We start from the raw sequence: 106,530 nt of genomic DNA, 5'->3' as shown, positions 1-106,530 counted from the left end.
GCGGACCGGGGACCGGTCCGCCGCCGGCACCGACGATCAGATCGGCGGGCGCCGCCAGGTCGGCCGCGCCGAGCGGCGCAACTGCGTGGGCAGGGTCGCCATCGGGGTACGCACGGCAAGCGGCGCGTGCCCGTCCGGAACCGCTGTGGCGCCGGCACCGCCGACGCGCGTGTCCAACACCGAACCGGCCCGCCGGGCCACCGCCCGAGCCTCCTCGTGCAGCGCCTCCAGATCCTCCGCCGCCGACACGGTGACCAGGGTCAGCAGGGCGGTACGCCCCGCCGGGTAGGTCACCACGCAGCCGGCCGTCGTGCGGACCACCGACTCCCGGAACTCACCCCGCCGGACCGTGTCGGCCACCCGGTGACCGAGCCCGAAACTGGCGGCGGCCAGCGCGGCGAGGTGGGTGGCGTCGGTGCTGGGCAGATCGCTGGAGATGAGCAACCCGTCAGTGCCGGCCAGCACCGTCCCGGCGACCTCGGGTCGACGCCGACGCAGCCCGCGTAGCTCCGTCCCCACCACCGTGTCTGCGTCCACAAGCTGCTCCCTTACCGGTCGGGATCTGCGTGTCGGTCGGCTCGTCACGTTGCGCGCTGGGAACGCTACCGGTGGCCACCTCCGCCCGCGAGCCCGTAACCCAGGGCGATCGGTCCACAACTCCGGGCCGATCGGCGGTTGTGGACAATTCATCGACGCGTCGGGGGCGCGTCGGCCAGCCGTGACGGGCGTAATCTTGGCTCGCTCGCAAACGGCTGATTGCGTACGCCGTCGAACGGGAAAGGTGACTGAATGACCAGCGTCTGGGAGAGCCTCACCGTCGATGCCCGTGATCCGGCGCGACTGGCGCGCTGGTGGGCCGAGGCGCTCGGCTATCAGATCGTCACCGAGAAGCCGGGCGGCGTGGAGATCCGCCAGTCCGCCGATCGGACCCCCGCTCTCTTCTTCGGTCCGGTGACCGAGGGCAAGGAACGCAAGAACCGGCTGCACTTCGACCTGCGCCCCGCCGACCAGGAGGCCGAGGTCGAGCGGCTGGTCGACATGGGTGCCCGGCACGTCGACATCGGCCAGGGCGACGTCGAGTGGACGGTGCTGGCCGACCCGGAGGGCAACGAGTTCTGCGTACTGCGTGAGCGCGAGGAGTGAGCCGGTTTTGCGAGCCCCGCAGTCGGGAACAGCGGCGGCTGCGTGAAAAGTGAGCCGGGCGCGGCGGACGCGCGGTTGGTGCGGGAGGCGCCCAAGGACACCGGGCACCGCCGGTCACCGTACGAGCGCGACCGTGCCCGGGTGCTGCACTCGGCGGCGTTCCGGCGGCTGGCCACCAAGACCCAGGTGCACACCGCCGGCACTGACGACTTCCTGCGGACGCGGCTGACGCACTCGCTTGAGGTGGCGCAGATCGCCCGGGAGATGGGTGCCCGGTTGGGCTGCGACCCGGACGTGGTCGACGTCGCCGGGCTCGCCCACGACCTCGGGCATCCGCCGTTCGGGCACAACGGCGAGTCCGCTCTGGACCTGCTGGCCACACCCTGCGGTGGCTTCGAGGGCAACGCGCAGACGTTGCGGGTGCTGACCCGGCTGGAGGCGAAGGTGCTCGCCCCGGACGGGTCGCCCGCCGGCCTCAACCTGACCCGCGCCTCGCTCGACGCGATCGGCAAGTACCCCTGGCCGCGCCGCCCGGGGCAGCGCAAGTTCGGGGTGTACGCCGACGACACGCCGGTCTTCGGCTGGATCCGGGCCGGTGCGCCCGGCGACCGGCGCTGCCTGGAGGCGCAGGTGATGGACTGGGCCGACGACGTCGCGTACTCGGTGCACGACGTGGAGGACGGCATCCACGGCGGGTACGTCACGCTGGGCCCGCTGCTCGCGGACGCCGACGAGCGGGCCGCGCTCTGCGCCGACGTGGCCGCCGCCTACTCCGGCGAGTCCGCGGCCGACCTGGCTGAGGTGCTTGTGGACCTGCTGGCCGACCCGCTGCTCGCCCCGCTCGCCGGGTACGACGGCAGCCAGCGCGCCCAGGTCGCGCTGAAGGCCACCACCAGCGGGCTGACCGGCCGGTTCGTGTCGGCGGCGGTGGCCGCCACCGAGGAGCGCTCCGGTCCTGGCCCGCACCGCCGCTACGACGCCGACCTGGTGGTGCCGAGGCTGGTCCGGGCCCAGTGCGCGCTGCTCAAGGGCATCGCCCTGCGCTACGTGATGCGTCGTTCCGGTTTTCGGGGCCGCTACGAACGGCAGCGGACGATGCTTGCCGAGTTGGTGGCCGCGCTGCTCCGGCGCGCGCCGGACGGGCTGGATCCGATCTTCGCCCCGCTGTGGCGGGCAGCCCCGGATGACACCGCCCGACTGCGGGTGGTGATCGACCAGGTCGCCTCGCTCACCGACCCGGCGGCGGTGACCTGGCACACCCGCCTGGCCGGCGAGGGCGCACCGCCGACCGGCGATGGGCCAGCTTAGGCTAGCCTAACTGACATGACGGAACGCCCCAGGAACGTCACCTCGGTCCACGTGCTGCGCACCGAGCGGCCCACCCCGCACCTGATCCGGCTCGTCCTCGGTGGGGACGAGCTGACCGGCCTGCCGGTGGGCGAGTTCACCGACCACTACATCAAGCTGGTGTTCCCGCAGCCCGGCGTCGCGTACCCGCACCCGTTGGACCTCGCCGCGATCCGCCGGGACCTGCCCCGGGAGCAGTGGCCCCGGCTGCGCGCGTACACAGTGCGGCGGTGGGACCCGCTGGCCGAGGAGCTGACAGTGGACGTGGTGCACCACGGCGACGAGGGGTTGGCCGGCCCGTGGGCCGCCGCGCTGCGTCCGGGTGACCCGGTGCACTTCGTCGGCCCCGGCGGGGCGTACGCGCCGAGCCCGGACGCGGACTGGCACCTGCTGGTCGGCGACGAGAGCGCCCTGCCGGCGATCGCCGCCGCGTGCGAGCGGCTGCCGCTGGGCGCGCCGGCCCACGTCTTCGTGGAGATCGCCGACCCGGCGGACGAGCAGAAGCTGCTCAGCCCCGGCGCTGTCGAGCTGACCTGGCTGCACCGGGGCGACGGCCCGGTGGGTGCGGCGCTGGTAGCGGCGGTACGGGCGTTGGAGTTCCCGGCCGGTCAGGTGCACGCGTTCGTGCACGGCGAGGCGGCCTTCGTCCGGGACCTGCGCCGGCTGCTGCGCGGCGAGCGGGGCATCCCGCTCGGTCAACTGTCCATCTCCGGCTACTGGCGCCGTGGCATGGACGACGAGGGCTGGCGCTCCACCAAGGCCGACTGGAACAGCCAGGTGGCAGCCGAGGAGGCCACCGCCGCCTGAGCGCCGGTCAGCCCTCGGGCGTCTGGTTCGCCTGGCCGGCCCGGGCCAGCCGCCGGCTGACCAGGACGGCGTACCCGACGACCGCCAGGGCGAGCAGCGACAGCATCAGCCTTGGTTGGTGCACCGTCGTGGTGATCAGCGAGACCGAGACCACCCCGTACACGGCGATCGCCAACCGGGCCGCGCTCGGCCGGGTCCAGAGCCAGTACAGGGCAAGACCACAGAGTGTCCAGATCACCATCGATGCGCCGAGCAACAGCCGCAGCTCCAGCGGCAGGTGGTTGGCGTTGTCGTCGACCAGCCGGACCACCTGGCCGAGCGCCCAGCCGAGCAGCAGCAGCGCACCGCCGAGCGGAATGTGCAGGTAGCTGTACGCCTGCCCGCCGCGCAGCCGACGCTGGAGCAGGCGGGTGGTGACGAAGGTGGTGTAGACCCACCAGACGGCCGCCGGGATCAGGAAGGCCAACGCGGCGGTGAGGATCATGTGTGGCGGGGGATGGTCCGGCACCGCGAAGAGCAGGCTGGCCAGCGCGCTACCCAGCACGATGATGGTGAACTGGCCGATCCGTTCCGGCAGGTGCCGGTTGTCCACCGGCCAGCGGTTGAGCCAGCGCACCCCGACCCACGGCGTGCTCAGTTCGATGACCATCGCGACCACCCACAGCACCGGGCGCAGCTGGCTGGGCACGGTGAGCGACACCAACCAGATCAGCCAGCCCGACCCGAAGCCGATCAGGTAGACCGTCGTCACCATCCGGGCCATCGGGCTGGTGGGACGGGCGCGCAGGTAGAGCAGGAGCAGCACACCCCGCACGATCAGGTACCCGATGGGCAGCAGCACGCTCTCCGGCACCTCGTCGACCCCGAGCGTCATCGCGCCCGCGCCGACAAGCGCGACGAGCACCAGCATCCGGTGCAGCGCGTCGTCCGGATCGAACCGGGTGTCGTAGTAGACCTGCCCGATCCAGGCCCACTGGATCACCACGAAGAGTCCGATCACGGCCAGCACCGCCGTCGGCGACGGGCTCGGCTCGTTGCCCAGCCGGGCCACCACCGCCGCCAGCGCGTACACGAAGATCAGATCGAGGAAGAGCTCCAGCCAGGTGGCGTGCCGGTGGCCGGCCTCGTCGGCCTGCGGGGCCAGTCCGCGTAGCCCCATCCGACTGGTCAGCCAGTGCGGCACGTGGGGGGCTCCGGTCCGTACCCTGCGCATCTGGTCATGGTCCCCGGGCGGGCCCGGCCGGCGGGCCGGAACCGGCGAGCCGGCGGCAAAGAGGCGGGGGCCGCCGGCCGCGCCGGTGACCCCCGCAGCGATGCCGGTCAGCCGAGGTTGGCCCAGCTGGACCAGGGGCCGCTGGTGGTGGTCTGCCACATGCTGTAGAGGCTGCCGTTGCCGCCGATGACGAAGACCTGGAGTCGTCCGTCGGCGTTGGTGGCGACGGCGAGGTCGGTGCTGAGGCCGTTGCCGCCGAGGCTGGTCCAGGCGGAGAACGGGCCGTTGGCCGTGTTCTGCCACTTGTGGTAGAGCTTGGCGTCGCCGCCGATGGCGAACAACTCGATCCGGCCGTCGATCTTCGTGACGGCCTTGATGGCGTGCAGGTCGGTGCCGTCGAGATTGGTCCAGGCCGACCAGGGGCCGCTGGTGGTGGTCTGCCAGATGCTGTAGAGGGCGCCGTTGCCGCCGATGACGAAGACCTGGAGGCGGCCGTCGGCGTTGGTGGCGATGGTGAGGTCGGTGGTCAGGTCGTTGCCGCCGAGGCTGGTCCAGTCGGAGAACGGGCCGTTGGCCGTGTTCTGCCACTTGTGGTAGAGCTTGCCGTCCCCGCCGATGGCGAACAGTTCGATCCGGCCGTCCTTCTTCTTCACGGCGCTGAGCGAGCGCAGGTCGCTGCCGCCGAGGTTGGCCCAGGCCGACCAGGGGCCGCTGGTGGTGGTCTGCCAGATGCTGTAGAGGCTGCCGTTGCCGCCGATGACGAAGACCTGGAGGCGGCCGTCGGCGTTCGTGGCGGTGGTGAGATCGGTGGTCAGATCGGTGCCGCCGAGGCCGGCCCAGTCGGAGAACGGACCGTTCGGGGTGCCCTGCCACTTGTCGTAGAGCTTCGAGTCCCCGCCGATGGCGAGCAGCTCGATCCGGCCGTCCGGCTTGGTCACCGCAGTGGGTGCCTGCAGGTGGTTGCCGCCGAGGTTGGCCCAGTCGCCGAAGACGCCGTTCGCGGAGGTCTGCCAGGTGCTGTACACCGCGCCGGAGCCGCGGGTCTGGAACGCCTGCAACCGCCCGTCGGCATTCAACGCCACAGCCAACGACCGAGCGGACGGCCGGGTGCCCCACTGGCCGAAGTCGATGGCCCAGGCCTCGTTGCGGTCACACATGGCCCCGCCGATGGGCACGTTGTTCTCGACCTGCCGCAGCTGTGCCCGGCTGTCCCACTGGCCGGACGACCACGCGTACGTCTGCCAGCCCCAGCGGATCTTGCCGGCGTCGAAGAGTCCCTTGATCACGAGGTAGCCGCCGTAGGCGCCGACCCGGGCCCGGCCCAGCACCGAGGCCACCCCGTCGAAGTACGCCTTGATGGCGGGTAGCTGCGACTCCGTGGCGTCGAAGTCCACGCTGAAGTAGATCGGCTTGCCCGCCGGCATGCCACACGCCAGCGCCTGACTCTGCGCCTTGGTGGCGTTCTCCACCCCCTTCGCGTACCCCAGCAGCGCCTCGCCGGTGGTGTACTCCCAGTTGGAGACGATGTCGATGCCGGCTGCGATGAGGGCGTCCGCCTCGCCGCGGGTGAGGTTCTTGCCATCGGTGCTGTCGCTCAGGTATCGGCAGGCGAAAATGTAACCGGCGGCCTGGAGGGCGCTGATGCTCGGGCGACCCCACGAGTAGTCCACACCGCGGCGCAGGACTGTCGCGGCGGCCGGAGATCCGAAGGCCAGACCGGTGACGCCGCCCGCGGCGACGGCGGCCAGACCAGCCAGTACGCCCCGTCGGGAGATCTGGTGGGGCAGGTGCGGTGCGGAGGAGACACGCATGGGAGAAGTTCCTTTCCGAGGGCTACCGGGGCGTACGAGGGCGCGGCTCCGCCGGGGACGGGCCGGGAATCTGCGGGAGAGTGATCTGCGGTGGAGCGGGGGTCACCGGCTCGGCCGGTGACCCCCGCAGCTGTGCCAGGGGTCAGCCGAGGTTGGTCCAGGCCGACCAGGGGCCGCTGGTGGTGGTCTGCCAGAGGCTGTAGAGGGCGCCGTTGCCGCCGATGACGAAGACCTGGAGGCGTCCGTCGGCGTTGGCGGAGATGGCGAGGTCGGTGGTGAGGCCGTTGCCGCCGAGGCTGGTCCAGGCGGAGAACGGCCCGTTCGCTGTGGTCTGCCACTTGTGGTAGAGCTTGCCGTCGCCGCCGATCGCGAACAGTTCCATCCGGCCGTCGGTCTTGGTGACGGCCCTGACGGCGCTCAGGTCGGTGCCGTCGAGGTTGGTCCAGTCGGACCAGGGGCCGCTGGTGGTGGTCTGCCAGAGGCTGTAGAGGGCGCCGTTGCCGCCGATGACGAAGACCTGGAGTCGTCCGTCGGCGTTGGCGGAGATGGCTAGCTCGGTGGTCAGGTCGTTGCCGCCGAGGCTGGTCCAGTCGGAGAACGGGCCGTTGGCCGTGTTCTGCCACTTGTGGTAGAGCTTGCCGTCCCCGCCGATGGCGAACAGTTCGATCCGGCCGTCCTTCTTCTTCACGGCGCTGAGCGAGCGCAGGTCGGTGCCGCCGAGGTTGGCCCAGGCCGACCAGGGGCCGCTGGTGGTGGTCTGCCAGATGCTGTAAAGGCTGCCGTTGCCGCCGATGACGAAGACCTGGAGGCGTCCGTCGGCGTTTGTGGCGACGTTCAGGTCACTGCTGAGCGCACTGCCGCCGAGGCTGGTCCAGTCGGAGAACGGACCGTTCACAGTGCTCTGCCACTTGTGGTAGAGCTTGCCGTCCCCACCGATGGCGAACAACTCGATCCGGCCGTCCGCCTTCGTCACCGCAGTCGGCGACTTCAGGGCGTTGCCGCCGAGGTTGGCCCAGTCGCCGAAGACGCTGTTGGGGGCGGACTGCCAGGTGCTGTACACCGCGCCGGAACCGCGGGTCTGGAACGCCTGCATCCGCCCGTCCGCGTTCAACGCGACCGACAGCTTCGTGGCCTGCGGCTTTGCGGGAGTCGACGGGGAGGCGATCAGACCGGTACGCCGGATCGGCTTGAAACTCGACAGGTCACCCGCGCTGTTGAAGCCCAGGTTGTCGAAATTGCTCTCGTCTTTCGGGTTCTGGACCGTCTCGCCGGTGTTGTTGAAGGAATAGACGTACGCGCCCTTGCCGTGGTCGTTTCGATCCGCCCAGAACGCGAACAGTTCCATGTGGCCGGTTCGCACCATCGCGTCGCCGGGCTGCCAGTCGTCCCTACTGGCCAGGGTGAACCAGCGGGAGTTGGACCCCTGGAAATCGTTGGTGTTGTAGTCCCAACCGTCCGACTTCTTGTCCAGGTGCCAAACCATGGAGACCAGTCCGGAGCAGTCCCGGCGGTACTTGTGGGAACCCTCGTCGTCGGACGCCGCGACGCCCTGGTCCTGGGTGTACGTGATTCCGCGGTCCACCCAGTTCTGGGCACGGCGCATGATCTCGCCGCGGTCGATGGGGCCATCGATCGTGGATGCCTGGGCGGGGGCCGGCGACAGGCCGACCAGCCCAGTGGCGATCATGGCCAGTGCGGCGATGACGCTGCTCGCTCGGCGAGTACGACGGAAGCGTGACTGCAAGGCTCTTCCCTTCGAGGTGAATGGGTTTCGGGTGGTGACGACCGGACCGGAATGCATCGAGACCCTTGGCTGGAGCTGACGCGTCCGGTTAAGATCCGCGACGCAGGCGTCACCGTGGGTTCCGTCCGCAGTGGTCGGTCCCAGGTGGTCCTGCTGTGCGGTTGTCGGCCGGCAACCTTCCCTTCTGATGAGGAGGACACAAGAGCCGTGGCACCCCGCTGAGTGGTGTCGCGTGCTGTTCGGCGGTGGCTGGCTGGGGAGACCCTCGCAGCCGGATCCGGTAGCGAACCTGTACGGATTCTTGACAACTGGAGCGGCCCGTTCCCGGGCCGTGTAGGCACTACGGGCGCGGGGGCGAAGCCGTGGAACTACGTATATTGGGTGACCTGCAGGTTGTGGTCGACGGGCGACCTGTGGAGCTAGGTCCGCCGAAGCAGCGACTGGTGTTCGCCGCACTCGCCGTCGACGCGGGTCGAAGCGTGCCGATCGAGGCGCTTGTCGATCGGGTCTGGGACGAGACGCCGCCAGCCGACGCACGCGGCGTCCTGTACACCTACCTGACCCGCATCCGGCGAATCCTGGCCACCGCTCGGTCCGCCGAGACGGTGCCGATCACCGTGGGTCGCAGTCAGACCGGCTACCTCCTCGCCGCCGACCCGGACCGGGTGGACCTGTACCGGCTGCGCCGCCTCGCCGAGCAGGCGCAGGGCCTGCCGGCGGAGCATCCGGACCGGCCGGCTCTGCTCGGGGCAGCGATCGACCTGTGGCGCGGGGAGCCCCTCGACGGTCTGCCCGGCGACTGGGCGTCCCGGGTCCGGGAGGGGCTGCGTCAGCAGCTCACCCGGGTCCTGCTCGACTGGGCCGACAGCGAGATCACCAATGGCCGGCCCGGCCCGGTCACCGAGCGGCTCACCCTGGCCATGGACCGAAGCCCGCTCATCGAGCCGCTGGCGCTGAGCCTGATGCGGGCCCTCTACTTCAACGGACGCCGAGCCGAGGCGCTCGAGCTGTACGCCCGGACCCGCGCCCGGCTCGCCGACGACCTGGGGATCGACCCGGGCGCGGACCTCCAGGACCTGCACCGGGAGATTCTGCGCGGCACCCTGCGGCCACCGGCGGCGCTCGCGACCGCCGCCCCGACACCGTCCCCGGCGCAGCCGTCGGCCGTCGTGCCGACGCCGGTCGAGACCGAACCGGAGCCACCGCAGCGCACCAGCGGGGGACCCGGTTGCCAACTCCCGGCCGACCTGCCCGACCATGTCGGTTGCGAATCGGAGATCGCCCGCGCGCTGATCGTGTTGCAGCCCGAGAGCACCGCCGCACCCGTGCTGATCCTCTCCGGTTTGGGTGGGGTCGGGAAGACGGCACTCAGCATCCGACTGGCGTATCTGCTGCGGCACGCGTACCCGGATGGTCAGATCTTCGTCACCCTCAGTGGTCGCGGCCGTGACCCGGGGGAGGCGATCGACAGGGTGCTGCGGGCCCTCGGCGCCACCAACATCCACCAGCTCCCCACGCTGGCGGACAAGCTCGGGCAGTACCGGGCCATGCTGAGCGGGCGACGCTTCCTCATCGTGCTCGACTCGGCGGTCAGCGCCGAGGAGGTCCGGCCCCTGGTGCCCGGCGGCCCGGGCAGCGCCCTGATCGTGTCCAGCCGGGCCCGGCTGACCACCGTCCCCGGTGCCGAACACATCGAGGTGCCGCTGCTGGAGCAGACCGACTCGGTCCACCTGTTGAATCGGATCATCGGGCCGCACCGGGTGGCGGCGGAGCCGGAGGCGACCGACGCGCTTGTCGAGATGTGCGCGGGGCTGCCCCTCGCCCTTCGGATCGTCGGCGCGCGGATCGCGGCGCGACCGCACCGCCGGATCGCCCGCCTGGCCGAGCGGATGCGGGACGAACGTGGGCGGCTCGACGAGATGGCCGCGGACGGGTTGGCAGTGCGGGTCAGCGTCGGGGTCGGCTACCAGGCGCTCGACCCGGCGGCCCGCCGGGCGTTCCGGCTGCTCGGCTTCCTCGGGGTGCCGAGCTTCGCGGAGTGGCTGGTGGCGGCGCTCATCGGCGGCTCGGTGGACGATGCCGAAGAGCTGTTGGAGCAACTCGCCGACGCCCGGCTGGTGACCGCCCTACCCGACCCGACGCACCGGCTGCTCCGCTACCACATGCACGACCTGGTCCGACTGTTCGCCTGGGAACGCGCCGTCGAGGAGGACGCCGACGAAGCGCTGCGCGCCGCTGTGGCCCGGGTCCTGGCAACGGCCACCGAGCTGGGGGAGCGGCTCAACCAGCGGCAGCCGTACGCCGTTCCGCCGCTCTACCGACAGACGCCGCTGTCGGTGGACGTGCCGACGGTTCCGCTCCCGGCGGACCACCAGCTACCCGGCTGGCTGGAGGTCGAGGCGTCGACACTGATCGTCGCGGTGGAGCGGGCCGCGGAGCTTGGCATGGACGTGGCGGCGTGCGCGCTGGCGGACGCGTTGGTCTATGCGTCCTTCGCGGTTCGGAACGACTTTGTCGGCTGGGGGCGCACCCACGCGGCGGCGTCCGCTGCGGCACGGGCCGCCGGGAACGCCGTCGGCGAGGCGGTGATCGCCTGCGGTATCGCGCTGCTGCGCTACAAGGAGGACCGGTTCGTCGAGGCCGAACAGAATTTCCGGAGCGCCATCGAGCTGTTCGAGGCGGCCGGTCACGAGCACGGGTCGGCGGCGGCGCGCAGCGGGCTGGGTGCCGTGCTGCGCGAGGTCGGCCGGCACCGGGAGGCCGTCCCGTTGTTGACCGCGGCGGCCGACGTGCTGAACCGGATCGGCGGCGACAACGCGGCTGCGCACGCCACCTACGGGATCGGACACTGCCTGCGTGAGCTGGGCGACGACGATGAGGCGGTGCGCCTCATCGGCCGAGCCATGGAGGCATACCGGGCGCTCGGTCACGTCCGGGGCGAGGCCATCGCCGCTCGGGGGATCGGCCTCGTGCACCGGGCCCGGGGTGAGCTGGACGACGCGCAGCGCTGGAGTGTCCGGGCCCACGAGCTGATTGTGGCGAGCGGTGACGAGCTGCTCGCCTGCTACACCGAGCAGGCGCTGGCGAAGGTGTGGTTCCGGCAGGGGGACGTGGGCCGGGCACTGGCACCGTTGGAGCGCAGCCTGGCGACGTGCCGCCGGCTGAATGACCGGTTCGGCACGGCGCTGGTCCAGCGAACCGTCGGTGAGCTGCACCTGGCGGCTGGGCGGCCAGAGGCCGCCCTGGAGGCCCTCCGGCTGGCCCATGACGGTTGGGTCGAGCTGCACCATGATCTCGGCGCGGCACGTACGCTGCGCGACCTTGGCGCTGCGCATGCCGCGATGGGTGACGTCGCGTTGGCGCACCGGGTGTGGGAGACCGCTGCGGCGACCTTCCGGCGGCTCGGCACCCGGGAGGCCCGCGAAGCGCCGGGCTGGCACGAGCGGTGGTGGTGCGAGTGCGCCGCGACATCCCTGGTGGGCCCGACCGTGACCGGTGCGCAGCTGGTCTGAGAAGCCGGCGACCTGCGCTTCCAGGTTTCGTCAAGACCAACCCCAGGCCGCCTGCCTAGCGTCGGACCAGCACCGGGCATCACCCCCCGGACGGCAGTCCGACGCGAGGGAGAAATGATCATGACGATTCGACGCAGTGGCGCGTGCCTGGTGGCGGCGGTGGCGCTTGCCCTGCCGGCGGCCGGATGCGCGCACGACGAGCGCACCGGCGGCGCGGCGGGTGCTCCCGCGCCGACCTCGTCGGAGCTGGTCGCCGCGCCGGAAGCGACCGCTCCCGGACCGCAGGCGACCGCCACGACCTCCGGCGTCCCCGCGCCACCGGCTTCCGCCTCGGCTCGGCCCGGTGCGGGAGCCGGCCGGGCGGTCGACCCGGCCCCGACCACCACCGGCCCGATCCGTCTGGACGACGAGCAACACGTCACCGACACCCCGTCCTGCCGCCCGGAGGTCCTGCTCGCGGCCACCAAGGCGGCCCTGACCGGGCAGACCGTGCAGGACGTGGCGGTGTTCTCCTGCCGCAACGGCTACGCCCGGTTGATGGCTGTCGCCCCGCCGCCGGCGGAGATCCCCGACGGCCAGGTGTTCCTGCACCAGGACGCCAAGGGCTGGCGGGTCGTCGCGCGTGCCTCGGCAGCCACCGACTGCGGCGACACGAGCCTCACCGCCGCCGTCCAGACGGCCTGCGCCGGCCTGGCCTGACCGCGCGGGGGCCGGCACGCGGGCCGGGACCGCCCAGCCGGCAGCGGTGGCCGCCACACCGGCATCCCCCGGCCGGCGTGTCGTCGGTCCGGCAGGGCAGGATGTACGCCGAGGGGGTGGCGCATGGCTGGGCGGATCCGGGACGAGGACATCGCACTGGTCCGGGAACGCACCTCGATCGGGGATGTGATCTCCGAGACGGTCACCCTCAAGTCCGCCGGTGGCGGCAACCTGAAGGGCCTGTGCCCGTTCCACGACGAGAAGAGCCCGTCGTTCAACGTCTCGCCGGCCCGTAACGTCTGGTACTGCTTCGGCTGTGGGGCCGGCGGCGACGCCATCAAGTTCCTGATGGACGCCGACCACCTCAGTTTCGTGGAGTCCGTCGAGCGGCTGGCCGGCCGCGCCGGCATCCAGCTGCGCTACATCGAGGACGACAAGGGCACCCCGCGCCCCCGCCCGCAGCAGGGTCAACGGCAGCGCCTGGTCGCCGCGCACGCCGCCGCTGTCGAGTTCTACCGGGCGCAGCTCAGCACGGCCGGGGCCCGGCCGGCTCGGGAGTTCCTGGCCAAACGGGGCTTCGACCGGGCCGCCGCCGAGCGCTACGGCTGTGGCTTCGCGCCGGAGGGCTGGGACCTGCTCACCAAGCACCTGCGCCAGCAGGGTTTCACCCATCAGGAGCTGGTCACCGCCGGGCTGTCCCGGGAGGCCCGCTCCGGCAGCCTGATCGACAGGTTCCGCCGCCGGCTGCTCTGGCCGATCCGCGACCTCGCGGGCGACGTGATCGGCTTCGGCGCGCGCAAGCTCTTCGACGACGACGACGGCCCGAAGTACCTGAACACCCCCGAGACGCCGATCTACAAGAAGTCGCACGTGCTCTACGGCATCGACCAGGCCAAGCGCGAGATCGCCAAGCAGGGCCGGGCGGTGATCGTCGAGGGTTACACCGACGTGATGGCCTGCCACCTCGCCGGGGTGACCACGGCGGTGGCGACCTGCGGCACCGCCTTCGCCGCGGACCACATCTCCGTCCTGCGGCGGCTCCTGTTCGACAGCGACGAGGTGGCCGGCGAGATCATCTTCACCTTCGACGGTGACGCCGCCGGCCAGAAGGCCGCGCTGCGGGCCTTCGAGGACGATCAGCGGTTCGTCGGGCGCACGTTCATCGCGGTCAGCCCGGACAACATGGACCCGTGCGATCTGCGGCTGGCCAAGGGTGACCTGGCCGTGCGGGACCTGGTCGCCCGGCGGGAGCCGCTCGTCGACTTCGCGCTGCGGCACGTGATCGGCCGCTTCGACCTGGACACCGTCGACGGCCGGGTCGAGGCCATGCGCCACGCCGCGCCGCTTGTCGCGCGACTCAAGGACCGGGAGAAGCGCCCGGAGTACGTCCGCAAACTCGCAATGGACCTGGGGATGGAGATCGAGCCGGTGCAGCGGGCGGTGCTCGCCGCCGCCAACACCCCGCCGCCCGGCACCCGCGACGCCGGCTCTGGCGGCCGCGACGCCGCCGCCCGGCCCGCCTCGGCTCGCCCCGAGCCGGCCCTGGACAGCCCGCTGTCGATGGTCGAGCGGGAGGCGCTGAAGCTCGCCCTCCAGCAGCCGGTCCTGGCCGGGCCCATGTTCGACGCTGTCGAGTCGACCGAATACCGCCACCCGGTGCACGCCGCGGTGCGTACCGCCATCGCGACGGCCGGTGGGGTCGCGTCGGCGACCGGCGGCGCGGTGTGGATCGAGTCGGTCCGGGACGCGTGCGACGATCTGGCCGCGGCGGCGCTGGTCGGCGAGTTGGCGGTGGAGCCGCTGCGCATCGACGGCGAACCGGACCCGCGTTACGTGTCGATCACCATGGCCCGGGTGCAGTTCGGGTCGGTGACCGCCCGCATCCGGGACCTCAAGTCGCGCATCCAGCGGATCAACCCGGTCAACAACAAGGACGAGTACTTCGCCGCCTTCGGTGAGCTGCTGTCCCTGGAGCAGCACGCCCGGGCGCTGCGCGAGCAGGCTGCGGGAGGCCTCTAGATGGGACTGTTCAGCCGCAAGCCGAAGCTGCCACCGGCCGACCGGCCGCCGCTGGCCCCCGACGAGCGGGTGCTGGCCTGGGCGGCCGCCGGCAACGGCGAGGGCGACGGGGTGGTGGTCGCCAGCAACCTCGGGCTGTGGCTGCCCGGTCGGGGGCACCGGCTCGGCTGGGACACCATCCTCAAGGCGGTCTGGTCCGGGCGGCAGTTGACCGTCACGCCCGCCGAGACCGTCGTCGAACGCGACGGCTACACGGTGGTCGCCGACGGCCCGGCGGAGACCTACCTCCTGCTCGACCCGGGTGAGCTGCCGCACCAGGTGCGGGCGCGGGTGACCCGTTCGGTCGCGTACACCGAGCACCAGCCGGTGCCCGGCGGCGCGGCCCGGGTCGCGGCCCGCCGCGTGGCCGGGGCCGACGGTCTCACCTGGACGGTCCGACTCGACCCCGGCAGCCCGGCGGACGACGAGGCCCTGCTCGCCGAGACCGACCGCCTGGTCGGCGTGGCCCGCGCCGCCACCGCCCCCGGTGACCTCTGAGCCGATCTCCGGTCCCGCTGAGCCGGGGCGGAAGTGGGTGGGGCGTGTCGGACCTGGCCGCTGGCGTCGGGTGGTGACTTCGGGGCGAGCACTCATTCAGGCTCGGCCTGAGGGTGGGCGATGGTGGAACGCGGGCGACAGGTCGACGGGGCCGCCGTAAGGTGACCGGCGGCCTGTCGTACCCCGAAGGAGCTTCATGTCCGATCTGGTGACCGCCGACCGACGTCAGGCCGGGCTGACCGCCCTCTATCTGGGCGTCTTCGCGATGGTCTGGTTCAGCGTGCCGGCGGCGCAGCAGCCGCTGCGCGCCCTGCTCGTGGTGGGCAGCATCGTCGCACTGCTCACCGCCGTGCTGGGTGGGGTGCTGTCGGCCCGCCTCCGTGGCGTCGGCAGCCCTCGGGACCGGGCGGCCGACCGCCCGTACCTGCTCATCGTCGTCGCCGAGTTCGCCGCCGCCGGGCTGGGCGCCGCCGTGCTGGTCGCCGCCGACTGGACGGAGTACGTGCCGGTGCTGGTCTGCCTGGTGGTCGGTCTGCACTTCTTCCCGCTCGCCCCACTGCTGCGCGACCCACTGCTTCGTCCGCTTGGCATCGCGCTGTGCCTGGTGGCGGCGGCGGGGCTCGTCACCGGCCTCACCTCGGCGGTCTCCGCCGGTCTGGTGGTCGGCGTCGGCGCGGGCGTGCTGCTGCTCGGCTACGCGGTGCAGGCGCTGATCCGCGCGTACCGGCCGGCCTGACCGGCGAAGACCGCCGAGGTCGACCCGGTCCGCGCCGAGTACGTCCGTCAGATGGTCGAGGTATGGGAGTCGCCGTCTGAGCCGAAAATACCTACCTGAAGGTTGACGAACGGCCCTGAGTTCGGCTGGCCCGCCATGGCCATCTGCCGAGGAGCGGTATACCTCAGAGGTATATTTATACCTCTGAGGTATACCGCTCAATGTCGCATCCGCTCCGACGAAGGTTGCCGACGGTGACCGGCCGAGCCCACACCCGTCGGTCCACAGGTCGGTGTCCCCGGCCGGACCTCCCGGGCGACTGGTTGCGGCCGGAGCCGGCGAGCCTCGCGGCGGCCGGAGCCAGCAAGTCGGTGCACCTGATCCGCGGGGTCGTGCGGGGCGGCGGTGGCTGGGTCGGGCTGCTCGACGTGCTCTACCTGCTGGCGATGGTGACGGTCGGCCTGCTGGTGGCCGCGCGCCGGATGGGCAGGTTGCTCTACCAGTAGGGGTTACCGGCGCCCGTCGACGGGGCATGTCGAGGGTGACACCAGCGACGATGAGGAGGGGCGATGACCTCGGACGAGTCTGCCGCCGGCCGGGCGAGCGCCGACGCCAGCGCGCCGGTCGGGCCCGACGCGGGGCCGGACAGCCCCACCGATCTGCCCGGCAGCGGCTGGAAGGCGGCGCTGCGGCGTACCGTCAGCGAATTCCAGGACGACAGCCTGACCGACTGGGCGGCGGCGCTTACCTACTACGGCGTGCTGTCCATCTTCCCCGGCCTGCTGGTGCTGATCTCGATCCTCGGTCTGCTCGGCACGAGCGCCACCGAGGGGGTCAAGGACACCGTCAACCAGGCGGTACCGAACGACAGCATCCAGAAGATCATCGAGGACGCGATCACTCAGGCGGACGGTGCCGGCGGGCTGGCCAGCATCGCGGCGATCATCGGTGTGGTGGCCGCGTTCTGGTCCGCGTCCGGCTACATCGGCGCGTTCATGCGCGCCTCGAACACCATCTACGACGTGCCGGAGGGCCGGCCGATCTGGAAGACGGTGCCGATCCGCCTCGGCGTGACCGCGGTGGTCGGGGTGCTGCTGCTGGCCAGCGCGGTGATCGTGGTCTTCACCGGTCGCCTCGCCGAAGCGGTGGGGAACGTCGTCGGCCTCGGCGCGACAGCGGTCACGGTGTGGGACATCGCCAAGTGGCCGGTGCTGCTGATCCTGGTCAGCCTGATGTTCGCGATCCTCTACTGGGCCTCACCGAACGCCCGGCACGGCGGTTTCCGCTGGGTCAGCCCGGGTGGGGTGCTGGCCGTGGTGATCTGGTTGGTGATCTCCGGCCTGTTCGCCTTCTACGTGAGCAACTTCGGCTCGTACAACAAGACGTACGGGGCGCTGGCCGGCGTGATCATCTTCTTGGTCTGGCTCTGGCTGAGCAACATCGCGATCCTGCTGGGCGCCGAGTTCGACGCGGAGCTGGAGCGCGGTCGGGCCATCTCGGCCGGGCACGACCCCGACGACGAGCCGTACGTCGAGCTGCGCGACGACCGCAAGCTCCGCAAGAAGCGCAACTCCGCCGGCCGCCGCTGACCGCCCTGCCACCAACCGCCCCGCCACCGGAGACCGGCTGGCGGGGCGGTTTCGTATCTGTCGATGAAACTGGCGGCGAGCGGACGCGAGCGGCCCGTGATCCTTTTCTTGATCGACTAGTAGCTTTTGTTCTTTCGGACAAAAGTTCATCTCGGAACGGTTGAAGCTATGGACACGCGGTGCGGAGCGCTCCTACTGTGTCGGACACAACACTTCGACATTGCGTCGATGTGAACGCTGCCATTGAAGAGGTGACCCCCCGGTGCGGACCGTCGACCCCCTGCACGTACGACTGTTGCGGTTGCTCCGCGACGAGGGGGCCGTCTCCCGGGCCGAGTTGGGCGACCGCCTCCAGATGCCGCGCCCGCGCATGCTGGCCGAGCTGGATCGCCTGGTAGCACTGGGTTACGTCGCCGAGGCGGGGCTTGCCGCCTCCCGGGGTGGGCGACGCTCGACCCTGGTCGAGCTGAACCCGAAGCTGCGCTTCGCCGCGGTCGACCTCGGTGCCAGCTCGATGGACATCGAGGTGGTCAACGGCCGACTCGAACCGGTCGCCCAGTACGCCGAGCCGGCCGACATCCGCAACGGACCGAAGGTGACCCTGCAACGGGTCAACGAGCTGCTGCACAAGGCCCGGGTCGACGGCGCGTACGAGCGGTTGGACGCGGTGGGCATCGGCGTTCCCGGCCCGGTCAGCTTCCGTGACGGCGTTCCGGTCTCGCCGCCGATCATGCCGGGCTGGGACCGGTACCCGGTGCGCGAGTTGCTCAGTCGGGAGCACGGCTGCCCGGCGGTGGTCGACAACGACGTCAACATCATGGCGATCGGCGAGCGGCACGGTGGGGTCGCCCACTCGGTGGACGACTTCCTCTTCGTGAAGATCGGCACCGGCATCGGGTGCGGCATCTACCTCACCGGCGAGGTCTACCGGGGCACCGACGGCTGCGCCGGCGACATCGGCCACATCCAGGTCGACTCGCACGGTCCGATGTGCTCCTGCGGCAACGTCGGTTGCCTGGAGGCGCTGTTCAGCGGCGCCGCACTGGCCAAGGACGCCGCAGCCGCCGCCCGCAGTGGGACGTCGCCGGCGCTGGCCGAGCGGCTGGCCCTGCGGGGTGTCGTCACCGCGCTGGACGTCGCCGAGGGAGCCGTCGAGGGCGACGTGACCTGCATCCAGCTCATTCGGGACGGCGGACGGCGGGTCGGTGGGGTGCTCGCCGGCCTGGTCAGCTTCACCAACCCGTCGATGATCGTGATCGGCGGCGGGCTGGCCCAGCTGGGGCACATCCTGCTCGCCGAGATCCGCAGCGTGGTCTACCGCCGGTCACTGCCACTGGCCACCGGCAACCTGCCCGTCGTGCTGTCCGAGCTGGGTGGACGTGCCGGTGTCACCGGTGCCGCGGTGCTCGCAAGTGACGTCGCCTTCGGGGAAGCGTCATGAGGCTGTTCGAGGTTCTGTCGTGAGCGAGGAGGAGACTGTGGCTCTGCCCGAGGATGACCCGGCCACCGCGTCGGCCGAGGCCGTCGCCGAGGCGCCGCTGGTCGAGGCTCCCGCCGACACCGTCGCGGGCGAGGTGGTCCTGCGCCTCACCGATGTGGTCAAGACGTTCCCCGGCGTACGCGCACTGGACGGTGTGCAGCTGGAGGTGCGTGCCGGCGAGGTGCACTGCCTGCTCGGGCAGAACGGCGCCGGCAAGTCGACTCTGATCAAGGTGCTCTCCGGGGTGCACCAACCGGATTCCGGGCAGGTGGAGTGGCGCGGCGAGCCGGCCGCGTTCACCAACCCGCAGGCCGCGATGAAGGCCGGCATCGCCACCATCTACCAGGAGCTCGACCTCGTCGAGGATCTGTCGGTGGCGGAGAATGCCTTCCTCGGGCACGAGTACCGCAGCTTCGGGTTCGTCCGGCGCGGCCGGATGGCCCGGCACACCCGGCAGATCCTCAGCCGGCTCGGCCACGGTGAGATCCCGCCGGGACGGATGGTCCGGTCGCTGCCGGCCGCCGGCAAGCAGATCGTCAGCATGGCCCGAGCGCTGTCGCACGAGGCCCGACTGATCATCATGGACGAGCCGAGCGCGGTGCTGGCCCACGACGAGGTCGGCAACCTGTTCCGGATCATCCGGGAGCTGACCGCGCAGGGCATCGCCGTCATCTACATCTCCCACCGGTTGGAGGAGATCCGCGAGATCGGTGACCGGGTCACCGTACTCAAGGACGGTCGGACCACGGCGGCGAACCTGCCGGCGCGCGAAACCCCGACCCGCGACCTGGTCAGCCGGATGACCGGCCGCACCATCGAGTACGTCTTCCCGGACCGGCCGGTCGACGACCCCGCCGGCGACGATCTGCTCCAGGTGGAGGGGTTGACCCGCTCGGGCGAGTTCGCCGACGTCTCGTTGAACGTGCGCGCCGGGGAGATCGTCGGCATCGCGGGGCTGGTCGGCTCCGGCCGCTCCGAGTTGCTGGAGACCATCTACGGCGCCCGTCTCGCGGAGGCCGGCTCGGTCCGGATGAACGGGAAGGTGCTGCGTCCCGGCGTCGGCGCGGCGGTGCGGGCCGGCATGGGCATGGCCCCGGAGGAACGCAAGAGTCAGGCGTTGCTGCTCGGCGAGCCGATCTACCGCAACGTCACGCTTGCCACCTTCGGCCGGTACGCGCGGCTCGGCTTCACCAACGCCGCTAAGGAACGTGCCGAGGCGGACCGGATCGCCGAGAGCCTGGAGCTGCGGCCCCGGGACGTCGACCGGCCGGTACGCACGCTGTCCGGCGGCAACCAGCAGAAGGTGGTGGTCGGGCGGTGGCTGCTCGGCGGCACCAGGTTGTTGCTGCTCGACGAGCCCACCCGGGGTGTGGACGTGGGCGCTCGGGCTGAGCTCTACCAGGTCATCCGGGGTTTGGCCGCGCAGGGCGTCGGGGTGCTGCTGGTCTCCAGCGAGGTGCCCGAGGTGCTGGGTCTGGCCGACCGGGTGCTGGTGATGCGGGAAGGGCGGGTCGTGCGTGAAGCAGCGGCCGGCGAACTCGACGAGAACACTGTGCTCGACCTCGTGATGGCGGGGTCCTTGATGGAAGGCGCACCGGCATGAGCGACGCGACTCCCACTCCCACCGCGACACCGGAGCGCCCGCAGCTTCCGGCCCAGTCGCCGCCGGTGGACCCGGCGGAGACGGCGGTGGCCAGCAACAAGGCAAAGCCCGCGGGCCGACTTTCCTGGTGGCGCGGCGACGGCGGCGACGGCGCGAAGCGCAACCTCGGTCTGATCGGGGTGCTTGCCGCGCTGATCCTGGTCGGCGCGATCACCAAGCCGGACCTCTACGGTGATCCGAACTGGGTCTGGAACAACGTGCTGGCGATCCTGCAGCTCGCCTCGGTCGTCGGCGTGGTCACGGTCGGGATGACCTTTGTGATCATCGGCGGTGGGATCGACCTGTCGGTCGGTGCGATCGTCGCGCTGGCCGGGGTCTGGTGCACCACGGTGGCCACCCAGAGCTACGGCGCCGCCGGCATGATCTTCACCGCCCTCGTGGTCGGCATCTGCGTCGGCCTGGTCAATGGCGTGCTCATCTCGTACGGGAGGCTCGTCCCCTTCATCGCGACGCTCGCGATGCTGGTGGCGGCGCGCGGTCTCGCGGCGTCGATCTCCAACAAGCAGACCCAGGTGTCGAGCAGCACCTTCATCAACGACATCGCGGCGCGCAAGATCATTGGGATCCCGATCCTCGTCTACATCCTGGGCGCGGTGGTGGTGGCCGGATGGATCCTGCTCAACCGCACGACCTTCGGCCGGCGGACCATCGCCGTCGGCGGCAACCCGGAAGCGGCCCGGTTGGCCGGCATCAACGTCCGGCGGCACTCCATGCTGCTCTACGCGCTCTCCGGACTGTGCTGCGGCATCGCGGCCATCATGCTCACCTCGCAGGCCACCTCGGCACAGGCGGCGATGGCCAACCTGTACGAGCTGGACGCGATCGCCGCGGCGATCATCGGCGGGACGCTGCTCAGCGGTGGCCGGGGCACGATCGTCGGCTCGCTGCTCGGCGTCATCATCTTCGCCACCATCACCAACCTCTTCGCCATCAACGGCCTCTCCATCGAGGCGCAGAACATGGTCAAGGGCGGCATCATCGTCGCCGCCGTCCTGATCCAGCAGTTCCAGTTCAAGTCCGTCACTCGGCTCTTCGCGCGGAACAGGGTCACCACCGCAACCTGACGCACCGCACCGATGTCCCTGGCCAGGTCGAGAGATTCGACAGTGGCCGGGCCCCGCACACCCTTACTCACTAAAATCCCGCTCCCAGGAGGTCGTTCATGACCCAGCACAGTCGCGACCTGTCGCGCCGCCGCTTGCTCTTCGGTGGAGCCGCAGTTGGCGCCGCCACCCTGTTGACCGCCTGCACCAGTAACGACACCCCGGCGGCCAGCACCCAGACCAAGGCCGCCGGCAACGCCGAAGGCAACAACGCCCCGGGCAAGAAGGTCGTCATCGGCTTCTCCGCGCCGGCCGCCGACCACGGCTGGATGGGCGCGATCCACGCCAACGCCAAGGCGCAGGCGGCTGCCTACTCCGACGTGGAGTTCAAGGAGGTCGACGGCGGGTCGAACTCGGAGGCCCAGCGCTCCACGCTCGGCACCCTGATCGCCCAGAAGCCGGACATCATCGTCGTGCTGCCGCACGACGGCAAGGAGGTCAACGCCGTTGCCCTCCAGGCGATGCAGGCGGGCATCCCGATCGTGAACCTCGACCGGGCGTTCCCCGACGCGCTGGCCTCCCGGCTGGTGCTCAAGGGCGACAACTACGGCATGGGCGTGTCGGCCGGCCACTTCATCGGCAAGCAGCTCAAGGACAAGGGCGTCACCAACCCGATCATCGGTGAGATCGCCGGCCTGGAGATCCCGCTGACCGTCGAGCGCAGCGATGGCTTCAAGGCCGCCCTGGCGACCTACGGGTTCAAGGTGAACAACCGGCGCTCGGCCGAGTTCACCTCGGACAGCGGTCAGCGCGAGGCGGCCCAGCTGCTCCAGGCGCTGCCGAAGATCGACGCCATCTGGAACCACGACGACGACCAGGGCATCGGTGTGCTCGCCGCCATCAAGCAGGCCAACCGGTCGGAGTTCTTCATGGTCGGCGGCGCGGGCTCCAAGCTCGCGATCGACGCGATCAAGGCCGACAACACGGTGCTCAAGGCGACGGTCACCTACAACCCGTCGATGGCCTCGTCAGCAATTTCCCTCGCGCGGCTCGTCGCGCAGGGTCGGGGTCTGGGCGACCTGACGGAGCTGCAGGTTCCCAAGGAAGTGACCCTGACCTCGGAGACGATCACCAAGGAGAACGCGAGCAGCTACGACAAGCTCGGGTTCTGACATACGGGGGGAGACCCACCTTGTCCACGACAGACAAAGAACTGCGGGTCGGCATGGTCGGCTACGCGTTCATGGGCGCCGCGCACTCACAGGCGTGGCGCACCGTGAACCGCGTGTTCGACCTGCCGGCGCGGGCCCGGATGGCGCTGATCTGCGGTCGAGACACAACGAAGGTGGCAGCTGCCGCCGATCGGCTCGGCTGGGACGCGTCCACCACGGACTGGCGTGATCTGATCAACCGGGACGACATCGACGTCGTCGACATCTGCACCCCGGGTGACAGTCACGCCGAGATCGCTCTCGCCGCATTGGCCGCCGGCAAGCACGTCCTGTGCGAGAAGCCGTTGGCCAACACGGTGGCGGAGGCGCGGGCGATGACCGCTGCGGCGGACGTCGCCCGGGCTGCCGGAGTGCGGTCGATGTGCGGGTTCAACTACCGCCGGGTCCCCGCGGTCACGATGATGCGTCAGATGGTCGCCGACGGACGACTCGGGGTGATTCGACACGTCCGTGCGACGTACCTGCAGGACTGGATCGTGGACCCGCAGTTCCCGCTGGTCTGGCGGTTGCAGAAGGACAGGGCGGGCTCCGGCGCGCTCGGTGACATCGGTGCGCACATCATCGATCTGACCCAGTTCGTCACCGGTCAGCGGATCAGCGGGGTCAGTGCGGTCACCGAGACCTTCGTCAAGGAGCGGCCGTTGCCGGCCGAGTCGAGCGGTCTGGTGGCCACTGTGGACGGCGGCTCGGCGCCCACCGGGCCGGTCACCGTCGACGACGCCGCGGTCTTCGTGGCCCGGCTCGACGGTGGCGCCTTGGCCACGTACGAGGCGAGCCGCTTCGCCACCGGTCGCAAGAACGCGCTGCGCGTCGAGATCAACGGCTCGCTGGGCAGCGTGGTCTTCGATCTGGAGCGGCTCAACGAGCTGGAGTTCTACGACGCCACCCGGCCCAGCGTGGAACAGGGTTTCAACCGCATCCTGGTGACCGAGGGCGACCACCCGTACATGTCGGCGTGGTGGCCTCCGGGCCACATCATCGGCTACGAGCACTCGTTCACGCACGAGATGCGCGACTTCATCGAGGCGGTCGCCACCGGCGTCGACCCGACTCCCTCCTTCGCCGACGCGTTGCAGGTCCAGCTGGTGCTGGACGCGGTAGCCCGCTCGGCGGAGCTCGGCTCCTCCTGGGCCGAGGTGGAACCGGGGCTGGTCACAGCCGCCGCCTGACCTTTGACCATCCGCGATGGCGGTGTTCGCACCGCCATCGCCCAACCGGCTTTCCGAAGCCGACCGGCGAGGGACCGACCGCGGATTGCGCCCCGCGGACGGGACGAGGTCGGCAACGGAGAGCGTGCAGCCGGGCCGCACGGCCCGGTGGCGCACGAGCAGGACGGTCGTCCGGTGCGACCGGACCGGGATTCCCCGGCCGCACCGGAGGACCGCCACCATCGGTGGAGATCGGCATGCGGGGGAGGCAGGGTCGAGACGCCGACCCGACCCTGCCTACCAGCCCCGTCTGCCCGCACCCGTGCCGGGAACCGGTCCGGCGTCGGCGCCGCCGACGCCGACGTCGGAAACCGGTGCCGTCCCGGTGCGGGGCGGGCGGGCGGGGCCCATCCACCCGACCGGGATGTTTCCGAAACCGGGCCGTATCTTTCCGAAGAATATTCTGATATTCCTATATTTAGCGGTACCGACGGTTCCTCGTGAACGGGGAAGGAGCACCATGCGAACAGGTGTCTGGCTGGTAGGAGCGCGCGGTTCCGTTGCGACCACCTGCATCGTCGGAGGGCTCGCGCTGCGAGCCGGTCTGGCCGGACCCACCGGCTGCGTCACCGAGTTGCCCGAGCTGCGCGGCCCCGCCCTGCCGGCCTTCGCGGACCTCGTCTTCGGCGGGCACGACCTGGCCACCACCCCGCTGTCCAAGCGGGCCGAGGCCCTGGCCGACGCCGGTGTCATCCCCTGGCGGCTGGTCGCCGCGCTCCCCGACGAGCTGAACGCGGTCGAGCAGGAGCTGCGCCCCGCACCGGTCGAAGCCACCCAGGCCGCTCGGGCTGCCGCCGTGGTCCGCGACCTCACCAGCTTCCGCGAGCGGCACGGGTTGGACCGGGTGGTGGTCGTCAACGTCTCCGCCACCGAAGCCGCCCCACCACCGCACCCCGGGCACGCCGACCCCGACGCGCTGCGCGCCGCGCTCACCGGCCCGGACGAGGTGCTGCCATCCAGCTCCCTGTACGCGTACGCGGCACTGCTGGCCGGCTGCCCCTACGTCGACTTCACCCCGTCCACCGGGCTGCGACTGCCCGCGCTGGCCGCCCTGGCCGAACAGGCCCGCCTCCCGTACGCCGGGCACGACGGCAAGACCGGGGAGACCCTTGTCAAGTCGGTGCTCGCGCCGATGTTCGCGATGCGCAACCTGGACGTGCGCTCCTGGTCCGGGTTCAACCTGCTCGGCGGTGGCGACGGCGCCACCCTCGCCGACCCGGCCGCGAACGCCGCGAAGGTGCAGAGCAAGCAGCGGGTGCTCGGCGAGACGCTGGGCTACGTCCCGCAGGGCGGCACCCGCATCGAGTACGTCGAAGAGTTGGGCGACTTCAAGACCGCCTGGGATCTGATCACCTTCTCCGGCTTCCTCGGCACCGGCATGCGGATGGAGTTCACCTGGCACGGCTGTGACTCCGCGTTGGCCGCGCCGCTGGTGCTCGACCTGGCCCGGCTCACCGCCGCCGCGCACGCCGCCGGGCACGTCGGGCCGCTGACCGAGCTGGGCTTCTTCTTCAAGGACCCGCTCGGCTCACCCAGCCACTCGCTGGGCGAGCAGTGGGCGCGGCTGACCGACTTCACGCGGCTGCTGCACGCCGGCCGGGACGGTGCCGATGACCACGCTGGCTGACCTCGCCGAGCTGGTCCGGGCGCCGGCCGCGCTCTCGGTGCCCGGTGACGTGGTCGCCGGAGCGGCGGCGGCCGGCGCGTTGGGTCCGCGTACCCCTGCCCTGGCCGGCGCTTCGGTGCTGCTCTACTGGGCCGGCATGGCCGCCAACGACTGGGCCGACCGGGGCCTGGACGCCGTGGAGCGGCCCGAGCGGCCGATCCCCAGCGGGCGGGTCACCCCGGCCGCCGCGGTCGGTCTCGCGGCGGGCCTCACGGTCGCCGGCGTGGGCCTGGCCGCCGCCGTGGGCGGTCGCCGCGCCGCCGCGCTCGCCGTGCCGCTGGCCGCCAGCATCTGGGGGTACGACCTGCTGGCCAAGAACACCGCCGCCGGTCCGGCCGTGATGGCCGTCTGCCGGGGGCTGGATGTGCTGCTCGGCGCGTCCGGCGGCCGGGTGACCAGGGCGTTGCCGGCGGCGGTCACCGTCGCCGCGCACACCTGGACGGTCACCGCGCTGTCCCGCCGGGAGGTCAGTGGCGCCGATGCCGCCCTGCCGATGCGCACGCTGGCCGGCACCGCGCTGGTCGCCGCCAGCGCCGCCATCCCGCACGCCCGACCCGCCGACCAGACCGGTGTGCGAAACGGCTCGGCCCGAGTCGCCGCCGCGCTGCCCGCCGTGCTGGCCGGGTGGTATGCCGCCCGCTACGGCGCGGCCCAGGCCGAGGTGGTCCGGGACCCGTCGGCCGGGCGGGTTCGCGCCGCGGTCGGCGCCGGGATCACCGGCCTGCCCGCCCTCCAGGGGGCGCTGACCGCGCGCGGTGGGGCCGGCCTGCTCGGGTTGGCGGTCGCGGCAGCCGCGCCGCTGGGTCGACGCCTGGCCCGGAAAGTCTCCCCGACATGACAGCTCCCCAGCCCCGACCCGCACCGCCGGCGGCCGACGCCACGACGCTGCGCCTCGGGTACGGCACGAACGGCTTCGCCAACCACCGACTCGACGACGCGCTCGCCGTCCTCGCCGACCTCGGCTACGACGGGGTGGCGCTCACCCTCGACCACGACCACCTGGACCCGTTCGCGCCCGGGCTCGCGCGCCGGGTGGCCGTCCTCGGCCGGCGGTTGGACGAGCTGGGTCTGGCGGTGGTGATCGAGACCGGGGCCCGGTACCTGCTCGACCCGTGGCACAAGCACGCCCCGACGTTGCTGCACGACGACCCGACGCGGCGGATCGAGTTCCTGCGCCGGGCCGTCCGGATCGGCGCCGACCTGGGCGCGGAGGCGGTCTCGTTCTGGGCCGGTGTCCGGCCCGAGACGGTGTCGCCGCAGTGCGCCTGGGACCGGCTGGTCGCCGGCTGCGCCACAGTGGTCGACGCGGCCGACGCCGCCGGCGTCACCCTCGGCTTCGAGCCTGAGCCGGGAATGTTGGTGCAGGACATCGCCGACTGGCGTCGGCTGCGCGCGGCCCTCGGCGACCCGGCCCGGTTCGGCATCACCCTCGACATCGGCCACTGCCGCTGCCTGGAGCCGTGGCCGGTGCCGCAGTGCGTCGCGGAGGTGGCCGAGCACCTGGTCAACGTGCAGATCGACGACATGCGCCGGGGCGTGCACGAGCACCTGGAGTTCGGTGTTGGCGAGATCGATTTTCCGCCGGTGCTGACCGCCCTGGCCGAGGCCGGCTACCGCGGCCTGGTCGCCGTGGAACTGCCCCGCGACTCGCACGCCGCGCCGGACGTGGCCGCCCGGTCCATCGAGTTCCTGCGCGCCGCGGCGGCCACCGATAACCACCCTGCCAGCACCCTTTGCTCTGCACCCGCCGAGGCGCCACCCGCCGAGGCGACATCCGCCGAGGCGACATCCGCCGAGGCGACATCCGCCAAAGAGGCCCCGGCGCATATATAGCTGCAGAGCAAAGGGTGTGGCGGGCGTCTGGGAGCAGCACGAGGGAGGAGACGGGATGACACCGGATTCACTACGGGCCGCGCTGCGAGGCGTACCCGATCCCGATTGGCTGGACACGGCGCTGCGCCGGGTCACGACCGAGCCGACCGCGATCACCCGGCTCTTCCCCGCCGCCGGCCGGCGGTGCGGTCGGGCCGCGCTGCCCGACGCCCCCGGCTGGACCGCCGACGACGCGGCCCGGGTGCTGCTGCTCACCAGCCTGCCCAACGACCACGCGGCGTACGCCGCGAGCCTCTACCAGCACGGTGACGCGGCCGAGCGGCGAGCCGTGCTGCGGGCCCTGCCGCTGCTGCCGATCGGCGCCGCCGGGGTGCCGCTGCTGCACGACGCGATCCGCACCAACGACACCCGGCTGGTCGGCGCGGCCCTCGGCCCGTACGCCCGGCACCTCGACCCGGCCGCCTGGCGGCAGGCGGTGCTCAAGTGCGTGTTCAGCGGTGTGCCGTTGGCCGTGGTCGCCGACCTGGAGACCCGCGCCGACGGGGAGTTGGCCGCGATGCTGGCGGCGCTGGCCGCCGAGCGGCACGCCGCCGGCCGGGAGTTGCCCGCCGACGCCACCGACCTGCTCGACCGGCTCACCGCCGCACTGCCCCGGGAGGCGTGACATGCGTATCTTCGACCCGCACATCCACATGACCTCACGCACCACAGACGACTACGAGCGGATGGCCGCCGCCGGCGTACGCGCCGTGGTGGAGCCGGCGTTCTGGCTGGGTCAGCCGCGCACCAGCGCCGCCTCGTTCACCGACTACTTCGACTCGCTGATCGGTTGGGAGCCGTTCCGGGCCGGGCAGTTCGGGGTGCGGCACTTCGCCACCATCGCGCTGAATCCCAAGGAGGCCAACGACCCGCGCTGCCGCCCGGTGCTCGACCTGCTGCCCCGCTACCTGGACAAGGACGCGGTGGTGGCGGTCGGCGAGATCGGGTACGACTCGATGACGCCGGAGGAGGACGAGGCGTTCGCCGCGCAGCTCGCCCTCGCCGTGGCGTACGACCTGCCGGCGCTGGTGCACACGCCGCACCGGGACAAGGCGCGCGGATGCGAACGCACCCTCGCCGTGGTCGCCGAGTCCGGCATCGAGGCGGGTCGCGTGGTGGTCGACCACCTCAACGAGGTGACAGTGAAGCTGGTCCGCGACAGCGGCTGCTGGCTGGGCTTCTCGATCTACCCGGACACCAAGATGACGCCCTCGCGGATGGTCGAGTTGCTGCGGGAGTACGGCACGGAACGGATGCTCGTCAACTCGGCGGCCGACTGGGGGCGCTCCGACCCGCTGCTGACCCGGGCCACCGGTGAGGCGATGCTGCTGGCCGGGTTCAGCGACGACGACGTCGATGCGGTGCTGTGGCGCAACCCGGTGGAGTTCTACGGGCAGTCCGGCCGGCTCGACCTCAGCGACCTGGACGTCGCCGCCAAGGTGGACCCGCAGACGGGCAACTCGATCCTGCGTGGCGGCAGCTGATGCGGCTGCGACATTCCGGCGGCGACACCGTCCATCTCGGCTACTGCACAAACGTGCACCCCGCCGAGGACCTCGCCGGCATCCTCGGTCAACTGGACACCTACGCCGTGCCGGTCCGCGAGGCTCTCGGCAGTGACCTGCTCGGCCTCGGCCTGTGGCTGGCCGCCCCGGTCGCCGCCGAGCTGGCCGCCGACCCGACGCTGCGTCGCCGGCTGCGCACCGAGCTGACCGCGCGCGGGCTGGAGGTGGTCACCCTCAACGGCTTCCCGTACGCGGCCTTCCAGGCCCCGGTGGTCAAGCAGGACGTCTACCACCCGGACTGGACCACCGAGCAGCGCCTCACGTACACCCTCGATCTGGCCCGGGTGCTCGCCGACCTGCTGCCCGACGACGCCGCCCGGGGCTCGATCTCCACCCTGCCGCTGGCCTGGCGTCAACCCTGGGACACCGCTCGGGCCGACGCGGCCCGGGGCCGGTTGGACCAGCTGGCCGCCGGCCTGGCCGCCGTGCAGCGCGACACCGGCCGCGAGGTGCGGGTGGCCTTCGAACCGGAGCCCGGCTGCGTCGTGGAGAGCACCGGTCAGGCGGCCGAGCTGCTGTCCGGGATGGACACCGAGCGGCTGGGCGTCTGCGTCGACCTGGCCCACCTGGCCTGCGCCTGGGAAGAGCCGGCCGAGGCCCTGGAACGACTGCGGGCGGCCGGGCTGCCCGTGGTGAAGGTGCAGGTCTCCGCCGCCGTCGAGGCGGCCGACCCGGCGGGCGGTGCCGACGCGTTGCGCCGCTGGGTGGAGCCGCGCTTCCTGCACCAGACCCGGGGCGCCGGCTGCGCGGGTCTGGGTGACCCGGCCGACCCGGCGTACGCGGCCGACGACCTGGACGAGGCGCTGGACCGGGCGCTGCCCGGCCCGTGGCGGGTGCACTACCACGTGCCCCTGCACGCCCCACCCGAGGAACCGCTCGGCTCGACCCTGCCGGTGCTCCGCGCGGCCCTGAGAGCGCTCTTCGACGGCCCGACCGCCGGCTGCGACCACCTCGACGTCGAGACGTACACCTGGGGGGTGCTGCCGGCCGCACGACGGCCCGGCACCGACGCGGAGCTGGCCGCCGGCATCGCCGCGGAGCTGGCCTTCGCCCGAGACGAACTGGTCGGCCTCGGCCTGACCACAGAGCGAACCGTGAGCATGGGGGTGACGCGATGAGCCGGCGACTGGTGGTCCTCGACGTGGTGGGGCTGACCCCACGACTACTGGCGCACATGCCCCGGCTGCGCGGGGTCGCCGACGGCGGCTTCCGGGCCGAGTTGGGCACCGTGCTGCCCGCGGTGACCTGCTCGGTGCAGTCCACCTTCCTGACCGGCGAGCCGCCCAGCGGGCACGGGATCGTCGGCAACGGGTGGTATTTCCGGGAGCTGGGCGAGGTGCTGCTGTGGCGGCAGCACAACGCGCTGGTCGGCGGGGAGAAGCTCTGGGACGCGGCCCGCAGGGCCGAGCCCGGCTACACAGTCGCCAACGTCTGCTGGTGGTACGCCATGGGCGCGGACGTCGACTGGACGGTCACCCCGCGCCCGGTGTACTACGCCGACGGGCGCAAGGAGCCGGACTGCTACACCGACCCGCCGGAGCTGCACGACGCGCTCACCGGGCGGCTGGGCACCTTCCCGCTGTTCACCTACTGGGGGCCGACAGCCGGGCTGCCGTCGTCGCGGTGGATCTGCCAGGCGGCCGAGCAGATCCTGGCCGACGTGTCACCCGACCTCACCCTGGTCTACGTCCCACACCTGGACTACGACCTGCAACGGTTCGGCCCGTCGTCGGCCCAGGCTGCCGCCGCCGCGGCCGAGCTGGACGCGGTGCTCGGACCCCTGCTGGACGCCGCCCGCGCCCGGGACGCCACGGTAGTGGTGCTGTCGGAGTACGGCATCACCGACGTGTCCCGGCCGGTGGACGTCAACCGGCTGCTGCGCGCCGAAGGGCTGCTGCGGGTGCACACGCAGGCCGGCATGGAATACCTCGACCCCTGGACGTCGAAGGCGTTCGCGGTCGCCGACCACCAGGTCGCGCACGTCTACGTCAAGGACCCGGCCGACGTGCCGGCGGTGGCGAAGCTCTGCGCCGGTCTGCCCGGCGTGGCCGAGGTGCTGGACGCCGACGGCAAGGCCGCACACGGGCTGGACCATCCGCGCGCCGGTGAGTTGGTGCTGGTGGCCGAGAAGGACGCCTGGTTCACGTACTACTACTGGCTGGACGACGACCGGGCGCCGGACTTCGCCCGGCTGGTGGAGATTCACCGCAAGCCCGGTTACGACCCGGCGGAGCTGTTCTTCGACCCGGCCAACCCCGGTGCCGCGAAGGCCCGGGCCGGGGTGGCGCTGGCCCGCAAGAAGCTCGGCATGCGGTACCTGATGACCGCGGTCGGCCTGGACGCCGGAGCGCGGGCGGTGCGCGGCTCACACGGGCGGCTGCCGGACGACCCGGCGGACGCCCCGGTGCTGCTCTGCTCCGACCCGGCCGCGGCTCGGGACAAGATCGCGGCGACCGAGGTCAAGGCGTTGCTGCTGGAGCTGGCCGGGCTGTCTGACGGCGGGCCGGGGGAGGGGTCGTGACGTTGACCGTCGCGCCCGCTGATGCCAGCGGGCTGCGGGCACGTTTCGACGCCGAGCTGGCCGGGTTCCTCGAACGGCAGGGTCCGGACTGGCCGGACGGCGCGCCGCGCGGGGTGTTCACCGCCCTGCAACGGTTCGTGCTGGCCGGTGGGAAGCGGATACGTCCGCTGTTCTGCTACTGGGGCTGGCGGGGAGCGGGGGCGGCCGACGGCACGCCGATCGTGGTGGCCGCGGCGGCGCTGGAGCTGTTCCACGCGTTCGCGCTGATCCACGACGACATCCTGGACGGCAGTGACCGCCGCCGGGGCGAGCCGTCGGTGCACCGCCTCTTCGCCGACCTGCACGCCCGCTCGGCGTGGCGCGGTGACCCGGAGGCGTACGGGCGCAACACCGCCCTGCTCTGCGGGGACCTCTGCGCGGCCTGGTCGGATCAGATGTTCCACGAGTGTGGGCTGAGCACCGAACAGGTGCACCGGGGGTACGGCGTGTTCGCGCTGATGCGGACCGAGGTGATCGCGGGAGAGTACCTGGACCTGGTCTCGGGAGTGGGTGACGGCTCGGTGGCCAGCGCGCTCACCGTGATCCGGATGAAGGCTGCCCGCTACACGGTGACTCGGCCGTTGCAGATCGGGGCGGCCCTGGCCGGCGCGGGGCCCGAGTTGATCGCCGCGTTGGGTGAGTTCGGTGACCCGTTGGGCGACGCGTTCCAGCTCCGCGACGACGTGCTGGGTGTCTTCGGGGACCCGGCGGTCACCGGTAAGTCGGTCCTGGACGACCTGCGTGAGGGCAAGCCCACGGTGATGATGGCGTTGGCCCGCAGTGCCGCCGACCGGTCGCAGACCACCCGGCTGCGGGAGTTGTTCGGCAACCCGGCGTTGGACTCCGACGGCGCGGCGGAGCTGCGCGGGATCATCGAGGCGACCGGCGCCCTGGAACGGATCGAGCAGATGATCCGGGTCCGGACCGAGGCCGCGCTCGGTGCCCTGCAGAACGCCATGGTGGCGGACGAGGCGCGCGCGGCGCTGGTTGCGCTGGCCGGACAGGCGATCGACCGCCACGCGTGATCGCCAACTTTCGAACAGATCGACGAAAGTTGGCGCTGAATCACCGGAAGGTATAGACACATCGACACTCTCAACTTAGTGTCGTGACCAACACGACAATGTTTCGTCGAGGTGAACCGGCGGCGCGGTAACCCATCGACAGCCACCATCACCGCTACGGCATCCGGCGCGACGGCGCGCGCCCGCCTGGCAGTCACACGTCAGGAAGGGGCAGCACAGATGTCCATGAAGGACGCACCACAACAACGATCCCGACGATGGTCCTCCGCCGGATCGGCACTACTGCTGGCGGTCGCCGCCGGCACTGTCGCACTCGCCGCCGGCTCGGCCCCCGCGCAGGCGCACACGATCGTCGCCACCGATTTCCAGCAGGTCGAACTCGCCCGCGGCGTCACCGACATGGGCGAGCCCATGTCGCTGGCCGTGCTGCCGGACCGCTCCGTCCTGCACACCGCCCGCAACGGCACCCTGCGCCGCACCGACGCGAGCGGCACCACCTCCGTGATCGGCACCCTGTCGGTCTACAACCACGACGAGGAGGGCCTGCAGGGCGTGGGGGTCGACCCCAACTTCGCCAGCAACCGGCAGATCTTCCTCTACTACGCGCCGCCGCTTTCCACCCCCGCCGGTGACGCGCCGGCCACCGGCACCGACTTCTCGGCCTGGCAGGGAGTGAACCGCCTCTCCCGGTTCACCCTCAACTCGGACTTCACCATCAACCAGTCGAGCAAGGTCGACGTGCTCGACGTGCCGGCCGACCGCGGCCTGTGCTGCCACGTCGGCGGGGACATCGACTTCGACGCCGCCGGCAACCTCTACCTGTCCACCGGCGACGACACCAACCCGTTCGAGTCCGCCGGCTACTCGCCGCTGGACGAGCGGAGCAACCGCAACCCGGCGTACGACGCACAGCGCAGCGCCGGCAACACCAACGACCTGCGCGGCAAGATCCTGCGGGTCAAGGTGAACGCCAACGGCACGTACTCCATCCCCTCGGGCAACCTGTTCGCGCCCGGCACGGCCAGGACCCGGCCGGAGATCTACGCGATGGGGTTCCGCAACCCGTTCCGGATCAGCGTGGACAAGGCCACCGGGGTCGTCTACGTCGGTGACTACGGGCCGGATGCCGGCACCACCAGCTCCACCCGCGGGCCGTCCGGCCAGGTGGAGTTCAACCGGGTGGCCGCACCGGGCAACTACGGCTGGCCGTACTGCACCGGCACCAACACCAGCACCGAGACGTACAACGAGTGGGACTTCGCCAGCAACGCCAGCGGGGCGAAGTACAACTGCGCCGGCGGACCGACGAACAACTCGTTCCGCAACACCGGCCTGACCACCCTGCCGCCGGCCCAGCCGGCCTGGATCCGGTACGCCGGCGACGCCGGCACCCCGACCGAGTTCGGCGGCGGCTCCGAGTCGCCGATGGGCGGCCCGGTCTACCGGTACAACGCCTCGTCGGCCTCCACCACCAAGTTCCCGCAGTCCTTCGACGGGCAGTTCTTCGCCACCGAGTTCGGCCGGGGCTGGATCAAGCCGATCCACGTCAACTCCGACGGCTCCCGGGGCACCATCGACACCTTCCCCTGGGTCGGCAAGCAGGTGATGGACTCGGCGTTCGGCCCGGACGGCGCGTACTACGTGCTCGACTACGGCACCGGCTACTTCAACGGCGACGTCAACTCGGCGCTCTACCGCTTCGACTACGTCGGCAGCGGCAACCGGGCACCGACGGCGGTGGCCAGCGCCAACCGGACCTCCGGTGCGGCGCCGCTCGCTGTGACCTTCTCCTCGGCGGGCTCGTCCGACCCCGAGGGCGGCGCGCTGACGTACTCGTGGGCCTTCGGTGACGGGACCACCTCGACCGCCGCCAACCCGACGAAGACGTACTCCACAAACGGCACCTACACCGCCACGTTGACGGTGCGCGACCCGCAGGGCGCCACCGGCAGCAGCAGCGTCCGGATCAGTGTCGGCAACACCGCGCCCACCGTCACCATCAACAACCCCGGCAACGGCCAGCTGTTCAGCTTCGGCGACACGGTGCCGTACAGCATCACGGTGACCGACCCGGAGGACGGCACTATCGACTGCACGAAGGTCAAGATGACCTACGTGCTCGGGCACGACCAGCACGGGCACCAGATCACCTCGAAGACCGGGTGCTCCGGCTCGATCACCATCCCGGTCGACGGTGAGCACGACGACGCGGCGAACATCTTCGCGATCTTCGACGCCGAGTACACCGACGCCGGTGGCCTGACCACCCACACCCAGCACACGCTGCCCCCGCGGCACCGGCAGGCCGAGTTCTTCGGCACCTCGTCCGGGATCAACGTGTTCAGCAAGACCACGGCCGAGGGTGGCAAGACCGTCGGCGACATCAACAACGGCGACTGGATCGCGTTCCAGCCGTACCGGCTGGGCAACGTGACATCGTTCAACGCCCGGGTCTCCTCGGCGGGTGCCGGTGGCACCCTCCAGGTCCGGGCCGGCTCGGCCACCGGCACGGTGCTCGGCTCGGCCACGGTCCCGGTGACCGGCGGCTGGGAGACCTTCGCCACGGTGACCGGCACGATCACCAGCCCACCGACCGGCACGACCACGCTGTACCTGACCTTCGCCGGGTCGGGCACCGGGGCGCTCTACGACCTGGACGCGTTCACGTTCGTCACCGGCACCGCCACCAGCGGAGGTGGCCCGATCAAGGGTCTGGGTGGCAAGTGCCTGGACGTCCGCAACGCCGCCACCGCCGATGGCACGCAGATCCAGATCTACACCTGCAACGGCAGTGCGGCGCAGACCTGGGCGGTCACCCCGAACTCCACGATCAAGTCGTTGGGTAAGTGCCTGGACGTCTCCGGTGCTGGCTCCGCCGACGGCACCAAGATCCAGCTCTACACCTGCAACGGGACCGGGGCGCAGAACTGGGCCGCGCAGGCCGACGGCACGGTACGCAACGCGGCGTCCAGCAAGTGCCTCGAGGTCTCCGGCAACAGTTCCGCCGACAGCACCGTGGTCCACCTCTGGACCTGCACCGCCGCCGCCAACCAAAAGTGGATCCTGCCCTGAGCTGACAGGTGGGGGCCCCTCGCAACGCCTACGGTTGGGCGAGGGGCCCCTCCTAACCGCAGTTAGGAGAGCGATATGCGCAGACTCCTGCGACCCGTCCTCGGTGCGGGCCTGGCCGCCCTCGCCGTCATCGCCTGCACCACCCCGGCCAGCCCGGCCAGCGCCGCCGACGCCCCGTACGACGTGCTGGTCTTCTCCAAGACCGCCGGTTTCCGGCACGACGCGATCCCGGTCGGCATCCAGACCATCCGTGACCTGGGCGCGGCGAACAACTTCACAGTCACCGCCACGGAGGACGCGAACGCGTTCACCACCTCCAACCTCGCCCAGTACGAGGCGGTCGTCTTCCTCAACACCACCGGCGACGTGCTCAACGCCAGCCAGCAGACCGCCTTCGAGTCGTACATCGGCTCGGGTCGCGGGTACGTGGGTGTGCACGCGGCCTCGGACACCGAGTACGACTGGCCGTTCTACGGCAACCTGGTGGGCGCGTGGTTCGCCTCGCACCCGGCGATCCAGCAGGCCAACATCAAGGTGGAGGACCGGGGGCACGCCGCGACCGGCCACCTGCCGCAGACCTGGACCCGCACCGACGAGTGGTACAACTACCGGACCAACGCCCGGTCGACCGCCCACGTGCTGGCCACGCTCGACGAGTCGTCGTACTCCGGCGGCGGCATGGGCGCCGACCACCCGCTGAGCTGGTGCAAGAGCTACAGCGGTGGCCGGTCCTTCTACACCGGAGCCGGGCACACCCAGGCGTCGTACGCGGAGCCGGCGTTCCGGTCCCACCTGCTCGGTGGCATCCGGTACGCCGCCGGTCGGAGCAAGGCCGACTGCCGGCCGGAGACCGGCTACACGCCGATCTTCAACGGCTCGACGACCGGTTGGTCGCAGGCCGGTCCGGGTAGCTTCACCAACTCCGACGCCACCCTGACGTCGGTGGGCGGCATGGGGCTGTTCTGGTACAACGCCAAGCAGTACACCAACTACTCGCTGAAGCTGGACTGGAAGCTGGCCGGGGACGACAACTCCGGCATCTTCATCGGCTTCCCGCCGTCCAGTGATCCGTGGTCGGCGGTGGACAACGGCTACGAGATCCAGATCGACGCCACCGACGCGGCCGACCGCACCACCGGCTCGGTCTACACGTTCAAGTCGGCCGACACCGTGGCCCGGGACGCGGCGTTGAACGCGCCGGGGGAGTGGAACACCTACGAGTTGCTGGTCGAGGGCGAGCGGCTGCAGATCTTCCTCAACGGGGTGAAGATCAACGACTTCACCAACACCAACCCGGTCCGCTCGCTGGCCGGCCACATCGGCATCCAGAACCACGGCACCGGTGACGACGCCTCGTTCCGCAACATCCGGATCAAGGAACTGGGCACCACCCCGCCGCCCACCGGCACGATCCAGGCCGAGACGTTCAGCTCGGCCAACGGCGTCTCCGCGTTCACCAAGGCGGGCGCCAACGGTGGGCAGACCGTCGGCTACATCGACCCGGGCGACTGGGCCGCGTACAACGGCGTCGACCTGACCGCTGTCACCTCGTTCACGGCCCGGGTCGTCTCCGGCGGGGCGGGTGGCACCATCCAGGTGCGCACCGGCTCGGCAACCGGCCCGGTGCTCGGCTCGGTCGCGGTGCCGAACACCGGCAGTTGGACCACGTTCGCCAACGTCACCACCGCCCTGTCCGGCGTCCCGTCCGGCACCCAGAACCTCTATCTCACCTTCACCGGTAGCGGCACCGGGCTCTTCGACCTGGACGACTTCACACTGGTCAAGGGCGGCGGCGGCACTCCCGGGGTCGGCCCGATCAAGGGTCTGGCGGGCAAGTGCCTGGACGTGCGTGGCGGCGGCACCACCGACGGCACCCAGGTCCAGATCTACACCTGCAACGGCGGTACGGCGCAGAGTTGGACAGTGACGTCCGGCTCGACGATCAAGGCGCTCGGCAAGTGCCTGGACGTCTCCGGCAGCGGCACCGCCGACGGCACCAAGATCCAGCTCTGGACCTGCAACGGCACGGGCGCGCAGAACTGGGCGGCCCAGTCCGACGGCAGCCTGCGCAACACGTCGTCGGGCAAGTGCCTCGACGTCTCCGGCAACAACTCGGCGGACAGCACCGTCGTGCACCTCTGGACCTGCCTCAACGCGGCCAACCAGAAGTGGACCCTGCCCTGACCGACTGAGCCTGGAGGGGCCGACGCGCACGGCGTGGGCCCCTCCAGATCCAGCGCCGACAATGCCCGGCCGGGTGTGCCCCGACCGGCCGGGTTCGTCGGTTCTGGCGGAGCGACGCCGCGGACCCGGCTCACAGCCGACTGCCGTACCTTGACCTGCATGGGGCGGTTCGCGCAGTGGCGCGGGATGGTGCTGGCGCACAGGCACCGGCTGGGTGATGCGCTGCGCCGGCCCGACGAGCCGGACGACCCGTTCGAGCCGACGGGCAGCCTGAACCGCCTCGACGCGCTGGTGGAGGGCTTCGCCGCCGGTCAGCCGGTGCGGTGGAGCCTGGCCGGTCAACCCCGGCCGCTGCCGGGGCCGGTCGACGCGGTGGCGTACCGGATCATCGAGGAATCGCTTACCAACGCGTGCCGGCACGCCCCGGGCGCGCCGGTCGCGGTCCGCCTGCGCTACGACGCCACGGGCATCACCATCGAGGTCCGCGACGAGGGCGGTGGCCCCCTGCCGTCAGGCGGCGGCACCCAGGGTGCCGGGCGGGGTCTGCTCGGGGTACGACGGCGCGCGGAACGCCTCGGCGGCACCTTGTCCGCTGGCCCGCGCGCCGGTGGCGGCTTCACCGTGCGGGCCGCCCTGCCGGCACCCGAGGAGGTGGCCGAATGATGATCGGCCCGCAGGGCTTTCGCAATGGGGTGCCCCGGAAATAGGGTGGGGGCGGCGACCGTGCTGGTGGCCGGTGACCCGGTGGGAGGCGCAACCCGCCGGGCCCAGGTGTGTTCCGCACCCACCGGTGACCGCTCGGTGCCGCGTACGTCCGGTCACCCTCGCCCCGGTCCGCACCTGGAATCCCCCATGACAACAGGGGAGAAGAACAATGGCGCGACCCATCACGCTCTTCACCGGCCAGTGGGCCGACCTACCTTTCGAGGAGGTCTGCCGGCTCGCCTCCGAGTGGGGCTACGACGGTCTGGAGATCGCCTGCTGGGGCGACCACTTCGAGGTCGACAAGGCGCTCGCCGACGACTCGTACGTCGAGCGCAAGCGGGAGACCCTCGCGAAGCACAACCTTGAGGTCTTCACGATCTCCAACCACCTCGTCGGTCAGGCGGTCTGCGACCACCCGATCGACGAGCGGCACCAGGACATCCTGCCCGGCCGGATCTGGGGCGACGGGGAGCCCGAGGGAGTCCGCCAGCGGGCCGCCGAGGAGATCAAGGACACCGCGCGGGCGGCGGCGAAGCTCGGGGTGAAGACGGTCGTCGGCTTCACCGGGTCGTCGATCTGGCACACCCTGGCGATGTTCCCGCCGGTGCCGCCGTCGATGATCGAGCGCGGCTACCAGGACTTCGCCGACCGGTGGAACCCGATCCTCGACGTGTTCGACGAGGTGGGGGTGCGGTTCGCGCACGAGGTCCACCCCAGCGAGATCGCGTACGACTACTGGACGACGAAGCGGACGCTGGAGGCGATCGGCAACCGGCCCGCGTTCGGGCTGAACTGGGACCCGTCGCACTTCGTCTGGCAGGAGCTGGACCCGGTGAACTTCATCTTCGACTTCGCCGACCGGATCTACCACGTGGACTGCAAGGACGCCAAGGTGCGCACCGGCGACGGCCGGCGTGGCCGGCTCGCCTCGCACCTGCCCTGGGCCGACCTGCGCCGCGGGTGGGACTTCGTCTCCACCGGGCACGGCGACGTGCCCTGGGAGGACTGCTTCCGCGCGTTGAACGCGATCGGCTACACCGGCCCGATCTCGGTCGAGTGGGAGGACGCCGGGATGGACCGGCTGATTGGCGCCCCGGAGGCGTTGCAGTTCGTCCGCCGGCTCGCCTTCGACGCACCGAGCGCGGCCTTCGACGCGGCGTTCAGCAGCAAGGACTGACCGCACCTCGAACAGACCACGGGCCGGTCGCCCTGCGGCGACCGGCCCGTCGACGTGCGATTGGTCAGAGCGTGCTGGCGTTCGTGCCCGAGCCGGACGGCTTGGTGCGGGGGTTGGTGGACGACGGCGACCCGGAGGTCGTGCCGACCGTGCTGGTGCCCGCCTTGGCGCCCATGGTGGCGGGCGTGCCGGCGAACGCGTCGTCGGCGGCGGTCAGCTCCTGCTTGCCGGTGCTGCCGTTACCGTTGCCCAGCTTCTCGCCCAGCTTGGTCTGGCCGAGCTTGTCCTTGCCCTCGCTGTAGAGCTTGTTGGCCTGGGCCTGCGCGACCCCGGCCGCCTCCTGGACGGTCGGGTGGTCGAGCACCTTGCGGCCCCGGACCACGAGCTCCTCGTACTTTTCCCGGCCGGCACGGGCGCCCAGGACGAATCCCGCAGCCAGCCCGCCAAGAAACATGATCTTTCCGCGCATGGCGGCTCCTTCCGTACCTGACGCGCCGTCGCCCCGGCGAGTTGCCCCGTCGGAAGGCGACCTGTTCGCGCCTGCGTCCTCTGTCCGCAGCTAACTACCCATCCTGCTCTCCGCTCAAGCATGCTTGTGCCGGGATGACGATTTATCCCAATTGTCGATGCGTTGCGAGCCCTGACCTGCGCGCCTTGATCATCGGTGGATGGGGCCGAACCCACTGGACCACCACCGGGGGATGTCCTGTATTCTTTTCCCGTCGCACGGCACCGGCGTGATCCGGGGGCGCGCGATGCACGATCCCCTGTAGCTCAATTGGCAGAGCAGCCGGCTGTTAACCGGCAGGTTATTGGTTCGAGTCCAATCGGGGGAGCTTCTCCACCCAGCGCCCGTCGGCCAGCTCGCCGACGGGCGTTTTCGTGTGCGTGCCACTGGTTTCGCCCTCCCTCGACCTGCTCGCCCGGCAGGATGGTCGATGTCGACTCGGGCTCCCGCTGCGTCGATTGATGCGTCGATTGTTGGGGTGAGAGCGGATGTCCGGACGCAGGGCCACGCTGATCGCGGTGGCGGTCGTGCTGGCCTGGCTGGTGATCGGCGGCGTGGCCGGGCCGTACGCCGGGCGGCTCAGTGAGGTCGCCACCAACGACAACGCCGCCTTCCTGCCCACCGACGCCGAGGCGACCCGCGCCCAGGACCTCACCGGCGACTTCGTCGACCGGCAGACCATCCCGGCCCTTGTCGTCTACGAGCGGCCAGCCGGAATCACCGACGCGGATAGGCAGCGGGTCAGCGCCGACGCCGCCCGGTTCGCCCAGGTGCCCGGCGTGCTCACCCCGCTGCCCCCACCCATTCCGAGCGAGGACGGCCAGGCCCTCCAGGTCGTCGTGCCCGTGGATGACGCCGAGGGAGAGGAGATCGGCTCGGTCGTCGAACAACTACGCGACATCACCGGCGGTGACCGGGACGGGCTCACCGTGGACGTCTCCGGACCCGCCGGCCTGCTCGCCGACCTGATCGAGGTCTTCTCCGCCATCGACGGACCACTGCTGCTTGTCACCCTGGTGGTGGTGCTGATCATCCTGTTGGTGGTCTACCGCAGCCCGGTGCTCTGGATCTTCCCGCTGCTCGCCGCCGGCATGTCGTACGCCCTGGCCTCGGTCTTCGTCTACCTGCTCGCCGACGCCGACGTGGTGAAGCTCAACGGGCAGGCGCAGGGCATCCTCACCGTGCTGGTCTTCGGCGCCGGCACCGACTACGCGCTGCTGATGATCGCCCGCTACCGGGAGGAACTGCACCGCCACGACCGACAGTGGGATGCCATGCGGACAGCGTGGAAGGGCGCCGCGCCCGCCATCATCGCCTCCGGCGGCACTGTCATCGTCAGCCTGCTCTGCCTGCTGCTGTCGAGCCTCAACTCCAACCGGGCCCTCGGCCCGGTCGCCGCCATCGGCATCGCCGCCACCCTGCTGGTGATGCTCACCTTCCTGCCCGCGCTGCTGGTGCTCGGTGGCCGGTGGGCGTTCTGGCCCCGACGGCCCCGGGAGGACCAGGCCGACCCACGCGCCGAGCACGGCATCTGGAGCCGCATCGCCGGTTTCGTGGCCCGGCACGCCCGACCGATCTGGCTGAGCACCGCCGTCGTGCTGGCCGTCCTCACGCTGGGCCTCACCCAGCTCGGCGCCACCACCCTCGGGCAGTCCGACCTGTTCACCCAACGCACCGACTCGGTGGACGGCCAGGACGTGATCTCCCGGCACTTTCCGGCCGGCACGGGCAGCCCGGCCACCATCTTCACCACCCAGCAGACCGCCCGGCAGGTCGCCCAGGTGGCGAAGGACGTGCCCGGCGTCGCCGACGTCCGACCCCTCACCACCGGACCGCCGACCGGCCCACCCGACCCGAACGCCACACCCAAGGTCGTCGACGGGCGGGTGCAACTGGAGGCCACCCTTGCCGACCCGCCCGACAGCGACGGCGCCGAGCGGACCATCCGGGAGCTGCGGGTGGCCGTACACCAGGTGCCCGGCGCGGACGCGGTGGTCGGCGGCTTCACGGCGATCAACGTGGACACCTCCGACGCCGCGAAGCGCGACCAGAACGTCATCATCCCGGTGGTGCTGGTGGTCATCGCTGTCATCCTCGCCCTGCTGCTGAGAGCGCTGCTCGCCCCGGTGCTGCTGATCGGCACCGTGCTGCTCAGCTTCGCGGCCACCCTCGGGCTCTGCGCGCTGCTGTTCCGGCACGTGTTCGACTTTCCCGGGGTGGACTCGTCGTTCCCGCTGTTCGCGTTCGTCTTCCTGGTCGCCCTCGGCATCGACTACAACATCTTCCTGACGAGCCGGGTGCGGGAGGAGTCGATCAAGCGCGGCACCCGCGCCGGGGTGCTCGTCGGCCTCGCCGTCACCGGCGGGGTGATCACCTCCGCCGGCATCGTGCTCGCCGCGACCTTCTCCGCCCTCGCCGTGCTGCCACTGGTGGTGCTTGTCGAGTTGGGTACGGCGGTCGCGATCGGGGTACTGATCGACACCATCATCGTCCGGTCGCTGCTGGTGCCCGCGCTCGCGTACGACATCGGGCCGAAGATCTGGTGGCCGGGCCGGTTGTCCCGGGCGAACGGTGAGCGGGAGGCGCGCGATGCTGGCTGAGACGGACGTGGTCATCGTCGGCGGTGGCCTGGCCGGCCTCGCCACCGCCCGCCGGCTGCACCGCGCCGGCGTGCCCTGGCGGCTGCTGGAGGCCAGCGGCCGACTCGGCGGCCGGGTCGCCACCGACGTCGTCGACGGCTACCTCATCGACAGGGGCTTCCAGGTGCTCAACACCGCCTACCCGCAGCTCGGCACGCTGCTCGACACCGACCGGCTGCACCTCGGGTACTTCACCTCCGGCGTCCTGGTGCGCAAGGGCGACGACCTGCTGCGGCTGGTCAACCCGTTGCGCGAGCCGACCGGCGGCCCGCGCACCGCGCTCGCCGGAGTTGGCACCCTGCTCGACCGGCTGCGCTTCGCCGCGCTCGCGACCGGCTGCGCCACCCTGCCGGTGTCCCGGCTGCTCACCGCGCCGGAGACCAGCGCCGAGACGGCGCTGCGCCGGGCGGGCCTCTCCGACGCGATCATCGAGGAGCTGCTGCGGCCATTCCTGTCCGGTGTGTTCATCGACCGCGAGCTGGCCACCTCCAGCCACGTACTCGCGATGGTGTTGCGCTCCTTCGCCCGCGGCCGGATCGGGCTGCCCGCCGAGGGCATGGCCGCGCTGCCCCGGGCCATCGCCGACCCGCTCCCCGCCGACCTGCTCGACCTGGACACCCCGGTCGCGCAGGTCGCGCCCGGCCGGGTCCGCACCCAGGCCGGCGACATCCGCTGCCGGGCCGTCGTGGTCGCCGTCGACCCGCCCGCCGCGCCCGCGCTGCTGCCGGCCCTGGCGACGGTACGCATGCACAGCTACACCACCTACTACCACAGCGCACCGGAACCGCCGCTCACCGAACCGATCCTGCTCGTCGACGGCGACCGGCGGGAGATCGTGGCGAACACTGTGGTGCTCAGCAACGCCGCTCCGACGTACGCGCCCGCCGGGCGGCACCTGGTGGCCACCTCCGTGGTCGGCCCGACCGCGCCACCCGAGCCGACCATCCGGGCCGAGTTGACCCGGCTGTACGGCCGATCCACCGCCGACTGGACCCACCTCACCACAGTGGCCGTGCCGCAGGCGCTGCCCGCCGCACCGCCACCGCAGGGGCGGCTGCGCAAGCCCGTGTCGTTGGGAGAGGGCCTCTTCGTGGCCGGTGACCACCGGGACAGCCCATCGATCCAGGGCGCTCTCGCCAGCGGATGGCGCGCGGCCGGAGCGGTGTTGGAGGAGCTGCGCGCCGGCTGACCGCCGTCCCCGAGCCGGCCGGAGCGCGCTGTTATATTCCTGTAGCCCATCGTGCTGGTGCAGACGTGGGCGCCGGCCGGCGCGGTGCTGGCTGCTGATCGCCGAGCGGGATAAGATCCGGCGCGGTGTTTCGGGGCGGTAGCTCAGCCGGTTAGAGCAGGGGACTCATAATCCCTCGGTCGCGGGTTCGAGTCCCGCCCGCCCCACCAGCCGTTTCCCCTGGTCAGCCATGCTTCACCGAGTGAATGGCTGAAACCGCCACAGTCGGTGACGGAGCCGCCGTCGACGACCCGAGCTGTCGGCGTGGGGTCCTCATCGCCGTTTAAACTCGGACGGCATAGACCCGAAACGAAGTATCGCGTCTCGTCGCCTATCGGTGACGATCGTCATCGCTGTCCTTGTCACACTCGCGCTGGCAGCCCTGCTGGTTCTGCGGCACGATGCCGTGGCCCGCGTAGTGGGCGTAGAAGCCTACAAGATCCTGCTGCAGTTCATCCTGGTCGCCGTTCTGGGTGGCGCGGTGTCCCTCATCTACCAGGCGTTCAACCGGGACGCCGACCAGCGCGCCCAGGATGTCCGCCGCGCGGAGGACCTGATCCTCGCCCGCCGGGAAGCCCGGCAGCGGTACCTGCGCGATCTTGTCGAGCAGTACAACGCGGTCAAGCGTGCTCGACGGATGCTGCGTGCCCAGGCGCTGGTGCGCCGGCCCGGCAACGAGAACGCGCCGCGGCTGCGTGCCGGCCGGTACGACGAGTTCCTTCAGGTCGTTCTCGACGCGCAGCTGTCATTGGAGGCGCACTCCTTCGCGGTGCGCGCCGACAACGAGCTGTTCCCGGAACGGGGGCAGCTGGCCATGGCTATCAGTCGTGCCGAGACCTACCTGCGTGAGCTGGTGACCGAGTACGAGGAGACGATGCCCACGCTGGAGGACGAGCAGGCGCTCGTCGAGCTGTCGGCACTGCCGTTGGTCGCGAGCTTCATCGGTCCGTACGGGCAGGCCGCCGACTTTCGGGAGCGATTCGTCGCGCCGATGCAGCAGGCGTTGAGCACGATTCAGCGACTTCTGCTGACCTGAGGCCGAGATTGACATCTGTGAAAGTCGACGTAACGCTGAGCCGGTGATTCCTCCGGTGGCGCCGACAGCACCACCGTATGCCGTGTTGGCCGAGAACCGTGGTGGTCACAGCTTCCTGATCCTGCCGACAGGCGGCGGGGAACCGGTCGACCTGGGGTCGGGACGGGTGGTCGAAGGCACCGACAACGTGACCTTCGGCCACTGGAACGCACTGGTGGCGTGGTCACCCAAGACCCGCTCGTACCGGATGATTCCGGCGCACGGCGGCGAGATCGTGCCGGGCCGACTGGCCGACCACATCGCGGCGCTGTCGGCGGGCATCCGGGACGGCAGACCGCACCCGGTCCAACTGGACCTGGATATCACTATGGCGTGCGCGTCGGCGTGCACCTTCTGCTTCTCCGCCGGTTACCGCTCGGTCGGTGGCTCCGGCCTGCACCTGTCCTGGCCCGCCCTCGAACGCACAGTGCGGTCGGCGGCCGGGATGGGCGTGCGCGTGGTCCGCTTCGACGGCGGCGGTGATCCGCTCGTCAGCCCGCACTTCGCCGCAGCCGTCGACCTGTGCCGGCAGCTCGGCCTGACCTCCGCCGTGTTGACCGCCGGCGACCTGCTGAGGCCCGAGCTGCTGCTGACGCTGGTGCGGGCGTGCACCTACGTGCGGGTCAGCCTCAACGCGGCCACCGACAGGACGAGGATGCTCCTGCACCGGACCCCGCGACTGGGCGTGACGTCCCTGCTGCGGATGCTCGCCGAGCTCGATCGGCTGCGCCGTGCCGAACATGGCCCCGCTCCGCTGGCGGTGATGCCACTCGGCGGCACGTCGATGATCCATCCGACGAACGTCGCGGAGATATACGCCATCGCCGCGGCCGCCAAGACCGCCGGGCTGGACCACGTGTCCTTCCGGGTGGTCCTCGGCGACCGCCTGCGGGTGGCGTTCACGGCCGAGCAGGAGGACAACTACCGCCGCCAGGTCGACCGGATACGCACCGAGTTGGTCGACGACGAGTTCCAGGTGTTCTTCCCGACCCGGTCGCTCACCGACACCGGTTACGTCCCGCGCGAGTACTTCTCGACCTGCCTGGCGTCGACTCAACGGGCACTGGTCGAGGTCGGGTCGTCCCCGTCCGAGCCGGCCCTGGTGCCCTGCGGACGCTACCGGGGGCAGGGCTTCGCCGGCGGCGCGGAAGGCACTGTGTTCGGCCGGATGACCGGCGACGACGGCCTGGACGACATCTGGTGGACACCGCGGATGACGTCTCTGGTCCAGCGATTCCCCGGCGAATGCGGTGACTGCATCGACCGGTCGGCGAACATCATGTTCAACGGCATCCACGAGGCGCTGACCGCCGACCCCGACACGGCGTTCTTCAGGTTCGCCGACCCCTGAGCAACGTAGCCAACTCGGAGGCCAGCAGCCGGTCGCCGAAGCCACGCGGCTCGTCGCTCTCGGCGTAACCCGTCGCCATGACGTCCACATCGCCGTCCGGCGACAGCGTCAGGGTACGGTCGGCGTTGCCGAGACCGAACCGGACGTGCAGGCGGCGACCCGGAAACGTTCGGGCGCCGAACGTCGCGGCCCGGTGTGCGGCCTGTTCGCCGGTGTCCGCATCGGTCCAATCCTCGCCGGCCAGGGCGTTCAACGTCCGGGCCTCGGCGACGATGATTGTCGCCGACCGGCCGTATCGCCGGACCTCGGCGATGCCTGTGGACCGGAACACGTCGTGCGGGACGATGTCGTAGACGACCTCGGCACCCGAGTCGCGGGCCTGTGCCATGAGAGTGAGCGTGGCGGCCCGGCGCGGCTCGGCCCGAAGCGCGTAACCGTCGACGACCAGCACGTCGGCATCGACGAGCTCGGATCGCAGGGTCTCCGCGTCCCCGGTGTCCCACTGCCCAAGTGCGGCCGGTTCCCCGACCAGCAACAGGCGAGCGCCCTTGGCCCGGTGCTCGGCCTCGTCCCGGACATAGATCGCAACGGCCGACGGAAGGTCCGGTTTCACCGCCAGCCGGGCGCGGACGCCGCGGTGCTCGAGTTGCGCGCGGATCACCTCGCCCACCGCGTCGCCGCCCACCGCAGCCACCGCGACGACCTCGTCGAACAGTGCCGTGGCCGCCAACGCGAAGTTAGCCGCCGAGCCGCCGACCACGGCGGCGACATCACCGTAGAAGAGCCGGTCCGTGAGGAGGGACGGAAACGTCGCCCGAAGATGTCCGTTCACCTCGAAGAGGACATCTCCCGCGACGACCGCCTTCACTGGAGGATGAAGTCGCTGTGCGGGTAGGTGTCCAGTAGCCGCCGGGTCTCCTCGTTCGCGAGCGAGACGGTGTACTTGTTGGTGTCGTACTCCTCGCGGGTGACCCAACAGTGGCCGGCGTGCTCGGTCGAGAGCTGCACCGAGCTCGATGCCGCCTGAGCCACGTAGAACGCCACCAGGATGGGCTGGCCGCTGTCGTGCACATCGTATTTCAGGTGACAGAGTGGGGAGACGCCACCGATCTCGATGCCGGTTTCCTCCCGCACCTCGCGGCGCAATCCCGCGATCGGGTCCTCGAACGGCTGTAGCGTGCCGCCCGGCAGGTCGAACATGTATTTCCGCCGGTCCGCCCGCTCCTCCAGCAACAGGAAGCGGCCGGATTGGTCGAAGAGGAACGCGAAAGCTCCGGCGAGGTACTGGCCGCGTTCTTCGGGCACGGCGGACTCCTAGATGAGAGGGGTGAGGGCGTCGGGATCCACTCGGCCAAGCGGATCGGCCGTCAACGCCCCGATCGATGACTGGATCGCCATGAGCTTGCGGTACTCGAAGCGGGGACCCAGCTCCACCCGACTGACATAGTCCGCCAGCACGACGGAGAGCGCCTTCTCGGCCTCGCGCAGGCACTCCTGCATCTGCTGCGGCCAGTGCTCCGGCTGCAACACGGCCAGCCAGCGCGCCTGCGCCAACTTGACCGAGGCGAGAGCGGCGCGCCCGGCGATGACGCCCACCGGCTTACGGTCGAACTCGGGCTCGAAACCATGTCGAGCTTCGGCGGTGGCCTTGGACCACGCCTCGTCGTCGAGCGTCGCCGGCTCGACAACGGAACGCACCACCGTCATGTACGCCATTGTGCCAGCCAATCGGCCCTCGTAGTGGGACGGTCGGCCACCACTACGCCAGTACTCCTCATAGGACTGCCGCGCTGATTCCAGCGCGGAGAGGGTGAGGCGCACGGTGGCCTGACGAGCGACCAGCCCGGCCTCGGGCGCGACCGCGTTGTCGAAACGTGGGTGCGCGCTCAACACGTACGCGTCGGCGAGGGCGAGGTGGACGAGGGCTGACTCGGAACGCGAGGCGAGTAGCGCGAGCTGTGCCACGGCGTCGTCCAGGCATGCCTGTGCAAGGCTCAGCTCGCCGCGGTGCCGGTGGGCCACCCCGGCGATGAGGAGCCGCTCCGCCTCCAACTCCGGGCAGACGTCGACGCAGAAGACGCGGTACGGACCGTCGAGGAGCCGGTTGAGGCTGCTGTACATGTTCAGCTTCAGCAGGCACTTGGACAGGAAGTAGAAGAACAGTGTTAGCTCGCTGCGTGTGATCGTCAGATCGCCACTCAGCCGGGCCGCCAGCCGACGGAACTGCGTCAGGGAGGCCTGGTAGGAACCGGCCTCGTAAAGGTCGCAGGCGGCGCGTAGCAACGGCTCGAAGATCTGCAACTCGCGCGTCGAGTGCGACAGCAGGGCGGCCACGTCCGGGATCTGGATCACCAATGCCTCGCCCTGTCGCACCACCCGAGCCTCGATCATGCGGTTGGTGTCCGCCCGGGCCAGCACGTGATTGACCATCTCCGGATCGGTGTCCGGATCGGGCAGCGGCTCCGGGTACACGTCGGTCAAGGCCCGGAACACCTCCGCGAGGCGGCGTTCCCGCTCCGGCAGCCGTCGCCGTACCTCCTCGGCGATCGCCGGCAACTCGGTTTCTATCGCGCCGACCGCGGTGGGCCGCCAGGATTCGGACAGTTGCCCGAGGACCACCTCGACCTCGGACTCCAGATCGAGGTAGGCGGCCACCGGCTCCTCAGCCGGCGGCCCGGGCACCCGTTCGCGGACCTGGTCGCCGCTCACCGGGATCGGCAGCTCCGCCGAGCGCCCGCCGCGGGCCAACTCGGCGGTCTGTGCCGACACCAGACGGGCGGCGATCCAGCGCTGGAAGTCTGTTAGGCGGCTGTCGCCACGTACAACCATTTTGACCATGCGGCGGATCACGGCTATGAGGTAGCCGGGTATCTGCTCCGCGTCGTGCTCGGACCGGCCCCAGACCGCCGACCGCAGGCAGCGCACCACGTTTTGCAGTGGCAACCACGCCCCCTGTCCCAGGGCGTCGTGCTGTGCGGACGTGGTGAACGCCGCCGTCGCGTAGTACGGCTCCAGCAGGGCCGCCAGCCGCTGGGCCTGCTCCGCCGTCGCCTCCGGCGGACAGAGCACCCGCAGGACCAGGTCGGCTTCGAGCGTCGCCAGGTCACGCAGGAAGTGATGCCTGCCGGTGTGCAGGAAGTCGATGATGCCGAACGAGCCGTTCGGCCCCACCAGTACGTTGTCGGCGTGCAGATCGCCGTGTCCGATGGTGGTGAGCTGCGGCTTGCGCAGGCTCTCCGGCGGTTGTGACCAGACGTCGCGGACGAGCTTCGGCTCGGCGATCTCACCCCACTGACGCTTGACGGCGGCGTACTGCTCGAAGCGTTCCAGGGTCTCCGCCTCAAGCGGGTACTCCTCGGCGATCAGGTCGAAGTAGGTTGAGGACCGGGAACGATGCCACACGTGCACGATGGTCAGCAGGGTCTGCACCGCGTCCACGATGCCGATCGAGTCGTCGGCGCCCGCCAGATCCCGGATCATGTCGGCCAGCGTCCGGGCGGCGTAGAACTTGTAGACCAACGCCGCGTGGTTGCCGACGATCACCGCGGTGGAGAGCACGTCCGGCATCTCCCCGTGGCCCAGGTACGGCTGCACATACTGCTGCCACCGCTCGTACTCGGTGTGAATGTCGCCGACCGGCCCAATCTTCACGACGCACGGATGCTGGGCCGAGCCGTCCTGCTCCGGTCGTACGTGGAGGACCGCGGCACCGGAGATTCCTGGGGTGAGGGCGCCGACGTGCAGGACGGTCCGCCGGGGAAAGGCACGCTGGAGCAGTTCGTCGAGAGTGTCGGCGCCGAAGGCTTCCCGTACCCGGGACACCAGGTCGTCGTTCTTCTGCCACAGGATGTCCACGGGGTGCTCCCAGTGCAGTCGCGCCGGTCGATGACCGTTTCGATTCAGCCTACGTCGACCTTCGTGAGTCCACCTCGATTAAGGTGCGGGGTTGCGCCGAGTCAATGGGTACGGCACCACCCCGACGACCACCCGTGCCTTGCGCGGCATCTGACCCAGCTCGTCGAACATCACCAGCAGATCGTTCCGCGGCACTGGGTACGGCATCACCAAGGACGAGGCGCATCGTCTGCCCGTCGCCTGATCCCGGAATGGCCCGTCTCCTCTGCCGGATCCACCCTCACCTGCGCGTTCTAGGTTGAGACCGCCGAACAACGGGGGATTCGTTCGTAACTATCCGGGCCGCATTGACGAACCGAACGCTCGTGAGCTGGGCATACACAGTGATTGCGGATGACTGGCGATCGTAGCGATGTGGTTCGCATGGTGGTACCTCCGGCCAACGGGGCAAACGGTTAGATCAGGTTTCGCAGGTCCGCGGCCCGGTCGGTGTTCTCCCAGCGCAGGTCGGGCACGTCGCGGCCGAAGTGGCCGTAGGCGGCGGTCTGCTGGTAGATGGGTCGGAGCAGGTCGAGGTCGCGGATGATCGCGGCCGGCCGCAGGTCGAAGACCTCCTTGATCAGTTTCTCGATCTTGTCGACGGGGATGGTCTCGGTGCCGAACGTCTCCACGAACAGCGAGACCGGCTGGGCTTTGCCGATCGCGTAGGCGACCTGGATCTCGCAGCGTTCGGCGAGGCCGGCGGCGACGACGTTCTTGGCGACCCAGCGCATGGCGTACGCGCCGGAGCGGTCGACTTTGGAGGGGTCCTTGCCGGAGAAGGCGCCGCCGCCGTGGCGGGCATAGCCGCCGTAGGTGTCAACGATGATCTTGCGGCCGGTGAGGCCCGCGTCACCCATCGGGCCGCCGATCTCGAAGCGGCCGGTCGGGTTGACCAGCAGCCGGTATCCGTCGGTGCTCAGACCGAGGTCGGCGAGTTCCGGTTCGACAACGTGCTCCCGGATGTCCGGGGCCAGCAGGTTCTCCAGGGAGATGTCGGCGGCATGCTGCGACGAGATCACCACCGTGTCGAGACGGACGGGACGCAGGCCGTCGTACTCGATGGTGACCTGGGTCTTGCCGTCGGGGCGCAGGTAGGGGATGGTCAGATCCTTGCGGACGGCGGCCAGCCGCCGGGCCAGCCGGTGGGCCAGAGCGATCGGCAGCGGCATCAGCTCGGGCGTTTCCGAGCAGGCGAAACCGAACATCATGCCCTGGTCACCAGCGCCCTGCTGGTCGAGCAGGTGGCCGGAGTCGCCGTTACGGAGCTCGAGGGCCGTGTCGACGCCCTGCGCGATGTCCGGTGACTGGGACCCGATCGACACGCTGACGCCGCAGGACGCGCCGTCGAAGCCCTTCTTGGACGAGTCATAGCCGATCCGCAGGATGGCGTCACGCACGATGGCGGGGATGTCGGCGTAGGTGTTGGTGGTGACCTCCCCGGCGACGTGCACCTGTCCGGTGGTGATCAGGGTTTCCACGGCGACGCGGCTGCCCGGATCCTGGGCGAGTAGGGCGTCGAGAACAGCGTCGCTGATCTGGTCAGCGATCTTGTCCGGGTGGCCTTCGGTGACCGACTCCGAGGTGAACAACCGTTTCATCGAAGCATCCTTGGACGCGTAGGGCAGGCCCGTGGCGGCAGGGTTGCCGCCACGGGCCTGGGAGGTCAGATCGGTTCCGCCTCGATCACGCGGAAGTCGGTCGCCGCGATGGTCGCGGAGATCGCGCGCAGCGTGTAGCCCGCGGCGTCGAGGATTCGGCGGAAGGTGTCCTCGGTACGCTCGAATCCGCCGGCCGTCAGCGCGAGCATGTTGATGTCGCTGAGCACGGATTCCACACACGTCTGCGACTGCATGGGCGTCGGCAGGACCGGCTCCAGCAGCAGCAGTCGCCCACCCGGACGGATCGCCGGACGGCAGTTGCGCAGGATCGTGACACAGCGGTCGTCGTCCCAGTTGTGCATGACGCTCTTGAGCAGGACCGCGTCCGCTTCGGCCGGCACCCCGACGAAGAAATCGCCGTCGATCACCCGGCAGCGGTCCGCCAGCCCGGCCGTCACGGTCGCGGCCCGGGCCTGCTCGACCACAGTCGGGGTCTCGAAGATGATGCCCCGGCTGCCCGGGTGGGCCGCGAGGATCGCGTGCAGCAGCGCGCCGTTGCCGCCACCGACGTCGAGAAGCTCCGGGTAGCGGCCGAAGTCGTACCCGGACACGAAGCGGGGCGCCTCGAACCGGGCGTTCTCCGCCATTGCCTCGTTGAACACCTCCAGCAGGGCCGGGTGCTCGTCGAGATAGGCGAAGAACGGACGACCGTGCACGTGATCGAACGCGGCCCTGCCAGTCCGGATGCTGTGTTCCAGGTCCTGCCAGGAGTCCCAGAACTCGGCGGACAGGAACAGCTCGGTCAGCGCCGTGGTGCGGTGCTCGGCTCGGCGGGACAACGGTGCGCCCAGCGGCGCCAGGCGGAACCGGCCCGGCTCGGTCTCGGCCAGCAGGCCGAGGCCGGCCAGCGCACGCAGCAACCGGTGCAGCGAGGGCGCGTGGGCGCCGATCCGCTCGGCGAGCTCCACGCTGTCGCGGTCGACGCCGTCGAGCAGATCCGGCAGCCCCAGACGCACCGCGGTGTGGATCATGCGGGACGCCATGTAGCCGTACGTGAGCCGGATGAGCTGCGCCCGGGTCTCCGGCTCGATCCGGACGGCCGGCTCGGCAGCCGCGGTCATCGGGCCACCACGCTGCCGTGCAACAGTTGCACCACGAGGTCGACGGCCTCGGTGAAGGAGTCCGCGACCAGGTCGGCGCCGGCCGCGCGCAGCTCGTCGGCGCTGCCCACCCCGTACGTGACGGCGATGTTGAGCATTCCCGCGGCGCGGCCCATCGTCATGTCGCCGGGCCCGTCACCGATGCCCACGCAGGCCTCCGGCGGCACGCCCAGCAGCCCGGACGCGTGCAGCGCGAGGTCGGGTGCGGGTTTGCCGTTCGCCACCGAGTCGTGCCCGGCGACCGCGTCGAACAGGTCGGCGATGCCGGTGGCGGTGACCGTCTTCACCGCGGCCTCCTGCACCTTTGAGGTGGCGATGGCCAGCGGCAGACCGCGTTCCCGCAGAGTCCGCAGCCCGGTCAGGACGCCGGGGTAGAGCAGGTCCCGGCCGTGCTCCTTCACGTGCTTGCCGAACCGCTGCTTGTACAGCCCGATCGCTGTGGCAACGTCCGCGTGATCGGCCGGGACGTCGAGCAGTTCGGCGAAGTTGCTGTCCAGCGGCCGGCCCACCAGCGGCCGGATCCGCTCCGGTGGCGCCGGCCGGCCGAGTTCGGCCAGGATGTCCGCGGTGATCGTGGCGATGGCCTGTGGGGTGTCGACAAGGGTGCCGTCCAGGTCGAGGACGACGGCTTCGATCGTCTCGGTCATCGCGTCACTCCGCCCGCAGCGCGGTCATCGCGACCGCGAACTCGCCGGCCAGCGCGGCCGTGCTGATCAGCACCGAGCGGGTCGCCGCGCCGCTGCGCCCCTTGGTGGCCGTGCCGACCGCCTTCATCAGGAACGGGCTGACCGCGTTGCCGGTGACCCCGGCCTGCTTCGCCTCGGCGACCGCGGCCTCGATGGCGGCGTCGATCTCCGCGCCGTCGAGCGCGTCCTCCTCGTTGATCGGCGCGGTGAGCAGGACGGTGCCACCGTTGGTGAGCTGCCAGTGCAGGTCCACCGCGCGGGCCGCCTCGGTGAGGTCGTCGACGCGGGGCACCGGGATCCCCGAGGTGCGGGCGTAGAAGGCGGGCAACTCGTCGCAGCGGTACCCGAGGATCGGCACGCCGGCGGTCTCCAGATACTCGGCGGTCCGGTTCAGGTCCAGGATGCTCTTCGCGCCGGCGCACACCACGGTGATCCGTGTCCGGGTGAACTGGAGCAGGTCCGGCGAGATGTCGAAGGACTCCTCGGCGCCGCGGTGCACGCCGCCGATCCCGGCGGTCGAGAAGACCCGGATGCCGGCGAGCTCGGCCGCCACGATGGTGGAGGCGACAGTGGTCGCGCCGGGTCCGCCGCTGGCCACCACCCGGCCGAGGTCGCGGGCGCTGACCTTCGGGATGCCGCGCTGCTCGCCGAAGCGGGCCACCTCGGCCTCGTCCAGCCCGATGACGATGCGGCCGTCGATGATGCCGATGGTCGCCGGCACCGCGCCGGCGTCCCGGACCGCCTTCTCGATCGCCGTCGCGATCTCCACGTTCATCGGGTACGGCGGTCCGTGTGCGATCAGCGAGGACTCCAGCGCCACCACCGGCCGGTGGTCGGCCAGCGCCGCGGCGACCTCGTCACTGAGCCTGAGAAGGTCTTCCATGACAGGGGTTCCTTTCTGCGTTGGGCGTTGCGGTGCGTCCGTCAGCCGCGACCAGCGTGTCCGCGCATGATCACCACGTCGCCCTCGGTGCCGTAGCCGAGCACGTCCTCGTGGAACTGCACGTTGGCGAAGGTGACGAGCAGCCAGTCGCGGTCGTCGTCGTCGAGCGGGACGACCTGGGGGTGCGGGCCGCCCGGCAGGAACGGGGCGGCCAGGGTGCCGACCTGGCGCAGCGCCAGGTCGTAGACGCGGTACTCGCGCTGGGCGTCGTCGGTGGCCAGCAGGTGCCAGCCGGTGGCGAAGCGGTGCAGCACGCAGCCCTCGGTACGCCGCACGTCCGGATCGGTGGCCCGGACGGTCAACCCCTCGTGGTAGTCGCCATCCTCGGCCGCGGCCACCAGCACCGGGTGGAACTCCAGCTCCGGGCTGAGCTGGACCACGTTGGCGTACGCGATGTGCCAGCGCCCGTCGACCAGGCCGATCGCCGGCTCCCACGAGCTGAGGTCGACCGGCGCTGCCAGCCGCTCGTTGGCGATGACGTGGACGCCGGAGAGGATGTCCGCGCTGGTCTGGGCGTGCCGGACGTACACGCCGGGCTCCGGCAGGTTGCCGCCGCAGACCACGATGACGAACCGGTCGCGGTCCTCGTCGTAGACGATCTGCCCGGCGTTGTCGCCGGTGACCAGCCCGTCGTGGGTGAAGAAGAGCTTGGCGACCTGTTCCATCCGCTCCGGCGCGTCCGGGTCGAGCGCCCACACCGACCAGTGCGCCTCCTGGGAGAAGCCCATGCCGGCGGCGCCGAAGGTGAACAGCAGCCGGCCGTCGCGGCGGTACGGCCGCCCGTCGGCGTAGGTCACCAGGTGCCCGTCCCGGAGCCCGACCTGTCCGAAGTATCCGGCGCGGACCCGGGAGAGGCGGGCGCTGCGGCCGCCGTACGTGTGCCGGTAGTCGCGCAGCGTCTCCGGCCGGCGCGGGTCGACGAACGGAAGCGAGTCGCCGATGACCAGCGGCCGCCAGCCCTGGGTGCCGTCGTCGGCGGCCACCGCGGTGATGCGGGTCCCGGTCAGGGTGGCGGCGAGGCGGTACGGCGTCCGCAGCGTGACCGGCGTGCGCGCCACCACCTCGGTGACGCCCTCGGTCGTGACCGTGATGCTGACCTCGTGCTGGAAGGCGTCGTAGTGGACCATCAACGCGTCGCCGTCGGCGGTGCTCCACCCGGCGCTGACCGCGCTGTCCGCCTGCTGCTCGGCGACCTCGCAGACGACCGCGCCGAACGGCGCGACCAGGCCCTGACCGGTCCGGAAGCATTCGTGGACCGGGGGTAGCGGGCTCGGCAGCGGCGGCTCGTCCGCCGTCTCGGCGGCGGAGTCGAACTGCCCGAAGCGGGGCGCGATCATGTCGACCGGGCGGAACTGCTGAGCCACGGTGAACCGCAGGTCGAGTGGGCCCACTGCGGTGCCGGTGCTGCTCATCGGGCCTCCCTTGGGCTGACTGACCGGCACAGGCTGACATGGCCGCGGCGGCCCGGTCATGGCGCGATCACGCCACGGGTTCACGTGATGTGCCCATCGCGGCGACGCTGCCAAGGTCGGGCGTCATGGAGCTACGAAACCTGGGACGCACCGGAATGAAGGTGAGCCCGCTCTGCCTGGGCACGATGATGTTCGGCGCCTGGGGGGAGTGCGGCTACGACGAGTCCGCTCCGGTGATCTCCGCAGCCCTGGACGCGGGGATCAACTTCGTGGACACGGCCGACGTGTACTCGTGGGGCGGGTGCGAGGAGATCGTCGGGCGGGCTCTGGAGAAGCGGCGTGACGAGGTCATCCTCGCCTCGAAGGTGCACTATCCGATGCACCCCTCCGGGAACGCGCCGAACCGGTCGGGCAACTCGCGCCGCTGGATCATGCGGGCCGTCGAGGACAGCCTGCGCCGGTTGCGCACCGACTATCTGGACATCTATCAGGTGCACCGGCCGGATCCGGACACCGACCTGGAGGAAACCCTGCAGGCCATGTCGGATCTGGTCCGATCCGGAAAGGTCCGCGTCGTCGGCACCTCCACCTTCCCGGCGGACCACCTGGTGGAGGCACAGTGGATCGCCGAGCGCCACGGCTTGGTGCGGCCCCGGACCGAGCAGCCGCCGTACTCGATCCTCAACCGGTCCGCCGAGGCCGCGGTCCTGCCCGCCTGCGCGAGGTACGGCATCGGTGTGATGACCTGGAGCCCGCTCAGCGAGGGCTGGCTGACCGGCCGCTACCAGGGTGACATCGACCTGACCGCGGGACGGCAGCGCGCCCACCGTACGCAGTTCGACCCGGTGTTGGCCGGCAACATCCGCAAGCGGGAGGCGGTGGAGCAGCTCACCAAGCTGGCCGCGGAGGTCGGTTGCTCGCTGACGCACCTGGCGCTCGCGTTCGCCCGCAACCACCCGGCAGTCACCTCGGTGATCATCGGACCGCGCCGGGTCGACCAGCTCGAGGACCTGCTGGCCGGCGCGGACCTGCGTCTGGAGGACGCGGTGCTGGACCGGATCGACGAGATCGTCGCGCCGGGCACGATGCTGAACCACGCGGACTCGCACTACCTGCCGCCGGCGCTTACCGACCCCGCGCTGCGCCGGCGCGGTGCCGCGGCATGACCGCCGCCGGGACGACGACGATCCGGTCACTGCGTGACCACCTGCACGGGGTGCTGCACCTGCCCGGCGATCCCGGGTACGACCGGACCCGGCTGCCGTGGCGGCGCAACGTGGATCCCCGGCCGCTGGCGGTCGCCGAGGCGGCCGACGTCACCGACGTGCGCCGGATCCTGTCCGCGGCCCGGGAGCTGGACGTGCCGCTGGCGGTGCAGGCGACCGGGCACGGCGCGCTCACCCCGGCCGACGGCGGGCTGATCCTGAGCACCGCCCGGCTGCGTGGGGTCGAGGTGGACCCGGTCCGGCGGACGGTACGGGCCGGCGGGGGAGCGGTCTGGGGTGACGTGGTGGCGGCTGCGGCCGAGCACGGCCTGGCGCCGCTCTCCGGCTCGTCCGGCGAGGTGGGCGTCGCCGGCTACACCCTGGGCGGCGGCCTCGGCTGGCTGTCGCGGCGGTATGGGTACGCCGCGAACAGCCTGCTGCGCGCCGAGGTGGTCACCGCTGACGGAGCGCACGTGGTCGCCGGGCCGGACGACGACGCGCGCCTGTGGTGGGCGCTGCGCGGCGGCGGCGGCAACTTCGGTGTGGTCACCGAGCTCGAGCTGGCGCTGTTCCCGGTGACCGAGGTGTTTGGCGGGGTGGTGTTCTTCCCCGGTGAGCGGGCCGCGGACCTGCTGCGGGCCTACGGGGAGTTCGCCGCGTCCGAGCCGGACGCGCTGACCACCGTCTGCATCCTGCTGCGCCTGCCGCCCGTGCCCGAGGTCCCGGAGCCGCTGCGCGACCGGGTCGTGCTCGCGGTGCGCGCGGTGTACGTCGGCCCGGCGGAGGACGGCGCCCGGGCGCTGGCGCCGTTGCTGGCCACGGGCGGGACGCCGCTGCTCGGCGGGTTCGGCCCGATGCCGTTCGCGCACACCCCTCGGCTGAACGATCCGCAGCCGGGCGCGCAGGTCAGCGAGGAGCACACCGACCTGTTCCGCACTGTCGAGGACGGCCTCATCGACGTGCTGCTCGACGAGGTAGCCGCCGGGGAGGCGGTCCGTGTCATCGAGCTGCGGCACTGGGGTGGCGCGCTGGCCGTACGCCCGGAGTCGGGTGGCCCGGCCGGTCCGGACGACGCCGAGTTCTCGCTGATCGCGATCGCGCCCGAGCTGGACGAGGAGAGTCTGCCCGGTGCGCGGGCGCAGATGCGGCGGCTGGCGGGGCGGCTGCGGCCGTACGCCACCGGTGGGGTGTTCCTGAACTTCCTCAGCGATCCGGGCCGGACCGCGGCGGCGTACACGCCGGCCGACCACGCCCGGCTGCGCGACCTGAAGCGGGTCTACGACCCGGAGAACGTGTTCCGGCAGAACCATCACATCCCGGCGGCGTGAGCTGCTGTCCGCACTGAGGGGAGGTCTTCGATGGGGGACTGGTACGAGAGGGTGACCGGGCCTGATCCGGCACCGTTCGCGTTGCTGGCCCGCCCGGACGCTGGCGGACCTGACGTCGAGCTGCTGGAGGGCCGGATCCGGCTGACCGACACCCTGGCCGGGCTGCCGCTGCCGGCGGACGGCCCGCCGGGCGCGCACGAGGTGCTGGCGTTGCTGCCGTACCGGCAGCTCACCGAGCGGGGCTTCGCCTGCGTCGACGACGGCGAGCCGATCCGGGCGCTGATCGTGGACCGGCACCGGCGGCTGCCGCTGCCGGAGGTGCTGCGCCGGCTGCCCGCGGAGCCGGTCGCGTGGACCGAGGCCGGCTTCGACGTCGACGACGAGCGTTACGGGGAGATGGTGGCGAGTGTGATCGCGGAGGAGATCGGGTCCGGCGCCGGCTCGAACTTCGTGATCCGGCGCGACTTCCGGGCCAGCGTCGAGGGGGGTCCGGTTCCGGCCGCGCTGGCCCTGTTCGCGCGGCTGCTGCGTGCCGAGGCGGGCGCGTACTGGACGTTCCTGGTGCACTGTGGCGATCGGACACTGGTCGGCGCGACCCCGGAGCGGCACGTCAGCCTTGATGCGGGCCGGATCGCGATGACGCCGATCAGCGGCACGTACCGCTATCAGGCCGGCGGCGCGGAGGTGTCCGGGCTGCTCGGCTTCCTCGCCGACACGAAGGAGACCGACGAGCTGTACATGGTGGTGGACGAGGAGCTGAAGATGATGGCCCGGCTGTGCCCGGACGGCGGCCGGGTGGTCGGCCCGTTCCTGCGCGAGATGGCCCACCTCGCGCACACCGAGTACCGGATCGAGGGGGAGGGGCCGGAGGACGTGCGGCGGATCCTGCGGGAGACGATGTTCGCGCCGACGGTCACCGGCAGCCCGCTGGAGAACGCCTGCCGGGTCATCGCCGCCCGGGAGCCCGGCGGGCGCGGCTACTACGCCGGGGTGGCCGCGCTGATCGGACGGGACGATGCGGGGCGGCACCGGATGGACTCGGCGATCCTGATCCGTACCGCCGACGTGGACCGGGCCGGCGGGGTGCGGATCGGGGTGGGAGCCACGCTCGTGCGGCACTCGGATCCGGCGGCGGAGGCCGCGGAGACCCGGGCGAAGGTGTCCGGCCTGCTGGGCGCGGCCACGCCTGGCGCGGGCGCGGGTGTCGGGCAGGGTGGGCGGGGCGCGGCACGCCCCGGTCTGGCCGAGGATTCCCGGGTACGGGCCAGCCTGCGCGCCCGTAACAGCGGGCTGAGCGACTTCTGGTTCGCGGGGCCGTCCCGCCGGGAGCTGTCGCGCCCGGCGCTGACCGGGATGCCGACGCTGGTGGTCGACGCCGAGGATTCGTTCACGGCGATGCTGGCGAGGCAGTTGCGGTCGCTGGGTCTGCGGGTCCGGGTCCGGCCCGCCGAGCGGGTCGACGACGACGTGCTGCGGGAGTCGGCGTTCGTGGTGCTCGGGCCGGGTCCCGGCGACCCGCGCGACAGCGGCGACCCCCGGATCGTGTGGATGCGTCACCTGGCCCGGCGGGTCTTCGACTCCGGCCGGCCGTTCCTGGCGGTCTGCCTGAGCCATCAGCTCGTCGCCGGGATCCTGGGCCTGCCGCTCGCCCGCGGGCAGAGGCCGGACCAGGGCCGGCGCCGCACTGTGGACCTGTTCGGGCGGGACCGCCGGGTCGGTTTCTACAACACGTTCGCGGCGTACGCCGACGCCGACCTGCTGCCCGGCGTCACCCGGCGAGGTGCGGTCCTGGTCAGCCGGGACGCCGGCACCGGCCGGGTGCACGCGCTGCGCGGCCAGGGTTTCACGTCGTTGCAGTTCCATCCGGAGTCGCTGCTGACCGAGGACGGGCCGGACATCCTCGCCGAGTCCGTGGAGTGGGCGATCAGCCGTGCGGCGGTCCGTCCCGGCGTGCCGGCGGCCGCCCGGAACGTGGAGGTGACTCGGTGACGGCGACCGTGACGGTCTGGTCGGACGTGCACTGCCCGTGGGCGCTGGTGGCCGTGCACCGGCTGCGGGCCGCGCGGGCGGCCGGCGGCCTGGACGTGGTTCTCGACCAGCGCGCCTGGCCGCTGGAGCTGATCAACAAGGGCGGCATCCCGCGGCACATCGTGCAGCCGGAGATGGCGGTGCTGTCCAATCACGAGCCGGACCTGTTCGGGGTGTACGACGCGCCGTCGTACCCGTCGACGTCGATGCCGGCGTTCGAGCTGGTCGCGGCGGCGCGCCGGGCCGGTGGCCCGGCGGTCGCGGAGGAGGTGGACTACCAGGTACGGCTGGCGTTCTTCCGGGACTCGGTCGACATCAGTGTGCGGTCCGGGCTGGAGCGGGTGCTCGACGCGGCGGCACTGGCGCTTTCGGCGGTGGACCCGGCGAAGATCTTCGAGGTGTGGGAGTCCGAGCCGGTGCGTGCCGACGTGCTGGCCGACTACCGGCGCAGCAGGGACCTGCCGATCCAGGGCAGCCCGCAGATTTTCTGGCCGGACCGGACGACGACACACAACCCTGGAATGACTGATCACGAGTGGCTGCGGGGCATTCCCCGGCTGCGATCGGCCGACCCCGGCGCCGCTGGGCGGCTGCTCACCGCGAATGTGACTCGCGTCACTTCCGAGCAGCTCGGCCCCTGAATGCCCACGTCGGCGCCGGCCCGCCCACCAGCGGCGGAGCCGGCGCTTCGGCATGTCCCCACTCGGTGAGCAGCAGTTTCTCTGGGTAGTCGCGCAGTCACAACATTCGTCTAATGTTCCCTGTGGGACAGCGGAGGCCGTCGCTATACGTCGATTAGCATCGATGAGCCGGGCAATGCCGCGCGTGCTCGCCAGCGGCCCGTCGTGCTGCCCGTGAACGTCTCACAACCGTGATCGGATCTGCAAACGGGGGCAGCTGTGGATCGAGTGTTGGTAGGCCGTGACCATGAACTGTCCATCGTCCGCGCGGCCACAGCCGCCGTGGCCGCCGGCGAGAGCCGGTGCCTGATCGTCGAAGGGGCCGCCGGTTCCGGCAAGAGCGCGATGGTGGCCGCCGCCGCCCGCGCCGGCCGCGCGGACGGTCTGGTCGTCGCAGCCGGCGAGATCACCGTCGCAGACCAGGTAGCGCCGCTCGGTGGCCTGCTCACCGCCCTGCGCTCCGGCATTCCCGACCTCGGCATCGACCACCTGATGGCCGCCGACCCGACCCGGCTCAACTTCGTGGAGCGGCTGCGCGACCGGCTCGCCGACCTTGCCCGGCAGCGGCCCGTCATGATCGTCCTGGACGACGTGCACCGCGCCGGCGACCTCACCGCGCTCGCGCTGCGCCTGCTCGTCCCGTCCCTCGCCAGCAGCCCGGTCCTGTGGCTGCTCACCCGGCGCTCCCGGCGCGGCGGGACCGGGGTGAGCGAGCTGCTGGCCGACCTCGGCCGCACCGGGGCGGAGACGCTGACGCTCGGTCCGCTCGACGATGACGCGGCAATCACCATCTGCGTCGCCCTGCTGGGCGGGCGGCCGGACGCCGCGTTGCGCCGGGCGGTGCTGCGCTGCGAGGGCGATCCCGCGTTGCTCTCCGGTCACCTCAGCGCGGTACGCGAGGTCGCGGCGGTCGAGGTCCGCGACGGCGTCGCCGCGCTGACCGACGCGGTGCTGCCCCGGCCCTTCCTGGACGCGGTCGAGCGGCAGCTCGCGGCGCTGCCCGCGGAGACCCGCCGGCTCATCGAGGCCGCGTCGATCCTGCCGCGACCGTGCACGGCGTACGAGCTCGCGGCCATCCAGGGCCGCAACGTGACCGAGCTGCTGCCGGCCGTCACCTCCGTGCTGGACGAGGAGATCCTGGTCGAGGTCGGCGCGGCGCTGTCGTTCCGGCACGAGCTGTTCCGCGAGGCGGTGCACGAGAGGCTGCCCGGGCCGGCGCGCGTGGTCCTGCACCGGGAGGCCGCCACCGTCCTCAAGCACGCCCCGCCGGTCACCGCCGAGGAACTGGCCGGGCACATCCTGGAGGGCGGCTGGTCCGGCGAGGAACTCAGCTGTCGCCTGCTCGACCTGATCACCGCCGACGAGCAGGAGGCGCCGCACGAGTTCGTCACCCGAATCTTCCGGCGGCTCATGGTCCGCGGCCAGTACAGCGAGGCCCGCCGGATCGTGGACCGCACCTCCACCCTGCGACTGGACGCGTACCGGCGCGGCGGGCTGCTGTTGGAGCTCGCCGAGGCGGTGACGCACGCCGGCCTCGACATCGACCTGAACAACTCGATCATGGTGGCGCGCAACGCCGGCCAGGTGACCGAGCCGACGCTGGCCCGGTTGCTCGCCGCGCAGGCGCACGCCCTGCTGCAGGCGCACAACTTCGTGGCGGCCGAGAGCGCCGCGACCGAGGCGATCGAGGTGGCCGACCGGCACGGCGAGCGGGCCGCGCACGCTGTCGCCTCCGTGGCACGGGCCGTGATGGCCAGCGCCGACGGCGAACTCGACAACGCGGTTCGCCACGCCCGCGAGGCGGTCGCCGCACTTGACGGGATCGACCCGCAGCAGCACCCGCACCGACCGCAACTCTGGCTGGCCCGCACGCTGATCGCGGTGGACCGAATGGCCGAGGCGGAGGAGGTGCTCGACGCTGGCCAACGCGCCGACCGGCTGCGGTCGGGCGCCTGGTCCGGCCCCCTGTGGCAGTACAATCGAGCGCTGCTGCGGATGGCGCTCGGTCAGCTCACCCAGGCCCGCGCCGAGGCGGAGGAGGTGGTGGCCGCCGCCCGGCCGCTCACCATGGCGCACGTACGCCCGCTGGCACTGCTCGGCCACCTGGCGATGCTCTGCAACGACATGCCCGCGGCCCGCCTGCACCTGCGGCGCGCCGCCGAGCTCGCGCCCGACCAGGGCTGTGGCGCGCTCGAGCTGTCCTGGCGCACCGCGCTGATGTACGACTCGGACGACCAGCCCCGGGCGGCCGTCGCCGCGCTGGAGATGATGTACCGGGTGCTGCCCGAACGGCCGCTGTTCCTGGCCGAGGAGCCGCAGGCGGCGGCCGCGCTGGTCCGCATCGCGCGGCGTGCCGACGAGCCGGACAAGGCCGCCGCGGCGGCCGCGGTGGCGAGGGGGCTCGTCAGCCGCAACCGGCCGCACCGGGCGATCGTGGCGGGCGCGCGGCACGCCGAGGCGCTGGTCCGCGGTGACACCCGGATGCTGCGCTCGGCCGTCGAGGAATACTCAGCGACCTCCCGCCCGCTGGCCCGGGCCGCCGCGGTCGAGGACACGGCCACGGCCGAGGGCGCCCGCGGCAACTCCGCCGCGGCGGTGCCGCTGCTGCGCGAGGCGTACGACGAGTACACCGCGGCGGGCGCCAAGCGCGACGCCGCCCGGGTGAAGCTGATGCTGGACCGGTACCGGTCGACGTCCGGGCCGGCGGCGCCCGTCGCGCCGGCCGTGCCGGGCTGGGCCGACCTGACCGAGTCGGAGCTGCGCGTGGTGACGCTGGTGGCCGAAGGGCTGACCAACCGGGAGGTGGCGGCGCGGCTCTTCCTCTCCCCGCACACCGTCGACAGCCACCTGCGCAGCAGCTTCGCGAAGTTGGGCGTGTGCAGCCGGGTGCAGCTCACCCGCCTGGCGATGCTGCACAGCGCGCGGCATCCCGAGAAGACGTGATGCGGGGCGCGGCCGGGGAGCGGCAGGCTGACACCGACGGCCCCTCTCCGGCTGCGCGAAGGGAATTCTCGTGTATGACCTGATGGCGCGGCCCGCGCCGCACCAGCCACAGTGGAATGACGATCCCGACTATCCCACGGTGCGCCGCGCGCTCGCCGCCGCGCCGCCGCTGGTCTCCACTGCCGAACTGTGGACGCTGCGCGCCCGGTTGGCCCGGGTGGCCGCCGGCCACGACGTGGTGTTGCAGGCCGGCGACTGTGTGGAGACGTTCTCCGACTGCACGCCACCGGCGGTCGCCGCCAAGCTCGCCACCCTCGACGACCTGGGCGCCCGGCTGTCCCGGCGCACCGGTGCGCCGGTGGTGCGGGTGGGCCGGCTGGGCGGCCAGTTCGCCAAGCCGCGGTCCCGGCCGGCCGAGCCGTACAACGGCCGGGATCTGCCGACCTTCCGCGGTCCGATGATCAACTCGACGCTGGCGACCGAGGCCGCCCGACGTCCCGACCCCCGGCGGATGCTGCGGGCGTACGCGGCCGCCGGCACGGTGACGGCGCTGGTGGGCGCGCACCGTGACACCCCCGGCGGGCCGTGGACCAGCCACGAGGCGCTCGTGCTCGACTACGAGGAGAGCCTGGCGCGCACCGACCCGGAGACCGGTGCGGCGTACCTGGCCTCCACGCACCTGCCGTGGATCGGCGAGCGCACCCGGCACCCGGACGGCGCCCACGTGGCCCTGCTCGCCGCGGTCGCCAACCCGGTGGCCTGCAAGGTCGGTCCGTCCGCGGCGGTCGAGGACGTGCTGCGGGTGTGCGACCTGCTGGACCCGGACCGGGTGCCGGGCCGGCTGGTGCTGATCGCCCGGATGGGCCGCCGCCACATCGGCGCGGTGCTTCCCGGCCTGGTCAACGCGGTACGCCGCGCCGGGCATCCGGTGGTGTGGCTCAGCGACCCGATGCACGGCAACACCGTACGGACCAGCACCGGCCTGAAGACCCGGCTGCTCGCCGACATGGTCGCCGAGGCGACCGCCTTCCGGGACATCCTGCTGCGCGAGGGCGTCCACCCCGGTGGCCTGCACCTGGAGGTGGCCGCCGGAGACGTCACCGAGTGCGTCGGCGGGCCGGTGCCGGACGAGGCCGGGCTGCGGCTGCGCTACACCAGCCTCTGCGACCCGCGGCTCAACCCCCGCCAGGCCGGCGCGCTGATCGACGCGTGGTGCTGACGGACGCCAGATCGACAGCGGGGCCCGGCGCTCGACAGCGCCGGGCCCCGCGGTGTCTCGCGCTCAGTCGCGCCGCAGCGGTGGCAGGGGCGGCAGGACGGGCGCCTGGTCGATCTTCTCGGCCGACCAGCGCAGCGACTCCGGGAAGGCGTCCGGGCGGGTACGGTGCTCCGGCTCGGTGGTGCGCCAGCCGTACCAGCAGCGGGTGCACATCTGCACGTCCCAGGCGCCCGGCACCGACGACGACGCCACGTCCAGCGGCTCGCTCGTGCCGCAGCGCGGGCACTCGGCCGACCGCCTGGCGGGACGCTCCGGCCGTACCTCCGCATCGCCGGAGGCGTCCCCGTCTCGCAGGCGGCGGGCCCACCGCCCGACCTCCGGCGAGTCCCGGACCGGGTGCCCGTGCCGGCCCCGGGCGTCCGGCGCGACCGGCGTTGTCGCGTCGATCAGCAACTTGTTGCTGATGCCCGGCGGGTCGGCGCCCGGATCCAGCGGCAGGATCGACATGGCCGGGACGTTGACCACGTCGTCCGGGCCGTTCACCTTCGTCGACAGCGCCCACATCACCTGCGGCAGGTCGAACGGGTCCACCTCGGCGTCCACGACGATGACCACCTTGCAGTAGCCGAGCCCGTGCGCGGTGGTCATGGCCCGCAGGCCGACCGCCTTGGCGAAGCCGCCGTAGCGGGCGGCGGTGGAGACGATCACCAACAGGCCGTGCGTGTACATCGCGTTGACCGCCCGGACCTCGGGGAAGTCGGCGCGCAGCGCGGCCAGCAGGGGTACGCAGGTGGCCGGCCCCATCAGGTAGTCGATCTCGGTCCACGGCATGCCCAGGTGCAGGTGCTCGAAGACCGGCTGGCTGCGGTACGAGATCCGGTCGATGCGCACCACCGCCATCCGCCGCCCGCCGGAGTAGTGCCCGGTGAACTCACCGAACGGGCCCTCAATTTCCCGGACCCGCCCCTCGATCACGCCTTCCAGCAGCACCTCGGTGCCCCACGGCACGTCCAGCCCGGTGAGCGGGGCGGTGGCGACCGGCGCTGGCGACCCGCGAAGCGCGCCGGCCATCTCGTACTCGGAGTCGTCGTAGCGCATCGGCGTCGCGGCCACTATCGACGTGATCGGGTCGGTGCCGACCGCGATCGCCACCGGCAGGTCCGCGCCGCGCTCCTCGGCGTGCCGCAGGTGCCCGGCGATGTCGTGGATCGAGCCCGGCTGCATGCCCAGCCGGTTGCGGCCCTTGACCTGCAGGCGGTAGATGCCGACGTTCTGCTTCCCGAAGTGCTCCGGGTCGGCCGGGTCGCGGCTGACCACCGCGGCCTTGTCGAGGTAGAAGCCGCCGTCGGCGTCGTTGAGCCGGAACAGCGGCAGCACCTGGAACAGGTTCACGTCGTCACCGGTCAGGGTGTTCTCCAGGAACGGCGGGTCGGCGCGGCGCTCGACCGGCACCGGGAAGTCGGCCCACCGGCGGGCGAACTCGGTGACCTGGTCGCGGGCCGAGGTGTCCGGCGGTAGGCCCATGGCGATGGCGTGGTTGGCCCACGAGCCGTGCACGTTCATCGCCACCCGGGCGTCGGTGAAGCCGCGCAGCCGGTCGAAGTGCAGCGCGGGCGCCCGGTCGCCCATCCGCGCGGCAGCGGTGGCGGCCGCTGTCAAATCCACGTCCGGGTCCACTTCTTCGCCGACGTGCAGCAACTGCCCGTGCTTGGCCAGGGCGTCCAGGAAGGTACGCAGGTCGTCGTGGGCCACGGGTCTCCTCCAGAGGTCGGGACGGTTCAACGGTCGGCCCGCGCTGCGACCATGCCGTTCCAGCGCGGCGCGGGCACGGACAGCCCGACCTGGTCGAGCACCCGGGCCACCAGGTGGTCGACCAGGTCGTCCAGGGTTCGCGGGTGGGTGTAGAACGACACCACGGGCGGGACGATGCTGACGCCCATCCGGGCCAGCGCCAGCAGGTTCTCCAGGTGGATCTCGCTGAGCGGGGCCTCGCGTGCCACCAGCACGAGTCGGCGGCGCTCCTTGAGCACGACGTCCGCCGCGCGGCCGAGCAAACCGTCACCGACACCGGCGCGGATGCCCCCGGCGGTGCGCATGCTGCACGGGATGACGATCATGCCATCGGTACGGAAGGAGCCGCTCGCGATCGGCGCACCGATGTCGTCCGGCTTGTGGACCACGTCGGCGAGCGCCGCCACCTCCGCGCCGGTACGCCCGGTCTCCAGCTCGACCGTGGCCCGCGCCCAGCGGCTCATCACCAGGTGGGTCTGCACGTCGGGTAGCCGGCGCAGCGTCTCCAGCAGCCGGACGCCGAGGATCGCCCCGGTGGCGCCGGTCATCCCCACGATCAGCCGGCGGGGCTCCACCGGCGCGCTCATCGGCCGATCGCGTGCGGGTGGTCGAAGAAGCGCTGCGGGTCGTAGCGGTGCTTGACCCGGGTCAGCCGACCGTAGTTGCCGCCGTAGTACGCCGACCGCCAGTCCCGCAGCTCCGGGTCGGTGTAGTTCTGGTACGCCTCACCGGAGGCCCACGGCCGCATCGCCCGCCAGGCCCGCCGCGCCCACTCGTCGACAGCGGCCTTCTGCCCGTCGCTCGCCGTGGTCGGCACCTGCGCCAGGTACTGCAACAGGAACCGCTGCCGGCGGTGCACGAAGGCGGTGTGCCCCGGCGACGGCCGGTTGTACGCGCCGCCGAACGCGTGGAACTCCAGGCCGCGCAGCTCACCGGCCGGCTGGTCGGCGACGATCGCGGCGAGCAACCGTTCGATGCCCTCGCGCGGCAGCGAGCGGGCGAAGAAATCGGACTTGGTCAGCGCGTGCTCCAGCCGCGCCAGCCGGCCGTCCGGCGTCTGACCGGGCGCGTGGCACTGCGACACCGACAGCTCCGAGCAGCCCGCCCAGTACAGCACCGAGTCCAGGTAGGGCACCCTGCGGATGTCGGAGACCGTGGGGGAGTGGCCGACCCGGGCGGAGAATTGGCCCAGCACCGCGTCCAGGTCGTTGTGCGCGCCGGCCCACTGGCCGAACGCGAAGACCTGCGGCTCGGCCGACGGGTCGAAGGTGCGCACGAACAGCCCGGCGCTGAGCTCGTCCGGGGTCTCCGGCGCCCACTCCTGCCAGGCCGCGACCACGTCGGCCGCGGCCGACCAGGGGAAGAAGATCTGGAACACGGTGGGCTCGTGGGCGGCGTACGGCACGAAGTCGAACTCGGTGACGATGCCGAAGCTGCCGGCGCCGCCGCCGCGCAGCGCCCAGAACAGGTCGGGGTGGTGGTGCTCGTCGCAGGTGAGCAGCCGGCCGTCGGCGAGGACCAGACGCACTGCGGAGAGGCGGTCGGAGGTCAGGCCGTAGCGGCGGCCGGCCATGCCGAAGCCGCCCCCCAGAGTCAGGCCGGAGACCCCGACCGTCGGGCACATCCCGCCGGTGATGGTCACCTGCCGGCGCAGCAGATCCTGCTGGAAGTCCACGATCTTGGTGCCGGCCTGGATCCGGGCGATCCCACCGGTCACCCGGGTCTGGTGGAGCGAGGACGTGTCGACCACCAGGCCGGTGCCGGTGGAGTAGCCGCCGAAGCTGTGCCCGCCGGAGCGGGCGACGGTGCGCACACGGTGGCGCCGGGCGAACCGGACGGCCTCGGCGACGTCCTCGGCGCCGGCCGGGCGCAGCACCGCGGCGGGCCGGATCGTGTCGTAGCGGGCGAGGTAGGTGCCGTACGCGGCCTCGTACCCCGGCTCGCCGGGCAGCAGCAGGTCGCCGTCGATGCCGTCGCGCAGTGCCGACCACCGCGGTCCGTGGCGAGGGGCGCTGCCCGCGGCCGCCGAGGCCGCGGGCGCCCCGGTCGCGGTGGCCGCGGCGGCCAGTCCGCCGAGCGCGAGGAACTTCCTGCGGTCGATCATCCGTGCCTCCTGAGCAAGGTCCATATCGGACGGGTCCGGCGGTCCGCGGTCAAGCTACCGCCGCGCGGTGGCCGGGCGAATCACGAGAACACGTGATGAGCGGAGGGGTCCCCAATGGCGAGGGTGAAGGCATGCAGACCTCGCAGGAGAACGTGGACGTGCTGGTGGTGGGCGCGGGGCCGGTCGGCACCACGCTCGCGTTGGAGCTGGCCCGGCAGGGCGTCGGCTGCCGTCTGATCGACAGGCATCGGCAGCCCTCGCCGCATCCGAAGATGGACTACCTCAACGCGCGCAGCATGGAGCTGCTGCGCCGGCTGGACGTGGTCGACGAGATCCGCCGCCGTGGCATCGGGGCCGAACACTCGTTCAACTTCCTCTGGGCCCGGTCGCTGGCCGAGGCCCCGCTGGCCGAGTGGAGTTCCGCCTCGGTCGCCGAGGTGGAGCGGCGGATCGCCACTGTCAACGACGGCACCAGCCCGCTCGAGCCGTATCAGCGGCTGCCCGGCAACGTGCTGGAGGAGATCCTGCGCGAGCGCGCCGCGGTGACCGAAGGCGTGGACCTGCGGCTGGGCACCGAGTTCGTCGAGCTGATCAGCAACACTCCGGACGGTGTGGTGGCCCTGGTCCGCGACAGCGCCACCGGTGCCGATCAGCGGATCGCCGCCCGGCACCTGGTCGCCTGTGACGGCGCGGGCAGCGCGGTACGGGCGGCGGCCGGCATCCGCGCTGTGGAGTCCGGTCCGGTCGGCGAGTTCCGCGACGTCTACTTCCGCAGCGGCGACCCGGCGCTGCGCAAACACGGCCGGTTCTTCCTGATGGTGCTGGCCAGCGGGATCACCCTGGTCTCCCGCGACGAGCACCAGGTGTGGACCGGGTTCTTCCCGCTCTTCGACGAGAGCGAGGCAGAGATGGACCCGGCCGAGCTGATGTGCCAGCGGCTCGGCACCCAGATCGCCGTGGACGAGGTGCTCAACGTGGCCCGCTGGCGGGGCGCGATGGCGGTGGCCGAGGCGTACCGCAGCGGTTCGGTGTTCCTTGCCGGCGACGCGGCGCACCAGTTCTATCCGACCGGTGGGCACGGCGCGAACACCGGCCTCGGTGACGCCGTCGACCTGGCGTGGAAGCTGGCCGCGGCGGTCCGCGGCTGGGCCGGGTCCGGGCTGCTGGACAGCTACCACGCCGAGCGCCGGCCGGTGGCGCTGTTCAACCGGGAGATGTGCTTCAACCTGCTGGAGGTGTGGCAGCGGTTCCCGCAGCTGGCGGCGGACGGCGCGTCCCGCGAGCACCTGGCCGGGTACCTGGAGCAGGACGCCTACCAGGTGGAGAACACCGGCATCCACCTCGACTACCGCTATCTCGACTCGCCGATCACGTGGGCCGAGCCCGGCGACCCGCCGCCGTGGCGCTGGAAGGCGATCACGCCCTCCACCCGGCCCGGCCACCGGGTGCCGAGCGTGCTGCTCGACGACGGCGGCGCGCTCTTCGACCGGTTCGGCACCGGCTTCACGCTTGTCGACTTCAGCGGTGCGGGCGACGGTGTCGTCGCGGCCGCCGCGCGGCGCGGCATGCCGGTCGAGCACCTGCGCCTTCACGACCCGGCCGCCCGCGCGGTCTGGGGACACGACCTGGTGCTGGTCCGGCCCGACCAGCACGCGGCCTGGCGGGGCACCGCCGCCCCGCAGGACTGGGGTGTGGTGCTCGACCGGGTTCGCGGCCGGTGATGGCGTGACCACGCGGTCACGCCATCACGGTCCGGTCACGTGAGTTCGGGATGCCCGTACGGCCGGTGCGCGACGACGCTGGTGCACACACGAAACCACAATGGGTGAGGGAGGCGGCAGTGCCCACCACAGTGCACAAGTACGGCGGCAGCTCGCTCGCGGACATGGCCGCGCTCGAGCGGGTGGCCGCCAACGTCGCCCGTGGCCACCGCTCCGGCGAACGCACAGTGGTCGTGGTGTCGGCGCGCGGCAACACCACCGACGATCTGCTGCGGCTGGCCGGGCGCATCCACGCCGGTGCCCCCGCCCGCGAGCTGGACCAGCTGCTGGCGACCGGGGAGAACCAGTCCGCGGCCCTGCTGGCGATGGTCCTGCACCGGCTCGGCGTGCCGGCGGTGTCGTTCACCGGGCCGCAGGCCGGGATCCGCGCCGAGGGCGTGCACGGCGCCGGCCTGGTGGCCGACGTCGACCCCGCGCCGTTGCACCGCCGCCTCGCCGCGGGTGAGGTGGCCGTCGTTGCCGGCTTCCAGGGCTTGGGCGCCGACGGCGACGTGCGCACCCTCGGGCGCGGCGGCTCGGACACCACCGCGGTGGCGCTGGCCGCGGCGCTGGCGGCCGAGCGTTGCGACATCTACACCGACGTGTCCGGCGTGCTGACCGCCGACCCGCGGGTCGTTCCACAGGCCCGGGTGCTGGCGCGCGTCGATCCGGCCGTGATGGCGGAGATGGCCTTCGCCGGCGCCCGCGTCCTGCACTCGCGTGCCGTCGAGCTCGCCGCCGTGCGAGCGGTCCGGGTCCGGGTGCTCAGTTCCCTGCGGCCCGGCGGGGGGACCGTCATTCCAGAAAGGTCGGATCCGCACATGCTCGAGACCAGCAGCACCGTGACCGCGATCGCCCACGATGCCGACGTCGCCCGGGTGCTCGTCGAGACCCCGAGCAGTCATCCGGACCCAGCGACCGAGGTCCTGGCCGTACTCGCCGAGCACGCGGTGCCGGTCGATCTGGTCGCCCGGTCCGGGCCACAGGAGGAGGAGTTCCGGATCGGCTTCACCGTCCGCAGCAGCGAGCTCGGCCGCCTGACCGGGCCGCTGCGTGACACCGTGGCGGCACTCGGCGGACAGGTCCGGGTCGACGACAACGTCGGCAAGGTGTCGGTGATCGGAATGGGCCTGCTGAACCGGCCCGAGTACACCGCCCGGATGCTCGCCGCGCTGCGCGGCGCCGGCATACCCACCAGCTGGATCTCGATCTCCCAGCTCCGCACCTCGGCGGTGATCCCCCGGGACCGGCTGACCGAGGCGGTCGGCCTGCTGCACGCCGCGTTCGGTCTGGCCGAGCTGGTCCCCGCCTGATTCCCGCCTGACCCGGTGGCCGTGCGCGGCTGCCACGACGAAGGGACCCGAGAACGACATGCCGCCGATCAACAACTCGTTCGCCCGCAGCGTTCGGCTGCGGCGGCTCTACCGGCACGCTGACGAGCGGCTGCTCGTCATCCCGATGGACCATTCGGTCACCGATGGCTCGATCAGCGGCGGTGAGCGGCTGAACCGTACGGTCGCGGCGCTGTCCGGCGCCGGCGCCGACGCCGTGGTGCTGCACAAGGGCGCGCTGCGCTACGTCGACGGCGCGGCCTTCGCCGACATGTCGCTGATCGTGCACCTGAGCGCCGGCACCACCCGCGCGCCGGACCCGGACCTGAAGTACCTGGTCACCAGCGTGGAGGAAGCGGTCCGGCTGGGCGCGGACGCGGTCAGCGTGCACGTGAACCTGGGCGCGGACGCCGAATCCCGGCAGATCATCGACCTGGCCGAGGTGGCCCGGGCCTGCGACGCGTGGAACGTGCCGCTGCTGGCCATGATGTACCCGCGCGGTCCTCGGATCAGCGACCCGCGTGACCCGGAGCTGATCGCGCACGCGGTCGCGCTCGCCGTGGACCTGGGCGCCGACATTGTCAAGACGGTCGCACCGGTCACCGCCGCCGAGCTGCGCGACGTGACCCGCGGCTGCCCGGTGCCGGTGATCGTGGCCGGCGGCCCGCTGCGGGAGTCCGCCGCCGAACTCGCCGCCTTCACCGAGCAGGTGCTGGCCGGCGGCGCGGCCGGGGTGGCGATGGGCCGCAACATCTTCCTGCACGACGACCCCGGTGCGGCAGCCCGCCAGGTCTGCCAGATCGTGCACCGTCCCGTCCTCGCTGTGCCGGCCGGTGCGGCCGGGCAGTTCGAACCGTCCGTCGCTTGAGCGCCTACCAGGCAAGGAGATCGTCATGAAGCTGTGCTGGCTGGATGTCCGGGAGAGTGGCCCGGCCCGGGACGCGATCGTGGAGGAGGCGGTGCACCAGCGCGTCGACGCGATCGTCGCCGCCGACCCGGCCGAGCTGGAGGGACTGCCGCCGACCGTCCGCAAGGTGCTGTTCCCCGGCGGTGGGGACCTGCCCGCGGACCTGGGCACCGTCGACCTGGTCGTGGTGGACGGCGATCGGGGCCGGGTGGCAGCGCTCGCACAGGAGCACCCTGACGTGGAGTTCGGCCGCTTCGTCGAGGTGGTCGACGCCGACACCCTCGAGGAGGCCTGCACCGCGGCGCGCACCGAGCGGTGGACCGTGCTGCTGTTCCGCGACCCGACCAAGATCCCGCTGGAGATCGTGCTGGCGGCCGCGGCTCAGAGCACCGGCAACATCATCACTGTCGCACAGGACGTCACCGAGGCGGAGATCATCTTCGGTGTGCTGGAGCACGGCTCGGAGGGCGTGATGCTCGCGCCGAGCGCCGTCGGCGAAGCCACCGCGCTCAAGACCGCAGCCGACGACCGTCCACCCGCGCTCGACCTGGTTGAGCTGAAGGTCACCGGGATCGCGCACGTCGGCATGGGCGAGCGGGCCTGCGTGGACACCTGCACATACTTCCGGCAGGACGAGGGCATCCTGGTCGGCTCGCACTCCAAGGGCATGGTGCTCTGCGTCAGCGAGACGCACCCGCTGCCGTACATGCCGACCCGGCCGTTCCGGGTCAACGCGGGCGCGATCATGTCGTACACGCTCGCCTCCGGGGAGCGTACGCAGTACCTGAGCGAGCTGCGGGCCGGAAGCAAGGTGCTGGCCGTCGACGTGAAGGGGCAGACCCGGGTGGCGACGGTCGGGCGGGTGAAGATCGAGAAGCGACCGCTGCTGTCGGTCGACGCGGTGGCGCCCGACGGCACCGAGGTCAACCTGATCCTGCAGGACGACTGGCACGTGCGGGTGCTCGGCCCGGGCGGGACGGTGCTCAACAGCACCGAGCTGCGTGAGGGCGATCGGCTACTGGGCTACCTGCCCACCGAGGACCGGCACGTCGGCTACCCCATCGACGAGTTCTGCCGGGAACAGTGAGCCTGCCGGGAACGGCGCGGCGGTCCCACGGCCCGGTCTGCGACTTCCATGCGCGGTTCCCGCCGCGGCCGGACATGCTCCGGCGGCTGCTCTCCACGATGGACGAGTGCGGCCTGGACCGGGTCGTGGTCTGCGCGGGCGGGACGCTCTCCCTCGACCAACTGTCCCGGCAGCTGATCGAGGGCGGGCACGTGGAAACCGACGCCGACAACGAGGCGGTGCTGCGGGCGGCGGACGCCGCCGACGGCCGGTTGGTGCCGTTCTACTTCGCCAACCCGCACGCGCCGGCCACCCGCTACCGGGCCGTCGCGGACCAGTACGCCGGCCTGGAGATCTCACCCGCTGTGCACGGCGTGCCGCTTGGCGACGAGCGCAACCTGCGCCTGCTCGCGATAGCGGCCGAGGCCGGACATCCGGTGTACGTGGTCTGCCTGGAACGCTCCGGCGCCCGGGTGACCGACCTGGTCGAGCTGGCCCGGCGCTTTCCCGGTCTGCCCCTGGTGCTCGGGCACAGCGGCGTCGGCAACATCGACTACTACGCGGTCGACCTGATCGCGCCGTACCCGTCCATCGCGCTGGAGACCTCCGGCGGTTACAGCAGCGTTGTGCGCCGCGCCCTGGACCGGCTCGGCCCCGGCCGGGTGCTGTTCGGCACCGAGTTTCCGTTGCAGGACCCGCGCGTCGAGCTTGCCAAGTACGCGGCCCTGGACCTGCCACCGGCGCAGTGGGCGCAGGTGGCCTGGGACAACGCCGACCGGCTGCTCGGCGGACACCCTCGTTGGCAACAGTGGAGGAGAGACGACAATGACCGCAGCACTGACCCGGCGGCCACGGCTGGGTGACTGGCGCAGCCACGAGGAGCTGGCCGCGTCCCGGCGCGCCCGCCTGCCCGAGGTGCTGAGCCAGGCCGCCCGCACGCCGTTCTACCAGCGCCGGCTCACCGAGGGCGCCACGCTGGAGGACCTGGCGCTGACGACCAAGCAGGACCTTCGCGACAACTATCCGTACGGGCTGCTGGCCGTCCCGAAGGAGGAGCTGGCGACCTACCACGAGTCCAGCGGAACGGCCGGCCGGCCGACCGCGTCGTACTACACCGCCGACGACTGGCACGACCTCAGTGAGCGGTACGCCCGCAAGTGGGTGGGCATCACGGCCTCGGACACGTTCCTGGTGCGCACCCCGTACGCCCTGATGATCACCGGTCATCTGGCGCACGCGGCGGCCCGGCTGCACGGCGCGACAGTGGTGCCCGGCGACAACCGCTCGCTGGCGATGCCGTACTCCCGGGTGGTGCGGGTGCTGCACGACCTGGGAGTGACGCTGACCTGGTCGATGCCGACCGAAACGTTGCTGTGGGCGGCCGCCGCGCGGGCGCAGGGCCACGAGCCGGGCCGCGACTTCCCGAACCTGCGCGCCCTGTTCGTCGGCGGGGAGCCGCTGAGCCCGGCCCGGCGGCGGCGGATCGCCGAGCTGTGGGGCGTGCCGGTGGTGGAGGAGTACGGGTCGACCGAGACCGGCAGCCTCGCCGGCGAGTGCGAGCACGGCCGGATGCACCTGTGGGCCGACCGCGCCGTCTTCGAGGTGTACGACCCGGCCACCGGCCGTCTCGGTGCCGAGGGCAGCGGACAACTCGTTGTCACGCCGCTGTACCGGGAGGCCATGCCACTGCTGCGCTACAACCTGGAGGACGCGGTCGAGGTGTCCTACGACGACTGCCCGTGCGGCTGGGTGCTGCCCACCGTCCGGGTGCTGGGACGCTCCGCCTTCGGCTACCCGGTCGCGGGGCGCGCCGTCACCCAGGCCGTGCTGGAGGACCTGGTCTTCCAGCTGCCGGCCGGCGACGAGGTGCTGTTCTGGCGAGCCCGCGCCCACGCCGACCTGCTGCGGGTGGAGATCGAGGTGCCGGACGCGCGACGTGAGCCGGCGACGCGCGCGCTGCGTGCCGCGATTGACGAGGCGCTGCGGGTGCCGTGCGAGGTGACCGGGGTGGCGCCGGGCACGCTCGTGCCGCGGACCGTGCTGACCGGCGTGCACGACGTGGTGAAGCCGCGCAGCCTGTTCGGCGCGGACGAGGACTGGGACAAGGCGCTGCTCTACTACTGAGGAGGAACACCCATGTCCGTCATGTCGAGCGATGACCGGGTCGTATTGGTCACCGGGGCAGCGCAGGGGATCGGGGCGGCGGTGGCCCGGATGATGGCCGCCGACGGCGCGTTGGTGGCGGCGGTCGACGTCGACGCTGGCGGGCTGGCCGCGACGGTCGCGGCGCTGCCCGGCGCGGCCCAGGCCTACCCGGCCGACGTGCGCGACAGCGCGGCGGTGGAGGCGCTGGTCAAGCAGGTCGAGGAGGATCTGGGTCCGGTACGGGTGCTTGTCAACGTGGCCGGGGTGCTGCGGACCGGGCCGGTGACCGAGCTCAGCGACCAGGACTGGAACGCCGTGTTCGCGGTCAACACCGACGGCGTCTTCCACTGCTGCCGGGCGGTGGCCCGGCGAATGGTGCGGCGCCGGTCCGGCACGATCGTCACGGTCAGCTCGAACGTGACAGGGGTGCCGCGGACCAGCATGGCCGCCTACGCCGCGTCGAAGGCGGCGAGCTCGCTGTTCACCAAGTGCCTGGGGCTGGAACTGGCCGAGTTCGGGATCCGCTGCAACGTGGTCTCGCCCGGCTCCACCGACACGCCGATGCAGCGGGCGTTCTGGACCGGCGCCAGCGGCCCGGAGTTCAGCATCCGGGGCTCCCTGGAGGCGTACCGCGTCGGCATCCCGCTGGGCCGGATCGGCACCCCGGAGGACGTCGCGGCGGCGGTCCGCTTCCTCGCGTCGCCGGAGGCCGGGCACATCACCATGCAGGAGCTCTTCGTCGACGGAGGCGCCGCGCTCGTCGCGTGAGCGCGGGCCGGCTCGCAGGAGGAGGACAGTCAGGTGGGTATCCCGCCGATCGTGCCGTACCCGATGCCGGGGGAGAGCGATCTGCCGCCGGCCGCAGTGCCGTGGCAGCTCGATCCGGCCCGCGCGGCGTTGCTGGTGCACGACATGCAGCGCTATTTCGTCGGTTTCTTCCCGGACGCGTCGCCGCGCCGCGAGCTGGTGCACAACGTGTCCCGGCTGCTCGGCTGGGCGCGCGCAGAGAGGGTGCCGGTCGCGTACACGGCGCAGCCAGGAGCGATGAGCCCGGCCGAGCGAGGGCTGCTGCGTGACTTCTGGGGGCCGGGGATGAGCGCCGACCGGGACAGCCGGGAGATCGTCGCGGAGCTGGCGCCGGAACCGGGGGACGAGGTGTTCACCAAGTGGCGGTACAGCGCGTTCGCCCGCACGTCCCTGGGGTCCTGGCTCGGCCGTAACGGATGCACCCAGCTGGTGGTCTGCGGGGTGTACGCCCACGTGGGCGTGCTGATGACCGCGGTGGACGCGTTCTCCGCCGACGTGCAGCCGTTCCTGGTGGGAGACGCGGTCGCCGACTTCACCGAGCGGGATCACCACGAGGCGTTGCGGTACGCCGCGCGCCGGTGCGCGAGGACCGTGACCACCAACACCGTGCTGGCGCGGCGGCGGATGCCGGCGCCGGCGTAGGAACGAGGATCGCTGGCGGGCCCGCCACGTGGCGGGCCCGTCGTCATGCCGATAGCTGCTCGGCGCCCTGCAACGTGGCGGTGTGCCGGTCGAGGATCGCTGTGGAGCGGCGGGAGAACTCGGTGAGCAGACCCAGCTGCTCGTCGGAGTATTCCTCGATGAGGGCCAGGTAGTCGCGGCTGAACTCGTCGAGGGTCTGTTGCAGGCGCTCGTACGCCTCGCCGCGCACCAGCTCGATCGTCACCTTCCGCCGATCGCCGGGATCGCGCTGCCGGCGCAGGAAACCGGCCTGCTCCAGCCGGTCCAGCGCTGCGGTGATGGCGCCGCCGCGGGTGAGGCCGATCTGGCGGGCGAGGCGGCCCGCGGGCATGGGCCCGTCCTTGTCGAGCACGCCGAGGCAGCTGATGTCGGTCACGGTGATGCCGGCCCGCGCGGCGAGGGCGCCATGGAACAGGACCGCGGCCTGGGCCGACGCGCGCTCGAGGTGGTACAGGTCGGCGACCAGCGAAACCCGTGGCAACGTCGTTGACACTCGGCATCCCTCCCCATAAAGTCTCGGAATTAGAGAGAATCTAAAAGCGAGCAGATCGCCGCGCGAGAAGCTCCATCTCGTGCATCTGCTCCGACCGTAGCAAAAGTCGGAGGACTGACATGATTACCGACGTCGCGCCCCAGCGGAGTGACACCCGCCCGTGGCTGGCCTTCGCCGTCGTACTCACCGCCGCCTTCATGGACCTGGTCGACGGCACGATCGTCAGCATCGCCCTGCCGCGGATCCAAGCCGACCTGGGCGCCGGCTACGCCGCCGCGCAGTGGATCCTGGTCGGCTACTCGGTCACGTTCGCCCTGGTCCTGATCCCGGGCGGTCGCCTCGGCGACATCTACGGCCGACGCCGGGTCTTCCTGATCGGCATCGCGGCGTTCGTCGTCGCCTCGATCGTCTGCGGCGCCGCCACGACCGCCCCGGTCCTGGTCGTCGCACGCCTGATCCAGGGCGTCGCCGCCGGCCTGATGGTCCCGCAGGTGATGTCCGTGGTGGTCATCCTGTTCCAGAACGCCGAACGGGCCAAGGCCTTCGCCCTGTACGGCGTCACGCTCAGCCTCGCCAACGTCAGCGGCCCGCTGCTCGGGGCGCTGTTCACCGAGTACAGCGTCTTCGACCTGGGCTGGCGGGCGATCTTCTACGTCAACGTGCCGATCGGCGTCCTCGCGCTGCTCGGCGCGCTGCGCTGGCTGCCGGAGTCGCGCTCGGAGACGCCGCTGCGCGTCGACGTGGCCGGCATCGTGCTGATCAGCCTCGCCTCGTTCGCCCTGATGTTCCCGGTGATCCAGGGCCGGGAGGCGGGCTGGCCGATCGGCATGATCGTGCTGCTGGTCGCCGCGGCGCCGCTGCTCTGGGCGTTCGGCGTGGTGGAACGGCGGCGGGACAGCCGCGACGGCTCCGCTCTGGTCCCGCCGGACCTGTTGCGGCAGCGCTCGTTCGTGGTCGGCCTGATCGTGCTGCTTGTCGTCTTCTCCACGCTGGCGTCGCTGTTCCTGGTGCTCAACTACACGCTGCTGACCGGCTACGGCTGGAGCCCGATTCGTACCGCCCTGACCGGTATCGGCTTCCCAGTCGGCATCTTCCTCACCACCGGCGTGGCCCAGCGGTTCGCCACCACCCATGGCCGCAGGCTCATCCAGATCGGGCTGACCGTCATGGCCATCGGCATGGTCCTGCTCATTCTCATGTTCACCAGCGAGGGCATGACCGTCACCTACTGGCAGCTCGCTGCGCCGATCCTGGTGATGGGCCTGGGCATGGGCCTGTGCGTCTCCATCGTGACAACCGTCGTGCTCGCCGATGTCGCGCCGCGCAACGCCGGCGCTGGCTCCGGCGTGACCAACGCGGTGCTGCAACTGGGCGCGGCCGTCGGTGTCGCCATCGTCGGTGCCGTCTTCTTCTCGCTGCTCGAGTCCCGGGATTTCCCGGACGCCGCGGGAACGGCGTTGTGGTACAACGCGGCAGTCATCGCCCTTGCCGTCCTGCTCACCCCCTTCCTGCCCGCGGCCGCCCGCGCACCGCAGGAGGCGGAGGCGGAGGCGTAGGCGCTTTGGGCGCGCACACCTTGGGGGAGCCGTGGGCAGCGGAAACGCGGTTCACGGCTCAGTTGGAGGGGCCTGCCGAGGTCTTCACGACGCTCCCCTACGAGGTCTCGGCTGCGTCCGGCCGGGACACGGCCTGGCCGTGCCGCGTCGGCACGGGACCATGGTGTCCTCAATCGCTCACGAAGCGTCGTAGGCGGCCAGGCCCGCTTCGAAGGCGGCCAGGAAATCGAGCATCTGACGCCGTGCGGCGTCGTCGTGCGCGCGGTGGTTCAAGAATGTGGACGTGACTCGATGGGAGCGGTCCTCGACCACCTCGATCAGCTCGGCAAGTTGAAGCCACGCGTTGACCACCGCAGCCGACCCGACCCGACGGCACCACGCCTCGATCAGGGCTGGATCGGTGGAGACGGCGTCGATCCCGCAGCACGCGCGGACACACTCGACCTCGCAAAAGATGATGCACTTGCGCAGGGGCGACGGTATTTCGACCGAAACCTCTGTCATGCCGCTCCTTCGGTTGAGCCCGACGAGACGGTGCCGGGTAGCCAACCACAGCACACCGTCGCTCCTCCGCCAACCCGATTCCCCATCTCATCGAAGTGGGCATTCAACTCCTCCGCGCGGTGCCCACCGGGGTCGAGCTGATCCAGGAACCGCCGGTGGGCTGAAGTGATGAGCACGGTCAGGCCGTACACGCTGTTGATGGCCTCCGACTCGGCATCGAACTCGGGGCTGGCGGTCAAGCGCGCTTCAGGCCGGCGAAGATGACCGCGAGCGTACGGGCTTGCAGCTGCTGGTCCCATCCACCGTGCAGGGCGCCCTGGCACACGCTGGCAAGGAGCGCCATCACCTCGGGTAGCCGTACCGAGTCGGCGACGGCTCCGGCGGCCTGCGCCTGTTCGAGCAGCCTGACCACCGCCTCCTCCAGATGACCCAGCGCGTCCGGAAGCTGGATGTCCACCCCGGAACCGGCGAGCAAGTCGACAGCGGTCTTCTTCGATGCGGCCTGCGCCACCGTGTGCGTGAAGAAGCCGAAGAGGTCATGTCTTGCGGCCTCCTCGACGAGTTGCGCGAGCAGTCGCTTCATGATCGCGGCGAGCAGGTCATCCTTTGTGGGGAAGTGACGAAAGACCGTGCCGATGGCAACGCCGGCCCTCCGGGCCACCTCCTCGGTGGAGGCACGGGAGCCGAACTCGGCAAAGACCGCCTCGGCGGCGTCCAGGATGCGTGCCCGGTTGCGCTGCGCGTCGGCACGCAGCGGCGGCCCCTCTACCAAAGTGAGTCTCCACTCATTATTCTCGATCGCACAAGTCGAGTCACGACTCATTATCCAGGAGGACGGTCGACATGACACCAAGCGAGATCTTCGACAGCATGCGGGCCCGGTGGCTCGCGAACCTGCCAACCTATGAGGCGGACTCGCTCGCCGACGACGTGGTGATCGAGGAACCGTTCGCCGCACCCGGTCGCCCTGGGCGTACCGAGGGAAAGCAACGGGTCCTCGAGTACACGCAAGCGGGCCGGGCGGCGTTCCCAGTCCGGTTCGACGACTGCCGCAACGTCGTCGTGCACGAGACCGCTGACCCCGAAGTGATCGTGGTCGAATACGAACTGGTCGGCACCCACACGGCGACGGGGGTGACCGCCTCGGCACCGTTCATCGGGGTGCTGCGGACCCGGAACGGCAAAATGGCGCACTGGCGCGAGTATCAGCACACCCTCGCCATCGCTCAGGCCGTCGGTCAGGCATAGGCCTCAATCAAGATCGGGCTGCCCGTGCGATAAGCGTGGCCAGCAGGTAGCCCGGCGCTGCACGCTGTTGTGTCCGGCGCCGGGTACCGGTGATCAGTGCTTGGCGATCGCCTTGCGGATTTCGGCGTCAGGCGCTGCCCCGCTTGCGGTCGTCGGTCGTGATCTTCTGCCGCGACCAGCGCGCTGAGGTGTTGCAGATCGCTGACATCAGCCCACCGAGGGGGGACGCCGCCCGGTCGAGTCGGCCTCAACCGATGTGCAGCAGCAAGACCTGGTCATCGCGGAGTTCGGCGATGCTGTCACGCAACAGCGTCAGCCCGTCCAGACCGGCCGCGCCGCTCTCCTCGAAGTCCATCCCCATCTCCTCGAAGTGGGCATTCAACTCCTCCGCGCGGTGCCCAGCGGGGTCGAGCTGATCCAGGAGCCGCCGGCTCGCTGGGGTGATGAGCACGGTCAGGCCGTGCGCGCTGTTGATGGCCTCCGACTCGGCATCGAACTCCGACTGCTGCAGCTCGACGCCGCGTTCCTCCAGATAGGTCAGGACGTACAGCATGCAGTACCCGGACCAGTCGTACTCCTGCCGCGCCTTGCGCCCGTGCTCCGCCAGGTACGAGCGGAACGACGACGGCGATGTGCGGGCCAGGCGGGCCAGCTCGGTGACGCTGTCCCTGGGGATCACTGTCAAAGACGCGATTGCCGACATCACACCCTCCGTCGTACGACTCCGCCGCTGTAGCTGTCAGTCGGCTCGCCGGGCAGGCTACTGGGAGGGGGTGACACCGCTTCGGGCACGGCTGATGTCGTCATCCCACGACGGCGGGTTCGGGTCTTCCTGCCTCGTCGACATGGGAGCGCGCCGCACGTCCCGGCGGTTCAGGCCGTCTCTGAGACGGTTGGCTGGGCCCTCGGGTGGTGAACCAGTCCGCCGGTTCTGGCCGCGATGCCGTCTCGGGTCTGTGTCGCGGTGGCGCAGACGGATGACGGGCGGCCGAGCGCGTCGCCCTGGTGAACCTCGATGTCGCTGTTGCGGGATGTGTCGAGCAGGTGGGCGGCGAGGCAGCCGACGCTGTTGGCGTTGACGATGTCTTCGTCGACACCGATCGCGGGGGCGAACATGCGGGCGGTGGCTGGGCTTGCGGTCGGTGAGAGCGCGTAGGCGAAGCAGCCGAGATAGCCGAGCCGGCGGCACTCGGCTGCCAGCCGGGCGAAGTCAGGCCGCATCGCCAACAGCGTCCGGCGCTCTTGGACACGGACGAGAAGCCGGGGCGTGCCGGGCGAGGCGACCCGCAGGTCGTCGGCGGCGATGTCGTCCGGCGTCAGACCGAGGGCCGCGATGATGGCACCGCTGGCACCGTCGGCACGGCTGGCACCGCTGGCACTTTCGGCGTGGTCGCGCAGCGCGATGACGCCCTGCTCGAACCAGACTTCGATGCCGTCGCGTCGGCGGGTCGCGGTCACGGCGACGGTTCGGTTGCCGGTGCGTTGGTGGCCGTGGTGCTGGGTGGCGCCGCTGCGGCGCAGCAGGACGGCCTGCACGGCGATGGTGCCGTGGCCGCAGTTCTGGAGTTCTCCCTCGGTGGTGAAGAACCGTACGCCGGGCAGGGCCACACTGCTGCTGTCGACGAATGCGGTGTGGGAGGTGCCGGCCGTCGATGCGACAGCGCGCCGTTCGTCGTCGGTGCGGGTGGCATCGTCGATCACGACCGCGGTAGGGCTGCCGCCTCGCCCATCGCGAGTGCAGGCAGCCACCACGATCACCTGTGGGCTGGGCATCAGGCCGTGGCGTCGGCGAAGCGAGGGGCACCCGGCTCGAGGTCGACCCGGGCGGCGCGAGCGGCGAAGCTGATCGCGTGGTACCACCCGCAGAGCAGGAGCAGGTCGAGCAACTGCGGCTCGTCCAGCGCCTCGCGGGCGGATTGCCACAGGCTGTCGTCGAGGTCCGATGAGTCGTGCAGGGCGTCCACGACCTGGATGAGCGTTCGTTCGCGGCTGCTGGTCCAGCACGAGTCTTCCGGCGCGCCGTGGGTAACCGAGGCGATCTCGGGCCGGGTGAGTCCGGCGCGGTGGGCGAAGAACATCAGATGGACGCCCCACTCGTACTCGCAGCGGCAGCGCGCGCAGGTGCGAAGGATGACGATCTCCCGCTCGCGGATCGTCAGGGACAGGTGCCGGCCGAGTTCGTACCTGCCCCAGTGACTCATCGCGATGGTCATCGGCAGGTTCTTGGCGTACGTCCGGAACAGGCCGATCGGTGGCACGCCGCTCGGCATCATCGTGGCGAGTTGGGCCGCCACCTCCGCCGTGAACGGCGCTTCGAACGGAGCTATGCGGGCCATGGGCGCCTCCCGTGATGCGGATTGCACAGCACGATAGCGCTTCTATTCTAGAAGCGCCAGGGGCCCGCTGTGCTGCGCTACGCCGTGCCGTCCTCGGTCATGACGGAAGCCCACTGGTCGGACCAGCGGACGAGTGGGCGCAGGGCCTGGTAGGCGCCGTGGCCGAGCTCGGTGAGGGCGTAGGTCGTGTCCGGCTGCTGCCCGACGAGGTGGGCGTCGAGCAATTCGGTGAGCCGTTGCCGCAGGACGCTGGAGGACATGTTGTCGCAGCGCTGCTGGAGCGCACGGAAGCCGACCGGCCCATGCCGCAACTCCCAGATGATTCGGAGGTTCCAGCGGCGTCCGAACAGGTCGAGGGCGGCCATCAGTGGACGTCCGGTGCTCGATCCTCGTACCTGTCGTCCCGGCCTGGGCGCCGTCATCGCCTGTGCCGCCCCTCTCGATGCTTCGATTGCCGACACAGTAACCCCGAGCCGTGACGGTGCCGAGCGCGACCGTCTGGCGGCCCGCCGCCGGTGAGAATGACGGACCCAAACGGTTGGGTTCAGGAGTCGGAGCGTTCGATCCGGACGGCGATGCCGTCGAGGATCAACTCCAGCCCGAGGGAGAAGTCCGCGTCGGCGATCGTCGCGTCGGGAGTGTCGGACGGTGGCGCCTCGAACAGGGTCGAGGAGAACAGGTGGGCTGTCTCGGGGAAGCGGGCGGGATCGACGAGCCGCGCCAGCGCCCGGCCGTATTCGCGTTCGGCGTCGGCCTGCCCCTGGCCTTCGGCCCTACCCTCGGCGAGTTCGCTGTACTGGCGTACCGACTGGATCACGTAGCCGCTGATCAGGGACAGTGCGCCGATTTTGTGTGCCCAGTCCAGGTGGGTGCCGGACATGATCGCCAGCGCGGTCTCCATCCAGGCGATCTGGTTCGGCCCGGCGGGCGGTCCGGAGGTGGGCACGCGGGTCAGCCAGGGCCGACTCTGGTACACCGCTCGCTGCGCGAATGCCCAACGGTGCAGCCCTCGCCGCCAGTCGCTGGTGTCGATCTTCGGTGGCTGACCCAGTGCGGCGTTGGCCATGAGGGTGAGCAGTTCGTCCTTGGACCCGACGTGCCGGTAGAGCGACATGCTCGTGAAGCCGAGGCTCTCGGCGACTTTGGGGAGCGTCACGCCGCCCAGCCCGTCGCGGTCGGCGATCTTCACCGCCGCGGCGACGACCACGTTGACGTCGAGGGTCGCGGGCCGCCCGAGACGCGACGACTCTGGCATCCCCCACAGCCGGCGCAGTGGCGCCGGGACGAAGTCCTCGCTGGTCATGGGCTCCCACGTTCACCCCGGACAGTTACCGCCCCATCATGCCAGACCTCATTAGTTTGCCTGTGATACTTTCTCTACGAAACTAAAATCGGGGCAGCGGGGAGAGGCGAACATGAGCATGGACACCGCTTTGCGGACATCGAGAGGGCCGGTGCTGCGCACCGAGCGCGCCCTCGCGCCGGACCTGGCCCGGGGAGCGATGCTGCTGATCATCGCGCTGGCCAACGTCGCAGGAGTCGTCTTCGCCGGCGAGCCCGGCCTCGACGCCACGCCCGAAGGCGCCGACCGTGGCCTCAACCTCCTGCTCTTCGACCTCGTCCACGCCCGGGGATATCCGGTCTTCGCCGTGATGTTCGGCTACGGACTCGTCCAGCTCGCCCGCCGCCAGGACGCCTCCGGTGCCACGCCCAAGCAGGTCCGTTCCGTGCTGTTGCGTCGCAACCTCTGGCTCGTCGTGTTCGGTTTCGCGCACGCCGCACTGCTGTACTACGGCGACTTCCTCGGCGCGTACGGGATCGTCGGGATCGCGATGACCTTGCTGCTCCTGCGCCGCAGCGACAGGTTCCACCGGATCGCGCTGGTGCTCTGGGCGCTGGCGACAGTCGAGGTGCTCATCATCGGCGCCATCGTGGTCAGCACGATCATCGGCGGTCCGGGCGGGTCGGCGCCGCTGCCGTCGACCCACGTCGACTCCCTCGCCGCGCCCGGGTACGCCCCGGCGATGCTGGACCGCCTCGGCGAATGGCCGATGCACACGCTGACCGTCCTGCCCTTCATCATGATCGCCTGGCTGGGTATGTGGGCCGCTCGCCGCCGCATCCTCGAAGAACCGGCCCGCCACCGGACCCTGCTCACCTGGACCGCCATCCTCGGCCTCGGCGTCGCCATCGCCGGAGGTCTCCCGGCCGCCCTGGTCAGCGCCGGATGGCTGCACGTCGACGAGTCGGCCGCCAATCTGGCGTTGCTGCTCCACGGCGCCAGCGGCATGTTCGCCGGACCCGGTTACGTGGCTGTCTTCGGCCTGATCGCCATGCGGGCCACGCGGTCCGGCCGTGTTGTCGGCGCGCTCTCCGCCCTGGGGCAGCGCTCCCTGTCGGGATATCTGTTCCAGTCCGTGGCCTGGCTCGTCCTCCTGGCACCCTTCACGCTCGCCCTGGGCGACCGTTTCGGCAGCCCCACGGTGACCGGCCTGATCATCGCGGTGGCCGTCTGGCTCGCCACCGTGCTGATGGCCCATCAGCTCGACCGCCGCAAGCGGCCCGGTCCCGCCGAGATCGTCCTGCGCCGGCTTACCTACGGGCGGCGCAGGTGATCGCGGAATCCTCCCCGGAGTCGAGCCGCGACCTGGCGCGGCTGTCGGCGGCGTACGACAATGTGAGGACGTTGGCGCGGTCGCCCGCTGAGTCGATCACGCAAGACGGCCCGAGCGCGGAAGACCCATTTCGAGTACGCCGACCTGACCCCGCAGGACGTTGACATGGTTCGAGGCACCCGTGACGAGTTGCTCGAGCGCCTGGCTGAGGCAGTCGGCTCCGTCGCAGTCGCCCACCCGACGCGGGTTGCCGTCGACGGACCACCCGCCGCTGGTAAGACCACCCTCGCCGACGAACTGGCCGTCGTCCTGCGCGAGCAGGGCCGTGACGTCATCCGCGCCACAGTCGACGATTTCCTCTATCCCCGGGCACAGCGCTACCCGCGCGGCGAGTACTCGGCCGAAGGTTGCTACTACGACACCCACGACTACGACACGCTGAACCGGGTGCTGCTCGATCCGCTCGGCCCGGACGGAGATCGGCGCTTCCGACACGCGATCTACGACCGGGCGACGGATGCCGCGCTGTCTCCGCCGGTCACGACTGCCCCAGCCAACGCTGTGCTCGTCTTCGACGGCGTCTTCCTCCTGCGCCCGGAGCTGATTGACCGGTGGGAACTGCGCGTCTTCGTGTCGGTACCACTGGAGAAGACAGTGGATCGTGCCGTGCTCCGAGAGCGCTCGGTGTCAACTCGGGCGGAGGTCGAACGACGCTGGTGGGAGCGTTACATCCCCTCCCAGCAGCTCTATTTCGCCACGGTCCGCCCGACCCGGCACGCGAACATCGTCGTGCACAACGACGAGCCCGAACTGCCGGTCTGGGAGACTGCCCGACCTTCGTGGGGTCAGCCGGCCTGCCAACCGGCCGGGTCGACACCGCCGGGCACTGGCGTCGCGGGGTCGTAGGGCTGCCGGGTGAAGACAAAGGTGCCAAGGTCGAGGTGGCTGACGGCGCCAGCCGCGTCGCGTTGCACCCGCAGCCGCTCGCCGGCGAAGTAGCCGTTGATTCCCTCCCAGCCGCCGTCGCGGGTGGGGCGCAGCCGGGTGCCGCGCCCGCCGGACAACGACGCCAGCTCCACGAAGCCGTCAGCCTGCGGGCGCAGCACGTAAGGAGCCGGCCCCCAGTACCACGGGCCGGCGAGATCCAGCAGCTGCGGGTCGACTGAGGGCAGCGGGCGCCACGGCGCCGGGATCCGCGGCTCCCGCTCGGCGACCGTCTGCAGCAGGTCAGCGGCGAGAGCACCGGCGGACAGGCCGGCGGTCACGTTACCCATCACGACCGCGCCGAGCGCCTCATCGGGGCTGACCCACACGGTCGCGACAAAGCCCGGCATTGAGCCGGTGTGCCCGGCCAACAGCCGGCCGTCGCGGCGCAGAAGCTGCATGCCGAGCCCGTAGCCGCTGTCCAAGTCCGTCGCCTCCGGTGGGCTCGCCGGGGTGCGCATCTGCGTGACGGTGTCCGGATGAAGCACCCGGTCGTCGCCGTCGATGAGGAACGCGGCGAATCTGGCCAGGTCCGTTGCGGTCGACCACAGCTGCCCGGCGGGCGCCATCAGACCGCAGTCCACTGTGGGCTCCGCCAGCAGCACATCGGCCCAGGGATGCACCGCCCAGCCCGTGGCGTGCGGCGCGACCGGCAGCAGGGTGGTACGGGTCATCGCGAGCGGCTCCAGCACCTCGCGCCGCAGCACCTCGCCCCACGCCTGGCCACGAATCCGCTGCACAAGCGCGCCGAGCAGCGCGTAGCCGGGGTTGGAGTAGTGGTGGCGCTGTCCGGCCGGATGCACCTGCGGATCGCTGCCCAGCACGTCGGCCAGGTCGGGTCGCAGCGCGCCCGGGGTTCGTTCCCACCACGGGCCGGGCGCGTCAGCGATCAGCCCAGCGGTGTGCGCCAGCAGGGCACCGATAGTGGCCTCGCCCGCCACCGTGCCGGGCAGGTGCTCGGCCAGCGGGTCGGTAAGCGCGAGTTTCCCCTCGTCGCGCAGCCGCAGCACCAGCACCGCCATGAACGTCTTGGTGATCGAGCCGATCCGGTACTGGATACCGCCGTCGGGCACCATGCCGTCCACAGTGCCCCACCCGTCGACCCACACCGGATGGCCGTCACGCACCACGGCAGCGACGACCGACGGCGCCCGACCCGCCACCTGACCAGTGGCCAGCCGGTGGGCCAGCGCACGCCGGGTCTCGGGTAGCAGCGGCGTCGGGATAGGTGGCATGCGAGCAAACCTACCGGCCGGCCCGCACGGCCGTATTCCCACCGCCGTGACGGATGACGTCCCCTGGCATCGGCGTCCAGCACTAGGGTGCACGACGTGTGCCGGGCGCATTGTTGTCTCTGGATCCCGGCTACAGAATCACGTGGGGAGCACACCTTGACCGACCCATACCAAGCCCAGCAGCCGCAGTCGCCCTACCAGCCGGGCGGCCCGGTGTACCCGCCGCAGCAGTACCAGCCCCACGTGCTCGGGCAGCAGGACCCCGGGTCGGGTCAGCCCGGCCACCTGCCACCGCCGCCGGCAGGCACGTCAGGCCGTAAGCCGCTGCTGTTCGCCGCCGTCGCCCTCGTCGCCCTCCTGATGCTCGTGGCCGCCGGATTCACCGTGTACGAGGGGTTCATCAAGGAGGACTCCGGGGTTGCCGCGTGCAAGGCGCTGGCCGAGGGCAAGGGCCCTGACGGCACCGCCAAGGGCTCCGGCGACATCAAGCTCACCGAAGCCGAGTACCGGGAGACGCGGGAGGTGTTCGAAGACTCCCGGTACGAGGACATTCGCAAGCACGGCACCGCCCTTGTCGACATCGCCTGGCAGATCTCGCAGTTGCCGGAGGGGCAGGAGATGGCTGCGATCGCGTTGCTTGTCCCGGTGGAAACCGCGACGACGGGTCTCCAGACGGCATGCGCCGACCAGGGTGTGATTGTCGAACTGGACCGGAAGTAGCGGAGCGCTGCCTGGTGACCTCACCGCCCGGCTCAGGCGGGATGCGGCTTCCGACAGGGGTGGCAGGCCGCCGAGCGGCTGAGATCCCGTGAGTTTCCTGCGGCATCGCGTCGAATCCGAGACGTGTCGTTCGTAGTACAGGCAGGAGGCGGTCGGAGGAGGCCGCCGGGACGAGGGAGCCTTGGAATGCCGCGGTATCTGATCTCGTTCAATGACGGCGCGATGGACCACATCCCCACCGACGACTGGCCCGACGTGGGCAGGGCCTCGCACGCGGTGGTCGAGGAGGCCGTGAACGCCGGCGTGTGGGTGTTCGGCGCCGGACTGGAGAGGCAGCGCGCGACCATCGTGGGCACCGACGGGACGGTCACCGACGGCCCGTACCCGGAGACCAGGGAGGTGGTCGGCGGGTTCGTGGTCGTCGACGTGGCCACCCGCGAGGAGGCGCAGGTGTGGGCTGCCAAGATCGCCGCCGGTTGCCGCTGCGCCCAGGAGGTGCGGGAGCTCATGCCCGACCCCGAGACAGAGGCGCTGCTTCGCCAGGCCGTCGGCCCCGGATCACGAGCTGTTCCCTGAGTCGAGCCGTGACCTGACGCGGCTGTCGGCGGTCAGGGTTTGTCGTCGAGCTGGATCTCCATGAGCGGACTCCCGGCAAGCCAGTCCTCGACTGTCGGAGGGTTGCCGCGCACTGGTATGTGCGGCCCGTCGAGACCGGCGATGATCTCGGTGAAGACATCGCGGCGGGTCTCCGTGTCCACGATCGGCACCGCGGTCGCCGGCAGGTCGGCGACGACCTGGTGTTTGAGGTGAACGGTGAAGCGGGGATGGGCCACGAGGTTCGCGTACCAGTCGCGGCGGCCGGGACGGCCGGTGAGGTACAACTTCCCGCTGGCGCGGTAGAGCCAGATCTCCTGCCGCCGCGACCGGCCTGTGCGCGCGCCCGTGGTGGTGATGTCGATTCGACGTTCCGCGACCGTTGAGTCGCGGTTGATGGCCAGGGCGTTGCGTACCGCGTCATCCACAGTGGTTGTCCTCCTCGGACGCATGCAGGGTCGGCGGAGTCGTGGAGCTGTCACGAGTTCCTCCGGACTGCTTGGGCACTGGCGGGGTGACCGGTGCTGGCGGCACGGTGGGAGCGGGTCCGCGTAGTCCGGCGAGCACGTAGGCGAGGTGCCGCCGCCAGGCGTCCGACGCGGTGTCCCCGGCGGTGTGGATGATGCCGCGCAGTGCCCAGATGGTCGCCGCGATGTCGGCGAGGGTGACGGACGGCTGCACGCCGCCGCCGCGCTGGGCGCGATCGAGCAACTGGCCGGTGCGGGCCTCCAGTTCGGCGACGAGCTGGGTCGGTGCCAGTTCACCCCACATCCCGTGCAGGAAGCCACGTTTCGCGGCCAGCTGGTAGCCGACGGTCTCGAAGTAGACGTCGAGGCAGCGCTGCGGTGGCTCGGTCAGGGCCTGCCCGGCCAGCTCGACCAGGTGGCCGAAGAACGTGGCGAGAACCTCCCCGACAAGCGCGTCCTTGGTCGGGAAGCGTCGGTAGAGGGTGGCCGGGCTGACCTCCGCCGCACGGGCGATCTCCTCCATGCTCGCCTCGGGGCCGCGTTCGGCGAACACGCGTTCGGCGGCGTCAACCAGGCGCCTCCGGTTGGCGGCGGCGTCCCGGCGAAGAGCACCGGTGGCGGGTGCGGACGACATGATCGGCCCTTTCTACGGGCGCTGGAGCAGCGCGGTGAGCGACGATACGGAATCCGTCTCGTGCAGCGCCGCGACGGTCCTGACGATGGCGGCGGCGGCCTCGTCACCGAGCACCCCGGCGACGTTGTCGGTGAACTTGCGTTCGATGTCGTCGAGGCTGGCCGGCAGGGTCGGGTGGCCGCGGAATCCGGCCTGGTAATGCTCCAGGTGGACGCCGTCGCGCAGCTCGATGTCGACGAGGGCGCTGAACACCGGGTCACCCGCCGGGATGGGCATCGCGTACGGCTGGATCAGGTCGCCGATGGCCAGGATCGCCTGGTCGTTCCACCGGTTCGGGTCGAAGTAGTCGGCGGGCGCGTTGTGGCCGCTGACGAATTGGAGACCGACGCCGAACGCCAGGCTGAACTGGGCGGAGATCGCGTCGGTCGGACGGGTGATGGCGGCGCCGTGGCCCACCGCGAAGTCGACGAGCCCGATCCGGATCCGCGCGATCTGCTGCGGGTCGATCGGAGTGGCCTCGCGCAGGTGACGGATCGCGTCGAGGGGGGCGTGCACGGTGCCGACGGACGGGTAGAAGCGGAAGATCGTGTCCAACACCTGCCAGTGCTGCCAGGCGGCCTCCGGGATGTCCGCCCCCTCGGCGCCGGCGAACAGGCCGAAGACGCCGCGATGCCCCTCGAAGATCGTCGGCGGGCCGGTCAGACCGAGCCGGGCCAGTTGTGCGGCCTCCGTGCCGGCGCGGGCCGCGGAGCCGGCGTGCAGGCGCTTGACCTCGCCGCCGCTGCGGTCGTACTCCATCGTGCCGGAGGCGTCGCTGCCGGCGATCCCGAATGCCTGGGTCAGCTCGGCGGGGCTGAGCCGCAGGACGCGGCCAGCCGCGGCGGCTGCGCCGAACACTCCGAGAACCTTGGAACCGTGCCAGCCGGTTGCCAGCATGCCGCCGGTGGTCACCGCGCCCAGTAGCCCCATCACCTGGATGCCGGCGGCCACGGCGGTGATCAGTTCGCGGCCGTCGGCGCCGTCGCGCTCGGCGAGCGCCAGCGCGCCAGGCACGACGGCTGAGGAGGTGTGCCAGGCAGCGCCGTGCGCGTCGTCGTACTCGCAACTGTGGCCGAGGGTGCCGTTGACGTACGCGGCCTGCGCCGCGCTTGTCTTCCGGTCGCCGCCGGTCACCGTGCTCTCGGGTGCGCCGGATGCCGATGCGGCCAGCCGGCGCACCGGCTGGATGTTGGGCAGGGTCGAGCCGAGCACCTGCACCCCGAGTTGGTCCATGATCACCTGCTCGGTGCGCTCGACAACCTCGGTGGGCAGATCCTCGAAGTGGAGGCGGCTCACCCAGCTCGCCAGCCGCTGCGCGACGGTGTCTTCATCAGGCATAAGTGACAGCATGCGCTCTCAAGTGAAAGAGAGTCATGTCATTTACGTCACAGGCCCCGCTCGGGGACCCGAGTCATGATCGATTTCGGGCGCCGGCCGCCGCCATCCATCACGGCTGTGCGCCGCACAATGTGTCCCTCGCCTGCGCCGGTACGCCGATGGAGGACATCGCCTCCGCGTAGCGCCGAAAGGCCTGGGCGGCCTCGCCGTGTCGACCCGCGGCGGTCAGCGTCCGGATGAACTCGCCGTGCACGCCCTCGTCGTAGGGCTCCAGCTCCAGCGCGCGGCCGAGATGCCGAACGGTTTCGTCGACATCGCCGAGGTCGTGCGCCAGCGCGGCCAGCTTGCGTACCACGCGCAGGTAGACCCGACGTGCCTCCTCGCGGGTCGGTCGGGACCAGTCGTCGTACGGCTCGTCCTCCAGGAAGTCGCCCCGGTAGCGCTGTTCGGCGAGGAGGAGCGTGGCGCGCGCGTCATCGGTCACGCCGTGCTCGGCCAGGCGCAGGCCGTGTGCCGCTTCGGCGAGGAACTCCTCGACATCCAGCTCAACGTGACCGACGTCGAGCGCCAGACTGGGGTGCGCGGCGATGATGAAGTGGTCGGTCGACGTACGGCGCTCCGGGTCGAGCACACCGCGGAGGGTGGACAGGGCCACGGACAGCCGGTGGCTGACCCGGTCCGGGTCCTGGGCGGGCCAGAGCATCTCGCCGAGCTGCTCCCGGGGCACCGCGCGACCGCGCCGGGCGGCGAGGATGCGGAGCAGGTCCCGTGCCTTACGGGACTGCCACGCGGTGGCCTGCACCTGCGAGCCGTCCACGAACACCTCGAAGCGTCCGAGGGTGCGGACGGTGACCTGGGCGACGCAGCGGGGGCGCTGCCGGTTGAGCGTCGGAGTCGGTACGCCGGCGCTGGTCAGCCGCTCGGCGGCCAGCCGGGCGTCGACCCGCTCCTGGGGATCCGCCGCGGGTAGCCGGCTGAGCAGCACCGCGAGCCGGTCCGCGGCCACCGCCGACCTGATGTCGCGCAGGGTCGCCGCCGCCTCCCGCCAGGCGTGGCGGGTGTCGTCGGAGTCGAGGGCGGCGGCCCCGCGAAGCTCCAACGCCTCGGCGAGGGCCGCACGGTCCCGATGCAGCCGGGCGGCGGTGGACGCCAGCAGCGCCACCTCGGCGGCCCGCTGGTGGTCGCCGATCTCCAGGGCCACCCAGCCGAGCGCGAGCCGGGCGGTCGCCGAGTCCGGGCCGCGTTCCAGTTCGACGGCGCGTTGGGCCAGGGCGACCGCCGTGGCGCCGTCCTCGGCGGCCAGCACGCGGGCCAGTCCGGCGAGCGCCGGCACCTGGATCTGCAAATCGTTGACGGGTTCGCTGGCGCGCAGCGCCTCCTCGTACGCCGCGCGCGCCAGGTTGGTCCGGCCCCGCAGCGCGTGGACGTCGCCGATACCCACCAAGGGGTACGCCACCTTGCGGGACCCCATGCGTTGCAGCAGCGGTACGGCCCGTTCGTAACAGGCGGCGGCCTCGGTGAGCTGACCGAGGTGGAAATGGGCTCCGCCCTCGTTGCAGAGTGCCAGCGCGAGCATCGCGGCGTGCCCGTTGGCCTGGGCCAACTCCACCGCCGGCCGCACCTCCGCCAACGCTTCGAGGTATCGGCCCTCGCCGACCAGGGCGGACGCGCGGTTGGCGCGGATGCGGGTCACCTGGATGGTGTCGCGGGCCGCCTCGGCGGCCCGGAGCGCCTTCTCGTGATGTTCGTCGGCTGCCGGTCGATCACCGCGCAGCTTGGCGTCGAGGGCGAGCGCGGTGTGCGCGGCGGCGAGGGCCGCCTCGCTGCCGACCGCTGCCGCCGCCGCGAGGGCCCGTTCGGCGTTGGCCCGGCACGCCTCGGTGTCCCCGGTCGTCCACTGGGCCGAAGCGGTCCAGGCGAGCAGTCGGGCGTTGTCGGTGGACGGCTGCGGGTCGAGCACACCGCGTTGGAAGACATCGAGGGCGGACTGCGGTTCGCCGCGCAGGTAGTGCACGAGACCGTACTGCCAGGCGAGCCCGGCGGCGAGCGAGCCCTGACGACTGTCCAGCGCCGCGTAGACGGCGAGTGCCGCGTCGAAGTCGCCCCGCATCTGTAGCGCCTCCCCGTGGAGCAGCCGCAGGCCGTCGGACCGAGCGTGCTCGGGGAGGGTCTGGAAGGCGTCCACGACGGCCTCGGCGCCGCCCGAGGCGAGCAGCTCCGCGCCGTGGTTGGCGAGGAGCAGCGCCGTCGCGTCCGGGACACCCGATCTCCCGTACGACCGGAGGGCCGCGACGAGGTATCCGTGCTCGGCGTACCAGGCTGCCGCTCGCGCGTGCAGGCGTTGCGCCGCCGCCGGACCCAACGGGAACCGCCGACGGGCGACGCGGGCGACGACCGGCACCATCCGGTACGCGGGCCCGCCCCCCGGCACCGGGACGAGGATGCCGCAGCGGGTCAGTTGGTCCAGCCGGTGGCCCCCGTTCCGGTGGCCGAGGAAACCGCTCAGATCGCTGTGGATCACGTCGAGGTGCGCCGCGTCCCGCAGCAGTCGGCGGACTTCGGGCGGCAGCTCCGCGAACACCTCCCGCACCAGATAGGACTCAAGTGGTGTCCCCGGCCCGGCCGGGTTGTCCCAGTCCGTGCCGGTGGCGGCGGCCGTCCGCGCGGCCGCTGTGACAAGCGCCGGCCAGCCACCGGTCTCGGCGTGGACCCGGGTCGCGAACGCCGGGTCGGTCAGGCCGTGGTCGGCGGCGAGCACTGACGCCACCTGCTCCGGTGAGAGCCGGAGATCCGCCGGACCGTACTCGGTGAGCAGGCCCGACTGTCGCGGGGACAGGGTTGGCGGGTGGCGGGTCACCAGGACGACCCTGAGCTGCGGAGGAAGGCGTTCCAGTGTGTCCAGCAGGATCTGTAGCCGGCGGCGGGACAGTCGCGGAACGTCGTCGAGGACGAGCCAGCTCGGTTCGTCGACGCTCAGCTCGATCGCGGCACCGAGGGTGGCGAGCCATTCCGGCCCGGCCGTCGCCAGCGCCGCGACATCCGGCCCGGCACACCACCGCACCGAGCGGTCGCCCAGCCGGCCGCGCACGGCGAAGGTCTTGCCGTACCCGGCCGCGGCGACCACGACGGTGCACCGCCGGCTCCATTCTCGATCCGTCGAGGCGTTCATCCGCGGCCTTCCAGTCGACGCTGGTCCCGGTTTCATTGGGCGCTGCGCGGGTGGCCGCGCGTACGCGAGCGTCGCCGTTACGACACCGAAATCCCGGCGTATTGACGCCACCTTGACGACGCTCTGAACCTCGCCTCGAAGGATGTCCCGGCAAGCAACGCAGAGGGGCGAACCGTCCGGGTCCGCGTCTCGCGATCGAACGGATGAGGAGTTGTGATGGCAAGAATGCTGTCGGGACGCGCACTGCTCGCGGTGCTGGTCGTCCTGCCGACGCTGACCGCGTGGAATGCCACGCCGGTGAGCGCCGCCGGTGGGTCGGGCCCAGGGGTGTACGCCGACGAGCCCGTGGACCGCGACGTCGAGCTGGCGCGGCTGGGCTACCGCAGCGGTGTGCGGGTGGTGTTCTCCCGCGACGAGCTGTCCGGCGACTGGGGCCTTCGTCAGGACGGGGAGATGGGCCGCAACGCGCCACTGGAGTACGACGACAAGCAGAGCATGTTGCAGACGTACCTGAGCATCACGCCCAGGTCCGTGCCGGTGCCGCGGGTGCTGCTGTCGGAGCCACCGGCCGGGACGCCGACCCCACCGGAGCTTGCCTACCGGACCATCGTGGCGTCCGTTGTCGTCGCCGAGGATCTCGCCGTGCCGACGTCGAGCGCGATGTCCACAGCGGCGACGATGACCTGTTGGGACCTGTACTGGAACTCGTACAACTGGGCCGAGCTACCCGGATACCCGAATCCGGGCACCGTGTGGCACCCGGCGAAGACGTACTACTCGTCCGACTTCGGCGGAATGAAGATGTACTCCTACAGCTACCTCGCCAACTGCGGCGGGTACGCCCGGCACCGGATCTACTACAAGTCCGCCGGTGACTACTACAAGCACCACGACTACGAGGTGGCGTACGCCCACTGGCAGGCGGTCAAGAAGGGTTCGGTGCACCGCTACCGCAAGGTGCACTACGACAGCACGGCGGGGGACACCCGCAACGGCAAGTACACCGGCTGACGACGGGGCTCAGCCGTTGATCGTGTCCAGTCCGCGACGAACAGAGCGAGGTCGCCGGGCCGCGGAACTAGCCTTATTTGGTGATCTCGATGGCTGGCACCGGCGTGCGGGTCAGGCTGCTCGGGCCGGTGGAGGTGGTCGTCGCCGACAGTCCGCAGGCGGTGAACGGCCTGCGCCGCAAGGCGATACTGGCGACGTTGGCGCTGCACGCGGGTCGGGTGGTGAGCGTCGACCGGCTCATCGAGGTGGTCTGGGGCGAGCACCTACCGGCCACCGCGGCGAACACGCTGCAACGCCACGTCTCCTACCTGCGCGGAGTGCTCGGCGAGCCCGGATCGATAGTGGCGCGCCCGCCCGGTTACGTGCTCAACACCGGGCCGGAGTCCACGGATATCCAGGCCGCCGAGCGCCTCCTCGAACTGGCCCGACGCTCGTCGGACCGCAACGAGCAGGTGAACCACCTGACGGCTGCCGTGGCGCTGTGGCGTGGTCCGCCGCTGGCCGACGTGGGCGGGTCCGCCTGGCTCGAGGAGCAGGCCGAACACCTGGCCCGCCTCCGGTTGGAGGCCGAACGGGCGCTCGCCGAGGCCCGGCTGTCCGTCGGCGAGCACGCTCGGCTCGTCCCCGGATTGGAACGGCTCGTCCGGCAGCACCCCTTCGACGAGCACCTGCACGCGCAACTGATGCTCGCCCTGTACCGCGACGGCCGGCAGGGCGAAGCGGTCGCCACGTACCGACGGCTGCGCGACACCCTCCGGGAGAACCTCGGCATCGACCCGAGTCCGCGGCTACGGGATCTGGAGTGCGCCATCCTGCGCCAGGACAGCGCGATCGCCGCACCCGCCCCGGCCAGGCCGGCACCGGCGTCGGTGGCGGCGCAACTGCCTCCCGGAGTACCGACGTTCATCGGGCGCCAGGCGGAACTCGTGGCCCTTGACGCGCTCGTCGAACGGGGCGGCGCCGTTGTGGTGTCCGGGACCGCGGGCGTCGGCAAGACGGCGCTTGCCGTGCACTGGGCGCACCGGGCGGCCGAGCGCTTCCCCGACGGGCAGCTCTACGTCAACCTGCGCGGTTTCGACCCGGGGGCCACACCGACCGAACCGGCGCGAGCGCTGCACGGGTTCCTGGAGGCGCTCGGCGTTCCGGCGGCACGGATGCCGAGCGATCCGGACCTGATGGTGAGCCTGTACCGCACGACGGTGGCCGGCCGGCGGTTGCTTGTCGTACTGGACAACGCGCGCGACGCGGAACAGGTGCGGCCCCTGCTGCCCGGCTCACCCGACTCCCTCACGATCGTCACCAGCCGCGACCAGCTCAACCCGCTGGTCGTCACCGAAAGCGCCCAACCGGTCCTCCTCGACCTGCTCAGCCCTGGCGAAGCCCGCGACATGCTGGTCCGCCGGCTGGGGGAGCGCCAGGTCGCCGCCGAACCCGCAGCCGCCGACCACATCGCCGACCGGTGCGCGCGGCTGCCCATCGCCCTGGCCATCGTCGCGGCCAGAGCCGCCACCAACCGGCACTTCACGCTGGGTGTGATCGCCGACGAGCTGGACGATCTGGACGCCTTCCACGGCGGTGACGAGGCCACCGACGTGCGGGCGGTCTTCTCCTGGTCGTGCCGGACGCTCAGCCCGGCCGCGATCCGGCTGTTCCGGCTGCTGAGCCTGCACCCCGGCCCGGACGTCTCCGCCCCGGCCGTGGCCAGTCTGGCCGGCAGCACCCCGCAGTCGAGTGGTCCGCTGCTTACCGAGTTGACCCGGGCGAACCTCCTCACCGAGCACACCTACGGGCGCTACGGGTTCCACGACCTGCTGCGCGCGTACGCCGCCAGCCTCGCCGACGAGACCGAGCCACCGGCCGACCGCCGTGCCGCCGTCCACCGGCTGCTCGACCACTGCCTGCACACCGCACACGCCGCCGACCTCGTCCTGCACCCGCACTTCAGCGAGATCAGCCTCCCGCCGGCGGGTGTGGACGTGACACCGGAGAGTCACCGCAGCAGGTCGGCCGCCACGGCGTGGTTCACCGCCGAACTTCCCGTCCTGCTCGCCGCGGTACCGCTCGCGGCGCGGCTCGGGTTCGAGGGACACGCCTGGCGGCTCGCCTGGACCCTGGCCGGCTTCCTGCACCGGCAGGGGCACTGGCAGGACTGGCTCGGCACGCAACGCATCGCTCTCGCCGCCGCGTCCCGGATCGGGGATCAGAGCGGGCAGGGCCAGGCGCACCGCAGCCTCGGTCTCGCCTGCTCCCGGCTGCGCCGATACGACGAGGCCGACGACCACCTGCGGCGCGCGTTTGACCTGTTCACCGAGATCGGCGACGACGCCGGGCGGGCACACACCTGCCTGAACCTCGGCCAGCTGGCCGAGCGGCGGGGGCAGCACCACGAGGCGCTGCACCATTCCCGGCGGGCGCTGACCCTGTTCCGGCGGGCCGGTAACCAGGCCGGGCAGGGCTACACCCTCAACGCTGTCGGTTGGCAGGAAGGGCTGCTCGGCGACTACCACAGTGCCCTGCGGTCCTGCGGCGAGGCGCTGCGAATGTTGCAGGAGGTGGGCGACGTCCAGGGACAGGCCGACACGTGGGACAGCCTCGGCCACGCCCATCACCAGCTCGGCGACGACCGGCGCGCGATCGCCTGCTACGAGCACGCGCTCGACCTCTTCACGCAGGTCAACGACCGGTACGCCGAAGCGAGCACGTACGTCAACCTTGGTGGCAGCCACCGGGCCCTCGCCGACCTCGACGCCACCCGTACCGCGTGGTGCCACGCCCTGACCATCCTCGACGAGCTCGGCGATGCCGACGCCGACTCGATCCGCGCCGACCTCGCACAGCTCGACGCCAGTCGGCTCTCCTGACGTACCGCGCTTTCCGCGCCGTTTCCGGGCCGCTTCAGCGCGGCCCGGCACTCTTCGGACACCAGATTCTGTCACGAGGAATGGAGCGTTCGATGAGTCGCTTGGCACGCCGCCTCGCGGTGATCGGGGTGGTCAGCGGGACGGTGCTGGCCATGTCCACCGCAGCCGTGGCCCAGACCGACAAGCCGCCGACGAAGGGCACCGACTGTGTGGTCCAGCACGTCGACAAGCGCGGCGGGATCGTCCGTACCGAGACCGCGCCGGAGGGCCGGGAGTACGGCCGGTTCCGGTGCGTCGGCGGGCAGTGGACGTTCGCCTGGCACCCCTTCGGAGCGGACGACATGATCACGGCCGACGAGATCCAGATCGACCCGGCCGGTGCCGTCTCGGTCCGGCGGTTCACCGGTCCCGCGCTCGGCAACGACCTCACGGTGGGCGAGATCGCCGGCATCGCCCAAGCCGTCAGCGGCAGCCGGGAGGTGCTGATCGACCGCGCGATCGTGGCGGTCGACGACGGCAAGGAGCGCACCCCGGAGCAGATCGAGGCGCTGCTGGCCGGCAAGGACACCACCGGGGTACGGGTGCTGGACATCATCGAGAAGCCGAACGTCGCCATGTCGACGAAGGACGTCATCGACGAGGCCGGCGGCACCCCCGAGTCGACAGTCGTCTACTTCAGCCTCTGGGGCGCGATCAAGTCGGTGTTCGCGTGGATCGTGGACACGATCGGCGACATCGGCGAGTGGATCGACGACCACTGCGACTGGGCGTCCCCGAACGACGTTGGCGACGTGGTCACGTGTCGCTGGTAGCCCGTCCGACCCCGCCGACACCGATCACCGAGACGAGGACACCATGACAGCTCTACGGGACATCACCAGACGCGTCACCGTCATCACGACAGTCCTGATCGTCGGGCTGACAGCTTCGTACGCTCCGTCGCAGGCCGCCGAGGACGAGGCCCGGACGACGGTCACGGACCATCCCGGTGCGCCGGGGACGATGCTTCAACGGTTCGAGGACCTGACCGGCCAGCCCGTCGGCGACCTGGACGCGGTGCTGGCCGTCGACGCCGGAGGCCGCGATCTCACCCGCGACCAGCTTGCGGCGCTCGTGGCCGGTGAGCAGGTGGACGGTGTCAAGGTCGTGGGCACGATGCCGGGCAGCCGAAAGCTCCTCGGCACGACAATGGCCGATCTCGCCGACGGCGCGTACGACGGCAGGGGTGACGGTGGGACAGCGACCTCCCTGCTGTTCGCCTCGTCCACGCCCGACGGCCGGGAATGGTGCCTGACCATGTGCATCGCCTCGGGCAAGACCGTCTGGGAGTGCATCCTGTCGCGTCGGAGGACCGACCAGATCCTCACCCTCGACCTTGCCGGCGACACCACGGTGGGCGGGACGAGGGCGGCCTTCGAGAAGGCCAACGGCGTCGCCGTCGACGGGCCGTACACGGTGGACACGTTGGTCGGCGACGGCGAGCCCTCGGCGCAGGACATCGAGACGCTCATCGACGGCAGGGACGTCGACTCGCTGCGCCGGGTGGCGACACTTGACGCACCGGACCCCGCTTGGGCGTTGGCCGACATCGCCGAGAAGTCCGGCGTCCCGTACGCGAAGAAGACGACGATCCACATCTTCACCCTCGGGCTTCCCCTCCTCGGGAAGATCCTCGTGGTCTGCGTCTCGCACGACAACGGAAAGACCTGGAAGTGCGGGGCCCGCCGGTGGGGCGGGTTCTAGGCGAGTCCCGCCAGGTCGATGTGCTGGTGAGCGATATACCTCAGAGGTATGAATATGACTCTGAGGTATATCGCTCACTACCGCATCCGCCCCCACGGAGACGACCGAGGTCAACCCGGGGCTGCGAACGCCGCCAACGGTCACCGCGGAGGGTAAGTTTGAGATCACCCCTTGTCTCGCCTCGTCTCGCCTCGGCTCCGCACGGCGACGGTGGGAGGGGCACAGCACCACCCGGCGTCGTCCGCGCGCCCGAGCCACACCAGGAGACACACCGATGAGAAGCGCCGCTGGGCCGCCGCTCACCCACCCGTACCTGGCCCCGGTTGCCTTCGTCCACACCGGGCCCGGGCCGCTGCCGTGACAGCCAGCCCCGGCCGCACCCTCGATGCGCTGGCCCGGCTGATCCGTGACTACGGGCCACGCGGGGTGGCCCTGGTGGCCTGGACGATGCTGGCCTGTCGGCGAGTGCGCCGCCAACTCGCCCGAGGCGGGCTGATCGCGGTGCACCTCACCGCGCCACCGTCGGGCGGTACCGACACGTTGGTCCAGGGGGCGCTGCGCCGCAGCGGCGGCAACTGTCTGGAGAGCGCCCTGGTACGGCAGCGCTGGTTCGCCGAGCGGGGGGTGCCGCGCACCGTGGTGATCGGGGTCAGCGCGCCGGCCGCGGGGTTCCACGCCCACGCCTGGCTCGACGGCGACCCGGACCCGCACCGGCACGGGTTGGCCGAGATCCTGCGGCATCCGGCCCCGCCGGCCTGGCTGCGCTGACCCGGACCGGTCGCGCCGCACGACCCAGCGGGAACGACAGGCTGGGACGCACCGGACCGGCTGACCGTGCCGGTGGACAGTCGCCGGTGGTGGCTGCCCCGCGGTGGCCCCGGCTATTCGAACCGGTCGGCGATCTTCGTCAGCTTGCTGACGTACGCCGGCCAGTCGTAGTCGTCGGGGATGCCGGCGTTCTCCCGCCGCAAACCGACCGCCTCGTCGTGCTGCTCACGCATGATGTCGGCGTGACCGGCATGGCGGGCGAGGTCGTTGGTCACGTGGACGAGGATCCGCTGCAACGTCGCGTCCTGGTGGCCCGGCTGCCACCACGGCACCCGCCCCGGTGCGTCGAGGGGAAGCTCATCGATCGTCTCATCGGCGAAGACCCCCACCCGGCGATACAGGTCGATCAGCCCGCCCTTCGTCTCATCCTCCGTGGCGTACCAGTCTGCCTGCGGGTCCTCGTCGAGCGCCGACAAGGGGACCAGCTCCTCAGGTGTCGGGAACTCGCGCCCGAACGTGGGCCCGAAGTAGCCGGCCTCGACATTGAGGCAGTGCTTGATGATGCCCAGCAGGTTGTTGCCGGTCGCCGTGCGGGGCAACCTGGCCTCGCGCTCGCTGAGCCCGTCGAGCTTCCAGATCAGGTTGTCGCGGGTCAGCCGGAGATAGCGGTGCAGCGCGGTCTTCGTCTCGCCCAGATCAGCCATGCCAGCCAGTGTTCCTTACCCGCCGGGCGATCGCGGGGGCGCCGGGCGCACGATCGGCACGCCTCGTGGGCGGCGCCGGCGCGCTCACCGCCGTTGTCGCAGTGGGCGAAAGTGGTGTCGGATCGCGATGAGCATTGCCGGATCTCGGTGCGTGCGATGAGGTCACCCTGCAGGCGCGGCCAACCGGAGATCGACGAACGGGATCGTGTCACCGTCGAGCACGTACCGGTCGATCTCGACATAACCGTGCCGCTCGGCGAACCGCAGGCCGTCCTCGTTGGAGGCCAGCACAACGGTCTCGAGGACTCGGGCACCGATCTCGTAGGCCGCACTGAGCGCCTCGTCGTACAGTTGCCCACCCAGACCCTGTCGGCGATGCTCCGGCAGCACGCGGACGATGACCGTCGCCGTCGCCTGGTCGTCCATCGGCGGCCGAACCGTCGAGCAGCCCACGAGCGTGTCGCCGTGATAGGCGACGTTCAGGCGGTTGCGGTCGGCACGTGCGCGGATCTCGTCGACCGAGAGCGGACTGGTCGGAATGATCAGGTTGTGGACGTACTGCCAGTCCGAGCAGACGCCGTCGTCGCCGTCCGGCCGTACCGTCTCGAAGCGAAGATCAGGCATCCGGACAGGCTAGCCGGGCACTATCGTGCTGGCGTGCACATCAGTTTCGACGTCCCCGCCGATCCCGCCTACCCGGGCCGGGTGGCCGCCGCGCTCAGCCGCGTACGCCTGCGCAGGTACACCTACATTGGCGCGGTGCTGGCGGCGGTGGGGGCGATCGGTCTCGCCGTCTCGCGCGGGTCCGCCCGAGCCGACCAGATCTCGCCGCTGTGCATGGCCATGGTCGTGGCCGGTCTGCTGTCGATGCTGTATTCGCCGTGGGTACGGTGGCGCGCCCGACGCCGCTCCAGTGGCTACGCGGTCGAGGGCGCCTACGACATCACCGACGACAACATCATGATGCGCAGCGGCTCGCAGTCCAGCGGCATCGCCTGGGACGGGGTCGCCCAGGTGAAGGACACCCCCGAGTTCTGGATCGTGTTTGTCGGTCGGATGCCGGCGACCGTCATCCCACGCCGCCTGATGTCTCCCGAGGACGCCGAGACGTTGCGCGCCTACCTGGTCAAACGCGACCTGCTCCAGTGACTCGCGGGCATGACCCTCGGCCCGGAACGGCTGTGGTGCCGGACCGGATCGGGTGCGTCAGGGGGTGAAGGCGCGGCGGTAGGCGGTGGGAGTGGTGGCGAAGGCTCGGCGGAAATGGGCTCGTAGGTTGGTGGCGGTGCCCAGCCCGGTCCGTCTGGCGACTTCGTCGATCGTGATGTCGTCGCTCTCGAGCAGCCCGCAGGCCGCGCGCAGTCGTTGCTCGGTCAGCCACGCCTGCGGGCTCAGCCCGAACCGGTGTCGGAAGTTGCGGTGCAACGTACGGGTGGACTGAAGGCCCTGCCGGGCAAGGTCCGCGACGGTGATCGGCAGGTGCAGGTTGGCGGTCGCCCAGGTGGTGACGGCGGCCATCTCGGCGTCCTCCCCACTCGCCCGGGCGGGGACGAACTGCGCCTGGCCGCCGGCCCGGTGCAACGGTGTGACCATGAGACGGGCGCGTTCGATGGCCACCTGCTGGCCGTGGTCCCGGCCAACCAGATAGAGGCACAGGTCGAGGCCCGCGGCGAGCCCGGCGCTGGTCAGTACCTGCCCCTCGTCGACGTACAGCGCATTGGCGTCGACGGTGACAGTGGGGTGTTCGCGGGCCAGCGCCTCGGCGTGCATCCAGTGGGTGGTTGCCCGCCGACCATCGAGCAACCCGGACTGGGCCAGTGCGAACGCCCCGGTGCAGATCGAGGCGATGCGGGCGCCACGCCGGTACGCGTGCCGCAGCGCGTCGAGTGCCCGCGCCGGCGCGGGTCCCCGGCGGAAACCGGGAACGATCACGGTGTCGGCGTCGGTGAGGGCATCGATCGCGGCATCGACGGTCAGGCCCAGCCCGGCGGTGGTGGTGGCGACCGGGCCGCCGTCCGGCGAGCAGACGGTGGTCGTGTACCGGCCCTGGCCCTCGTGGCCGAAGACGTGTGTCGCGATGGTCAGGTCGAAGGCGACGACGGGTGGCAGGGCCAGAACGGCGACCCGGTGCGTGGCCGATTGCTTATGCACAGTGGCGAGGATGCCACTCGTCGTCGACAGTGGTGGGGCGGGATCCTCGTCGGATGCGGATAGAAATCGTGGTTTTCGACGGCTTCGACGAGTTGGACGTGTTCGGCCCCTTCGAGGTGCTGGCGATCGCCGGATTCGCGGTCGAGTTGGTCACTGTCGAGCGGCCCGGGCCGGTGGTCAGCATGCGGGGTGTCCACCTCCAGGTGCCAGCGGTGCTGGGTCGGCCCGACGGTGTGGTCGTGCCGGGCGGAGGGTGGTTGAACCGGGCCGCTGCTGGTGCCTGGGCCGAGGCCCAGCGCGGCGTGCTCCCGGCTCGGCTGGCCGCGCTGGCCCCCTCGACCCGCTGGATGGCGTCGGTCTGCACCGGCAGTCTGTTGCTGGCGGCCGCCGGACTGCTGGGTCAGCGGCGGGCGACCACCAACCGCAACGCGTACGAGGAGTTGCGCTCCTACGGCGTCGATGTCGTCGACGAGCGGGTCGTCGACGACGGTGATCGCATCACGGCGGGTGCGCTCGCGGCCGGGCTGGATCTGGCCCTGTGGATCACGGAACGAGAGCGCGACGCGGCCACCGCCGACCGCGTCGCGGCCACCATCGAGTACGCGCGACCGGCTCCCACCTGGCTCGCGCAGGGGAGGTAGAACCACCTATCTCCCGGACCGACCAATGGCTGAGTGCTGCGGCGGGAGTCGGAGTTCGAGTTCGAGTGTTCGCACCTGTTGCTCCGCGTTCATCGCTATCGGCTCCGGTCTTCCGGTCTGGTAACCCTGGGCGAAGTCGACTCCACAGCTCTTCAGAAGCGTGAGGGTCTCCTCGCAGTGACACGTCGCCCTCGGTGGCACGTATGTGGGTGAGAACCTGCCGGAGCTGTCGAAGCGCGACAGTGCCCTGACCCAGTTCCGCTCGGCAGGGGGCCGCCTGCCGTAGACAGGCCAGCGCGTCGTCGCTCGTCGGCCCCTGCGTGCCAGCAAACGCGTCGCGGTCATCGCCGTGGGTCCTGTTGTCGGTGCCGGACCACCCTCGGGACCTACCGACCGTGCTTACGTCGGCGGAGCCGCCATGCGCGCCAGCGAGACGGCTTCTTGGGTGGTGCTGGCGCTGGCACCTGGCTGACGAGTGCCTCGGCCTCGGCGATGAGTTCGTCGAACTCGGCCGGGGTCAGGTTCTTGCTCCGGAGCAGATAGATGAGGACGAAGAGCTCGACGTCGAGTGCGGTGCCGGCGGAGATGTTGTCGACCAGTTCCGGTTCGCCCAGCGCGGCTCTGATGAGACCTTCCATT

At 71.3% G+C, this 106,530-nt stretch carries 91 protein-coding genes, 2 tRNA genes and 1 pseudogene (1 of these 94 running past the window's edge); 60 read left to right on the top strand and 34 right to left on the bottom strand.

Translation table 11 applies throughout. The features are described from left to right. Positions 1 to 36: 36 nt before the first annotated feature. On the bottom strand, positions 37 to 537 hold the full coding sequence (locus ABZU25_RS06245; protein WP_355028241.1) for a roadblock/LC7 domain-containing protein: 501 nt from the start codon (positions 535 to 537) through the stop codon (positions 37 to 39). A gap of 252 nt (positions 538 to 789) precedes the next feature. On the opposite strand from ABZU25_RS06245, the gene ABZU25_RS06240 reads away from it, so the two are divergent. The 3 genes from ABZU25_RS06240 to ABZU25_RS06230 are packed head-to-tail and all read left to right on the top strand — an operon-like array spanning position 790 to position 3,297. Continuing rightward, complete coding sequence (locus ABZU25_RS06240) at positions 790 to 1,143, top strand: VOC family protein (RefSeq protein WP_355028240.1); 354 nt, start codon at positions 790 to 792, stop codon at positions 1,141 to 1,143. A 42-nt stretch (positions 1,144 to 1,185) separates the two neighbouring features. Continuing rightward, positions 1,186 to 2,451 carry a deoxyguanosinetriphosphate triphosphohydrolase gene (locus ABZU25_RS06235; protein ID WP_355028239.1) on the top strand — a complete coding sequence of 422 codons (1,266 nt, stop codon included), beginning with the start codon at positions 1,186 to 1,188 and terminating at the stop codon, positions 2,449 to 2,451. 15 nt (positions 2,452 to 2,466) lie between these two features. Further along, positions 2,467 to 3,297 carry a siderophore-interacting protein gene (locus ABZU25_RS06230; protein ID WP_355028238.1) on the top strand — a complete coding sequence of 277 codons (831 nt, stop codon included), beginning with the start codon at positions 2,467 to 2,469 and terminating at the stop codon, positions 3,295 to 3,297. 7 nt (positions 3,298 to 3,304) lie between these two features. Here ABZU25_RS06230 and ABZU25_RS06225 read toward each other — a convergent pair whose 3' ends face one another. The 3 genes from ABZU25_RS06225 to ABZU25_RS06215 form a co-directional block, all read right to left on the bottom strand. Next, a complete protein-coding gene (locus ABZU25_RS06225) occupies positions 3,305 to 4,510 on the bottom strand; it encodes a low temperature requirement protein A (protein ID WP_355028237.1) in 1,206 nt (401 codons plus the stop codon). Between the two features lie 107 nt (positions 4,511 to 4,617). Further along, positions 4,618 to 6,321, bottom strand: coding sequence for a glycoside hydrolase domain-containing protein (locus ABZU25_RS06220; protein WP_355028236.1), 1,704 nt, complete (start codon positions 6,319 to 6,321; stop codon positions 4,618 to 4,620). Between the two features lie 142 nt (positions 6,322 to 6,463). Next, a complete protein-coding gene (locus ABZU25_RS06215; RefSeq protein ID WP_355028235.1) occupies positions 6,464 to 8,065 on the bottom strand; it encodes a hypothetical protein in 1,602 nt (533 codons plus the stop codon). Between the two features lie 443 nt (positions 8,066 to 8,508). Here ABZU25_RS06215 and ABZU25_RS06210 point away from each other — a divergent pair, with 443 nt between their 5' ends. The 24 genes and pseudogenes from ABZU25_RS06210 to ABZU25_RS06095 all read left to right on the top strand — a co-directional run bounded on the left by ABZU25_RS06210 (position 8,509) and on the right by ABZU25_RS06095 (position 39,588). After that, entirely contained in the window at positions 8,509 to 11,577 is a 3,069-nt protein-coding gene (locus ABZU25_RS06210; RefSeq protein ID WP_355028234.1) for a tetratricopeptide repeat protein, read from the top strand. Positions 11,578 to 11,697: 120 nt separating this feature from the next. Beyond that, complete coding sequence (locus ABZU25_RS06205) at positions 11,698 to 12,276, top strand: hypothetical protein (RefSeq protein ID WP_355028233.1); 579 nt, start codon at positions 11,698 to 11,700, stop codon at positions 12,274 to 12,276. Positions 12,277 to 12,377: 101 nt separating this feature from the next. Beyond that, positions 12,378 to 14,295: pseudogene (dnaG, locus tag ABZU25_RS06200) on the top strand (DNA primase). Beyond that, on the top strand, positions 14,296 to 14,832 hold the full coding sequence (locus ABZU25_RS06195) for a hypothetical protein (protein WP_355028232.1): 537 nt from the start codon (positions 14,296 to 14,298) through the stop codon (positions 14,830 to 14,832). It abuts the pseudogene before it with no gap. A 196-nt stretch (positions 14,833 to 15,028) separates the two neighbouring features. Continuing rightward, positions 15,029 to 15,568, top strand: coding sequence for a hypothetical protein (locus tag ABZU25_RS06190; RefSeq protein ID WP_355028231.1), 540 nt, complete (start codon positions 15,029 to 15,031; stop codon positions 15,566 to 15,568). 233 nt (positions 15,569 to 15,801) lie between these two features. Further along, complete coding sequence (locus ABZU25_RS06185) at positions 15,802 to 16,053, top strand: hypothetical protein (protein ID WP_355028230.1); 252 nt, start codon at positions 15,802 to 15,804, stop codon at positions 16,051 to 16,053. A gap of 63 nt (positions 16,054 to 16,116) precedes the next feature. Further along, positions 16,117 to 17,136: a YihY/virulence factor BrkB family protein gene (locus ABZU25_RS06180; protein WP_355028229.1), complete on the top strand. Its 1,020-nt coding sequence runs from the start codon at positions 16,117 to 16,119 to the stop codon at positions 17,134 to 17,136. A 262-nt stretch (positions 17,137 to 17,398) separates the two neighbouring features. Continuing rightward, entirely contained in the window at positions 17,399 to 18,577 is a 1,179-nt protein-coding gene (locus ABZU25_RS06175) for an ROK family protein (RefSeq protein WP_355028228.1), read from the top strand. Positions 18,578 to 18,710: 133 nt separating this feature from the next. Continuing rightward, positions 18,711 to 20,219 (top strand): sugar ABC transporter ATP-binding protein, encoded by a 1,509-nt coding sequence (locus ABZU25_RS06170; RefSeq protein ID WP_355028253.1) that lies wholly within the window; start codon positions 18,711 to 18,713, stop codon positions 20,217 to 20,219. Then, on the top strand, positions 20,216 to 21,343 hold the full coding sequence (locus ABZU25_RS06165) for an ABC transporter permease (protein WP_355028227.1): 1,128 nt from the start codon (positions 20,216 to 20,218) through the stop codon (positions 21,341 to 21,343). The genes ABZU25_RS06170 and ABZU25_RS06165 overlap by 4 nt, the downstream gene beginning before the upstream one ends. A 98-nt stretch (positions 21,344 to 21,441) precedes the next feature. Further along, positions 21,442 to 22,494 carry a substrate-binding domain-containing protein gene (locus tag ABZU25_RS06160; protein ID WP_355028226.1) on the top strand — a complete coding sequence of 351 codons (1,053 nt, stop codon included), beginning with the start codon at positions 21,442 to 21,444 and terminating at the stop codon, positions 22,492 to 22,494. A 20-nt stretch (positions 22,495 to 22,514) separates the two neighbouring features. Then, a complete protein-coding gene (locus ABZU25_RS06155; RefSeq protein ID WP_355028225.1) occupies positions 22,515 to 23,723 on the top strand; it encodes a Gfo/Idh/MocA family oxidoreductase in 1,209 nt (402 codons plus the stop codon). 499 nt (positions 23,724 to 24,222) lie between these two features. Next, positions 24,223 to 25,389: an inositol-3-phosphate synthase gene (locus ABZU25_RS06150; RefSeq protein WP_355028224.1), complete on the top strand. Its 1,167-nt coding sequence runs from the start codon at positions 24,223 to 24,225 to the stop codon at positions 25,387 to 25,389. Then, on the top strand, positions 25,373 to 26,266 hold the full coding sequence (locus ABZU25_RS06145) for an SCO3242 family prenyltransferase (RefSeq protein ID WP_355028223.1): 894 nt from the start codon (positions 25,373 to 25,375) through the stop codon (positions 26,264 to 26,266). Before ABZU25_RS06150 ends, ABZU25_RS06145 begins: the two co-directional genes overlap by 17 nt. Next, positions 26,263 to 27,261 carry a sugar phosphate isomerase/epimerase family protein gene (locus ABZU25_RS06140; protein WP_355028222.1) on the top strand — a complete coding sequence of 333 codons (999 nt, stop codon included), beginning with the start codon at positions 26,263 to 26,265 and terminating at the stop codon, positions 27,259 to 27,261. Before ABZU25_RS06145 ends, ABZU25_RS06140 begins: the two co-directional genes overlap by 4 nt. A 55-nt stretch (positions 27,262 to 27,316) precedes the next feature. After that, positions 27,317 to 27,925 (top strand): EboA domain-containing protein, encoded by a 609-nt coding sequence (locus ABZU25_RS06135; RefSeq protein WP_355028221.1) that lies wholly within the window; start codon positions 27,317 to 27,319, stop codon positions 27,923 to 27,925. 1 nt (position 27,926) lies between these two features. Continuing rightward, entirely contained in the window at positions 27,927 to 28,784 is an 858-nt protein-coding gene (locus tag ABZU25_RS06130; RefSeq protein ID WP_355028220.1) for a TatD family hydrolase, read from the top strand. Then, complete coding sequence (eboE, locus tag ABZU25_RS06125) at positions 28,784 to 29,983, top strand: metabolite traffic protein EboE (RefSeq protein ID WP_355028219.1); 1,200 nt, start codon at positions 28,784 to 28,786, stop codon at positions 29,981 to 29,983. Before ABZU25_RS06130 ends, eboE begins: the two co-directional genes overlap by 1 nt. Next, complete coding sequence (locus ABZU25_RS06120; protein ID WP_355028218.1) at positions 29,980 to 31,386, top strand: nucleotide pyrophosphatase/phosphodiesterase family protein; 1,407 nt, start codon at positions 29,980 to 29,982, stop codon at positions 31,384 to 31,386. Before eboE ends, ABZU25_RS06120 begins: the two co-directional genes overlap by 4 nt. Beyond that, a complete protein-coding gene (locus ABZU25_RS06115; protein WP_355028217.1) occupies positions 31,383 to 32,450 on the top strand; it encodes a polyprenyl synthetase family protein in 1,068 nt (355 codons plus the stop codon). The genes ABZU25_RS06120 and ABZU25_RS06115 overlap by 4 nt, the downstream gene beginning before the upstream one ends. Before the next feature lie 219 nt (positions 32,451 to 32,669). Further along, entirely contained in the window at positions 32,670 to 35,522 is a 2,853-nt protein-coding gene (locus tag ABZU25_RS06110; RefSeq protein WP_355028216.1) for a PQQ-dependent sugar dehydrogenase, read from the top strand. Positions 35,523 to 35,597: 75 nt separating this feature from the next. Next, positions 35,598 to 37,706, top strand: coding sequence for a ThuA domain-containing protein (locus tag ABZU25_RS06105; protein ID WP_355028215.1), 2,109 nt, complete (start codon positions 35,598 to 35,600; stop codon positions 37,704 to 37,706). Positions 37,707 to 37,865: 159 nt separating this feature from the next. Further along, positions 37,866 to 38,369: an ATP-binding protein gene (locus ABZU25_RS06100; protein ID WP_355028214.1), complete on the top strand. Its 504-nt coding sequence runs from the start codon at positions 37,866 to 37,868 to the stop codon at positions 38,367 to 38,369. A gap of 211 nt (positions 38,370 to 38,580) precedes the next feature. Next, positions 38,581 to 39,588, top strand: coding sequence for a sugar phosphate isomerase/epimerase family protein (locus ABZU25_RS06095; RefSeq protein WP_355028213.1), 1,008 nt, complete (start codon positions 38,581 to 38,583; stop codon positions 39,586 to 39,588). Between the two features lie 64 nt (positions 39,589 to 39,652). On the opposite strand, the gene ABZU25_RS06090 is transcribed toward ABZU25_RS06095, so the two are convergent. Further along, on the bottom strand, positions 39,653 to 40,057 hold the full coding sequence (locus ABZU25_RS06090) for a hypothetical protein (RefSeq protein ID WP_355028212.1): 405 nt from the start codon (positions 40,055 to 40,057) through the stop codon (positions 39,653 to 39,655). A 294-nt stretch (positions 40,058 to 40,351) separates the two neighbouring features. On the opposite strand from ABZU25_RS06090, the gene ABZU25_RS06085 reads away from it, so the two are divergent. From ABZU25_RS06085 to ABZU25_RS06060, 6 genes are all read left to right on the top strand, one after another. Continuing rightward, positions 40,352 to 40,424 (top strand) — tRNA-Asn (locus ABZU25_RS06085). Positions 40,425 to 40,584: 160 nt separating this feature from the next. After that, positions 40,585 to 42,696: an MMPL family transporter gene (locus tag ABZU25_RS06080; RefSeq protein ID WP_355028211.1), complete on the top strand. Its 2,112-nt coding sequence runs from the start codon at positions 40,585 to 40,587 to the stop codon at positions 42,694 to 42,696. Next, positions 42,686 to 43,924: an NAD(P)/FAD-dependent oxidoreductase gene (locus ABZU25_RS06075; protein ID WP_355028210.1), complete on the top strand. Its 1,239-nt coding sequence runs from the start codon at positions 42,686 to 42,688 to the stop codon at positions 43,922 to 43,924. Before ABZU25_RS06080 ends, ABZU25_RS06075 begins: the two co-directional genes overlap by 11 nt. A 132-nt stretch (positions 43,925 to 44,056) precedes the next feature. Then, positions 44,057 to 44,133 (top strand) — tRNA-Ile (locus tag ABZU25_RS06070). A 167-nt stretch (positions 44,134 to 44,300) separates the two neighbouring features. Continuing rightward, positions 44,301 to 44,999 carry a hypothetical protein gene (locus ABZU25_RS06065; protein WP_355028209.1) on the top strand — a complete coding sequence of 233 codons (699 nt, stop codon included), beginning with the start codon at positions 44,301 to 44,303 and terminating at the stop codon, positions 44,997 to 44,999. Positions 45,000 to 45,084: 85 nt separating this feature from the next. Beyond that, positions 45,085 to 46,389: a radical SAM protein gene (locus ABZU25_RS06060; protein WP_355028208.1), complete on the top strand. Its 1,305-nt coding sequence runs from the start codon at positions 45,085 to 45,087 to the stop codon at positions 46,387 to 46,389. On the opposite strand, the gene ABZU25_RS06055 is transcribed toward ABZU25_RS06060, so the two are convergent. The 8 genes from ABZU25_RS06055 to ABZU25_RS06020 all read right to left on the bottom strand — a co-directional run bounded on the left by ABZU25_RS06055 (position 46,370) and on the right by ABZU25_RS06020 (position 56,085). Beyond that, positions 46,370 to 47,221, bottom strand: coding sequence for a PfkB family carbohydrate kinase (locus tag ABZU25_RS06055; protein ID WP_355028207.1), 852 nt, complete (start codon positions 47,219 to 47,221; stop codon positions 46,370 to 46,372). The two genes, ABZU25_RS06060 and ABZU25_RS06055, sit on opposite strands and share 20 nt — an antisense overlap. 32 nt (positions 47,222 to 47,253) lie before the next feature. Further along, positions 47,254 to 47,694, bottom strand: a complete 441-nt coding sequence (locus ABZU25_RS06050) for an NUDIX hydrolase (protein WP_355028206.1) — start codon at positions 47,692 to 47,694, stop codon at positions 47,254 to 47,256. Between the two features lie 9 nt (positions 47,695 to 47,703). Next, complete coding sequence (locus tag ABZU25_RS06045; protein WP_355028205.1) at positions 47,704 to 50,244, bottom strand: phosphotransferase; 2,541 nt, start codon at positions 50,242 to 50,244, stop codon at positions 47,704 to 47,706. A gap of 455 nt (positions 50,245 to 50,699) precedes the next feature. Further along, complete coding sequence (gene metK, locus ABZU25_RS06040) at positions 50,700 to 51,884, bottom strand: methionine adenosyltransferase (RefSeq protein ID WP_355028204.1); 1,185 nt, start codon at positions 51,882 to 51,884, stop codon at positions 50,700 to 50,702. 65 nt (positions 51,885 to 51,949) lie between these two features. After that, the gene (locus tag ABZU25_RS06035) at positions 51,950 to 53,005 is read right to left on the bottom strand and encodes a methyltransferase (RefSeq protein ID WP_355028203.1); all 1,056 of its coding nucleotides are present in this window, start codon (positions 53,003 to 53,005) and stop codon (positions 51,950 to 51,952) included. Continuing rightward, complete coding sequence (locus ABZU25_RS06030; RefSeq protein WP_355028202.1) at positions 53,002 to 53,691, bottom strand: HAD family hydrolase; 690 nt, start codon at positions 53,689 to 53,691, stop codon at positions 53,002 to 53,004. The genes ABZU25_RS06035 and ABZU25_RS06030 overlap by 4 nt, the downstream gene beginning before the upstream one ends. 4 nt (positions 53,692 to 53,695) lie before the next feature. Beyond that, on the bottom strand, positions 53,696 to 54,613 hold the full coding sequence (locus tag ABZU25_RS06025) for a pseudouridine-5'-phosphate glycosidase (protein ID WP_355028201.1): 918 nt from the start codon (positions 54,611 to 54,613) through the stop codon (positions 53,696 to 53,698). 41 nt (positions 54,614 to 54,654) lie between these two features. After that, positions 54,655 to 56,085: a hypothetical protein gene (locus tag ABZU25_RS06020; protein WP_355028200.1), complete on the bottom strand. Its 1,431-nt coding sequence runs from the start codon at positions 56,083 to 56,085 to the stop codon at positions 54,655 to 54,657. A gap of 125 nt (positions 56,086 to 56,210) precedes the next feature. Between ABZU25_RS06020 and ABZU25_RS06015 the strand changes: the two genes are divergently transcribed. The 6 genes from ABZU25_RS06015 to ABZU25_RS05990 all read left to right on the top strand — a co-directional run bounded on the left by ABZU25_RS06015 (position 56,211) and on the right by ABZU25_RS05990 (position 65,488). Continuing rightward, complete coding sequence (locus ABZU25_RS06015; RefSeq protein ID WP_355028199.1) at positions 56,211 to 57,251, top strand: aldo/keto reductase; 1,041 nt, start codon at positions 56,211 to 56,213, stop codon at positions 57,249 to 57,251. Next, positions 57,248 to 58,618 carry an FAD-binding oxidoreductase gene (locus ABZU25_RS06010; RefSeq protein ID WP_355028198.1) on the top strand — a complete coding sequence of 457 codons (1,371 nt, stop codon included), beginning with the start codon at positions 57,248 to 57,250 and terminating at the stop codon, positions 58,616 to 58,618. The genes ABZU25_RS06015 and ABZU25_RS06010 overlap by 4 nt, the downstream gene beginning before the upstream one ends. Positions 58,619 to 58,648: 30 nt before the next feature. After that, the gene (locus ABZU25_RS06005) at positions 58,649 to 60,607 is read left to right on the top strand and encodes an anthranilate synthase family protein (RefSeq protein WP_355028197.1); all 1,959 of its coding nucleotides are present in this window, start codon (positions 58,649 to 58,651) and stop codon (positions 60,605 to 60,607) included. Continuing rightward, complete coding sequence (locus tag ABZU25_RS06000) at positions 60,604 to 61,287, top strand: DsbA family protein (protein ID WP_355028196.1); 684 nt, start codon at positions 60,604 to 60,606, stop codon at positions 61,285 to 61,287. Before ABZU25_RS06005 ends, ABZU25_RS06000 begins: the two co-directional genes overlap by 4 nt. Before the next feature lie 267 nt (positions 61,288 to 61,554). Next, a complete protein-coding gene (locus tag ABZU25_RS05995) occupies positions 61,555 to 64,269 on the top strand; it encodes an AAA family ATPase (protein ID WP_355028195.1) in 2,715 nt (904 codons plus the stop codon). A 70-nt stretch (positions 64,270 to 64,339) separates the two neighbouring features. After that, the gene (locus tag ABZU25_RS05990) at positions 64,340 to 65,488 is read left to right on the top strand and encodes a 3-deoxy-7-phosphoheptulonate synthase (protein ID WP_355028194.1); all 1,149 of its coding nucleotides are present in this window, start codon (positions 64,340 to 64,342) and stop codon (positions 65,486 to 65,488) included. A 63-nt stretch (positions 65,489 to 65,551) separates the two neighbouring features. On the opposite strand, the gene ABZU25_RS05985 is transcribed toward ABZU25_RS05990, so the two are convergent. From ABZU25_RS05985 to ABZU25_RS05975, 3 genes are read right to left on the bottom strand one after another with little or no spacing between them, the layout of a single operon-like run. Then, positions 65,552 to 67,240: a non-oxidative hydroxyarylic acid decarboxylases subunit C gene (locus ABZU25_RS05985; RefSeq protein WP_355028193.1), complete on the bottom strand. Its 1,689-nt coding sequence runs from the start codon at positions 67,238 to 67,240 to the stop codon at positions 65,552 to 65,554. A 26-nt stretch (positions 67,241 to 67,266) separates the two neighbouring features. After that, positions 67,267 to 67,866: a UbiX family flavin prenyltransferase gene (locus tag ABZU25_RS05980; protein ID WP_355028192.1), complete on the bottom strand. Its 600-nt coding sequence runs from the start codon at positions 67,864 to 67,866 to the stop codon at positions 67,267 to 67,269. Further along, the gene (locus ABZU25_RS05975) at positions 67,863 to 69,383 is read right to left on the bottom strand and encodes an FAD-binding oxidoreductase (protein ID WP_355028191.1); all 1,521 of its coding nucleotides are present in this window, start codon (positions 69,381 to 69,383) and stop codon (positions 67,863 to 67,865) included. The genes ABZU25_RS05980 and ABZU25_RS05975 overlap by 4 nt, the downstream gene beginning before the upstream one ends. 131 nt (positions 69,384 to 69,514) lie before the next feature. Here ABZU25_RS05975 and ABZU25_RS05970 point away from each other — a divergent pair, with 131 nt between their 5' ends. The 8 genes from ABZU25_RS05970 (at position 69,515) to ABZU25_RS05935 (ending at position 78,041) form a co-directional block, all read left to right on the top strand. Further along, positions 69,515 to 71,104 carry an FAD-dependent monooxygenase gene (locus ABZU25_RS05970; RefSeq protein ID WP_355028190.1) on the top strand — a complete coding sequence of 530 codons (1,590 nt, stop codon included), beginning with the start codon at positions 69,515 to 69,517 and terminating at the stop codon, positions 71,102 to 71,104. Between the two features lie 119 nt (positions 71,105 to 71,223). After that, a complete protein-coding gene (locus tag ABZU25_RS05965) occupies positions 71,224 to 72,456 on the top strand; it encodes an aspartate kinase (RefSeq protein ID WP_355028189.1) in 1,233 nt (410 codons plus the stop codon). A 58-nt stretch (positions 72,457 to 72,514) separates the two neighbouring features. Then, positions 72,515 to 73,342 carry a 2-amino-3,7-dideoxy-D-threo-hept-6-ulosonate synthase gene (locus tag ABZU25_RS05960; protein ID WP_355028188.1) on the top strand — a complete coding sequence of 276 codons (828 nt, stop codon included), beginning with the start codon at positions 72,515 to 72,517 and terminating at the stop codon, positions 73,340 to 73,342. Positions 73,343 to 73,367: 25 nt separating this feature from the next. Next, positions 73,368 to 74,468, top strand: coding sequence for a 3-dehydroquinate synthase II (locus tag ABZU25_RS05955; RefSeq protein ID WP_355028187.1), 1,101 nt, complete (start codon positions 73,368 to 73,370; stop codon positions 74,466 to 74,468). Further along, the gene (locus tag ABZU25_RS05950; RefSeq protein WP_355028186.1) at positions 74,465 to 75,310 is read left to right on the top strand and encodes an amidohydrolase family protein; all 846 of its coding nucleotides are present in this window, start codon (positions 74,465 to 74,467) and stop codon (positions 75,308 to 75,310) included. Before ABZU25_RS05955 ends, ABZU25_RS05950 begins: the two co-directional genes overlap by 4 nt. Further along, positions 75,273 to 76,571 (top strand): AMP-binding protein, encoded by a 1,299-nt coding sequence (locus ABZU25_RS05945; protein WP_355028185.1) that lies wholly within the window; start codon positions 75,273 to 75,275, stop codon positions 76,569 to 76,571. Before ABZU25_RS05950 ends, ABZU25_RS05945 begins: the two co-directional genes overlap by 38 nt. Before the next feature lie 12 nt (positions 76,572 to 76,583). After that, positions 76,584 to 77,360, top strand: coding sequence for a 2,3-dihydro-2,3-dihydroxybenzoate dehydrogenase (locus ABZU25_RS05940; protein ID WP_355028184.1), 777 nt, complete (start codon positions 76,584 to 76,586; stop codon positions 77,358 to 77,360). Positions 77,361 to 77,393: 33 nt separating this feature from the next. Beyond that, the gene (locus tag ABZU25_RS05935) at positions 77,394 to 78,041 is read left to right on the top strand and encodes an isochorismatase family protein (protein ID WP_355028183.1); all 648 of its coding nucleotides are present in this window, start codon (positions 77,394 to 77,396) and stop codon (positions 78,039 to 78,041) included. A gap of 43 nt (positions 78,042 to 78,084) precedes the next feature. Here ABZU25_RS05935 and ABZU25_RS05930 read toward each other — a convergent pair whose 3' ends face one another. Continuing rightward, positions 78,085 to 78,573: a MarR family transcriptional regulator gene (locus ABZU25_RS05930; protein WP_355028182.1), complete on the bottom strand. Its 489-nt coding sequence runs from the start codon at positions 78,571 to 78,573 to the stop codon at positions 78,085 to 78,087. 119 nt (positions 78,574 to 78,692) lie between these two features. Here ABZU25_RS05930 and ABZU25_RS05925 point away from each other — a divergent pair, with 119 nt between their 5' ends. Next, a complete protein-coding gene (locus ABZU25_RS05925; RefSeq protein WP_355028181.1) occupies positions 78,693 to 80,129 on the top strand; it encodes an MFS transporter in 1,437 nt (478 codons plus the stop codon). Positions 80,130 to 80,306: 177 nt separating this feature from the next. Here ABZU25_RS05925 and ABZU25_RS05920 read toward each other — a convergent pair whose 3' ends face one another. The 3 genes from ABZU25_RS05920 to ABZU25_RS05910 are packed head-to-tail and all read right to left on the bottom strand — an operon-like array spanning position 80,307 to position 81,405. Continuing rightward, positions 80,307 to 80,633, bottom strand: a complete 327-nt coding sequence (locus ABZU25_RS05920) for a DUF6331 family protein (RefSeq protein ID WP_355028180.1) — start codon at positions 80,631 to 80,633, stop codon at positions 80,307 to 80,309. Beyond that, on the bottom strand, positions 80,630 to 80,872 hold the full coding sequence (locus ABZU25_RS05915; protein WP_355028179.1) for a hypothetical protein: 243 nt from the start codon (positions 80,870 to 80,872) through the stop codon (positions 80,630 to 80,632). The genes ABZU25_RS05920 and ABZU25_RS05915 overlap by 4 nt, the downstream gene beginning before the upstream one ends. Then, positions 80,869 to 81,405, bottom strand: a complete 537-nt coding sequence (locus tag ABZU25_RS05910; protein WP_355028178.1) for a helix-turn-helix domain-containing protein — start codon at positions 81,403 to 81,405, stop codon at positions 80,869 to 80,871. Before ABZU25_RS05910 ends, ABZU25_RS05915 begins: the two co-directional genes overlap by 4 nt. Positions 81,406 to 81,476: 71 nt before the next feature. Here ABZU25_RS05910 and ABZU25_RS05905 point away from each other — a divergent pair, with 71 nt between their 5' ends. Beyond that, positions 81,477 to 81,881: a nuclear transport factor 2 family protein gene (locus ABZU25_RS05905; RefSeq protein WP_355028177.1), complete on the top strand. Its 405-nt coding sequence runs from the start codon at positions 81,477 to 81,479 to the stop codon at positions 81,879 to 81,881. A 247-nt stretch (positions 81,882 to 82,128) separates the two neighbouring features. On the opposite strand, the gene ABZU25_RS05900 is transcribed toward ABZU25_RS05905, so the two are convergent. From ABZU25_RS05900 to ABZU25_RS05880, 5 genes are all read right to left on the bottom strand, one after another. After that, entirely contained in the window at positions 82,129 to 82,584 is a 456-nt protein-coding gene (locus ABZU25_RS05900) for a hypothetical protein (protein ID WP_355028176.1), read from the bottom strand. Between the two features lie 170 nt (positions 82,585 to 82,754). After that, entirely contained in the window at positions 82,755 to 83,654 is a 900-nt protein-coding gene (locus ABZU25_RS05895) for a PhzF family phenazine biosynthesis isomerase (protein ID WP_355028175.1), read from the bottom strand. Then, complete coding sequence (locus ABZU25_RS05890) at positions 83,654 to 84,217, bottom strand: carboxymuconolactone decarboxylase family protein (RefSeq protein ID WP_355028174.1); 564 nt, start codon at positions 84,215 to 84,217, stop codon at positions 83,654 to 83,656. Before ABZU25_RS05890 ends, ABZU25_RS05895 begins: the two co-directional genes overlap by 1 nt. Before the next feature lie 77 nt (positions 84,218 to 84,294). After that, on the bottom strand, positions 84,295 to 84,582 hold the full coding sequence (locus tag ABZU25_RS05885; RefSeq protein WP_355028173.1) for a helix-turn-helix domain-containing protein: 288 nt from the start codon (positions 84,580 to 84,582) through the stop codon (positions 84,295 to 84,297). A gap of 179 nt (positions 84,583 to 84,761) precedes the next feature. Next, positions 84,762 to 85,520, bottom strand: coding sequence for a TetR/AcrR family transcriptional regulator C-terminal domain-containing protein (locus ABZU25_RS05880; RefSeq protein ID WP_355028172.1), 759 nt, complete (start codon positions 85,518 to 85,520; stop codon positions 84,762 to 84,764). A 112-nt stretch (positions 85,521 to 85,632) separates the two neighbouring features. Between ABZU25_RS05880 and ABZU25_RS05875 the strand changes: the two genes are divergently transcribed. Next, positions 85,633 to 86,832 (top strand): DUF418 domain-containing protein, encoded by a 1,200-nt coding sequence (locus tag ABZU25_RS05875; protein ID WP_355028171.1) that lies wholly within the window; start codon positions 85,633 to 85,635, stop codon positions 86,830 to 86,832. 165 nt (positions 86,833 to 86,997) lie between these two features. Next, a complete protein-coding gene (locus ABZU25_RS05870; protein ID WP_355028170.1) occupies positions 86,998 to 87,738 on the top strand; it encodes a uridylate kinase in 741 nt (246 codons plus the stop codon). Here ABZU25_RS05870 and ABZU25_RS05865 read toward each other — a convergent pair. Beyond that, on the bottom strand, positions 87,678 to 89,051 hold the full coding sequence (locus tag ABZU25_RS05865; RefSeq protein WP_355028169.1) for a serine hydrolase domain-containing protein: 1,374 nt from the start codon (positions 89,049 to 89,051) through the stop codon (positions 87,678 to 87,680). The genes ABZU25_RS05870 and ABZU25_RS05865 overlap by 61 nt on opposite strands. Positions 89,052 to 89,207: 156 nt before the next feature. Here ABZU25_RS05865 and ABZU25_RS05860 point away from each other — a divergent pair, with 156 nt between their 5' ends. Then, positions 89,208 to 89,771 (top strand): hypothetical protein, encoded by a 564-nt coding sequence (locus tag ABZU25_RS05860; RefSeq protein WP_355028168.1) that lies wholly within the window; start codon positions 89,208 to 89,210, stop codon positions 89,769 to 89,771. Between the two features lie 186 nt (positions 89,772 to 89,957). Beyond that, complete coding sequence (locus ABZU25_RS05855; protein ID WP_355028167.1) at positions 89,958 to 90,347, top strand: YciI family protein; 390 nt, start codon at positions 89,958 to 89,960, stop codon at positions 90,345 to 90,347. A 32-nt stretch (positions 90,348 to 90,379) separates the two neighbouring features. On the opposite strand, the gene ABZU25_RS05850 is transcribed toward ABZU25_RS05855, so the two are convergent. The 4 genes from ABZU25_RS05850 to ABZU25_RS05835 all read right to left on the bottom strand — a co-directional run bounded on the left by ABZU25_RS05850 (position 90,380) and on the right by ABZU25_RS05835 (position 96,012). Next, on the bottom strand, positions 90,380 to 90,793 hold the full coding sequence (locus ABZU25_RS05850) for a nitroreductase/quinone reductase family protein (protein ID WP_355028166.1): 414 nt from the start codon (positions 90,791 to 90,793) through the stop codon (positions 90,380 to 90,382). Beyond that, positions 90,786 to 91,466, bottom strand: a complete 681-nt coding sequence (locus ABZU25_RS05845; RefSeq protein ID WP_355028165.1) for a helix-turn-helix domain-containing protein — start codon at positions 91,464 to 91,466, stop codon at positions 90,786 to 90,788. Before ABZU25_RS05845 ends, ABZU25_RS05850 begins: the two co-directional genes overlap by 8 nt. Before the next feature lie 12 nt (positions 91,467 to 91,478). Continuing rightward, on the bottom strand, positions 91,479 to 92,843 hold the full coding sequence (locus tag ABZU25_RS05840) for an MmgE/PrpD family protein (protein ID WP_355028164.1): 1,365 nt from the start codon (positions 92,841 to 92,843) through the stop codon (positions 91,479 to 91,481). A 109-nt stretch (positions 92,844 to 92,952) separates the two neighbouring features. After that, entirely contained in the window at positions 92,953 to 96,012 is a 3,060-nt protein-coding gene (locus ABZU25_RS05835) for a BTAD domain-containing putative transcriptional regulator (protein WP_355028163.1), read from the bottom strand. Positions 96,013 to 96,228: 216 nt separating this feature from the next. Between ABZU25_RS05835 and ABZU25_RS05830 the strand changes: the two genes are divergently transcribed. The 5 genes from ABZU25_RS05830 to ABZU25_RS05810 all read left to right on the top strand — a co-directional run bounded on the left by ABZU25_RS05830 (position 96,229) and on the right by ABZU25_RS05810 (position 102,395). Further along, complete coding sequence (locus ABZU25_RS05830) at positions 96,229 to 97,023, top strand: hypothetical protein (RefSeq protein WP_355028162.1); 795 nt, start codon at positions 96,229 to 96,231, stop codon at positions 97,021 to 97,023. An 89-nt stretch (positions 97,024 to 97,112) separates the two neighbouring features. Further along, entirely contained in the window at positions 97,113 to 99,884 is a 2,772-nt protein-coding gene (locus ABZU25_RS05825) for a BTAD domain-containing putative transcriptional regulator (protein ID WP_355028252.1), read from the top strand. Between the two features lie 92 nt (positions 99,885 to 99,976). Next, positions 99,977 to 100,696 carry a hypothetical protein gene (locus ABZU25_RS05820; RefSeq protein ID WP_355028161.1) on the top strand — a complete coding sequence of 240 codons (720 nt, stop codon included), beginning with the start codon at positions 99,977 to 99,979 and terminating at the stop codon, positions 100,694 to 100,696. Between the two features lie 43 nt (positions 100,697 to 100,739). After that, positions 100,740 to 101,627 carry a hypothetical protein gene (locus tag ABZU25_RS05815; RefSeq protein WP_355028160.1) on the top strand — a complete coding sequence of 296 codons (888 nt, stop codon included), beginning with the start codon at positions 100,740 to 100,742 and terminating at the stop codon, positions 101,625 to 101,627. A 357-nt stretch (positions 101,628 to 101,984) separates the two neighbouring features. Further along, entirely contained in the window at positions 101,985 to 102,395 is a 411-nt protein-coding gene (locus ABZU25_RS05810; protein ID WP_355028159.1) for a lasso peptide biosynthesis protein, read from the top strand. Between the two features lie 113 nt (positions 102,396 to 102,508). On the opposite strand, the gene ABZU25_RS05805 is transcribed toward ABZU25_RS05810, so the two are convergent. Together ABZU25_RS05805 and ABZU25_RS05800 are read right to left on the bottom strand one after the other, a co-directional pair. Further along, positions 102,509 to 103,099, bottom strand: a complete 591-nt coding sequence (locus ABZU25_RS05805) for a DinB family protein (RefSeq protein ID WP_355028158.1) — start codon at positions 103,097 to 103,099, stop codon at positions 102,509 to 102,511. 162 nt (positions 103,100 to 103,261) lie between these two features. Then, a complete protein-coding gene (locus tag ABZU25_RS05800) occupies positions 103,262 to 103,723 on the bottom strand; it encodes a GNAT family N-acetyltransferase (RefSeq protein WP_355028157.1) in 462 nt (153 codons plus the stop codon). Positions 103,724 to 103,756: 33 nt separating this feature from the next. Between ABZU25_RS05800 and ABZU25_RS05795 the strand changes: the two genes are divergently transcribed. After that, on the top strand, positions 103,757 to 104,248 hold the full coding sequence (locus ABZU25_RS05795; RefSeq protein WP_355028156.1) for a YcxB family protein: 492 nt from the start codon (positions 103,757 to 103,759) through the stop codon (positions 104,246 to 104,248). Between the two features lie 57 nt (positions 104,249 to 104,305). On the opposite strand, the gene ABZU25_RS05790 is transcribed toward ABZU25_RS05795, so the two are convergent. Continuing rightward, positions 104,306 to 105,250 carry a DJ-1/PfpI family protein gene (locus tag ABZU25_RS05790; protein WP_355028155.1) on the bottom strand — a complete coding sequence of 315 codons (945 nt, stop codon included), beginning with the start codon at positions 105,248 to 105,250 and terminating at the stop codon, positions 104,306 to 104,308. Between the two features lie 53 nt (positions 105,251 to 105,303). Between ABZU25_RS05790 and ABZU25_RS05785 the strand changes: the two genes are divergently transcribed. After that, entirely contained in the window at positions 105,304 to 105,891 is a 588-nt protein-coding gene (locus ABZU25_RS05785; RefSeq protein WP_355028154.1) for a DJ-1/PfpI family protein, read from the top strand. A gap of 386 nt (positions 105,892 to 106,277) precedes the next feature. Here ABZU25_RS05785 and ABZU25_RS05780 read toward each other — a convergent pair whose 3' ends face one another. Next, positions 106,278 to 106,530, bottom strand: the 3' portion of a protein-coding gene (locus ABZU25_RS05780) for a hypothetical protein (protein ID WP_355028153.1). The gene runs 245 nt beyond the window's last position; only the last 253 of its 498 coding nucleotides appear in the window; its start codon lies beyond the right edge, outside the window; it ends in the stop codon at positions 106,278 to 106,280.

Source organism: Micromonospora sp. NPDC005215 (assembly GCF_040607915.1).
Classification (GTDB): domain Bacteria; phylum Actinomycetota; class Actinomycetes; order Mycobacteriales; family Micromonosporaceae; genus Micromonospora.
Note: the sequence above shows the minus strand (reverse complement) of the source record. Positions and strands in the feature narration are given on the sequence as shown.

What these genes read in the sequence shown, in the direction of transcription:
- metK (WP_355028204.1), bottom strand. Translation starts at nt 51,884, where the DNA reads ATGAAACGGTTGTTCACCTCGGAGTCGGTCACCGAAGGCCACCCGGAC.
- ABZU25_RS05920 (WP_355028180.1), bottom strand. Translation starts at nt 80,633, where the DNA reads ATGACAGAGGTTTCGGTCGAAATACCGTCGCCCCTGCGCAAGTGCATC.
- ABZU25_RS05975 (WP_355028191.1), bottom strand. Translation starts at nt 69,383, where the DNA reads ATGATCGACCGCAGGAAGTTCCTCGCGCTCGGCGGACTGGCCGCCGCG.
- ABZU25_RS05815 (WP_355028160.1), top strand. Translation starts at nt 100,740, where the DNA reads ATGACAGCTCTACGGGACATCACCAGACGCGTCACCGTCATCACGACA.
- ABZU25_RS05970 (WP_355028190.1), top strand. Translation starts at nt 69,515, where the DNA reads ATGCAGACCTCGCAGGAGAACGTGGACGTGCTGGTGGTGGGCGCGGGG.
- ABZU25_RS06230 (WP_355028238.1), top strand. Translation starts at nt 2,467, where the DNA reads ATGACGGAACGCCCCAGGAACGTCACCTCGGTCCACGTGCTGCGCACC.
- ABZU25_RS06130 (WP_355028220.1), top strand. Translation starts at nt 27,927, where the DNA reads ATGCGTATCTTCGACCCGCACATCCACATGACCTCACGCACCACAGAC.
- ABZU25_RS06225 (WP_355028237.1), bottom strand. Translation starts at nt 4,510, where the DNA reads ATGCGCAGGGTACGGACCGGAGCCCCCCACGTGCCGCACTGGCTGACC.
- ABZU25_RS06180 (WP_355028229.1), top strand. Translation starts at nt 16,117, where the DNA reads ATGACCTCGGACGAGTCTGCCGCCGGCCGGGCGAGCGCCGACGCCAGC.
- ABZU25_RS06195 (WP_355028232.1), top strand. Translation starts at nt 14,296, where the DNA reads ATGGGACTGTTCAGCCGCAAGCCGAAGCTGCCACCGGCCGACCGGCCG.
- ABZU25_RS06120 (WP_355028218.1), top strand. Translation starts at nt 29,980, where the DNA reads ATGAGCCGGCGACTGGTGGTCCTCGACGTGGTGGGGCTGACCCCACGA.
- ABZU25_RS06150 (WP_355028224.1), top strand. Translation starts at nt 24,223, where the DNA reads ATGCGAACAGGTGTCTGGCTGGTAGGAGCGCGCGGTTCCGTTGCGACC.
- ABZU25_RS05870 (WP_355028170.1), top strand. Translation starts at nt 86,998, where the DNA reads ATGGTTCGAGGCACCCGTGACGAGTTGCTCGAGCGCCTGGCTGAGGCA.
- ABZU25_RS05955 (WP_355028187.1), top strand. Translation starts at nt 73,368, where the DNA reads ATGAAGCTGTGCTGGCTGGATGTCCGGGAGAGTGGCCCGGCCCGGGAC.
- ABZU25_RS05880 (WP_355028172.1), bottom strand. Translation starts at nt 85,520, where the DNA reads ATGACCAGCGAGGACTTCGTCCCGGCGCCACTGCGCCGGCTGTGGGGG.
- ABZU25_RS06030 (WP_355028202.1), bottom strand. Translation starts at nt 53,691, where the DNA reads ATGACCGAGACGATCGAAGCCGTCGTCCTCGACCTGGACGGCACCCTT.
- ABZU25_RS05900 (WP_355028176.1), bottom strand. Translation starts at nt 82,584, where the DNA reads ATGTCGGCAATCGCGTCTTTGACAGTGATCCCCAGGGACAGCGTCACC.
- ABZU25_RS05885 (WP_355028173.1), bottom strand. Translation starts at nt 84,582, where the DNA reads ATGGCCGCCCTCGACCTGTTCGGACGCCGCTGGAACCTCCGAATCATC.
- ABZU25_RS06090 (WP_355028212.1), bottom strand. Translation starts at nt 40,057, where the DNA reads ATGCGCGGAAAGATCATGTTTCTTGGCGGGCTGGCTGCGGGATTCGTC.
- ABZU25_RS06010 (WP_355028198.1), top strand. Translation starts at nt 57,248, where the DNA reads ATGACCGCCGCCGGGACGACGACGATCCGGTCACTGCGTGACCACCTG.
- ABZU25_RS06240 (WP_355028240.1), top strand. Translation starts at nt 790, where the DNA reads ATGACCAGCGTCTGGGAGAGCCTCACCGTCGATGCCCGTGATCCGGCG.
- ABZU25_RS05845 (WP_355028165.1), bottom strand. Translation starts at nt 91,466, where the DNA reads ATGTCGTCCGCACCCGCCACCGGTGCTCTTCGCCGGGACGCCGCCGCC.
- ABZU25_RS06165 (WP_355028227.1), top strand. Translation starts at nt 20,216, where the DNA reads ATGAGCGACGCGACTCCCACTCCCACCGCGACACCGGAGCGCCCGCAG.
- ABZU25_RS05960 (WP_355028188.1), top strand. Translation starts at nt 72,515, where the DNA reads ATGCCGCCGATCAACAACTCGTTCGCCCGCAGCGTTCGGCTGCGGCGG.
- ABZU25_RS06035 (WP_355028203.1), bottom strand. Translation starts at nt 53,005, where the DNA reads ATGACCGCGGCTGCCGAGCCGGCCGTCCGGATCGAGCCGGAGACCCGG.
- ABZU25_RS05980 (WP_355028192.1), bottom strand. Translation starts at nt 67,866, where the DNA reads ATGAGCGCGCCGGTGGAGCCCCGCCGGCTGATCGTGGGGATGACCGGC.
- ABZU25_RS06190 (WP_355028231.1), top strand. Translation starts at nt 15,029, where the DNA reads ATGTCCGATCTGGTGACCGCCGACCGACGTCAGGCCGGGCTGACCGCC.
- ABZU25_RS05805 (WP_355028158.1), bottom strand. Translation starts at nt 103,099, where the DNA reads ATGGCTGATCTGGGCGAGACGAAGACCGCGCTGCACCGCTATCTCCGG.
- ABZU25_RS06160 (WP_355028226.1), top strand. Translation starts at nt 21,442, where the DNA reads ATGACCCAGCACAGTCGCGACCTGTCGCGCCGCCGCTTGCTCTTCGGT.
- ABZU25_RS05890 (WP_355028174.1), bottom strand. Translation starts at nt 84,217, where the DNA reads ATGGCCCGCATAGCTCCGTTCGAAGCGCCGTTCACGGCGGAGGTGGCG.
- ABZU25_RS06100 (WP_355028214.1), top strand. Translation starts at nt 37,866, where the DNA reads ATGGGGCGGTTCGCGCAGTGGCGCGGGATGGTGCTGGCGCACAGGCAC.
- ABZU25_RS05825 (WP_355028252.1), top strand. Translation starts at nt 97,113, where the DNA reads ATGGCTGGCACCGGCGTGCGGGTCAGGCTGCTCGGGCCGGTGGAGGTG.
- ABZU25_RS06145 (WP_355028223.1), top strand. Translation starts at nt 25,373, where the DNA reads ATGACCACGCTGGCTGACCTCGCCGAGCTGGTCCGGGCGCCGGCCGCG.
- ABZU25_RS05925 (WP_355028181.1), top strand. Translation starts at nt 78,693, where the DNA reads ATGATTACCGACGTCGCGCCCCAGCGGAGTGACACCCGCCCGTGGCTG.
- ABZU25_RS05875 (WP_355028171.1), top strand. Translation starts at nt 85,633, where the DNA reads ATGAGCATGGACACCGCTTTGCGGACATCGAGAGGGCCGGTGCTGCGC.
- ABZU25_RS06140 (WP_355028222.1), top strand. Translation starts at nt 26,263, where the DNA reads ATGACAGCTCCCCAGCCCCGACCCGCACCGCCGGCGGCCGACGCCACG.
- ABZU25_RS06005 (WP_355028197.1), top strand. Translation starts at nt 58,649, where the DNA reads ATGGGGGACTGGTACGAGAGGGTGACCGGGCCTGATCCGGCACCGTTC.
- ABZU25_RS06080 (WP_355028211.1), top strand. Translation starts at nt 40,585, where the DNA reads ATGTCCGGACGCAGGGCCACGCTGATCGCGGTGGCGGTCGTGCTGGCC.
- ABZU25_RS05785 (WP_355028154.1), top strand. Translation starts at nt 105,304, where the DNA reads ATGCGGATAGAAATCGTGGTTTTCGACGGCTTCGACGAGTTGGACGTG.
- ABZU25_RS06015 (WP_355028199.1), top strand. Translation starts at nt 56,211, where the DNA reads ATGGAGCTACGAAACCTGGGACGCACCGGAATGAAGGTGAGCCCGCTC.
- ABZU25_RS06095 (WP_355028213.1), top strand. Translation starts at nt 38,581, where the DNA reads ATGGCGCGACCCATCACGCTCTTCACCGGCCAGTGGGCCGACCTACCT.
- ABZU25_RS06205 (WP_355028233.1), top strand. Translation starts at nt 11,698, where the DNA reads ATGACGATTCGACGCAGTGGCGCGTGCCTGGTGGCGGCGGTGGCGCTT.
- ABZU25_RS06020 (WP_355028200.1), bottom strand. Translation starts at nt 56,085, where the DNA reads ATGAGCAGCACCGGCACCGCAGTGGGCCCACTCGACCTGCGGTTCACC.
- ABZU25_RS05940 (WP_355028184.1), top strand. Translation starts at nt 76,584, where the DNA reads ATGTCCGTCATGTCGAGCGATGACCGGGTCGTATTGGTCACCGGGGCA.
- ABZU25_RS06110 (WP_355028216.1), top strand. Translation starts at nt 32,670, where the DNA reads ATGTCCATGAAGGACGCACCACAACAACGATCCCGACGATGGTCCTCC.
- ABZU25_RS05855 (WP_355028167.1), top strand. Translation starts at nt 89,958, where the DNA reads ATGCCGCGGTATCTGATCTCGTTCAATGACGGCGCGATGGACCACATC.
- ABZU25_RS05800 (WP_355028157.1), bottom strand. Translation starts at nt 103,723, where the DNA reads ATGCCTGATCTTCGCTTCGAGACGGTACGGCCGGACGGCGACGACGGC.
- ABZU25_RS06105 (WP_355028215.1), top strand. Translation starts at nt 35,598, where the DNA reads ATGCGCAGACTCCTGCGACCCGTCCTCGGTGCGGGCCTGGCCGCCCTC.
- ABZU25_RS05830 (WP_355028162.1), top strand. Translation starts at nt 96,229, where the DNA reads ATGGCAAGAATGCTGTCGGGACGCGCACTGCTCGCGGTGCTGGTCGTC.
- ABZU25_RS06135 (WP_355028221.1), top strand. Translation starts at nt 27,317, where the DNA reads ATGACACCGGATTCACTACGGGCCGCGCTGCGAGGCGTACCCGATCCC.
- ABZU25_RS05905 (WP_355028177.1), top strand. Translation starts at nt 81,477, where the DNA reads ATGACACCAAGCGAGATCTTCGACAGCATGCGGGCCCGGTGGCTCGCG.
- eboE (WP_355028219.1), top strand. Translation starts at nt 28,784, where the DNA reads ATGCGGCTGCGACATTCCGGCGGCGACACCGTCCATCTCGGCTACTGC.
- ABZU25_RS05820 (WP_355028161.1), top strand. Translation starts at nt 99,977, where the DNA reads ATGAGTCGCTTGGCACGCCGCCTCGCGGTGATCGGGGTGGTCAGCGGG.
- ABZU25_RS05895 (WP_355028175.1), bottom strand. Translation starts at nt 83,654, where the DNA reads ATGCCCAGCCCACAGGTGATCGTGGTGGCTGCCTGCACTCGCGATGGG.
- ABZU25_RS06075 (WP_355028210.1), top strand. Translation starts at nt 42,686, where the DNA reads ATGCTGGCTGAGACGGACGTGGTCATCGTCGGCGGTGGCCTGGCCGGC.
- ABZU25_RS06220 (WP_355028236.1), bottom strand. Translation starts at nt 6,321, where the DNA reads ATGCGTGTCTCCTCCGCACCGCACCTGCCCCACCAGATCTCCCGACGG.
- ABZU25_RS06025 (WP_355028201.1), bottom strand. Translation starts at nt 54,613, where the DNA reads ATGGAAGACCTTCTCAGGCTCAGTGACGAGGTCGCCGCGGCGCTGGCC.
- ABZU25_RS05835 (WP_355028163.1), bottom strand. Translation starts at nt 96,012, where the DNA reads ATGAACGCCTCGACGGATCGAGAATGGAGCCGGCGGTGCACCGTCGTG.
- ABZU25_RS05945 (WP_355028185.1), top strand. Translation starts at nt 75,273, where the DNA reads ATGACCGCAGCACTGACCCGGCGGCCACGGCTGGGTGACTGGCGCAGC.
- ABZU25_RS05840 (WP_355028164.1), bottom strand. Translation starts at nt 92,843, where the DNA reads ATGCCTGATGAAGACACCGTCGCGCAGCGGCTGGCGAGCTGGGTGAGC.
- ABZU25_RS05865 (WP_355028169.1), bottom strand. Translation starts at nt 89,051, where the DNA reads ATGCCACCTATCCCGACGCCGCTGCTACCCGAGACCCGGCGTGCGCTG.